Annotated in this window: 112 protein-coding genes, 4 tRNA genes and 1 pseudogene (2 of these 117 running past the window's edge); 44 read left to right on the forward strand and 73 right to left on the reverse strand. The window is 72.4% G+C overall.

Features of this window, described 5'->3' with window-relative positions; all coding sequences use genetic code 11:
- The 5 genes from ACWAT2_RS03095 to ACWAT2_RS03115 form a co-directional block, all read right to left on the reverse strand.
- Positions 1–27: the 5' end (the start) of an aldehyde dehydrogenase family protein gene (locus tag ACWAT2_RS03095; protein WP_402371083.1), read on the reverse strand. Its footprint begins 1,356 nt before the window's first position; only the first 27 of its 1,383 coding nucleotides appear in the window; its start codon is at positions 25–27; its stop codon lies beyond the left edge, outside the window.
- Positions 28–38: 11 nt separating this feature from the next.
- A complete protein-coding gene (gene doeA, locus ACWAT2_RS03100; RefSeq protein WP_402371081.1) occupies positions 39–1,262 on the reverse strand; it encodes an ectoine hydrolase in 1,224 nt (407 codons plus the stop codon).
- A 23-nt stretch (positions 1,263–1,285) separates the two neighbouring features.
- Positions 1,286–2,530: an aspartate aminotransferase family protein gene (locus tag ACWAT2_RS03105; protein WP_402371078.1), complete on the reverse strand. Its 1,245-nt coding sequence runs from the start codon at positions 2,528–2,530 to the stop codon at positions 1,286–1,288.
- Between the two features lie 100 nt (positions 2,531–2,630).
- Complete coding sequence (locus ACWAT2_RS03110) at positions 2,631–3,230, reverse strand: histidine phosphatase family protein (RefSeq protein WP_402371077.1); 600 nt, start codon at positions 3,228–3,230, stop codon at positions 2,631–2,633.
- A gap of 62 nt (positions 3,231–3,292) precedes the next feature.
- Entirely contained in the window at positions 3,293–4,441 is a 1,149-nt protein-coding gene (locus ACWAT2_RS03115; protein ID WP_402371074.1) for a PEP/pyruvate-binding domain-containing protein, read from the reverse strand.
- A gap of 71 nt (positions 4,442–4,512) precedes the next feature.
- Between ACWAT2_RS03115 and ACWAT2_RS03120 the strand changes: the two genes are divergently transcribed.
- Both ACWAT2_RS03120 and ACWAT2_RS03125 read left to right on the forward strand, forming a co-directional pair.
- Positions 4,513–4,908: a DNA-binding protein gene (locus tag ACWAT2_RS03120; RefSeq protein WP_402371070.1), complete on the forward strand. Its 396-nt coding sequence runs from the start codon at positions 4,513–4,515 to the stop codon at positions 4,906–4,908.
- Positions 4,812–5,552: a helix-turn-helix domain-containing protein gene (locus ACWAT2_RS03125; protein ID WP_402371067.1), complete on the forward strand. Its 741-nt coding sequence runs from the start codon at positions 4,812–4,814 to the stop codon at positions 5,550–5,552. Before ACWAT2_RS03120 ends, ACWAT2_RS03125 begins: the two co-directional genes overlap by 97 nt.
- A gap of 153 nt (positions 5,553–5,705) precedes the next feature.
- Here ACWAT2_RS03125 and ACWAT2_RS03130 read toward each other — a convergent pair.
- The 11 genes from ACWAT2_RS03130 to rplU all read right to left on the reverse strand — a co-directional run bounded on the left by ACWAT2_RS03130 (position 5,706) and on the right by rplU (position 13,724).
- Positions 5,706–5,781, reverse strand: a tRNA-Ala gene (locus tag ACWAT2_RS03130).
- Positions 5,782–5,859: 78 nt separating this feature from the next.
- A complete protein-coding gene (locus ACWAT2_RS03135) occupies positions 5,860–6,546 on the reverse strand; it encodes a histidine phosphatase family protein (protein WP_402371064.1) in 687 nt (228 codons plus the stop codon).
- Positions 6,547–6,553: 7 nt separating this feature from the next.
- Positions 6,554–6,997: a ribosome silencing factor gene (gene rsfS, locus ACWAT2_RS03140; RefSeq protein ID WP_402371062.1), complete on the reverse strand. Its 444-nt coding sequence runs from the start codon at positions 6,995–6,997 to the stop codon at positions 6,554–6,556.
- Positions 6,994–8,100, reverse strand: a complete 1,107-nt coding sequence (locus ACWAT2_RS03145; protein WP_402371059.1) for a hypothetical protein — start codon at positions 8,098–8,100, stop codon at positions 6,994–6,996. Before ACWAT2_RS03145 ends, rsfS begins: the two co-directional genes overlap by 4 nt.
- On the reverse strand, positions 8,093–8,698 hold the full coding sequence (nadD, locus tag ACWAT2_RS03150) for a nicotinate-nucleotide adenylyltransferase (RefSeq protein ID WP_402371056.1): 606 nt from the start codon (positions 8,696–8,698) through the stop codon (positions 8,093–8,095). The genes ACWAT2_RS03145 and nadD overlap by 8 nt, the downstream gene beginning before the upstream one ends.
- 15 nt (positions 8,699–8,713) lie before the next feature.
- Positions 8,714–8,866, reverse strand: a complete 153-nt coding sequence (locus tag ACWAT2_RS03155; RefSeq protein WP_402371054.1) for a hypothetical protein — start codon at positions 8,864–8,866, stop codon at positions 8,714–8,716.
- A 58-nt stretch (positions 8,867–8,924) separates the two neighbouring features.
- Positions 8,925–10,256, reverse strand: coding sequence for a glutamate-5-semialdehyde dehydrogenase (locus tag ACWAT2_RS03160; protein WP_402371051.1), 1,332 nt, complete (start codon positions 10,254–10,256; stop codon positions 8,925–8,927).
- Between the two features lie 10 nt (positions 10,257–10,266).
- Entirely contained in the window at positions 10,267–11,421 is a 1,155-nt protein-coding gene (gene proB / locus ACWAT2_RS03165; protein WP_402371048.1) for a glutamate 5-kinase, read from the reverse strand.
- Between the two features lie 25 nt (positions 11,422–11,446).
- On the reverse strand, positions 11,447–12,970 hold the full coding sequence (obgE, locus tag ACWAT2_RS03170) for a GTPase ObgE (protein ID WP_402371045.1): 1,524 nt from the start codon (positions 12,968–12,970) through the stop codon (positions 11,447–11,449).
- 116 nt (positions 12,971–13,086) lie between these two features.
- Positions 13,087–13,347 carry a 50S ribosomal protein L27 gene (rpmA, locus tag ACWAT2_RS03175; RefSeq protein WP_277211664.1) on the reverse strand — a complete coding sequence of 87 codons (261 nt, stop codon included), beginning with the start codon at positions 13,345–13,347 and terminating at the stop codon, positions 13,087–13,089.
- Between the two features lie 68 nt (positions 13,348–13,415).
- Positions 13,416–13,724 (reverse strand): 50S ribosomal protein L21, encoded by a 309-nt coding sequence (rplU, locus tag ACWAT2_RS03180; protein WP_402372073.1) that lies wholly within the window; start codon positions 13,722–13,724, stop codon positions 13,416–13,418.
- A 261-nt stretch (positions 13,725–13,985) separates the two neighbouring features.
- On the opposite strand from rplU, the gene ACWAT2_RS03185 reads away from it, so the two are divergent.
- Positions 13,986–14,588 (forward strand): protein-L-isoaspartate O-methyltransferase family protein, encoded by a 603-nt coding sequence (locus ACWAT2_RS03185; protein WP_402371041.1) that lies wholly within the window; start codon positions 13,986–13,988, stop codon positions 14,586–14,588.
- A gap of 31 nt (positions 14,589–14,619) precedes the next feature.
- On the opposite strand, the gene ACWAT2_RS03190 is transcribed toward ACWAT2_RS03185, so the two are convergent.
- Positions 14,620–15,465 carry a hypothetical protein gene (locus ACWAT2_RS03190; RefSeq protein ID WP_402371039.1) on the reverse strand — a complete coding sequence of 282 codons (846 nt, stop codon included), beginning with the start codon at positions 15,463–15,465 and terminating at the stop codon, positions 14,620–14,622.
- A 237-nt stretch (positions 15,466–15,702) separates the two neighbouring features.
- On the opposite strand from ACWAT2_RS03190, the gene ACWAT2_RS03195 reads away from it, so the two are divergent.
- Positions 15,703–16,803 (forward strand): fatty acid desaturase family protein, encoded by a 1,101-nt coding sequence (locus tag ACWAT2_RS03195; protein WP_402371037.1) that lies wholly within the window; start codon positions 15,703–15,705, stop codon positions 16,801–16,803.
- 29 nt (positions 16,804–16,832) lie between these two features.
- Here ACWAT2_RS03195 and ACWAT2_RS03200 read toward each other — a convergent pair whose 3' ends face one another.
- Positions 16,833–17,411, reverse strand: a complete 579-nt coding sequence (locus tag ACWAT2_RS03200; protein WP_402371034.1) for a thymidine kinase — start codon at positions 17,409–17,411, stop codon at positions 16,833–16,835.
- A 101-nt stretch (positions 17,412–17,512) separates the two neighbouring features.
- Complete coding sequence (locus ACWAT2_RS03205) at positions 17,513–20,998, reverse strand: Rne/Rng family ribonuclease (RefSeq protein ID WP_402371032.1); 3,486 nt, start codon at positions 20,996–20,998, stop codon at positions 17,513–17,515.
- Between the two features lie 398 nt (positions 20,999–21,396).
- Here ACWAT2_RS03205 and ACWAT2_RS03210 point away from each other — a divergent pair, with 398 nt between their 5' ends.
- The 6 genes from ACWAT2_RS03210 (at position 21,397) to ACWAT2_RS03235 (ending at position 29,276) form a co-directional block, all read left to right on the forward strand.
- The gene (locus ACWAT2_RS03210; protein WP_402371030.1) at positions 21,397–22,896 is read left to right on the forward strand and encodes a cytochrome ubiquinol oxidase subunit I; all 1,500 of its coding nucleotides are present in this window, start codon (positions 21,397–21,399) and stop codon (positions 22,894–22,896) included.
- 32 nt (positions 22,897–22,928) lie between these two features.
- On the forward strand, positions 22,929–23,978 hold the full coding sequence (cydB, locus tag ACWAT2_RS03215) for a cytochrome d ubiquinol oxidase subunit II (RefSeq protein WP_402371027.1): 1,050 nt from the start codon (positions 22,929–22,931) through the stop codon (positions 23,976–23,978).
- A 1-nt stretch (position 23,979) separates the two neighbouring features.
- On the forward strand, positions 23,980–25,704 hold the full coding sequence (gene cydD, locus ACWAT2_RS03220) for a thiol reductant ABC exporter subunit CydD (RefSeq protein ID WP_402371025.1): 1,725 nt from the start codon (positions 23,980–23,982) through the stop codon (positions 25,702–25,704).
- Positions 25,701–27,449, forward strand: coding sequence for a thiol reductant ABC exporter subunit CydC (gene cydC, locus ACWAT2_RS03225; protein WP_402371022.1), 1,749 nt, complete (start codon positions 25,701–25,703; stop codon positions 27,447–27,449). The genes cydD and cydC overlap by 4 nt, the downstream gene beginning before the upstream one ends.
- Before the next feature lie 91 nt (positions 27,450–27,540).
- Positions 27,541–28,473: an ABC transporter ATP-binding protein gene (locus ACWAT2_RS03230; protein ID WP_402371019.1), complete on the forward strand. Its 933-nt coding sequence runs from the start codon at positions 27,541–27,543 to the stop codon at positions 28,471–28,473.
- Positions 28,470–29,276, forward strand: a complete 807-nt coding sequence (locus ACWAT2_RS03235) for a hypothetical protein (protein ID WP_402371017.1) — start codon at positions 28,470–28,472, stop codon at positions 29,274–29,276. The genes ACWAT2_RS03230 and ACWAT2_RS03235 overlap by 4 nt, the downstream gene beginning before the upstream one ends.
- A gap of 4 nt (positions 29,277–29,280) precedes the next feature.
- Here the strand turns inward: ACWAT2_RS03235 and ACWAT2_RS03240 are convergent, their stop codons facing one another.
- Positions 29,281–30,897: a phytoene desaturase family protein gene (locus ACWAT2_RS03240; RefSeq protein WP_402371015.1), complete on the reverse strand. Its 1,617-nt coding sequence runs from the start codon at positions 30,895–30,897 to the stop codon at positions 29,281–29,283.
- A 32-nt stretch (positions 30,898–30,929) separates the two neighbouring features.
- Here ACWAT2_RS03240 and ACWAT2_RS03245 point away from each other — a divergent pair, with 32 nt between their 5' ends.
- The gene (locus ACWAT2_RS03245) at positions 30,930–31,874 is read left to right on the forward strand and encodes an NAD(P)-dependent oxidoreductase (protein ID WP_402371012.1); all 945 of its coding nucleotides are present in this window, start codon (positions 30,930–30,932) and stop codon (positions 31,872–31,874) included.
- 1 nt (position 31,875) lies between these two features.
- Here the strand turns inward: ACWAT2_RS03245 and ACWAT2_RS03250 are convergent, their stop codons facing one another.
- Positions 31,876–32,163 (reverse strand): hypothetical protein, encoded by a 288-nt coding sequence (locus ACWAT2_RS03250; protein ID WP_402371009.1) that lies wholly within the window; start codon positions 32,161–32,163, stop codon positions 31,876–31,878.
- A gap of 132 nt (positions 32,164–32,295) precedes the next feature.
- On the opposite strand from ACWAT2_RS03250, the gene ACWAT2_RS03255 reads away from it, so the two are divergent.
- A complete protein-coding gene (locus tag ACWAT2_RS03255; protein WP_402371007.1) occupies positions 32,296–32,892 on the forward strand; it encodes a GNAT family N-acetyltransferase in 597 nt (198 codons plus the stop codon).
- On the opposite strand, the gene ACWAT2_RS03260 is transcribed toward ACWAT2_RS03255, so the two are convergent.
- Complete coding sequence (locus ACWAT2_RS03260; RefSeq protein WP_402371005.1) at positions 32,889–33,653, reverse strand: DUF3995 domain-containing protein; 765 nt, start codon at positions 33,651–33,653, stop codon at positions 32,889–32,891. The two genes, ACWAT2_RS03255 and ACWAT2_RS03260, sit on opposite strands and share 4 nt — an antisense overlap.
- A 59-nt stretch (positions 33,654–33,712) precedes the next feature.
- On the opposite strand from ACWAT2_RS03260, the gene ACWAT2_RS03265 reads away from it, so the two are divergent.
- Positions 33,713–34,324, forward strand: coding sequence for a TetR/AcrR family transcriptional regulator (locus ACWAT2_RS03265; RefSeq protein WP_402371002.1), 612 nt, complete (start codon positions 33,713–33,715; stop codon positions 34,322–34,324).
- Here the strand turns inward: ACWAT2_RS03265 and mutM are convergent.
- The 10 genes from mutM to ACWAT2_RS03315 all read right to left on the reverse strand — a co-directional run bounded on the left by mutM (position 34,278) and on the right by ACWAT2_RS03315 (position 43,706).
- Complete coding sequence (gene mutM / locus ACWAT2_RS03270; protein WP_402370999.1) at positions 34,278–35,207, reverse strand: bifunctional DNA-formamidopyrimidine glycosylase/DNA-(apurinic or apyrimidinic site) lyase; 930 nt, start codon at positions 35,205–35,207, stop codon at positions 34,278–34,280. The two genes, ACWAT2_RS03265 and mutM, sit on opposite strands and share 47 nt — an antisense overlap.
- Positions 35,200–35,922, reverse strand: coding sequence for a ribonuclease III (rnc, locus tag ACWAT2_RS03275; protein ID WP_402370997.1), 723 nt, complete (start codon positions 35,920–35,922; stop codon positions 35,200–35,202). The genes mutM and rnc overlap by 8 nt, the downstream gene beginning before the upstream one ends.
- Position 35,923: 1 nt before the next feature.
- Positions 35,924–36,118: a 50S ribosomal protein L32 gene (rpmF, locus tag ACWAT2_RS03280; RefSeq protein WP_106268541.1), complete on the reverse strand. Its 195-nt coding sequence runs from the start codon at positions 36,116–36,118 to the stop codon at positions 35,924–35,926.
- Positions 36,119–36,120: 2 nt separating this feature from the next.
- The gene (locus ACWAT2_RS03285) at positions 36,121–36,672 is read right to left on the reverse strand and encodes a YceD family protein (protein ID WP_402370995.1); all 552 of its coding nucleotides are present in this window, start codon (positions 36,670–36,672) and stop codon (positions 36,121–36,123) included.
- 172 nt (positions 36,673–36,844) lie between these two features.
- Positions 36,845–37,402: an SPFH domain-containing protein gene (locus ACWAT2_RS03290; RefSeq protein ID WP_402370993.1), complete on the reverse strand. Its 558-nt coding sequence runs from the start codon at positions 37,400–37,402 to the stop codon at positions 36,845–36,847.
- A 10-nt stretch (positions 37,403–37,412) separates the two neighbouring features.
- Positions 37,413–37,904 (reverse strand): pantetheine-phosphate adenylyltransferase, encoded by a 492-nt coding sequence (gene coaD, locus ACWAT2_RS03295; RefSeq protein ID WP_402370990.1) that lies wholly within the window; start codon positions 37,902–37,904, stop codon positions 37,413–37,415.
- 76 nt (positions 37,905–37,980) lie between these two features.
- Positions 37,981–38,571, reverse strand: coding sequence for a 16S rRNA (guanine(966)-N(2))-methyltransferase RsmD (gene rsmD / locus ACWAT2_RS03300; RefSeq protein ID WP_402370987.1), 591 nt, complete (start codon positions 38,569–38,571; stop codon positions 37,981–37,983).
- A 24-nt stretch (positions 38,572–38,595) separates the two neighbouring features.
- Positions 38,596–39,678, reverse strand: coding sequence for an endonuclease/exonuclease/phosphatase family protein (locus tag ACWAT2_RS03305; RefSeq protein WP_402370985.1), 1,083 nt, complete (start codon positions 39,676–39,678; stop codon positions 38,596–38,598).
- Between the two features lie 45 nt (positions 39,679–39,723).
- Positions 39,724–41,970, reverse strand: a complete 2,247-nt coding sequence (locus tag ACWAT2_RS03310) for an ATP-dependent DNA helicase RecG (protein ID WP_402370983.1) — start codon at positions 41,968–41,970, stop codon at positions 39,724–39,726.
- Positions 41,967–43,706, reverse strand: a complete 1,740-nt coding sequence (locus tag ACWAT2_RS03315) for a DAK2 domain-containing protein (RefSeq protein ID WP_402370980.1) — start codon at positions 43,704–43,706, stop codon at positions 41,967–41,969. Before ACWAT2_RS03315 ends, ACWAT2_RS03310 begins: the two co-directional genes overlap by 4 nt.
- Positions 43,707–43,874: 168 nt before the next feature.
- Between ACWAT2_RS03315 and rpmB the strand changes: the two genes are divergently transcribed.
- Both rpmB and ACWAT2_RS03325 read left to right on the forward strand, forming a co-directional pair.
- Positions 43,875–44,066 carry a 50S ribosomal protein L28 gene (gene rpmB, locus ACWAT2_RS03320; protein ID WP_106268555.1) on the forward strand — a complete coding sequence of 64 codons (192 nt, stop codon included), beginning with the start codon at positions 43,875–43,877 and terminating at the stop codon, positions 44,064–44,066.
- A 156-nt stretch (positions 44,067–44,222) separates the two neighbouring features.
- Positions 44,223–44,750 (forward strand): GNAT family N-acetyltransferase, encoded by a 528-nt coding sequence (locus ACWAT2_RS03325; protein ID WP_402370978.1) that lies wholly within the window; start codon positions 44,223–44,225, stop codon positions 44,748–44,750.
- 127 nt (positions 44,751–44,877) lie between these two features.
- On the opposite strand, the gene ACWAT2_RS03330 is transcribed toward ACWAT2_RS03325, so the two are convergent.
- Positions 44,878–45,918: a thiamine-phosphate kinase gene (locus ACWAT2_RS03330; RefSeq protein WP_402370976.1), complete on the reverse strand. Its 1,041-nt coding sequence runs from the start codon at positions 45,916–45,918 to the stop codon at positions 44,878–44,880.
- 51 nt (positions 45,919–45,969) lie between these two features.
- Between ACWAT2_RS03330 and ACWAT2_RS03335 the strand changes: the two genes are divergently transcribed.
- Positions 45,970–46,437 carry a DUF3515 domain-containing protein gene (locus ACWAT2_RS03335; RefSeq protein WP_402370974.1) on the forward strand — a complete coding sequence of 156 codons (468 nt, stop codon included), beginning with the start codon at positions 45,970–45,972 and terminating at the stop codon, positions 46,435–46,437.
- 40 nt (positions 46,438–46,477) lie between these two features.
- On the opposite strand, the gene ACWAT2_RS03340 is transcribed toward ACWAT2_RS03335, so the two are convergent.
- From ACWAT2_RS03340 to ACWAT2_RS03350, 3 genes are read right to left on the reverse strand one after another with little or no spacing between them, the layout of a single operon-like run.
- Positions 46,478–46,891 carry a VOC family protein gene (locus ACWAT2_RS03340; protein WP_402370972.1) on the reverse strand — a complete coding sequence of 138 codons (414 nt, stop codon included), beginning with the start codon at positions 46,889–46,891 and terminating at the stop codon, positions 46,478–46,480.
- A gap of 53 nt (positions 46,892–46,944) precedes the next feature.
- Entirely contained in the window at positions 46,945–48,081 is a 1,137-nt protein-coding gene (locus ACWAT2_RS03345; RefSeq protein WP_402370969.1) for a D-alanine--D-alanine ligase family protein, read from the reverse strand.
- A 55-nt stretch (positions 48,082–48,136) separates the two neighbouring features.
- A complete protein-coding gene (locus tag ACWAT2_RS03350) occupies positions 48,137–49,690 on the reverse strand; it encodes an AMP-binding protein (protein ID WP_402370967.1) in 1,554 nt (517 codons plus the stop codon).
- A gap of 150 nt (positions 49,691–49,840) precedes the next feature.
- Between ACWAT2_RS03350 and ACWAT2_RS03355 the strand changes: the two genes are divergently transcribed.
- The 6 genes from ACWAT2_RS03355 to ACWAT2_RS03380 all read left to right on the forward strand — a co-directional run bounded on the left by ACWAT2_RS03355 (position 49,841) and on the right by ACWAT2_RS03380 (position 56,674).
- Entirely contained in the window at positions 49,841–51,016 is a 1,176-nt protein-coding gene (locus tag ACWAT2_RS03355; RefSeq protein WP_402370964.1) for an acyl-CoA dehydrogenase family protein, read from the forward strand.
- Between the two features lie 389 nt (positions 51,017–51,405).
- On the forward strand, positions 51,406–52,821 hold the full coding sequence (locus tag ACWAT2_RS03360; RefSeq protein ID WP_402370961.1) for an MFS transporter: 1,416 nt from the start codon (positions 51,406–51,408) through the stop codon (positions 52,819–52,821).
- On the forward strand, positions 52,818–54,305 hold the full coding sequence (locus ACWAT2_RS03365; protein ID WP_402370959.1) for a pyridoxal phosphate-dependent decarboxylase family protein: 1,488 nt from the start codon (positions 52,818–52,820) through the stop codon (positions 54,303–54,305). Before ACWAT2_RS03360 ends, ACWAT2_RS03365 begins: the two co-directional genes overlap by 4 nt.
- 51 nt (positions 54,306–54,356) lie before the next feature.
- Positions 54,357–54,797: a DUF1330 domain-containing protein gene (locus tag ACWAT2_RS03370; protein ID WP_402370956.1), complete on the forward strand. Its 441-nt coding sequence runs from the start codon at positions 54,357–54,359 to the stop codon at positions 54,795–54,797.
- A 23-nt stretch (positions 54,798–54,820) separates the two neighbouring features.
- Complete coding sequence (locus tag ACWAT2_RS03375; protein WP_402370954.1) at positions 54,821–55,972, forward strand: trans-sulfuration enzyme family protein; 1,152 nt, start codon at positions 54,821–54,823, stop codon at positions 55,970–55,972.
- 48 nt (positions 55,973–56,020) lie between these two features.
- Positions 56,021–56,674, forward strand: coding sequence for an AMIN-like domain-containing (lipo)protein (locus ACWAT2_RS03380; RefSeq protein WP_402370952.1), 654 nt, complete (start codon positions 56,021–56,023; stop codon positions 56,672–56,674).
- A gap of 11 nt (positions 56,675–56,685) precedes the next feature.
- Here the strand turns inward: ACWAT2_RS03380 and ACWAT2_RS03385 are convergent, their stop codons facing one another.
- The 4 genes from ACWAT2_RS03385 to ACWAT2_RS03400 form a co-directional block, all read right to left on the reverse strand.
- A complete protein-coding gene (locus ACWAT2_RS03385; RefSeq protein WP_402370950.1) occupies positions 56,686–57,699 on the reverse strand; it encodes an NAD(P)H-dependent glycerol-3-phosphate dehydrogenase in 1,014 nt (337 codons plus the stop codon).
- Positions 57,696–58,451 (reverse strand): lysophospholipid acyltransferase family protein, encoded by a 756-nt coding sequence (locus tag ACWAT2_RS03390; RefSeq protein WP_402370948.1) that lies wholly within the window; start codon positions 58,449–58,451, stop codon positions 57,696–57,698. The genes ACWAT2_RS03385 and ACWAT2_RS03390 overlap by 4 nt, the downstream gene beginning before the upstream one ends.
- Before the next feature lie 78 nt (positions 58,452–58,529).
- Complete coding sequence (gene murA, locus ACWAT2_RS03395) at positions 58,530–59,846, reverse strand: UDP-N-acetylglucosamine 1-carboxyvinyltransferase (protein WP_402370946.1); 1,317 nt, start codon at positions 59,844–59,846, stop codon at positions 58,530–58,532.
- 212 nt (positions 59,847–60,058) lie between these two features.
- Complete coding sequence (locus tag ACWAT2_RS03400) at positions 60,059–61,009, reverse strand: helix-turn-helix transcriptional regulator (RefSeq protein ID WP_402370944.1); 951 nt, start codon at positions 61,007–61,009, stop codon at positions 60,059–60,061.
- A gap of 96 nt (positions 61,010–61,105) precedes the next feature.
- Here ACWAT2_RS03400 and ACWAT2_RS03405 point away from each other — a divergent pair, with 96 nt between their 5' ends.
- Positions 61,106–61,522, forward strand: coding sequence for a VOC family protein (locus ACWAT2_RS03405; protein ID WP_402370941.1), 417 nt, complete (start codon positions 61,106–61,108; stop codon positions 61,520–61,522).
- Between the two features lie 13 nt (positions 61,523–61,535).
- Here the strand turns inward: ACWAT2_RS03405 and ACWAT2_RS03410 are convergent, their stop codons facing one another.
- On the reverse strand, positions 61,536–62,036 hold the full coding sequence (locus ACWAT2_RS03410) for a DUF1877 family protein (RefSeq protein WP_402370938.1): 501 nt from the start codon (positions 62,034–62,036) through the stop codon (positions 61,536–61,538).
- 163 nt (positions 62,037–62,199) lie between these two features.
- Complete coding sequence (locus ACWAT2_RS03415; protein ID WP_402370936.1) at positions 62,200–63,372, reverse strand: MarP family serine protease; 1,173 nt, start codon at positions 63,370–63,372, stop codon at positions 62,200–62,202.
- 150 nt (positions 63,373–63,522) lie between these two features.
- Here ACWAT2_RS03415 and ACWAT2_RS03420 point away from each other — a divergent pair, with 150 nt between their 5' ends.
- Positions 63,523–64,713: a N(5)-(carboxyethyl)ornithine synthase gene (locus ACWAT2_RS03420; RefSeq protein WP_402370934.1), complete on the forward strand. Its 1,191-nt coding sequence runs from the start codon at positions 63,523–63,525 to the stop codon at positions 64,711–64,713.
- A gap of 26 nt (positions 64,714–64,739) precedes the next feature.
- Here the strand turns inward: ACWAT2_RS03420 and ACWAT2_RS03425 are convergent, their stop codons facing one another.
- From ACWAT2_RS03425 to ACWAT2_RS03450, 6 genes are all read right to left on the reverse strand, one after another.
- Positions 64,740–65,441 (reverse strand): response regulator, encoded by a 702-nt coding sequence (locus ACWAT2_RS03425; RefSeq protein ID WP_402370931.1) that lies wholly within the window; start codon positions 65,439–65,441, stop codon positions 64,740–64,742.
- Positions 65,438–66,682: a sensor histidine kinase gene (locus ACWAT2_RS03430; protein WP_402370929.1), complete on the reverse strand. Its 1,245-nt coding sequence runs from the start codon at positions 66,680–66,682 to the stop codon at positions 65,438–65,440. Before ACWAT2_RS03430 ends, ACWAT2_RS03425 begins: the two co-directional genes overlap by 4 nt.
- A 9-nt stretch (positions 66,683–66,691) precedes the next feature.
- Complete coding sequence (locus ACWAT2_RS03435; RefSeq protein ID WP_402370927.1) at positions 66,692–67,567, reverse strand: CPBP family intramembrane glutamic endopeptidase; 876 nt, start codon at positions 67,565–67,567, stop codon at positions 66,692–66,694.
- A gap of 189 nt (positions 67,568–67,756) precedes the next feature.
- Positions 67,757–68,638 carry a carbohydrate ABC transporter permease gene (locus ACWAT2_RS03440; protein ID WP_402370924.1) on the reverse strand — a complete coding sequence of 294 codons (882 nt, stop codon included), beginning with the start codon at positions 68,636–68,638 and terminating at the stop codon, positions 67,757–67,759.
- Positions 68,635–69,648: a carbohydrate ABC transporter permease gene (locus ACWAT2_RS03445; RefSeq protein WP_402370921.1), complete on the reverse strand. Its 1,014-nt coding sequence runs from the start codon at positions 69,646–69,648 to the stop codon at positions 68,635–68,637. Before ACWAT2_RS03445 ends, ACWAT2_RS03440 begins: the two co-directional genes overlap by 4 nt.
- Before the next feature lie 5 nt (positions 69,649–69,653).
- Positions 69,654–70,973 (reverse strand): ABC transporter substrate-binding protein, encoded by a 1,320-nt coding sequence (locus tag ACWAT2_RS03450; protein ID WP_402370919.1) that lies wholly within the window; start codon positions 70,971–70,973, stop codon positions 69,654–69,656.
- Between the two features lie 195 nt (positions 70,974–71,168).
- On the opposite strand from ACWAT2_RS03450, the gene ACWAT2_RS03455 reads away from it, so the two are divergent.
- Positions 71,169–72,170 carry a LacI family DNA-binding transcriptional regulator gene (locus tag ACWAT2_RS03455; RefSeq protein ID WP_402370916.1) on the forward strand — a complete coding sequence of 334 codons (1,002 nt, stop codon included), beginning with the start codon at positions 71,169–71,171 and terminating at the stop codon, positions 72,168–72,170.
- Positions 72,171–72,363: 193 nt separating this feature from the next.
- Here the strand turns inward: ACWAT2_RS03455 and lpdA are convergent, their stop codons facing one another.
- Both lpdA and rnhA read right to left on the reverse strand, forming a co-directional pair.
- Positions 72,364–73,767, reverse strand: coding sequence for a dihydrolipoyl dehydrogenase (gene lpdA / locus ACWAT2_RS03460; RefSeq protein ID WP_402370914.1), 1,404 nt, complete (start codon positions 73,765–73,767; stop codon positions 72,364–72,366).
- Positions 73,768–73,847: 80 nt separating this feature from the next.
- The gene (gene rnhA, locus ACWAT2_RS03465; RefSeq protein ID WP_402372072.1) at positions 73,848–74,282 is read right to left on the reverse strand and encodes a ribonuclease HI; all 435 of its coding nucleotides are present in this window, start codon (positions 74,280–74,282) and stop codon (positions 73,848–73,850) included.
- A gap of 116 nt (positions 74,283–74,398) precedes the next feature.
- Here rnhA and ACWAT2_RS03470 point away from each other — a divergent pair, with 116 nt between their 5' ends.
- The gene (locus ACWAT2_RS03470; protein WP_402370911.1) at positions 74,399–75,262 is read left to right on the forward strand and encodes an LLM class flavin-dependent oxidoreductase; all 864 of its coding nucleotides are present in this window, start codon (positions 74,399–74,401) and stop codon (positions 75,260–75,262) included.
- 165 nt (positions 75,263–75,427) lie between these two features.
- Here the strand turns inward: ACWAT2_RS03470 and leuD are convergent, their stop codons facing one another.
- Together leuD and leuC are read right to left on the reverse strand one after the other, a co-directional pair.
- Positions 75,428–76,066 carry a 3-isopropylmalate dehydratase small subunit gene (gene leuD, locus ACWAT2_RS03475; RefSeq protein ID WP_402370909.1) on the reverse strand — a complete coding sequence of 213 codons (639 nt, stop codon included), beginning with the start codon at positions 76,064–76,066 and terminating at the stop codon, positions 75,428–75,430.
- A 28-nt stretch (positions 76,067–76,094) separates the two neighbouring features.
- Complete coding sequence (leuC, locus tag ACWAT2_RS03480) at positions 76,095–77,570, reverse strand: 3-isopropylmalate dehydratase large subunit (protein ID WP_402370906.1); 1,476 nt, start codon at positions 77,568–77,570, stop codon at positions 76,095–76,097.
- Positions 77,571–77,701: 131 nt separating this feature from the next.
- Here leuC and ACWAT2_RS03485 point away from each other — a divergent pair, with 131 nt between their 5' ends.
- The 3 genes from ACWAT2_RS03485 (at position 77,702) to ACWAT2_RS03495 (ending at position 79,555) form a co-directional block, all read left to right on the forward strand.
- On the forward strand, positions 77,702–78,421 hold the full coding sequence (locus ACWAT2_RS03485) for an IclR family transcriptional regulator (RefSeq protein ID WP_106268618.1): 720 nt from the start codon (positions 77,702–77,704) through the stop codon (positions 78,419–78,421).
- A 100-nt stretch (positions 78,422–78,521) separates the two neighbouring features.
- Positions 78,522–78,689: a hypothetical protein gene (locus tag ACWAT2_RS03490; protein ID WP_402370902.1), complete on the forward strand. Its 168-nt coding sequence runs from the start codon at positions 78,522–78,524 to the stop codon at positions 78,687–78,689.
- 2 nt (positions 78,690–78,691) lie between these two features.
- A complete protein-coding gene (locus ACWAT2_RS03495; RefSeq protein ID WP_402370900.1) occupies positions 78,692–79,555 on the forward strand; it encodes a PH domain-containing protein in 864 nt (287 codons plus the stop codon).
- A 69-nt stretch (positions 79,556–79,624) separates the two neighbouring features.
- Here ACWAT2_RS03495 and ACWAT2_RS03500 read toward each other — a convergent pair.
- The 3 genes from ACWAT2_RS03500 to ACWAT2_RS03510 form a co-directional block, all read right to left on the reverse strand.
- Positions 79,625–79,697, reverse strand: a tRNA-Glu gene (locus tag ACWAT2_RS03500).
- A gap of 55 nt (positions 79,698–79,752) precedes the next feature.
- Positions 79,753–79,825, reverse strand: a tRNA-Glu gene (locus ACWAT2_RS03505).
- A 97-nt stretch (positions 79,826–79,922) separates the two neighbouring features.
- Positions 79,923–79,994, reverse strand: a tRNA-Gln gene (locus ACWAT2_RS03510).
- Between the two features lie 197 nt (positions 79,995–80,191).
- Between ACWAT2_RS03510 and ACWAT2_RS03515 the strand changes: the two genes are divergently transcribed.
- A complete protein-coding gene (locus tag ACWAT2_RS03515; protein WP_402370897.1) occupies positions 80,192–80,956 on the forward strand; it encodes a class I SAM-dependent methyltransferase in 765 nt (254 codons plus the stop codon).
- On the opposite strand, the gene ACWAT2_RS03520 is transcribed toward ACWAT2_RS03515, so the two are convergent.
- A complete protein-coding gene (locus ACWAT2_RS03520) occupies positions 80,925–81,824 on the reverse strand; it encodes a LysR substrate-binding domain-containing protein (protein ID WP_402370895.1) in 900 nt (299 codons plus the stop codon). The two genes, ACWAT2_RS03515 and ACWAT2_RS03520, sit on opposite strands and share 32 nt — an antisense overlap.
- Positions 81,825–81,893: 69 nt before the next feature.
- Between ACWAT2_RS03520 and ACWAT2_RS03525 the strand changes: the two genes are divergently transcribed.
- Positions 81,894–82,979, forward strand: a complete 1,086-nt coding sequence (locus ACWAT2_RS03525; protein WP_402370893.1) for a YeiH family protein — start codon at positions 81,894–81,896, stop codon at positions 82,977–82,979.
- Positions 82,980–83,011: 32 nt separating this feature from the next.
- On the opposite strand, the gene ACWAT2_RS03530 is transcribed toward ACWAT2_RS03525, so the two are convergent.
- From ACWAT2_RS03530 to ACWAT2_RS03540, 3 genes are all read right to left on the reverse strand, one after another.
- Entirely contained in the window at positions 83,012–83,761 is a 750-nt protein-coding gene (locus ACWAT2_RS03530; RefSeq protein WP_402370890.1) for an HAD family hydrolase, read from the reverse strand.
- Entirely contained in the window at positions 83,758–85,209 is a 1,452-nt protein-coding gene (gltX, locus tag ACWAT2_RS03535) for a glutamate--tRNA ligase (protein ID WP_402370887.1), read from the reverse strand. The genes ACWAT2_RS03530 and gltX overlap by 4 nt, the downstream gene beginning before the upstream one ends.
- Before the next feature lie 61 nt (positions 85,210–85,270).
- Entirely contained in the window at positions 85,271–86,056 is a 786-nt protein-coding gene (locus ACWAT2_RS03540; protein WP_402370885.1) for a fumarylacetoacetate hydrolase family protein, read from the reverse strand.
- Positions 86,057–86,154: 98 nt separating this feature from the next.
- Between ACWAT2_RS03540 and ACWAT2_RS03545 the strand changes: the two genes are divergently transcribed.
- Positions 86,155–86,640 carry a DUF4190 domain-containing protein gene (locus tag ACWAT2_RS03545; RefSeq protein WP_402370882.1) on the forward strand — a complete coding sequence of 162 codons (486 nt, stop codon included), beginning with the start codon at positions 86,155–86,157 and terminating at the stop codon, positions 86,638–86,640.
- A gap of 100 nt (positions 86,641–86,740) precedes the next feature.
- Positions 86,741–87,658, forward strand: coding sequence for a DUF4190 domain-containing protein (locus ACWAT2_RS03550; RefSeq protein ID WP_402370879.1), 918 nt, complete (start codon positions 86,741–86,743; stop codon positions 87,656–87,658).
- A 75-nt stretch (positions 87,659–87,733) separates the two neighbouring features.
- Here the strand turns inward: ACWAT2_RS03550 and ACWAT2_RS03555 are convergent, their stop codons facing one another.
- Positions 87,734–88,552: a class I SAM-dependent methyltransferase gene (locus tag ACWAT2_RS03555; RefSeq protein WP_402372070.1), complete on the reverse strand. Its 819-nt coding sequence runs from the start codon at positions 88,550–88,552 to the stop codon at positions 87,734–87,736.
- A gap of 224 nt (positions 88,553–88,776) precedes the next feature.
- Between ACWAT2_RS03555 and ACWAT2_RS03560 the strand changes: the two genes are divergently transcribed.
- Positions 88,777–89,910 (forward strand): heparan-alpha-glucosaminide N-acetyltransferase domain-containing protein, encoded by a 1,134-nt coding sequence (locus tag ACWAT2_RS03560; protein ID WP_402370877.1) that lies wholly within the window; start codon positions 88,777–88,779, stop codon positions 89,908–89,910.
- A gap of 16 nt (positions 89,911–89,926) precedes the next feature.
- On the opposite strand, the gene ACWAT2_RS03565 is transcribed toward ACWAT2_RS03560, so the two are convergent.
- Positions 89,927–90,091, reverse strand: a complete 165-nt coding sequence (locus tag ACWAT2_RS03565) for a hypothetical protein (protein ID WP_402370875.1) — start codon at positions 90,089–90,091, stop codon at positions 89,927–89,929.
- Positions 90,092–90,145: 54 nt separating this feature from the next.
- Here ACWAT2_RS03565 and ACWAT2_RS03570 point away from each other — a divergent pair, with 54 nt between their 5' ends.
- Complete coding sequence (locus ACWAT2_RS03570; protein WP_402370872.1) at positions 90,146–91,075, forward strand: 3-methyladenine DNA glycosylase; 930 nt, start codon at positions 90,146–90,148, stop codon at positions 91,073–91,075.
- Positions 91,076–91,081: 6 nt separating this feature from the next.
- Here the strand turns inward: ACWAT2_RS03570 and ACWAT2_RS03575 are convergent, their stop codons facing one another.
- Positions 91,082–91,621 carry a CGNR zinc finger domain-containing protein gene (locus ACWAT2_RS03575; RefSeq protein ID WP_402370870.1) on the reverse strand — a complete coding sequence of 180 codons (540 nt, stop codon included), beginning with the start codon at positions 91,619–91,621 and terminating at the stop codon, positions 91,082–91,084.
- A 39-nt stretch (positions 91,622–91,660) separates the two neighbouring features.
- Here ACWAT2_RS03575 and ACWAT2_RS03580 point away from each other — a divergent pair, with 39 nt between their 5' ends.
- The 5 genes from ACWAT2_RS03580 to ACWAT2_RS03600 all read left to right on the forward strand — a co-directional run bounded on the left by ACWAT2_RS03580 (position 91,661) and on the right by ACWAT2_RS03600 (position 97,698).
- On the forward strand, positions 91,661–92,632 hold the full coding sequence (locus ACWAT2_RS03580) for an EamA family transporter (protein ID WP_402370868.1): 972 nt from the start codon (positions 91,661–91,663) through the stop codon (positions 92,630–92,632).
- A gap of 20 nt (positions 92,633–92,652) precedes the next feature.
- Positions 92,653–93,396, forward strand: coding sequence for a phosphotransferase (locus ACWAT2_RS03585; RefSeq protein ID WP_402370866.1), 744 nt, complete (start codon positions 92,653–92,655; stop codon positions 93,394–93,396).
- A gap of 137 nt (positions 93,397–93,533) precedes the next feature.
- Complete coding sequence (locus ACWAT2_RS03590; RefSeq protein ID WP_402370863.1) at positions 93,534–94,256, forward strand: lytic polysaccharide monooxygenase; 723 nt, start codon at positions 93,534–93,536, stop codon at positions 94,254–94,256.
- Positions 94,257–94,362: 106 nt separating this feature from the next.
- Positions 94,363–97,095, forward strand: a complete 2,733-nt coding sequence (locus ACWAT2_RS03595) for a DEAD/DEAH box helicase (RefSeq protein WP_402370861.1) — start codon at positions 94,363–94,365, stop codon at positions 97,093–97,095.
- Between the two features lie 111 nt (positions 97,096–97,206).
- The gene (locus tag ACWAT2_RS03600) at positions 97,207–97,698 is read left to right on the forward strand and encodes a hypothetical protein (protein ID WP_402370858.1); all 492 of its coding nucleotides are present in this window, start codon (positions 97,207–97,209) and stop codon (positions 97,696–97,698) included.
- Positions 97,699–97,711: 13 nt separating this feature from the next.
- On the opposite strand, the gene ACWAT2_RS03605 is transcribed toward ACWAT2_RS03600, so the two are convergent.
- On the reverse strand, positions 97,712–98,464 hold the full coding sequence (locus ACWAT2_RS03605; protein ID WP_402370856.1) for a sulfite exporter TauE/SafE family protein: 753 nt from the start codon (positions 98,462–98,464) through the stop codon (positions 97,712–97,714).
- 87 nt (positions 98,465–98,551) lie between these two features.
- On the opposite strand from ACWAT2_RS03605, the gene ybaK reads away from it, so the two are divergent.
- Positions 98,552–99,046, forward strand: a complete 495-nt coding sequence (gene ybaK, locus ACWAT2_RS03610) for a Cys-tRNA(Pro) deacylase (RefSeq protein ID WP_402370854.1) — start codon at positions 98,552–98,554, stop codon at positions 99,044–99,046.
- A 45-nt stretch (positions 99,047–99,091) separates the two neighbouring features.
- On the opposite strand, the gene ACWAT2_RS03615 is transcribed toward ybaK, so the two are convergent.
- The gene (locus tag ACWAT2_RS03615) at positions 99,092–99,493 is read right to left on the reverse strand and encodes a YccF domain-containing protein (protein WP_402372069.1); all 402 of its coding nucleotides are present in this window, start codon (positions 99,491–99,493) and stop codon (positions 99,092–99,094) included.
- An 81-nt stretch (positions 99,494–99,574) separates the two neighbouring features.
- Here ACWAT2_RS03615 and ACWAT2_RS03620 point away from each other — a divergent pair, with 81 nt between their 5' ends.
- Positions 99,575–100,324, forward strand: coding sequence for a YggS family pyridoxal phosphate-dependent enzyme (locus ACWAT2_RS03620; protein WP_402370851.1), 750 nt, complete (start codon positions 99,575–99,577; stop codon positions 100,322–100,324).
- Between the two features lie 274 nt (positions 100,325–100,598).
- Here ACWAT2_RS03620 and lplAB read toward each other — a convergent pair whose 3' ends face one another.
- Complete coding sequence (gene lplAB / locus ACWAT2_RS03625; RefSeq protein ID WP_402370848.1) at positions 100,599–101,675, reverse strand: lipoate-protein ligase LplAB; 1,077 nt, start codon at positions 101,673–101,675, stop codon at positions 100,599–100,601.
- Positions 101,676–101,795: 120 nt separating this feature from the next.
- Here lplAB and ACWAT2_RS03630 point away from each other — a divergent pair.
- Positions 101,796–102,557: pseudogene (locus ACWAT2_RS03630) on the forward strand (MurR/RpiR family transcriptional regulator); the annotation flags it as partial.
- Positions 102,558–102,680: 123 nt separating this feature from the next.
- On the opposite strand, the gene cimA reads toward ACWAT2_RS03630, so the two are convergent.
- Entirely contained in the window at positions 102,681–104,336 is a 1,656-nt protein-coding gene (gene cimA / locus ACWAT2_RS03635; RefSeq protein WP_402370846.1) for a citramalate synthase, read from the reverse strand.
- 312 nt (positions 104,337–104,648) lie between these two features.
- Between cimA and ACWAT2_RS03640 the strand changes: the two genes are divergently transcribed.
- Positions 104,649–105,158, forward strand: coding sequence for a hypothetical protein (locus ACWAT2_RS03640; RefSeq protein ID WP_402370844.1), 510 nt, complete (start codon positions 104,649–104,651; stop codon positions 105,156–105,158).
- 138 nt (positions 105,159–105,296) lie between these two features.
- Here the strand turns inward: ACWAT2_RS03640 and ACWAT2_RS03645 are convergent, their stop codons facing one another.
- The 7 genes from ACWAT2_RS03645 to ACWAT2_RS03675 all read right to left on the reverse strand — a co-directional run.
- Positions 105,297–106,430, reverse strand: a complete 1,134-nt coding sequence (locus tag ACWAT2_RS03645) for a branched-chain amino acid aminotransferase (protein ID WP_402370841.1) — start codon at positions 106,428–106,430, stop codon at positions 105,297–105,299.
- Positions 106,431–106,557: 127 nt separating this feature from the next.
- Positions 106,558–107,601 carry a 3-isopropylmalate dehydrogenase gene (locus ACWAT2_RS03650; RefSeq protein WP_402370839.1) on the reverse strand — a complete coding sequence of 348 codons (1,044 nt, stop codon included), beginning with the start codon at positions 107,599–107,601 and terminating at the stop codon, positions 106,558–106,560.
- Between the two features lie 58 nt (positions 107,602–107,659).
- The gene (locus ACWAT2_RS03655) at positions 107,660–108,058 is read right to left on the reverse strand and encodes a VOC family protein (protein ID WP_402370836.1); all 399 of its coding nucleotides are present in this window, start codon (positions 108,056–108,058) and stop codon (positions 107,660–107,662) included.
- Between the two features lie 33 nt (positions 108,059–108,091).
- On the reverse strand, positions 108,092–108,649 hold the full coding sequence (locus tag ACWAT2_RS03660) for an ASCH domain-containing protein (protein ID WP_402370834.1): 558 nt from the start codon (positions 108,647–108,649) through the stop codon (positions 108,092–108,094).
- Between the two features lie 124 nt (positions 108,650–108,773).
- Positions 108,774–109,802 (reverse strand): ketol-acid reductoisomerase, encoded by a 1,029-nt coding sequence (ilvC, locus tag ACWAT2_RS03665; RefSeq protein ID WP_402370832.1) that lies wholly within the window; start codon positions 109,800–109,802, stop codon positions 108,774–108,776.
- An 88-nt stretch (positions 109,803–109,890) separates the two neighbouring features.
- Positions 109,891–110,412, reverse strand: a complete 522-nt coding sequence (gene ilvN, locus ACWAT2_RS03670) for an acetolactate synthase small subunit (RefSeq protein WP_402370829.1) — start codon at positions 110,410–110,412, stop codon at positions 109,891–109,893.
- Positions 110,413–110,418: 6 nt separating this feature from the next.
- Positions 110,419–111,888: the 3' portion of an acetolactate synthase large subunit gene (locus ACWAT2_RS03675; RefSeq protein ID WP_402370827.1), read on the reverse strand. 354 nt of this gene lie beyond the right edge of the window; only the last 1,470 of its 1,824 coding nucleotides appear in the window; its start codon lies off the right edge, out of view; the stop codon is at positions 110,419–110,421.

The raw sequence follows: 111,888 nt of genomic DNA on the forward strand, positions 1-111,888 counted from the left end.
GGTGCTGGGGTCGATCGCAGTCAGCATGGATGCTCCTCTCAGGCGACTTCGGGGCGGATGGGCGTGGCGCCCTCGTGCGGCACGGCGCTCGCCGCGTGATCGGGCTTGGTGACGAAGTCCTTGTCGAGGGTGAAGAAGGACTCGCACCCGTCGGCCGTGACGTGGACGGTGTCGGAGATGCCGACGGTCTTGTCGCCGTCGACCCCCCACATCCACGGCAGGATGTGGAACGTCATCCCCTCGCGCAGGATGGCCGGGTTGCCCTGGTTGAGGCTCAGGATGTAGCCCTCGTCCCAGCTCGGCGGGAACGCGATGCCGATCGAGTAGCCGGACCGCGTGATCAGCCGGGCACCGATCCGGTTGTCGCTGATGATGCTGCGCACGATGTTGTCGGCGTCGGACACGGTCAGGCCCGGGCGGATGGCCGCCTTCACCTCGGCCAGGGCCAGCTTCATGCGCTCCTGCGCCTCGAGCATCGAGCCCGAGAGGTCGTCGAGGACGGCGGTCCGCATCATCGCCGTGTGGTAGCGACGGAAGCACCCACCGACCTCGAGGAACACGTGCTCCCCGGGCTGGACGGTCCGTCCTTCCCAGGTCGCATGACCGATCATGCTCCGCGGTCCGGACGTCACGTACGGCATCACGGCGGGGAACTCGCCGCCCGCGCGGAACATCGCCGAGCTGATCTCCGCCGCGATGTCGTTCTCCGTCACCCCGGCGACGCAGGCCTCCAGGCCCGCCCGCATCCCGGCCTCGGTGGCCTGCGCGGCCTTGCGCATCACCTCGATCTCGACCGGGGACTTGCGCACCCGTCCCTCCTCGACGATGCCGAAGCAGTCGAGCAACCGGCCCTCCGTGAAGCTCGCGTGGATGTAGTCCTGGTGGTACGCCGGGAAGTAGTAGCTGTTGCGCTCGTAACCGACCTCCTTCGTGTGGAGGCCGAACTCGCGCATCGCCTGGACCAGCCCTTGGATCGCGTCACCGGTGTCGGGGTACGGCCGGGTCGTCTCGACCCAGGTCCGGGCATGGACGTTCGACTCCTCCATGGCTCGCGTGATCATGAAGGGTTCGCCCTCGAGCGGGACCACCAGCGCCTGGAAGAAGGAGTAGCCCGTCGTCTGGTAGTCCGTGAGGTACATCAGGTTCTCCGGGTCGGTGATCACCACCGCGTCCAGCAACCGGTCGGCCATGCGTCGGCGCAGTTCGCCCACGCGCCTCTCGTACTCCTCGAACGGGAACGTCATGTCCTCGCGGGGGTTCATCCCGGCCTCCTGTCGGTCAAGTGTCAGACAGCACGTCGCACAGCCTTGTCGAGGATCTGCAAGCCTTCCTCGAGGTCCTCCTGGGAGATGGTCAGCGGAGGGATCAGCTTCAGCACGCGCCCACCGCTGCCGCACGCACCGATCAGCATCCCGGAGGCGAAGCAGTCGGCGACGACGGCCTTGCCCAGCGCACCGTCTCCGACGTCGAGCCCGTAGACCATGCCGCGTCCTCGGACGTCGAACCCGGCGTCCACGTCGCCGGCGAGCGCATGCAGCGACCGCGCCATGGTCTCGCCCTTGGTCCGTACCTCGTCCATGAGCACGTCGTCGTCGAAGTAGGTCAGGGCCTCGCGGCCGGCCACGAAGGACAACCCCTGGCCGCGGAACGTCCCCGTGTGCTCCCCGGGCGACCAGTGCGCGTCGTGCTCCGGCTTGGCGAGGTTCATGGCCAGCGGCGTCCCGAACCCCCCGATGCCCTTGGCGAGACAGACGATGTCAGGGTCGAGCCCCATCTCGTCGAAGCTGAAGTAGCTCCCGGTCCGGCCGCAGCCGACCTGGATGTCGTCGATGACGAACAGCGCGCCGACCTCGTGGGCGAGGTCCTGGACGGCACGCAGCCACTCGGCGCTCGCGACGTTGACGCCGCCCTCGGCCTGGATCGTCTCGACGATGAACGCCGCGGGCGGAACGAACCCGCTCGAGGCGTCGGCGAGGAGCGCGCGGAAGTCCTCGATCGCCTGGACGCCCCCGCCGGGCGCCGTCTCGAACGGCAGCCGCACCACGTTGTCCAGCGGTACCCCCGCCGCGTTGCGGAAGTAGTCGTTGGCCGTCGCGGCCAGGGCCCCGAGCGTCATGCCGTGGAACCCGTGCGTGAAGGCGACCACGTCCCGGCGCCCGGTGACCCGGCGAGCAAGCTTCAACGCGGCCTCGACGGCGTTGGTGCCGGTCGGGCCCATGAACTGCATCTTCATGCTCATGTCCCGGGGGGCCAGCACGGTCTGCGCGAACTTCTCGATGAAGTCGCGCTTCGTCGTGGTCGCCATGTCGAGGCTGTGCGCCACGCCGTCGGCCTCGAGGAACTCGATCATCGCGCGCTTCATGCGCGGGTTGTTGTGGCCGAAGTTCAGCACGCCCGCGCCGGCGAAGAAGTCGACATAACTCTTGCCGGCCTCGTCGACCTGACGCGCGTTCGATGCCGAGGCAAAGACCGTCGGATAGGTGCGGCTGTAGCCGCGGATCTCAGATTCCCACTTCGCGAACGCCTCCATTGACCACTTGTACGTGTCCCCCTGAGGCCTGTCAACAGATGCGGCGCATGGTTGACCGCGGCGTCGGCGGCTCGCGCCGTCGACCGGGCGACGGCCGCACTCAGGGGCGCAGCGTCTGGGGGAACCCGGTCCATCGCAGATCGGGGCGCAGGTGGCTCATGTCGTTGAACAGGACGATGCTCGGCGGCAGCCCGGGCCGGTACTCGATCAGGGTCAGGGCGGCGTTGGCGCTGCTGAGCCCGAGCCATCGCACCGCCGGAGCGTCCAGGGCGTGGCGGACGAGCCATGCGACCGGGTAGGCGTGGGTGATGAGCACCTCATGCACGTCGTCGCCCTGGGGCGCGGTGGTGAACCTCGCGGTGAGGCTCTGCGCGATCTTGTGCCCCGCCTCGGCCTCGTCGCGGTCATAGCCGTCGAAGAACGGCACCCAGGACGGCGGGGTCTCCTCCGGCCGAGGAACGTAGGGCACATGATCGATCAGCTCGGCCGCTTCACTCACGTCAGCGCTGCCGGTGAGGAGGATGTCGAGCTGCTGGGCACTGTCGGCAGCACGCGGCAGCGGCGAGTGCCAGACGGCGTCGATGGGCAGGTGCGCCAGGCGCCGGCCCAAGAGGCGAGACTGTTCGCGCCCGGTGTCGGTGAGGTTGCCCCACGCGTCAGCGTCGCCGTGGCGTGCGACGTAGAGATACCTGGTCGCCATCAACGTGTCAGGGGGATCACGGCGACTCCCCTGATCTCCTTCCCCTCGGGCGAAGCTTCGGGTCAGAGCACGGTGACGGATCCGGACGTGCCGTCCACCGTGATCCGGGCACCGTCCTCGATACGGGTGGTAGCACCGGCAAGACCGAGCACCGCGGGGATGCCGAACTCGCGGGCGACGATCGCAGCGTGCGAGAGCGCACCGCCCGTCTCGGTGACCACCCCGGCGGCGATGGTGAACAAGGGCGTCCAGGCCGGGTCGGTGCAGCGGCAGACCACGACGTCGCCGCGGCGGACGCCAGCGAAGTCAGACGGGCCCCGCACGATCCGTGCCGCTGCGGTGACCTTTCCGTGGGAACCGGGAGTGCCGTTCAGCGCGTCGGCCTCGTCGGTCGGGTCGAGAGCTCTGGTCGCGGGAGGCGTTGCGGTGATCGCGCGTGCTTGGAGTATCCACACGACGCCGTCCGCGACCGCCCACTCGACGTCTTGCGGGTCGCCAAGCACCCCCGCAACGCGGTCTCCCAGGTCGGCCAGGGCGGCGACCGAGACATCGTCGAGGGCGCGTGCGCGCTGCTTGTCGGGAGCGACCGCGTGGGTGACGGCGCCGCCGCGCTCCTGGTCCAGGTCGATGCGCATCTGCTTGCTTCCCACCGAGCAGCCGATGGACCCGTCCGAGGCGACCTCGTAGGAGTCGGGAGAGACGGTTCCGCTCACGACGGCCAGCCCCAGACCCCAGGATGCTTCGATCCTGGTCGGTGCACCGTGCTGCTCGGGCGTGAACATGACCCCCGACGCCTCTGCTTCGATCACCGGCTGCACGAGCACCGCCATCTCTGAGGCGTGGGGCGACGTGTCGCCGATCCGGGCCCAGTAGCTGCCCGCTCGGGCGGCACGCACCGACTCCCTGCACGCTGCTATCGCTCGACACACGTCGACCGCGCCGTGCACGCCGAGGATGCTCTCGTACTGGCCTGCGGCCGAAGCCTCCGTGGTGTCCTCGTCCATCGCCGACGAACGCACGGCCACCACGGGGTCGCCCAGCCTCCCCAGCTCACGGGCGACCGCATCACGCAACGAGTGCGCGGCGTCGGCGCCGGCCGGTTGACCGCCGCGTGGCACGACGAACCCGTCGGGCACCGGGAACCCTTCCCTCAGCAGCACCCCGAGCGCAGCCGCTTTACCGCCCGAGCTCGTTCGGGTCGCTTCCGACATCGCCGTCAGCATCGCACCACCCATCAATAATCTATTGACAATAGTATGTTGATACTAACAGGATGGGTCGCATGGAACGCAACCACGATCTCGAGCGGCCCAGCGGCGCCGACCACGCGCAGGCTCGGCGCGAGCACGACGCCCGAACCCGCCTTCTCGACCACGGCGCAGACCAGCTGGCAACCCGACCGTGGCAGGCCGCCGGAGCCCCACCCTCAGCGGTCGACCTGACGCAGCACGCACTCTGGCGCTCCTCAGAGCTCACCCAGGACGAGCTTCTGGGGGCGCTGTCGCTGCTCCCGGCAGCTCGTGCCGAGGTCGAGATAGCGGAGGTCGCTCTGCTCTTCGTCGCCCGCAGCGAAGGGCTGACGTGGGCGCAGATCGCCGAGGCGATGGGCTTCCGCTCGCCGCAGGCCTGCCAGCAGTACGTGAAGAGGCTCAGCGCCAGGCAGGACAGAACGGCATGACGCATCATTCCGCGTCAGAGCTGATCGTGCTGCACACCGTGCGCCTCATGGGGTTCGCTGACAGCGGGGACGTCGCGGAACGTGCGGGAACGAGCCACGCAGAAGTGCTGCGGGTGCTGACCGAGGCGAAGCGCAAAGGATGGGTGCAGCACACCGCCTTCGCCGACCTCGACGGCTGGTCGCTCACCGACTCGGGCAAGGTCGCGAACGAGCGTCAGCTCGCGGCAGAGCGCTCGGACGCTGACCCCGCAGGCGTGGTGGCGACTGCTTACCGCGCGTTCCTTCCACCCAACGCTCGCCTGCTCCGTGCCGTCTCCGATTGGCAGACGAAACCCTCAGGAGCAGACGAGCTCGCCCTCAACGACCACACCGACCCCGCCTGGGACGACCGCGTCCTCGATGAGCTCACGGCACTCGGTCAGGAACTCGCACCGCTGGTCGAGAGCCTCTCCGCAGTGCTGCCACGCTTCGGTGGCTACACGTCCCGGTTCGATGCAGCGCTGCGACGAGCGAGAGTCGGGCAGCACGACTGGATCGACCAGACCAGCGTGGACTCCTGTCACAGAGTTTGGTTCCAGCTCCACGAAGACCTGATCGCCACCCTCGGCATCGACCGGGGCAGCGACGACTTCATGGACGGGTGACGTCTCCGCGTGCGGTCTTCGTCAGGTGGCATCGAGGCTCGGCGAGCGAGACCCGCGCACGGGAAAAGGGCGACGATCCGGCTCGCTGAGCCCATCGCCGCCCTCGCACCTTCGCCAGCTTCCGCTGGTGTCAAGCGCCTCGTACGCCTTCAATGGTGGAGCTGAGGGGACTCGAACCCCTGACCCTCTGCATGCCATGCAGATGCGCTACCAGCTGCGCCACAGCCCCGAGAACCTGGCGAGGACGCCGGATTCGGATAGTTCGTGCACTTCCTCCGGGCTTTCGCCCCTCGGGAACGGAGATATCTTAGGCAGACTTGGGCTCAGGCTCCAAATCCGCGTGCGGGCCCGCCTGCCAGCGGTCGAGCGGGTACCCGGCCCCCACGTTGTGGGCCACCAGCCGCCATCCTGGCACCGCTCCCGGCGCGGATCGGTGCAGGTGGGACCAGTGGACGTTGTCCACGCCGGAGATGCCGCGCCAGCCCGTGGCGTCCAGCCCGAGCAGGCCGGTGATCGCCAGGGAGATCGCCGCCCCGTGCGAGACGACCACGAGACACTCGTCACCTCCCAGGCGGTCGGCGTGCTCGAGCACCGCCGCGACCATCCGGTCGGTCACTGCGGCCTTGGTCTCCGCACCGATGCCCTGCGGTTCGCCGCCACACCGCCATGCCTCGCGCTCGGCCGGCCAGCCGGCGGCCATCTCCGGTGCCGTCAGACCCTCCCAGTCGCCGAAGGACCTCTCACGCAGCCGCACGTCGACCTCGACCGCAGCGCCGACGAGCGCCGCGTAGGCGTTCGCGGTGTCCACGGCACGCACGAGGTCCGACGAGACGATCCGCGCCGCTCGGTGCGAGGCCACGAGGGCGGACGCTCCCTCAGCAGCCTGCCAGCGGCCGACCTCGTCGAGCGGGATGTCGATCTGACCCTGCAGCCGCATCGCGGCGTTGTATGCCGTGCGACCGTGGCGCAGCAGCACGATCGTGCCTGCCGTCACGACCGCCTCACCGCCCGCCGGCCAGGCGGATCGTCCCGTCAGGCGGGGTGTCACCGAACTCTTCCCGGGCCGCCGCACCGTCGCCGCCACGGGCGTCCTCGGGCAGCTCGATCGCCGGGCAGTCCTTCCAGAGCCGCTCGAGGGCGTAGTAGACACGATCCTCGGCATGCTGGACGTGCACGACGACGTCGCCGAAGTCGAGGAGGACCCAGCGCGCCTCCGCCTTGCCCTCGCGACGGATCGCCTTCGCCCCCGCGGCGAACATCGCCTCCTCGACGGCGTCGACGACGGCGCCGACCTGTCGCTCGTTCGTGCCGGACGCGATGAGGAAGACGTCGGTGAGCACCAGCTGCTCGCTGACGTCGAGGGCGATGATCTCCTGCGCCTTGCGGCCGGACGCGGCACGAGCCGCGGTGATGGCCAGCTCGACCGCACGGTCCGTGGCCGTCATCGCGGCCCTCCCTCGTGCATCAGCGTCACGGGAGCCGATGCCTCCTCGGTGCCGAAGTCCTCCGTGTCGGGACCGTCGAGGAGGAGGTTCCAGACCAGTGCGCCGAGGATGAATGCCACGACCACCAGCACGATGTAGTGCAGCCAGGTGTAGGACGGCTCCGGCTCGTCCCACTCGTCGTCGTCGTCGAGGTCCTGGTCGACCCGCGCGGGCCGCCCCTCCCCGACGACAGAGGCGAAGGGCGACGCACCTGGCGCCTCCTGTCGCGGTGGCGCAGGTGCCTGCGCTCCGGGGGCCGCGGCGCCCGACCCGCTCGTCGCTGTGCCCCACGGCAGCGCGGGTGCGACGGCGGTCGCGTCCGGATCCTGGTTCGAGGGAGCGCCCGGGCCCGAGGAGCTCGCCGCGCCAGGCCACGCCGGTGCCGTGCGGGAAGGTGTCGGAGCCGCCGCAGGCGGCGTGCTCGCGGGCGGCGCGACAGGAGCGCCAGGAGATCCGGACGACGAGCCGAAGGCCGAACGCCGGCTCGGCCCGCCGGCGTCGAACGGTGACGGAGCGGCCTCCGGGCCAGGAGCCGGAGCGGGCGCGCCGCCGAGGCGCGTCGCGCCAGGTCCACCGGGGAACGCGGGGCGAGGCGACTCTGTCCGTGCGGGCGACGCACCGCCGGCCGCCGGGCCGCTCTCGCCACCGAACGGCGACGGACGCAGCGAGCTCCGCGTGGGAGTCCGGGGCGTAGCGGCGGGTGCCGGAGACCCGCCGGCGCCCGGATCACCACCGGGACGGCGCACCGGGGTCAGCCGGCCCGTCTCGTCGACGCCCCGCACTCCCCCGGACGTCGACGGTGGGCGGACGGTCGGCGCGGGACCGGGCGACGGGCTCGCAGCGCCGGGGTGCTGCTCGCGCAGCGAGCGGCGCGACGGCGGTGCGGCCGCGGGAGGCGCCGACGAGGCGCTCTGCGCCCCACGACCGAAGGCCGCGGGACCGGCGCCGGGAGCGGGCGCGGACTGGCCGGGCGGTGCTGCCTGTCGGGCCGCCGCCTCGGCGGCGGCCTGCTCGCGTTCGCGGATCTCCCGCCGCGTCAGCGGCCGGGACGTGTTGTCACTCATCGAGACCTCGATACAGACCGTGCTTGGCGATGTACTGAACGACGCCGTCCGGCACCAGGTACCAGACCGGCTGGCCCGCCTCCGCGCGCCGACGGCAGTCCGTGGACGAGATGGCCAGCGCCGGCACCTCGAGCGTGGTGACGCCCTCGGAGGGCAGGCCGTCGACCGTGAGCCGGTGACCGGGCCGGGTGACGGCCACGAAGTGCGCCATCTCCCACAGCGACCCCGCATCCTTCCATGTCAGGAGCTGCTCGATCGCGTCCGCACCCGTGATGAAGTACAGGTCGGCGTCGGGCCGATCCTGCCGCAGGTCGCGCAGCGTGTCGACCGTGTAGGTCAGGCCGGGCCGGTCGATGTCGACCCGGCTGACCGTGAACCGCGGGTTGGACGCCGTGGCGATGACCGTCATGAGGTAGCGGTGCTCGGCGGGCGACACGCGGGTGTCCTGCTTGAAGCTCGGCTTGCCCGTCGGCACGAAGACGACCTCGTCGAGGTCGAGCAACGCCGCGGCCTCGCTCGCGGCCACCAGGTGGCCGTGGTGGATGGGGTCGAACGTGCCACCCATCACCCCGATCCGGGGACGCCGCTGCTCACTCACCGGTAGGCGGTCTCGTCAGTGCTTGTTGCTGGCGTTGCGGAAGGCGAACGTCGCGAGCAGCGCGACGACGAATCCCCCGAAGGCGATCACACCGAGCATGACGGGCGGGATGCCGGACGACGCGTGCTCGGCTGCCTCCTCGGCGACCTGGACGGCGGTGTGCAGCACGGGGGCTCCTCAAGAAGTAGTCGGGGCAAGTCGGGGCACAGTCTCTCACGCCGTGCGGTCAGGGCCGTACGTGGCCGTCACCGTGCACCACCCACTTGGTCGTGGTCAGCTCGGCGAGCCCCATCGGTCCACGAGCATGGAGCTTCTGGGTGGAGATGCCGATCTCCGCCCCCATGCCGAGCTGGCCGCCGTCGGTGAACCGGGTCGAGGCGTTCACCATCACGGCCGCGGAGTCGACCTCCGCCACGAACCGCTCGGACGCTGCGAGGTCGCGGGTGACGATCGCCTCGGTGTGACCCGAGCTCCACGTGCGGATGTGCTCGATGGCCTCGTCGAGCGAGTCGACCACCCGGACGGCGAGCTCTGGCGCGAGATACTCGGTCGCCCAGTCCTCGTCCGTGGCCGGGGTGACGGCGACGTCCCCGGGGGCCGACGCCCGCGCTCCCTCGTCACCGTGCAGGACGACGCCCGCCCCGCTGAGCGCGGCCAGCGCGACGGGCAGGAAGCGCGCGGCGGCGTCCGCGTGCACCAGCAGGGTCTCCGCGGCGTTGCAGACCCCGACACGCTGCGTCTTGGCGTTCATGATGATCTCGACGGCGGTCGCGGTGTCCGCCGAGGCGTCCACGTACACGTGCACGTTGCCCGTGCCGGTCTCGATGACCGGTACCGTCGACTGCTCGACGACGGTGCGGATCAGATCGGCCCCGCCGCGCGGCACGAGCAGGTCCACCAGACCACGCGCCTGCATGAGGGCGACCCCGCCAGGACGGCCGTACACGTCGATGGACTGGATCAGGTCGGCGGGCAGGCCGCGCGCTTCGAGCGCCGCTCGCAGGACCGCCGTGATCCTGGTGTTCGACGACGCCGCGGCGCTGCCCCCACGCAGGATGACCGCGTTGCCGGACTTGAGCGCCAGCCCGGCGGCGTCCACGGTGACGTTGGGGCGCGCCTCGTAGATCATGCCGACCACACCCATCGGGACGCGGAGCTGACGCATCCGCAGGCCGTTGGGCAGCGTCTGTCCGCGCACCACCTCCCCGACCGGGTCGGGCAGCGCGGCGAGCTCGCGCAGGGCGTCGGCGATGGCGACGACGCGGTCGCCGGTGAGCGTGAGGCGGTCGAGCAGGCCTTCGCTCATGCCGTTCCCCCGCCCGCGGGCGACGTCGTCGGCGTTCGCCGACACGATCTCGTCCGACGCCGCCACGAGGGCGTCGGCGAGCGCGTGCAGCGTCTCGTCCTTCTCGGCCCGGGTGGCGGTGGCCAGCACGCGCGACGCCGTCTGCGAGCGGCGCGCGACGTCCTGGACGGCGGCCGTCACCTCGGCGTCCGGCTGCGGTCGCTGGGCAGGGCCGGGCGTCGCGGTCGCTGCGGTCTCGAACGTCGTGGTCATGCCCTCGAGACTACGACGCCGAGGCCGACGAGGACAGGCCGTTCCGTCCTTCGAGCACCAGATCGTCGCGGTGCACGACCTCACGGTCGTATCCCTCGCCGAGGTCTTCCCGGAGCTCGTAGGTGGATCGTCCCAGCAGCGGCGGCAGCTCGGTCGCGTCGTAGGCGACGAGCCCACGGGCGACCACGGTGCCGTCCGGACCGACCAGCTCGACCGGGTCGCCGGCGTCGAACTGTCCCTCCACCCGGGTGATCCCGGCGGGCAGGAGGGAGGCGCGACCGCCGAGCACCGCGCGCGTGGCGCCGTCGTCGAGGTGCAGGACGCCCGCGGCCCGTGCCGCGTGCGCGATCCACAGCCGCCGGGCGGTGGTGCGCTTGCCTCCGGCGGTGAAGAACGTCCCGACGTCGTCGCCCGCCAGCGCCTGCGCCACGTTCGCGGCGGCGGTGAGGACCACGGGCACCCCGGCCTCCGTCGCGATGCGCACCGACTCGAGCTTGGTGACCATCCCGCCGGTGCCGACGCTGCTCCCCCGCGCCGTCACCTCGACCCCCGCCACGTCGGCGAGGTCCGCCACGTGGGAGATCCGGCGAGCACCGGGACGGCTCGGCGGAGCGTCGTGCAGACCGTCGACGTCCGTGAGCAGGACCATCGCGTCGGCCCGCACCAGGTGGGACACGAGAGCGGCGAGGCGGTCGTTGTCGCCGAAGCGCAGCTCGTCGATGGTCACGGCGTCGTTCTCGTTGACGACCGGCACCACGCCGAGCGCGAGAAGCTTCTCGAGGGAGCGCTGCGCGTTGCGGTACCGGACGCGGCGCACCGTGTCCTCCGCCGTGAGCAGCGCCTGGCCGACCCGGAGCCCGTGCGCGGCGAACGCCTCGCTGTAGCGCGCCACGAGCTGACCCTGGCCGAGCATCGCGCAGGCCTGCATGGTCGCGAGGTCGCGCGGCCGCGACGTCAGCCCGGCGGGCCCGATACCCGCGGCGATCGCCCCGGACGTGACGAGCACGACCTCCTGGCCTTTCGCGCGGCGCGCGGCCAGGACGTCCACCAGTGCGCGCAGCGCCACCACGTCGAGGTGGCCGTCCGGTCGCGTCAGCGAGGACGAGCCGATCTTGACGACGAGCCGACGAGCGACGGGCAGCGCAGAGCGGGAGGTGGCGTTCACGAGGCCATCATCCCCGCAACCGCCGTCAGTCGTCGGCGGGGTCCGCCCAGTGACCCGCGTCGCGCTCCGTCCACAGCTCTTCGCGCGCCGCCGTCTTGGCGTCCATCCGTTCGCTGTGCTCCTGGCGCTTGCGCGCACGCGTGGGTCGCGACTCGTGCTCGAAGCGCAGGTCGGTGCCCCGGGCGCCCAGCAGCTCGGCACCGGTGGCCATGGTGGGTTCCCAGTCGAAGACGACGGCGTCACGCTCGGTGCCGATGCGCACCTCGTCGCCCGCGACGGCACCGGCCTTGAGGAGCCGGTCCTCGACGCCGAGCTTGGCGAGGCGGTCCGCGAGGAACCCGACCGCCTCGTCGTTGTTGAAGTCCGTCTGGCGCACCCAGCGGTACGGCTTGCGACCCTCGACCAGGAAGTACACGTGGCCGGTGCTGCCGTCCGTGCGGCGCGTGACGGTGAACCCGGCGTCGTTGACGGCCCGGGGACGCAGGACCACACGGGCCGGCTCGGGCGGCGGTGCCGCGGCGCGGGCCCTGGCGACGATCTCACCGAGCGCGAAGGTCAGCGGTCGCAACCCCTCGTGGGAGGCCGTCGAGACCTCGAAAACCCGCAGTCCGCGCGCCTCCAGCTCCGGCCGGACGAAGTCCGCGAGCTCGCGGGCCTCGGGGACGTCGATCTTGTTGAGCACGACGAGCTGAGGACGCTCCAGCAGCGGGACCCTGCCGCCCTCGATCTCCAGGTCACCTGCGTAGGCGGCCAGCTCGGCCTCGAGGGCCTCGAGGTCGCTGATCGGGTCACGCCCGGGCTCCAGCGTGGCGCAGTCGAGCACGTGCACGATGACGGCCGTGCGTTCGATGTGGCGCAGGAACTCCAGGCCCAGCCCCCTGCCCTCGCTCGCGCCGGGGATCAGCCCGGGGACGTCGGCGACGGTGTACCGGACGTCTCCGGCCTGCACCACGCCGAGGTTGGGCACCAGCGTCGTGAAGGGGTAGTCGGCGATCTTCGGCCGGGCCGCGGAGACCGCGGCGATCAGGGACGACTTGCCGGCACTCGGGAAGCCCACCAGGGCGACGTCGGCGATCGACTTGAGCTCGAGGACGACGTCGCGTTCCTCGCCCGGCTCGCCGAGGAGCGCGAAGCCGGGCGCCTTGCGCTTCGGCGAGGCGAGCGCGCGGTTGCCCAGCCCGCCGCGACCGCCCTCGGCGATGACGAACTCGGTGCCGTCGCCCACCAGGTCGGCCAGCACGCCGCCGTCGCGGTCCTTGACGACGGTGCCGTCGGGGACACGCAGGATCAGGTCGTCGCCCTTGGCCCCGTCCCGGTCGTCACCCATGCCCTGCCCGCCCTTGGGCGCGCGGCGGTGGGGCGAGTGGTGGTACTCGAGCAGCGTGGTCGTCTGGGCGTCCACGACGAGCCGGACGCTGCCGCCGTCGCCGCCGTTGCCGCCGTCGGGCCCGCCGAGCGGCTTGAACTTCTCACGGTGCACGGACGCGACCCCGTGCCCGCCGTCACCGCCGGCGGCGTGCAGCACCACTCGATCGACGAAGCTGGCCATGGGTAGATCCTCTCAGGACGGCAGGCGGAGAACAGCACGAGGGGCGCACCCGAGATGGTGCGCCCCTCGTGGGAAGTGCGGCAGCGGTCCGCTGCGCGCGGCTCGGATCCGGTGGATCAGGCCTGCGCGGCCGCGACGATGTCGACGACCTTGCGACCACGACGCGTCGCGAAGGCGACCTCGCCGGCAGCCAGCGCGAACAGCGTGTCGTCGCCACCGCGGCCGACGTTCTCGCCCGGGTGGAAGTGGGTGCCGCGCTGGCGGACGATGATCTCGCCCGCGCCGACGACCTGGCCGCCGTAGCGCTTCACGCCGAGCGACTTCGCGTTGGAGTCACGACCGTTGCGCGAGGAGCTCGCGCCCTTCTTGTGTGCCATGTCTGACCTGCTTTCTCAGAAGTACGAAGAGTGTGGGGAACCTGGCGGGCGGCGACGCCCGCCGGACATCACTTGATGCCGGTGACCTTCAGGCGGGTCAGCTGCTGGCGGTGACCCTGGCGCTTCCGGTAGCCGGTCTTGTTCTTGTACTTGTGGATGGTGATCTTCGGGCCCTTGGCGTCCCGGACGACCTCCGCGGTGACCTTGACCTTCGCGAGCTTCTCAGCGTCGGAGGTCACCTTCTCCCCGTCCACGAGCAGGATGGCAGGCAGCTCCACGCTGTCTCCGGCCGACACCTGGATGCGGTCCATGACGACGATGTCGCCCACGGACACCTTTTCCTGACGGCCACCGGCCTTGACGATCGCGTACACCATGCTGATGCTCATCTCTCCTGGTCTTGGCGTGCTCGCACGACGTCGGTCACCGGCTTGATCTGGGACTCGGTCCGCCGCGGCGGTCGAGTGCGGTGCGCCGAGGGCACACGGGACAGGCACGCTGAGGGCGCGCCGACGCATTACTCTACGCGACGCCGCCAGCTGCGATCAACTGCCGCAGCGCCCAGGAGAGCGTGACCTGACCCACTGGTCCCCGCCTGCGGGTTCGCGAGGGACTCGGCAGCGACCCATGATAATCACGTGAGATCCGCTCCCGAGCCGCCCGGGGCACGGGGCGACGACGCCGTCGCCACGGCCATGCGCGCCGTCGACCGTCGCGGATTCCTGCCACGCGCGCAACGGCACGTCGCGGGCGCCGACAGGCCGTTGCCCATCGGCCACGAGCAGACCTGCTCGCAGCCGTCGACCGTCGTCGCCATGCTCAGGCTCCTGCAGGTGCACCGTGGCGCCACGGTGCTCGACGTCGGGTCCGGGTCGGGATGGACGACGGCGCTGCTCGCACACCTGGTCGGGCCGACCGGGGAGGTGCTCGGCGTCGAGCTCGTGCCCGAGATCGCGGCCTGGGGCGCCGCGAACCTGGCTCGGCAGGCGACGCCGTGGGCACAGGTCGTGCCGGCCACGAGCGGCACGCTCGGGTCGCCCCGTGACGGCGGATGGCAGCGCATCCTGGTCTCGGCATCGCCCGACGAGCTACCGGGGGAACTGGTGGAGCAGCTCGCCCCCGGGGGACGGATGGTCATCCCGGTGCGCCACGCCATGCTGCTGGTCGAGCGGTCCGACGACGGCGCTGTACGCACCACGGAGCACGGCACGTACAGCTTCGTCCCGCTGGTCCAGGACTGACGCAAGACGGGTTTGGCGCAATGGCCGAAGCTCACTTCACCCTGACTGCGTCCGTCGCCCGGTCCGGCGTCAATGTCGACGTCCCGGCATACTTCACGATCCACGTCCCGGACTTCTTCTGCTTGATCTTCTTCACGAAGGTGCCCTTGGACGTCACGGTGGCGGTCCTTTTGTAGACGGCACCCCGGGAGCCCGACGGGTCGAAGTAGATCTTCACCTTCTTGCCCTTGAGCGGGCGCACCGCGCCCTCACCGTAGTCGTAGGAAGGGTTCCAGAACTTCAGAGTGCCCTTGACCGTGGCATAGCGTCCCTTGCGGACGGGCTCCGGTGAGGCATTGACCTTGAGGTACGTCGCCCGCTTGAAGTAGAAAGTGTCCGAGTAGCGCGCGTCTGGTAGCTGGCAGTAGTGCTCCCATGTCCAACCCTCGTCGTCCAAGCCCTGAACTTCGAAATCCCGCTCGATCGTCGCGACCGCCTTGTACTTGCCGAACGCCTCCCAGTCGTACCAACGGCTCGACGTGACCTTGCCAGCGGCGCCGGCCTTGTCCGCGTAGAAGAATGCTCCACCACCCACGTCGTTCCCGTAGCGGTCGTGGTACTCCACGTCGTAGGACCAGTCGAAGTCTCCCCAGCCCTCGTAGACCTCGCCATACTCGGGATAGCTGTGAGCGTCGAAGCAGGCGCGAACCTGTGCGCTGGTCGGCTTCTTCACCGAATAGGAGATCTTGACGGTCTTGTTGTGCTGCCCCTTGTAGAGCACCACATCGGGATGGCCTACCCCGCCACCCGATCCGCCGGAGGCGGCAACCGCCGGACCCACTGCCACACCGACACCGAGGGCAGCACCCACGAGCACCGCGACGATCTTGCGCTTCATGTCGTCTCTCGTTCTCCAGTTAGACCGCCCGAACAGGGCACCCTCAGGATATCCGGACCGAGTCCCCGTTGGCGGCACGCCAGGAGGGTGATCTTCAGAGCGGACCTGCGCGAGACCTTCACGTGGGGGTCGCTGCCCCGGAACCTACGGTCCCGTAGGCTCGGGCCATCTGCACGACCGGGCACCTGCCCACCATCTCGGCTGGGAAGTCGACACCGACCCCTCTGCGAGGCATGCATGGCCCCCTCCGCCCCGTCCGTCATCGACGACAACGGTCCCCCGCCCAGCGCTGCTGCGAAGTTCACGAGCAGCTACAGCGACCTCGCACGACAGGTGCGGGAGGCGGGGCTGCTCCGCCGGGCCTACGGGTACTACCTCTGGACCGGGATCGGTGTGACCCTCGCGCTCGGCGGGGTGATCACCGGGATGGTGCTGCTCGGTGACTCCTGGTTCCAGCTCCTCATGGCGGGGGCGCTCGGCCTCGTGCTGACGCAGATCGCCTTCCTGACCCACGAGGCCGCGCACCGGCAGGTCTTCGCGAGCGGACCGGTCAACGACCGGGTCGGGCGGTGGCTGGCCAACGCCGTGGTCGGCATCAGCTACTCCTGGTGGATGACCAAGCACACCCGCCACCACGCCAACCCGAACCACGTGGGCAAGGACCCGGACATCGCGCCCGACACGATCCGGTTCACCCCGGAGGCCGCCGCTGAGGTCCGCGGCCCCCTGCGCCACATCACCCGACGTCAAGGCTGGCTGTTCTTCCCCCTGCTGACCCTCGAAGGGCTCAACCTGCACGTGACCTCGATCCGGTCGCTGCTGACCGGCCCCCCGAAGACCCTCGCCACCCGCCGTCGCGAGCTCGTCACGATCGCCGTCCGACTCACGCTCTATGTCGCCGTGATCTTCTGGTTCATGCCGCCCGGGCTCGCCGCGGCGTTCATCGGTGTTCAGCTCGCCGTCTTCGGCGTCTACATGGGCGCTTCCTTCGCCCCGAACCACAAGGGCATGAAGATCGTCCCGGCGGGCGTCAAGATGGACTTCCTGTCCAAGCAGGTCCTGACCTCCCGGAACATCCGCGGTGGTTGGTTCATGAACGTCCTGATGGGCGGGCTCAACCACCAGGTCGAGCACCACCTGTTCCCGAGCATGCCGCGGCCGAGCCTGGCGAAGGCGCGCCTCCTGGTCCGTGAGCACTGCGCGAACCACGGCCTGCCGTACACGGAGACGAGCCTCGTCGCGTCCTACGCGATCGTCGTCCGCTATCTCAACCGCGTGGGCCTCGCCGCCCGTGACCCGTTCGACTGCCCGCTGCGGCAGGAGCTGCGCGGCTACTGAGGCAGGTCGGCCGCGGTCCGAGGCCGACCTCAGGCCCGACGGTGCGCCCGGCAGCGCGCCTGGTAGGAGTCCGTGCCCCCGACGTGAGCGGCGACGGCGACGAGGGCGTCGCCGGGCAGCACTTCCGCGTCGGGCAACCGCACGTGGTAGGCGGCGTCCCGTCCGCACACCGCGCACACGGCGGTGAGCTTCGCGGCGGTCTCGGCCAGCGCCATGAGTGCGGGCACCGGTTCGAACGGGCGCCCGTCGAACGTCACCGTGAGTCCCGCGACGACGACGTCGAGGCCCGAGTCGAGCAGGTCGAGGACGACCGCCACGAGCTCGGGCCCGAAGAACTGGGCCTCGTCGACCGCCACCATCCGTGTCCGTGGACCGACGAGGCCGGGTATCTCCGCGGGTCCGTCCACGGACCGCGACGCGATCTCGACGCCCGAGTGGGACGCCACCACCCCCGCCCCGTAGCGGACGTCCAAGGTGTGCGCCACGGTCAGCACCTCGCGCCCGGCGATCTGCGCGCGCCGGACCATCCGGGCCAGCTCCTCCGTCTTGCCGGCGAACATGGGGCCGCCGATCACCGTCAGGCGACCGGCGTCTCGACCGTCATCCATACGGTCCAGTCAAGCATCCGCCCGGCGGTCGAACGGCCCGGAAACGCCGCACGCCCGTACCCGTCCCCTGAGGGCGGGCACGGGCGTGCGGCGTGGACGAGCTACCGGCCGTCGGCCGGCGGACCGTCCGTCAGCGTCGCAGCCTCGTCATCAGCCTGCTCAGGAGCCTCCTCGGCTCCGGCTCCTTTGGCGGGTGCCGGCTCCGGAGCCGGTTCGTCCTCCGGTGCGTCCGCAGCGGCGGCGCGCAGGTCCGAGACCGGCTCCCGCCGCTCGACCGGCTCGGGTGCCGGCTCCGGCAGCACGATCGCCTCCACCGCCGCCTCCACCGCGGCGCCCGACTCGGCGGCAGTGCCCTCGGTGACCGGCTCCGGCGGGTCCACGGTCTCCGCCGAGGCCACGGTGTCGGCAGCCCGTGCCGGCTCCTCGCCGCCGTGGTGCTCGTCGTGGTCGTGGGCATGGGCTGCTGCGGCGGCGATCGTGGCCAGCGTCGCCTTGACGGCCTCGCGTGCCTCGGACTTGTCGTCCGGCAGCTTGGCCATGTCGGCGCCCGACGGCTGCGACTCCTCCTTCTTGGCACCGCCACGCTTGCGGCGTGACCGCTTGGAGCTGTCGTCGCCGGCACCCGACGACACGGCACCGCCCCGCTCGACCGGTTCGCTGTGGACGATGAAGCCACGGCCCTTGCAGTGCTCGCAGGTCGAGGAGAAGGCCTCGACGAGCCCCTGCCCCACGCGCTTGCGCGTCATCTGGACGAGACCGAGCGAGGTGACCTCGGCCACCTGGTGCTTGGTGCGGTCCCGGCCGAGGCACTCGACCAGCCGGCGCAGCACGAGGTCACGGTTCGACTCAAGGACCATGTCGACGAAGTCGATCACGATGATGCCGCCGATGTCCCGCAGGCGGAGCTGACGGACGATCTCCTCCGCCGCCTCCAGGTTGTTGCGGGTCACGGTCTCCTCGAGCGTGCCGCCCGAGCCGGTGAACTTGCCGGTGTTGACGTCGACGACGGTCATCGCCTCGGTCCGGTCGATGACGAGCGACCCGCCGGACGGCAACCACACCTTGCGGTCCATGCCCTTGGCGAGCTGCTCGTCGACACGGTGCTTGGCGAAGACGTCGCCCGGCTCGTTCCACCGCGAGACCCGCTCCCGGAGGTCGGGTGCGAGCTCGGCCACGTAGGACGAGATCTCGGACCACGCGTGGTCGCCCTGCACGACGAGCGAGGTGAAGTCGTCGTTGAAGATGTCACGGACCACGCGGATCGCCATGTCCGGCTCACCCTGCAGCAGACTGGGCGCGCTGGTCGACGACCTGGCCGCCTTGTCGCTGATCGCCTTCCACTGCGCCTCGAGCCGTCCGACGTCGGCGCGCAGCTCGTCCTCCGAGGCTCCCTCGGCGGCGGTCCGCACGATGACGCCGGCGCCCTCCGGGACGACGTCGCGCAGGATCTTCTTGAGGCGGCTGCGCTCGGTGTCGGGCAGCTTGCGGCTGATGCCGGTCATGCCACCACCGGGCACGAACACCAGGTAGCGACCGGCGAGCGTGATCTGCGAGGTCAGCCGGGCGCCCTTGTGCCCGATCGGGTCCTTGGTCACCTGCACGAGCACGGAGTCGCCCGACTTGAGGGCCTCCTCGATGCGGCGCGGCTGGCCGTCGATGCCGGCGGCGTCCCAGTTGACCTCGCCCGCGTAGAGCACGGCGTTGCGGCCCTTGCCCACGTCGACGAACGCCGCCTCCATGGACGGCAGGACGTTCTGGACGCGGCCGAGGTAGACGTTGCCCACCATCGAGGCCTGCTCCTGCTGGGAGACGTAGTGCTCCACGAGGACGCCGTCCTCGAGCACGGCGATCTGGGTGCGTCCGTCCTCCTCACGCACGAACATCGAGCGCTGCACGGACTCGCGCCGTGCCAGGAACTCCGCCTCGGTGATGATCTGGCGGCGGCGCCCCGCGTCGCGCCCGTCCCGGCGACGCTGACGCTTCGCCTCGAGCCGGGTGGACCCCTTCAGTGCGGTGACTTCGTCCTCGGCCCGCTCCCTGCGGCCGGTGTCCCGGTCGCTGCCGCGGCCGCCGCGACGGCGGCGTCGACGACGACGGCTCGAGCTCGACGAGTCGGAGTCCTCCGGCCCGCTCTCCCGCTGGGCACCGGTCTCGGCGGGCGCGTCGTCCTGCTCGGCGGCCTTCGACGGCTGCGAGGTGCCCTCGTCCGCCGAGGCCGTCGACTCGTCCGCGCTGTCCTCGCCCTGCTCGTCGTCCTGCTCGTCGTCGTCACGCGGGTCGACCTTGCGGCCACCCCGGCGACCCCGTCCACCACGACGACGGCGGCGCCGCGGGCGGATCTCGGACTCCTCGCCGTCCTCACGGAAGTCCTCGGGGCGCAGCTCGGGGAGCGTGACACCCTCCGACTCCAGCTCGGTCTCGATGATCTCGAGCTCGGAGACGGCGGCCTCCTCGGCCTCGCTCAGCGTGAGCGCCGCCGGTTCCTCCGACGCGGCCTCCTCCGGCTCGGCGGAGGACGTCCCGGGCGCCTCGGCGGCTGAGGACTCGACGGCCTCCTCGAGCGCCTTCGTGGACCGGGTGCCCTGGCCCGTCGATCTCGTCGCCCTCCGGGTCTTCGCGGCCGGCTGGCCGGTCGTCGGCTCCTCGGCCGGCTCGGTGGTCGCGGCGGTCTCGCCGGTCTGCTCGGGCCCCGAGCCGGTGCGCTCGGCGACGTCGTCGTGCGACCGCGGCGGGCCTGCCGGCGCCTGGGCCCGGCGGGACTTGCGGGCCCCGGAAATCTCCGGGGCCTGGAAAAGCAGCGCGGTGGTCGCGAGGCGCGGTGTGCCCGCCCCGCCGGCGGTGCGCGCGGTCGACGCCTCGGACTCGGCCTCAGGCTTCTCGGCCTCAGGCTTCTCGGCCTCGGGTTCTGCCGCCGGCGCCGTGGCCTCCGCGGACGCACCAGCCGCGCGGCCGGCCCGGCGCCGCTTGGGCGCCGCCGTCTCAGGTGCGGGCTCTGCTGCGGGCTCCGCTGCGGCGGCCGGTTCGGCCTTCTTCGTCGCGCGCGACCGGGACCGCCTCGGCGGCTGCTCGGCCTGGTCCGCGCTCTTGGTGCGCGAGGACTTCTTCGGCGCGGACGACGGTGCGGTCTCCGGGCCACCGGGGAGGACGATGTCGTCCAACGACAGCGACGAGGCGGACGCGGCCGGCTCCTGAGCAGGTTCGGGCAGCGTGATCGGCTCCGGGCTCGCGGTGGTGTCGGCGCTGTCGGTCATGGGTGCTTCGACGGCCGACGACGCGGCGTCTACGGCCGCGTTCGTGGCGGGTCCGGCGGTGCGACGGGTCGCCCGGCGCGGGCGGCGCCCGGAGCCGGAGGCCGGAGCCTCGCCGACGACGGGCTGCTCGGGCGCGGAGGTCGCCGGCGGCTGCGTCGGCTCGTCAGCGGGTCCTGCCGTCTCCGGTGCCGGCGTGGCGGGCACGACGATCGGTGCGGGGCCGGTGGTCTGCGGGGCCGAGGTCGGCCGGGTGACCCGGCGGCGGGTCGCGCGGCGGGGCGGGGTGCTCCCGGCCTCGTTCGTCGCCTGGTCGCCGGTCGGGATGTCGGACGTCACGAAATACGCTCCTGCTCCCGGTCGCCGGCCCACACCTACCGGCCGCCGGGTGGTCGCCGTCGGGGTGGCAGCGCTGCTCAGCGCGCCGCCCGGACGGAAGTCTCGGTCTCGGCTGCGTCACCCCCGTCTTCGCGGCCGCCGGCCGCCGGGCCCCTTCACGCCCCGCCGCGGCACCGCGTGCGGGACGCGGGAGCTGCAAGCTTGTCGACCGGCCGAGGGATGTGGCCCCGGCGGTCTGCCGTCCAGTATCGCACTCCTGGATCAAGGTGCAGACCGAGGCGACCAGGTCGGCGTGGCGCCGCTCACAGTCGTCCGCTCCGGCTTGACTTGTGAAGATCTTCACGAGAACGTTCGTGAAGATCTTCACAAGACGTGCCTCGCACCCAAGGAGTCCGTTCGTGGACGCTCTCGCCCTGGCTCGGTGGCAGTTCGCCATCACCACCGTCTACCACTTCATCTTCGTCCCGCTGACGATCGGGCTCGCGCCGATCGTCGCCGGGATGCAGACGGCGTGGGTCGTCACGCAGAGGGAACGCTGGCTGCGGCTGACCAAGTTCTTCGGCAAGCTCCTCCTGATCAACTTCGCCCTCGGTGTCGTCACCGGCATCTGGCAGGAGTTCCAGTTCGGCATGGCCTGGAGCGAGTACTCCCGGTTCGTCGGTGACGTGTTCGGCGCACCGCTGGCCATGGAGGCGCTGGCCGCGTTCTTCGTCGAGTCGATCTTCCTGGGCGTGTGGATCTTCGGCTGGGACCGCGTGTCGAAGAAGATCCACCTCGCCTCGATCTGGCTCTTCGCGCTCGCCACCAACCTGTCGGCGTTCTTCATCCTCGCCGCCAACTCGTGGATGCAGCACCCCGTGGGCGCCGTCTTCAACCCCGAGACCGGCCGCGCCGAGATGGAGTCGATCTGGGCGGTGCTGACCAACAACACCCTCCTGGCCGCGTTCCCCCACACCATCACAGCCGCATTCCTCACCGCCGGCACGTTCGTCACCGGCATCGCGACCTGGTGGATGGTGCGCCTCGTCCGCAGTCGCAGGCCCGAGCACATCGAGACCGCTCGGACCGTCTACCGCCCCGCCGTGCGCGTCGGCATCTGGGTGATGATCGTCTCCGGCGCAGGGCTCATCTGGTCGGGCGACGTGCAGGGCAAGCTCATGTACGAGCAGCAGCCCGGCAAGATGTCCTCCGCCGAGGCGCTGTGCGAGGGCACCGAGTCGGCGGAGTTCTCCATCCTCGCCGTCGGGCCGCTGCACGCCGGATGCGAGGACGTCGACCACCTCATCTCCATCCCCGGCGTCACGAGCTTCCTGGGCACCGGCCAGTTCTCCGGACCCGAGTCCTACCTGCCCGGCGTCTACGACGTCCAGGAGCAGTACACCGAGCGGTACGGCGACACCACGGCGTCCGGCGACCCCGTCACGTACACGCCACCCCTGGCCATCACCTACTGGTCGTTCCGGCTCATGATCGGCCTCGCCGCGTTCTCCGTGGCGCTCGCCCTGGGAGCCCTGTGGTTCACGCGCAAGGGACGCGTGAGCGACAACGTCTGGCTGTCACGCCTCGGTCTCCTCGCCATCCCCATGCCGTTCGCCGCCTGCTCCTTCGGCTGGATCTTCACGGAGGTCGGGCGCCAGCCGTGGGTGGTGGTACCGAACCCGACCGGCATCGACCAGATCCGGCTGCTCACCGAACGCGGCGTGTCCACCGCGGTCCCTGCCGGCGTCATCCTGACCTCGATGATCGTCCTGACCGTCGTCTACGCGGTGCTCGCCGTCGTCTGGTACCGCCTCATGCACCGGTACACGATCGAGGGCGCACCGGAGACGGTGCGCGACGAGTCGCCCGAGGCGCAGGAACCCGACGACTCCGACCGCCCCCTGTCCTTCGCGTACTGACCGCCCGGACCTGAAGAGACTGGAGACCTGACGTGGACCTCGCGATCCTCTGGTTCGTCATCATCGCCGTGCTGTGGACCGGCTACCTCGTGCTCGAGGGCTTCGACTTCGGTGTCGGCATGCTGCTCTCGATCCTGCCCCGCGGCGACCGCGAGCACCGGGAGAAGGAACGGCGCGTGCTCGTCAACACGATCGGCCCCGTCTGGGACGGCAACGAGGTGTGGCTGCTCACCGCGGGCGGCGCGACGTTCGCCGCGTTCCCCGAGTGGTACGCGACGATGTTCTCCGGCTTCTACCTTCCGTTGCTCATCATCCTGGTCGGGCTGGTGGCCCGCGGCGTCGCGTTCGAGTACCGGGGCAAGATCGCCGACGCCGTCTGGGCGCGGCGCTGCGACCTGGCGATCCAGGCCGGTTCGTGGATCCCCGCCGTGATGTGGGGCGTGGCGTTCGGCAACCTCGTGCGGGGGCTGCTGCTCGACGCCGACCACCAGTACGTCGGCGGCTTCTGGGCCCTGCTCAACCCCTTCGCGCTGCTGGGCGGTCTGACGACGGCGACGCTGTTCCTGCTGCACGGCGCGGTCTTCGTCGCGCTGAAGACCGACGGGGACATCCGCCGTCGTGCGGCCCGGCTCGCGTCGGGCCTGTCGATGGTCGCGCTGGTCGTGGCCGGCGGCTGGGCCGTCTGGGCGCAGGTGGCCTACTCCGTCCCGTGGACCTGGGCGGCAGTGGTCGTGGCGGCCGGTTGCCTCGTCGGGGTGGTCGTCGCCACGCGCGCCCGCAGCGAGGGCATCGCCTTCACCCTGTCGGCGGTCACCATCGTGGCGGCCGTGGTGCTCATCTTCGGCTCCATGTACCCGGACGTGATCCCGGCCGTGGACGGTGGCGTGGCGCTCAGCGTGGCCGACGCCTCCTCCACCGACTACACCTTGACGGTGATGAGCTGGGTGGCCGTGTTCCTCACCCCGCTGGTGATCGCCTACCAGGCCTGGACGTACTGGGTCTTCCGCCGTCGCCTGAGCACGCGGGACATCCCGGCCCCTGCCGGGCTGTCGTGGCAGAAGATCAAGGACGCGGCGTTCTGAGGTGCGGCCGCTCGACCCACGGCTGCTGCGCCAGGCCCGCGCCGCCCGCTCCTACGTCCTGCTGACCACGGCGCTGGGTGCCGCCTCGGCTGCGCTCGTGGTGGTGCAGGCCTTCGCGATCGCACACGCGCTCGCGCCCGTCGTGGTCGCCACGAGCCCCGGTCTCGACGGCCCGGTCGACCGGGCCGAGCTCGTCCGCTGGTCCGCCGTGCTGGCGGGTGCCGCCGTCGGCCGCGCCCTGGTGGCCTGGGCCCAGGAACGGTTCGGGCGCCGCGCCGCCACGCAGGTCGTGGCGGACCTGCGCCGGCAGGTGGTGGCGCACGCGGTCGAGCTCGGGCCGCGTCCCCCCGCGGGCGCCCGGCCCGCCGACGTCGCCACGCTCGCCACCCGGGGGCTCGGCGACCTCGAGCCGTACCTGGTCCGGTTCCTGCCGCAGCTGCTCCTGACGGCTCTCGTCACCCCGGCGACGGTCCTGGTGGTGCTGGGCCTCGACTGGATCTCGGCGCTGGTCGCCGCGGTGACGCTGCCGCTGGTGCCGTTCTTCATGTGGTTGATCGGCACGATGACGGCGGGTACGTCCGAGCGACGGCTCGCCACCGTGGAGCGCCTGGGATCGCAGGTGCTGGACCTCGTCGCCGGACTGCCGACGTTGCGGGCCTTCGGTCGGGAGGTCGGCCCGGCCGCTCGCGTGCGGGCGCTCGGCGAGTCGTCCCGGCGGGCCACCATGAAGACGCTGCGGGTCGCGTTCCTGTCCGGGGCGGTGCTCGAGCTGCTGACCACGCTGTGCGTCGCGATCATCGCGGTGGGTGTCGGGCTGCGTCTGGTGCACGGGGGCGTCGAGCTCGTGCCCGCCCTGGCGGTGCTCGTCCTCGCTCCGGAGATCTTCCTGCCGCTGCGCCGCGTCGGCGCGGAGTTCCACGCCTCGAGCGACGGTCTGGCGGCCACGGCGCGCGCCTTCGGTGTGCTGGACTCCCCCGTCGCGCCGGCCGGGGACCGGCAGCCTCCCCGCCCCGTCGGGGGCGAGCTCGTGCTCGACGACGTCACCGTGCGCGCGCCGGGGCGGCACGTCGACGCGCCCGCGCACCTGTCGGCCCGCATCACGCTCGGCACCGGCGAGCCTGGCGGCGGCCGGGTGGTCGCGCTGCGCGGGCTCAGCGGCGCCGGCAAGTCGACGCTCGTGCTGCTACTGCTCGGCCTGCTGCGCCCCGACTCCGGCCGCGTCCTCCTCGCTCCAGGTCCGGCGCAGGACGCGGCGCAGGACCTGGCCGACGTCGACGCCACGGCGTGGTGGGAGCAGGTCGCCTGGGTCCCGCAGCGCCCGGCGATCGGGCCGGGCACCGTGCACGACGTCGTCACGGACGGCCGCGACGTCCCCCCGGCCACGCTGGACGCCGTTGCTCGCACGACCGGGCTCGACGCCGTCCTCGCTGACCTGCCGGACGGTTGGCATACCCGCGTGGGCCTCGGCGGCGTCGGGCTCAGCGTCGGGCAGCGCCAGCGGATCGCCCTGGCCCGGACGCTCGTCGGTGCCACCGACCGTCCCGTGGTGGTGCTCGACGAGCCGACGGCCCACCTGGACGCCCGCGGCGAGCAGGTGGTGCTGGACACCGTGCGGACGTGGCGGGAGGCCGGGCGGACCGTCGTCGTCGTCGCGCACCGGGCGTCCCTGCTCGCGCTGGCCGACCAGGTCGTCGACGTCGAGGCGCGAGAGGTGGTGGGGTCGTGACCGACCCGCTGCGGCAGCTCCTGCCATTGCTCGAGATCCGCTGGGGCCGGGTGGCCCGTGCCGTCACGCTCGGCACGCTGACCCTGGTGTGCGCGATCGGGCTGGCGGCCGCGGCCGCGTGGCTCGTCGCGCGTGCCTCGCAGATGCCACCCGTGCTGGTGCTGTCCGTGGCGGCCGTCGGCGTGCGCGCGTTCGGCACGGGCCGGGCGTTCTTCCGCTACCTCGAGCGGCTCGCGTCCCACGACGTCGCGCTGCGGGGCATGGCCGCGCTGCGTGCCAACCTGTACGACCGGATCGCCCGCGGCGGCGCCGACGTCGTGGCGCTGCGGCGTGGCGACCTGCTCGCGCGGGTCGGCAACGACGTCGACGACGTGGGGGACGTCGTCGTCCGAGCGCTCATCCCTGGTGCCGTCGCTGTCGTCACGGGGATCGGCTCCGTCGTGCTGGTGGGGGTCTTCCTGCCCCCTGCCGGGCTCGTGCTGCTGGCCGGCCTGCTCCTGACCGGTGTGGTCTCCCCGTGGCTGGCGTCCCGCGCGTCGGCGTCCGTCGAGGTGCGGGGCGCGGCGGCGCGCGGCGAGGTATCGGCGCGCACGCTCGAGCTGTTGGAGGACGGCCAGCAGCTCCGGGTCGCCGGGCGGCTCGCCGACCGCCGGGCCGGCCTGGCCGCGGCTGAGGACCGCCTCGCCGCCGCGACCGACGACGGCGCGCGCGTCGCGGGCGTCTCCGCCGGCCTCGAGGCGGGTGCCCAGACCCTCGCCGTGCTCGGCTGCCTGCTGCTCGGCGTCCCGGCGGCGCTCGCCGGGGACCTCGCCGCGACCGAGCTCGCCGTGGTCGTCCTGACCCCGCTGGCCGTGTTCGAGGTGACCGCGGCCCTGCCTGCCGCCGCGGTCCAGCTGCGCCGGTCCCGTGCGGCGGCGCGGCGCCTGCTCGAGCTGCTCTCGTCGTCCGACGCCCCGGCACGGCCCGGACCCGACGGACCGCAGACCCGGGCCGGTGCGTCCGGCCGGCTGGTCCTGGACGGCGTCGCCGCCGGGTGGGGCGGCCCGGCGGGTACGTCGGTCGTCGAGGGCGTCGACCTCGCCGTCGGGCCGGGCTCGGTCGTCGCGCTGGCCGGGGCGTCGGGCGTCGGCAAGTCCACGCTGCTGCTCACGGCCGCCGGGCTCCTCGCGCCCGCGGAGGGCGAGGTGCACGGGCAGGGCCTCTTCGTCGCCGAGGACGGCCACGTCTTCGGCACCACCGTGCTGGAGAACCTTCGCGTGGCCCGGGCGGACGTCGACGAGCGCGAGGCGCACGACGCCCTGGCCGCCGTCGGGCTCGACGACTGGCTCGACGGGCTGCCCGACGGCCTCGGCACGCTGCTGGACACCGGCGGCAGCGACGTCTCGGGCGGTGAACGACGACGCCTCCTCGTCGCGCGGGCGCTGCTCGCTCCGCAGCGTGTGCTGCTGGTCGACGAGCCGGCGGAGCACCTCGACGCCCGTACGGCCGACGCGCTCGTCGAGACCCTCGCGAAGATCGCCCGCACCAGCGGCCGGGCCGTGGTGGTCGCCTCCCACCGCCTCGCCCCGCTCGGAGCGGCCGACGAGGTGCTCCTGCTCGGGCACGACGACGCGGATCCGGCCGGCGTGCCGGCTCGCGTCGTCGCGCGGGGCACCCATGCCGAGCTGCTCCGTGACGTCCCGGCCTACCGCTGGGCCGCGACCCAGGAGCTGACGTCGGGCGGAGCCGGCCCTGGCTCCGCCTGAGCGGACCCTGGGCGTCCCGCACCCCTCCCAGGGTGCGGTTGGGGGTCATCCCTGATGCCCCGGCCTCCCGGGCGTCCGTAGCGTTCCAGCCATGATCAGGATCGACTCGCTCACCAAGCGCTACGGGACCTTCGCCGCCGTCGACGACGTCTCGTTCACCGCGTTCCCCGGTCGTGTCACCGGCTTCCTCGGTCCCAACGGTGCCGGGAAGTCCACCACCCTGAGAGCCCTCACCGGTCTCGCGACCCCGACGGCGGGTCGCGCGACGGTGCTGGGCCACCGCTACCAGGACCTGCCGAACCCCGGCCTCGACGTCGGCGTCCTGCTCGACGCCTCCGCCCTGCACGGCGGACGCACCGGCCGCGAGACGCTGGTCCTGTCCCAACGCACCATGGGGCTCCCCCCGATCCGGGTCGACGAGATGCTCGACCTGGTCGGGCTGACCTGGGCCGAGGGGAAGCGCCGCGTCCGCGACTACTCGCTCGGCATGCGCCAGCGTCTCGGGATCGCGACCGCCCTGATGGGTGACCCGAAGGTCCTCGTCCTCGACGAGCCCGCCAACGGGCTCGACCCGGCCGGCATCCGCTGGATGCGCGACCTCCTGCGCGGCTTCGCCGACGACGGCGGGACGGTCCTGCTGTCCAGCCATCTGCTCTCCGAGATCGAGATGATCGCGGACGACATCATCATGATCGGCCGCGGCCGCATCGTCGCCTCCGGGGCGACCCACGAGCTGCTCGCCGGGGTCGGCACGCTGGTGCGGTCCGACGACGGCACGCTGCTCGTCGACGCCCTCACCTCCGCAGGCTTCCAGGCCACACGACGACCTGACGGCGCGGTGGCCACCGATGCCGACCTGGAGACCGCCGGCCAGGTCGCGTTCCGCGCCGGGCTGCCCGTCACCGAGCTGCGCTCCGCGGACGGCCACGGCCTGGAGGACATGTTCCTCGAGCTCACCGCATCCGACCAGCGCGAGGAAGCTCCCTCGCGACGCACCTTCTTGCCGAACGGAGTCGCAGCATGAGCGCCCCAGTCCTGGACCCGACCGTCGTCGGGCCACGCGCCACCACCGCACGACCGCGCATCCCCATGACCCGGCTGGTCGACGTCGAGTTCCGCAAGCTGGTCGACACCCGGTCGAGCCGGTGGCTGCTCGCCGCCGTGCCCCTGCTCACCCTCGTGGTCGTCACCGGCGTCACCCTCTGGGGCAGCGACGAGGAGGTGACCTTCGGCATGCACACCACGACCAACATGATGCCGATGGAGCTCCTTCTTCCGCTGGTCGCCGTCCTGTCCGTGGCCGGCGAGTGGAGTCAGCGGAGCGCGCTGACGACGTTCGCGCTGGTTCCTCGCCGTGGCCGCGTCCTGTCTGCCAAGGCCGCCGCCCTGCTGGTCGCGACGCTCGCGGCGACGGCGACCGTCCTCGCTCTCAGCGCGATCGGCACGGTGGTCGCGGCGCAGGTCCGCGGCATCGGGACCGTCTGGGACCTCCCGCTCGAGCTGGCGCTGCGCCTCGCTCTCGCGAACGTCGTCGCCGTGGCGTTCGGGTTCCTCGTCGGTGTCGCGATCCGCAGCACGGCGCCGGCGATGGTCGCCTACCTCGCCTTCATGTTCGTGGTGCCGATCCTGTCCAGCATGGTCGCCGGCATGTGGAGCTGGTGGGCCGAGAACGGCCCCTGGATCGACCTGAGCTGGTCGACGGCCTTCGTCACGGCACCCGAGATCACCGGCGAGCAGTGGGCCCAGGTGGGTACCTCGACGCTGATCTGGATCGTGGTGCCGCTGGCGCTCGCGACGCGACGGGTGCTCCGGACCGAGATCCGCTGAGCGCTCAGCGGGCCAGCAGCGACATCGCCGCGGCCCTGCCCGGGATCCCGCTGACGCCACCGCCACGGCGTGCCCCGGCACCGGCCAGCACCACCCGCGGATGGACGGTCTCGACGCCCCACGTCCCGGGAGCGTCGAGGCCGTCCGTCCCGTCGTCGCCGTCCGTCTCCGACCACGGCCACGACAGGTCCCGGTGGAAGATGTGCCCGCCCGGCAGCCCGACGCTGCGCTCCAGGTCGACGGGCGTGCGCGCCTCGAGGCACGGCTGCCCGTCCGGCGACCGCCACAGCACGTCCTCGACCGGCTCGGCCAGCACCGAGTCGAGCGAGCGCAGCGTGGCCGCGAGCGCCCTTTCCCGCGCGCCCTCCGGATCGTCGCGGAACAGCCGCGCGGGCATGTGCAGGCCGAACAGTGTCAGGGTGTGCGCCCCGGCCGCCCGCAGGTCCGGCCCGAGGATCGAGTCGTCCGTCAGCGAGTGGCAGTAGATCTCGCAGGGCGGCACCTCGGGGACCTGCCCCGCCGCGGCCTGGCGGTGAGCCGCCTGGAGCTGGCCGTACGTCTCGTTGACGTGGAACGTCCCCGAGAACGCCGCCACGGGGTCGATGCCCTCACGCAGCCGGGGCAGCCGGCGCAGCAGTATGTTGACCTTCAGCTGGGCACCTTCGGGCGCCGCAGCGGTGGCGCGTCCCGACGGCGCCGCGCCGGTAGCGGCGAGCAGCGCGTCCAGCGTGGCGGGGGCCGCCCCGCTCACGACCGTCCCGGCGCCCACGGCGTGCGTGCCGCCGTCGGCGTCGGTCCACGTCACCTCGGCGTCGGAGCGCGACGACCCGGGGCCGACGCCGGTGACGTCCGCACCGGTGACGACGGTGGCGCCCGCTGCCAGGGCGGCATCGCGCAGGGCGCCCGAGACCGCGCCCATGCCGCCCACCGGCACGTCCCAGTCGCCCGTCCCACCGCCGATGACGTGGTACAGGAAGCAGCGGTTCTGGATCAGCGAGGTGTCGTCGAGGTCGGCGAACGTGCCGATGAGCCCGTCGGTGGCCACCACGCCACGCACCACGTCCGAGCCGAACGTGGCGCGCAACGTCTCGCCCAACGGCTGCTCGACGACGGCACGCCAGGTCTCGTCGTCGGCCACCAGGGCGCGGGCCTCGGCGCGGGAGACCAACGGCGCCGTCACCGTGGGGAAGAGCCGCTCGGCCAGACGTCCGAGCCGGGCGGAGAAGTCCTGCCAGGCGGCGTGGTCCGGGCCGGCGCCCAGCGCCTCGAACGAGGCGCGCGTCGCGGCGTCGGACCCGTTGTCGATCAGGAGGCCGCCCCCGCCCAACGGGGTGTACGAGGAGAACCTCCGGCGACGCAGAGTGAGGCGCAGGCCGAGCTCGTCGACGACCTGGCGCGGCAGCAGGGAGACGAGGTAGGAGTAGCGCGACAGGCGCGCGTCGACGCCGTCGAACACGCGCGCGGACACCGACGCCCCACCCACCTCCGCGAGACGTTCCAGCAGCAGCACGGAGCGCCCGGCGCGGGCGAGGTAGGCGGCAGCGGTCAGGCCGTTGTGGCCGGCGCCGACGATCACGGCGTCGTAGCGGGCGGCGAGGTCCGGTGCGCTCATGCGCGTCATCCTGGCACGGCGTCTCGGGTAACGTCCGAACGGTGAAGATCCTCGTGCCGAGCAACGTGCCCTTCGACCTGACCATCGACGTCGAGGGGGTCGAGGTCGCCCCCTACGTGATGCGTGAGGAGGTGCCGGACGAGCACCTAGACGCCGAGGCGATGGTCACGTGGGCGAGCCCGCAGCGCGTCATGGACGACGCCGCGCGCCGGCTGTCCCGGCTTCGCTGGGTGCAGACCCTCAACGCCGGACCGGACCAGGCGCTGGCTACCGGGTTCGCGCCGGACGTGGTCATCGCCTCAGGCCGGGGGCTGCACGACACGACGGTCGCGGAGCACACCCTGGCGATGCTGCTCGCCTCCGTGCGCCGGCTCGACCGCACGCTGGCGGCACAGCGGCGGCACGAGTGGGACCGGGACCTGGGCCGTGAACAGGCCCACGCGGAGTCCGAGTTCACGCTGCGCGGTGCCCACGTGGTGATCTGGGGCTTCGGCTCGATCGCGGCCGTCCTGGCACCGCAGCTCGCGGCGCTGGGCGCCCGCGTGACGGGTGTGGCGTCGTCGGACGGTGAGCGCTACGGCCACCCGGTCGTGGCGGCGTCGCGCCTGGCAGAGGTGTTGCCGACGGCGGACGCCCTGGTCTCGCTGCTGCCCGCGACGCCGCAGACGCACCACGCGCTCGACGCCTCCGTGCTGGCGATGCTGCCCCCGCACGCGCGCTTCGTGAACGCCGGCCGCGGCGCCACGGTGGACGAGGCGGCCCTGGTCGCCGCGCTCCGCTCGGGCGCGCTGGCCGGCGCCGCGCTGGACGTCACCGAGACCGAGCCGCTCCCCGCGGACTCCGAGCTGTGGGACGCTCCGGGGCTCGTCCTCACCCCGCACGTCGCCGGCGGGCGCCCGCAGGGCGCCGCGCGGTTCGTCGCCGAGCAGGCACGGCGATGGCTGGCCGGCGGCGCCGCGGAGCTGCGCAACGTCGTCGACCGCTGACTCAGCGGGCGGCCCGGCCCCGCTGCCGCACGTGGCGGCGCTCCTGGAGGTAGGTCGCACCGATGGTGACGAGGAAGAAGAAGCCGACGCTCTTGAGGCGCTCCTCGGGCGGCGTCGTCGCGAGGACGACCACGAGCAGGGCCAGCACGACACCGAGGTAGAGGGCGAACCAGAGGTGACGGCGCGTGTCATCGTCGTCGCGCGCCACCCAGTAGCGCGTGGTGAGGAACGACGCCGCCACCGGCCCGACCAGGGCCACGGCGGAGTTGAGGCTGTCGGCGTCCAGCACGGGTGCTCCTTGTCGGTCGATCGGTGGGTTGGTGGCCCGGCGACCGAGCCTAAGGCGTGTGCCGTCGCGGAGCCGTGGACGATGTCCGGAATTCTCGTGGACCACCGCCGCCTGGTGGCCCACGATGTGCTGATGGTCTTGCCGACACCCGAGCTGCACACCTCTCGTCTGCACCTGCGGCCCTTCGCCGGGGCCGACGCCGATCACCTGTTCGCGATGCACACGGATGCCGAGGTGATGCGCTACTGGGACTCCCCGCGCTGGACGGACCGCGTTCGCGCCGATCGGTTCGTCGAGGTCTGCGAGAGGCTCGCGCAGGAGGGTTCCGGCGCCCGGGTCGCGATCGACCGCGTCTCGGACGGGGCCTTCGTGGGGTGGTGCGCCGTGTCGGCCTGGAACCCCGACTTTCGCAGCGCGTCGCTGGGCTACTGCCTGGACCGGTCCGCGTGGGGTCACGGCTACATGACCGAGGCGGCGCACGCCCTGCTGCGCTGGGCGTTCGACACGCTGGACCTCAACCGCGTCCAGGCCGAGACGGACACCCGCAACCTCGCCTCCGCGCGGGTCCTGGAGAAGCTGGGGTTCGTGCACGAAGGGACGCTGCGGGAGGACTGCGTCGTGGACGGTGACGTGTCCGACAGCCGGGTGTACGGGCTGCTCCGGCGTGAGTGGCGGCCGTCGGACGCGCCTCGGCCGGTTCCTGCGGCCGACCGCGACCCCTCGCGCTAACCGCCGAGGGCCAGTGACGCACCCGCCCCCGCTGCGAGCAGGCCGACGACGGGCGTCCAGCACCGGTCGTCGGCGCGGGCGAAGCCAGTGCCGCGCACGCGCTTGAGGACGCCGACGTACCGCCCGTCCCCGACGACGCGCGCGACGAGGACAACGAGCGCGGCGATACCGCACCAAGCCCACCAGGCACCGGGAGCGCCGAGTCCGAGCGCGAGCACGACCGCGACGTAGCCGAGCAGCGCCGCGGCGACCGCGAGCGTCGCCCATCGGCCGGGCAGACCGACCGGCTCACGGGTGCCCGCCCGCTGCGGCAGGACGTCTCGCGGACCGCCTGAGGCCCCGGCGGCCCACGCCACGTGGAACCCGGCCGCCACCGCCGCCACCAGCGCCGCGCTCCCGATGATCACCCACCACGCCCACGGGGGCACAGCTCCGGCCGCGGCGAGCGACAGCAGGCCGGCAGCGGTGAACAGCGGCCAGGCCAGGTACCAGCGGACGAGCACGAGGAACAGCACCGCCGAGGCCAGGCACATCACCCCGATCGTCACCGGGACGGAGGCGCCGAGCAGGACGCCGGCGGCGGCCCACCAGGCGATCGAGGTGAGGTGCCAGGCACCGCGCAGCAGTCCATCGGCGTCCCGGCGCGGCACCCGGATCCGCCAGCCGGGCGCGGCGAGGAGCGGTCGCAGGACGACGACCTCGCCGAGCACGGAGTGCAGGATCCCGACGAGGACGAGGAGCAGAGCGGCACCGACCAGCATGATTCCTCCATACGGTTACGTATGGTCACGCTAACCGTACGGTAGCGTATGGTCAACGCATGGCTTCCCGCTCCGCCTCCGACTGGGTCCGCGGTGCGGCGCGCCGCCTCGCCGCCGACGGCGTCGACGCCGTGCGCGTCGAGCCCCTCGCCACCGAGCTCGGCGTGTCCAAGGGCAGCTTCTACTGGCACTTCACGAACCGGGACGCCCTGCTCGACGCCGTTCTCGTGCACTGGCAGCACGCCGGGGTCGCCGACGTGATCGCCGAGCTCGAAGACACCGCGCGGTATCCCGAGGCACGCCTGCGCGAGCTGCTGCGCCACTCCTTCGACCACACCGATCGGGGCTTCGACGTCGGGGTCCGGGCCTGGGCGGCGCGCGACGCCCGCGCACGCGCCGCTGCGAGCGCGGTCGACGCCGCCCGCACCGACTACCTGACCCGCCTGCTGTCCGAGGCCGGCGCGGCCGACCCCCACCGCCGCGCCGCCGTCCTCTACCGGACTCTGCTCGGGGACTACGCGATGCGGCACGCGGGCGGTGAGGCCCTCGGCCGGGGCGCGATCGCCGCGCTGGTGAGCTGGAGCCTCGAACCGCCGACGGACGGCGCGGCCACCCGCGAACCGGCTACCAGCGACCCTGCCGCGGGCGCGGCTGGCAACGGGGGCACGTGAACGACGAGCGGTTCATGAACTCGTCGCGACGCACCGGCGTCGCGCACCGGGGGCACGGCTCGCCGGCCTGCCCGTAGACCGCCAGGGAGCGGGAGAAGTAGCCCGACTCACCGTTGACGTCGACGTAGAGCGCGTCGAAGCTCGTGCCACCCTGGCCGAGCGCCTCGGTCATCACCTCGGCCGCCGCGTCGAGCACGCGGTGCACCACCGGCCGCGTCATCGTGTCGGTGGCGCGGGCGAAGTGCACGCGAGCACGCCACAGCGCCTCGTCCGCATAGATGTTGCCCACGCCGGAGACCACCGTCTGGTCGAGCAGCGCACGCTTGATCCCGGTCCGACGACGGCGCACCGCCGCCACCACGAGTTCGCGGTCGAGCGCGGGGTCCAGCAGGTCGCGGGCGATGTGCGCCACCGGCTCGGGCACCGCGGGCAGCGGCGAGCCGTACCCGCCGGGCGCGCCGTCCGCCGTCGGTGCCAGGTCGGTGACCGAGAGATGACCGAAGGTGCGCTGGTCGACGAAGTCCACGTAGCGCGCACCCGAGGGCGCTCCCTCGACGTGCAACCGGACGCGCAGGTGGGGGTGCGTCCACTCCCCCGCGACCGCCGGGTCGCGGACGAGGAGCTGGCCGGACATGCCGAGGTGCGCGAGCAGCGCCGCCGACGGCTCGTGACCCGGCTCGTCGAGCGGGAGCCACAGGTACTTGCCGCGGCGCGCCGCGCCGACGACGCGCCGGCCGCGGAGCTGGTCGGCGAAGCCGCCCGGGCCGCCGTCGTGCCGGCGCACGGAGTAGTCACGGAAGACCTCGGCGTCCTGCACCACGGCGCCGACGACGAGCCGGTCGAGACCGTCGCGCACGGTCTCGACCTCGGGGAGCTCAGGCACCGACGGGGATCGCCGTGATCGCGCGGTAGGCCTGCTCGGCGGCGGCCTGCTCCGCGTGCTTCTTCGCGGTGCCCCGGCCGATGCCGATCACCGGGCCAGCCGTCACCTGCGCCTCGAACCGGCGCGCGTGCTCGGGGCCGTCCCCGACGACCGAGTAGACCGGCGCACCGAAGCCCCGCTCCGCGGCGGCCTCCTGCAGGGACGTCTTCCAGTCGAGGCCGGCGCCGAGGTCCGCGGCGTGGTCGAGGGTCTCGTCGACGAGCCGGTGCACCAGCTCGCGGGACACCTCGAGACCGTGCGAGAGATAGGTGGCACCGAGGAGCGCCTCGACGGTGTCCGACAGGATCGAGTCCTTGTCGTACCCGCGGGTGCGCATCTCGCCCTTGCCGAGCAGCACGTAGCGCCCGAGCTCGAGGCGGCGGGCGATCGCCGCGAGGGACCGCTGGGACACGGTCGCGGCGCGCATCTTCGCCAGCTCACCCTCGGGCTTGCCGGGGTGCCGTCGGTACAGCGCCTCCGTCACCACGAGGCCGAGCACGGTGTCGCCGAGGAACTCGAGCCGCTCGTTCGTGGGGATCCCGCCGGCCTCGTGCGCGAAGGAACGGTGCGTCAGGGCAAGCACGAGAAGCTCGGGATCCAGATGGACCCCGAGCTTCTCGAGGAGATCACGCGGCGCCGGCCTCCCGGAAGAAGCTGCGGGGCCGGTTGCAGGCATCTCAGCCGGCGTGCTCGGTACGCAGCGCCTCCGCGTACTGACGACCCTTGTACGCGCCGCAGGTCGGGCACGCAGTGTGGGACAGCTTCTGTCCCTTGCAGCTCGGGCACGTGGTGAGGGTCGCCGCGGTGGTCTTCCACTGCGATCGACGCGCACGGGTGTTGCTGCGCGACATCTTGCGCTTCGGAACAGCCACGGTCAGCTCTCTTTCGTCTCGTCGGACACGCTCGACTGCTCGAGCATGGTCTGCAGCGCCGCCCAGCGAGGGTCGACGACGTCATGGTGGTGCTCGGGGTCGTCCGCCAGCCGCGCTCCGCACTGGGAGCACAGCCCGGGACAGTCCGGCCGGCACAGCGGTTGAAATGGTAGTGCAGTCACGAGCGAATCCCGAACCACGGGCTCGATGTCCGCCAGGTCGTCGGTCAGCTCCGGCTCGTCCTCGGCCTCGTCGTCGCCCGACTCGTCGGCCGCCTGGGCCCGCTCCGGGTAGACGAAGAGCTCCTGGACGCGCACCGTCACCTCGTCACGGACCTCGTCGAGGCACCGCACGCACTCCCCCACGGCCGTCCCCCGGACGACGCCGGAGACCAGCACGCCCTCCATCACCGACTCGAGGCGCAGCCCCAGCGTGAGGTCGGCCCCCTCGGGCACTCCGATGACCGCCGTGCCCAGGTCGGCAGGCGCGGCGACGACACGCGCGACCTCCCGCATGGTGCCGGGACGTCGCGACAGCTCGTGCGTGTCGAGCACGAGTGGCGATCGCTTGTCGGTCGTGATGAGCAGCTCCTGAGGATGGGCGCGCCGAGAGCGGCACACGCAGGTGGTGGGGATTCTGTGGTCCGAGCGGACCAGCGCTCCATTCTACGCGATCCCCCGACCTCGGCCAACGGTGCGACGGCGTGACGTGCGCAACGCCGACCGCTCAGGCGCTGCGTTCCTGTGCACGGTCGCCGTTCTGGGGCCACTCCGGGTCCTGGACGGCATCCCAGCGCACCCGCGGCGCACCGGTGTTCAACCGGTCGGCGAGCTTGGCGCGGCCGGCCTGGACCTGGGCACTCAGCTTGCCGAGGTCGGCCTCGAAGTCGGCGAGCCGCCCGTCGCAGTACTCGTCGGCGTCCGTGCGCAGCGCGGCGGCCTGCCGCTCGGCGTCGGCGACGATCTCCGCGGCACGCGACTCGGCCTGCACGACGACCTGCTCGGCCTGCACCAGCTCGATCGCCCGTGCCCGGGCCGTCGCGAGGACCTCCTCGGCCTGGCGATGCGCGTTCTCGAGCGTCCGCTCGGCATCGGCGAGGACGTCGTCGGCCCGTGCGACCTGCGTCGGCAACGCGTCACGCAGCTCCTCGACCAGAGCCAGAGCCTGCTCACGGTCGACCTTGACGTTCGTCGACAGCGGCGACGTACGCGCGTTCTCGATGAGAGCGGCCAGGTCGTCGATGATCTCGAGCAGTCCGGCGGTCGGGTTCTGTGTCTCGGTCATGTGGTGCTCCTCACGCTCGGTGCGCGACGGCGGCGCGCACCGCCTCGGCCGCGGCGGGCGGCACGAGGTCGTCGATCGGCCCGCCGTAGCGGGCGATGTCCTTGACCAGCGACGACGCCACGTGGGCGTAGCGCTGCTCGGCCGGCAGGAAGACGGTCTCCACGCCGCTCAGGTGTCGGTTCATCAGGGCCATCGGATGCTCTCCGTCGAAGTCCGCGCCACCCCGCAGGCCCTTCACCACGGCACTGGCCCCGACCTGTCGGCAGAACTCGACCAGCAGACCGGGCACGGGTTCCACCCGCACCGCAGCGAGGTCCGGGTCCTCCGCGAGCGCGCCGCGCACCACCTCGATCCGTTCGTCAGGTGTCAGAAGGGCGGACTTGGAGGCGTTGCGGGCCACACCGACCACGACGACCTCGAACAGGCGCGCCGCGCGGCGCACGATGTCGAGGTGTCCGAACGTGATCGGGTCGAAGGACCCGGGACAGACTGCGATGCTCACGCCCCGACGCTAACGCGGTGGGCGCCGGATCCGGCCGAGGCTCCCCGGAGTGGCCCGCAGCCGACCGCGACCGGCCTCAGGACCGCTCGGCCGGTTCCGCGTAGTGCACCGCCGTGTCCCCGTAGGTCTTCGTGGCGATGGCCGCCAGCCCGTCCGGCCAGTCCGGTTCGCCGCTGCGCCGCGCGCGCTCGACCACGACGACCGCCTCCGGTGCGAGCACGCCCGGCACGGCCAGGTCGGCGAGGATCCCCGCCAGCACCGTGCCGGACAGGTCGTACGGCGGGTCGACGAGCACCAGGTCGAGGGGTCCGCCCGGACCGTCCGCGACGCCGTCGGCCGCCAGCCGTGCCGTGCAACGCTCCGCGGGCTCGGCCAGGACGCGTACGGTGCCGCCCAGCCCGAGGGTCTCGACGTTGCGCCGGGCGACCTCGGCGGCCCTGCGCGCCGACTCCACCAGCAGCACCTGCGCCGCACCACGGCTGGCGGCCTCGATCCCCAGCGCCCCGGACCCGGCGAAGAGGTCCAGGACCCGACCGCCGTCGATCACCCCGTAGTGCTCCAGACGGGAGAACATCGCCTCGCGGACACGTTCGCTGGTGGGCCGGGTGCCCGACGGCGGCACCGCGAGGGTGCGCCCGCCGACGGTACCGGCGACGATCCTGGTCATGCCGCCGAGCGTAGCCGCCGTGGGTCAGTCGGACGGGAGCGCGACCTCGGCCACCACGGGACGGTGGTCGCTGCCCGTGCGCCCGAGCGTGGCGACCCGCGTGATCTCTGCACCTCGCGCCAGCACGTGGTCGATGCGGACCACGGGCAGGGCGGCCGGGAACGTGAAGCCCCACCCGGCAGGCGTCGCCACCTGGTCGAGCACAGGATCCAGGGCACGGTCGGCGAGAGTGGTGTTGAGGTCGCCACCCACGACGATCGCGGACGAGGAGTCCTCCGCCAGCACCTCCGCGAGCATCCGCAACGACGCGTCCCGCGGTCCGGAGCCGAACCCCTGGAGACCCAGCCGGACGGACGGCGCGTGCACGGCGTACACCCGCACGTCCGAGCCGTCCGGGGTGTCGACGACGACCCGCAGGCCGCGCTCCCACGACGCGTCCACGTCCGGCGGGCGGATATCGACCGGCTCGCCACCGACCAGCGGGAACCGTGACCACACGCCGACGGTCCCCTCGACCGCTCGGTACGGCAGATCCTCGGCGAAGGCCCCGGTGAACGCCTCGTCGAGCTGCGGCGTCACCTCCACCAGCGTCACGACGTCGGGCTCCGGCTCGAGCAGCACCGCTGCGGTCGCGCCCGGTTCGGCGTTCGTGTCGGCGACGTTGTGGTGCACGACGACGAGGTTCGGCCGGGGCGCCGGCGTCGCGGAGGAGAAGGGCCAGCAGACCCACAGCCATATGCCGGTGGCGAAGAGCACCGAGAGCCCGGCACCCGTCGCCCGCCGCCGCGCCGCCAGCACACCCAGCACCAGCAGCACCAGGCAGGACCACGGCAGGAACGTCTCCACCAGGCTGCCGAGGCCGCCGACGTCCGGCAGCGCTCCGTGGGCGACCAGCAGCAGACCTGTCGACGCCGCCACCACGGCCAGGACCGTCCCGGAGCGTCCGTCCGCCGGCAGCCCTGCCGCCCGGATCGAGGGCCGGTCCTGCGGTCGGCTCGACGGCCGCTTTCCCGGACGGGCCGCAGGCCGAACTGCCCGGCCCGAGCGGCGAGCGGCCGGCCGTCGCCGGGGGCGCGCCGGGCGGCCGGGCGTCGCGACGGTGTTCACGACCCGACCGTATCCAGCGGCGGCGGACCGCGCCGGTCGCCACGCTCAGGCCCGTTCCAGGAACTCCTCCTGCTCGGCATCGAGCTGCGCGGCGATGGCGTCCCGGAGCGCCGGGTGGCCGCTCAGCCCCGGGTCCGCCGCGACCACCTGCGAGGCCTCGGCGCGCGCCTCGGCGATCAGGTCGGCGTCCTTGACCACACGCAGCAGCCGCAGCGAGCTCGACCGGCCGGACTGGGCGGCCCCCAGCACGTCGCCCTCCGACCGCAGCTCGAGGTCCAGGGTGGCGAGCTCGAAGCCGTCGGTCGTCGCCGCGAGCGCCTCGACGCGGGCCGCCGCGGGCGTCCCGGGCTGCGCCGTGGAGACCAGCAGGCACAGGCCAGGATGGCCCCCGCGCCCGATGCGGCCGCGCAGCTGGTGGAGCTGGGAGATGCCGAACCGGTCGGCGTCGAACACCACCATGACGGTGGCCTCCGGCACGTCCACCCCCACCTCCACGACCGTGGTGGACACGAGCACGGGCGCCTCGCCGGACGCGAACCGCGCCATGGCCGCGTCCTTCTCGGCCGGCGGGAGCTGGCCGTGCAGCACTCCGACCTCGATCTCCGCGAGCCGCGGCATCGAGCGCAGCATGTCGGCGACCTCCAGCACGGCCCGCAGCGGCGCACGGTCGGAACCCTCGCCGTCGGACAGGTCGAGGAACTCGGGGACGTCGTCGAACTCCGCCGTGCGTGCGCTCGCGCCGCCGGGCACGTCGACGTCGTCGTCCGGGTGGATGCGGGGGCACACCACGTAGGCGCGCCGGCCCGCGTCGACCTCCTCGCGCACCTTCTCCCACACACGTTCGTTCCAGCGCGGGTTGGCAGCCGGCACCACGTGGGAGGTGATGCCCGCCCGCCCCGCGGGCAGCTCCGTCAGCGTCGAGGTCTCCAGGTCGCCGAACACCGTCATCGCGACGGTGCGCGGGATCGGCGTCGCCGTCATGACCAGGAGGTGCGGGGCGACGCGGCCCTTGGCCCGCAGCGCGTCCCGCTGCTCGACGCCGAACCGGTGCTGCTCGTCGACCACCACGAGGCCGAGGTCCGCGAACTGCACCTGCTCGCCGAGCAGGGCGTGCGTGCCGACCACGATCCCTGCCTCGCCGCTCGCCGCCTGCAGCAGGGCCTCCTTGCGTGCGGCGGCGCCCAGCGAGCCGGTGAGCAGGGCGACCCGGGTGCCGTGCGCGGCACCGCCGAGCAGCCCGCCCTCGGCCAGCGGACCGAGCATCCCGCGCAGGGTGCGGGCGTGCTGGGCCGCGAGCACCTCGGTCGGCGCGAGCAGCGCCGCCTGCCCACCGGCGTCGACCACCTGGAGCATGGCGCGCAGGGCCACCACGGTCTTTCCCGAGCCGACCTCGCCCTGCAGCAGCCGCTGCATCGGCCGGCATTGCGAGAGCTCGGCGGCGACCTGCTCGCCCACCTGACGCTGACCGTCGGTGAGCGTGAACGGCAGCGTCGCGTCGAAGTCGTCGAGCAGGCCCGCCGGGCGCGGTGGCCGGGCCGTGGCCTCCTCCGCGGCGGCGCGGGACCGGCGCTCGGCCAGCGCGGACTGCAGCACGAACGCCTCCTCGAACCGCAGCCGACGGCGGCCCCGCTGCCAGTGCTCGGCCGAGTCGGGCACGTGCACGGCACGCAGGGCGTCGAGGCGTGTCGGGAGGCCGAGCCGCGCCCGGACCTCGTCCGGCACCGGGTCGTCGACATCGTCCTCGGTCAGCGGGTCCAGCACCGTGCGCACCGCCCGCTGGATGCGCCACGTCGGGACGGAGGCGGTCGCCGGGTAGATGGGGATGGGGCGTGACGCCTCGACCATCGCCTCCTCGTCGTCGTCCGCGTCGACGCCCACCAGGATGTAGTCCGGGTGGGTGAGCTGGCGGGTGCCGCGGTACTCGGAGACCACGCCGGTGAACAGCCCGGACCGGCCGGGGCGCAGCTTGTCCTCGTGCGGGCGCAGCGCACCGGCACGCTTGGCGAAGAACGTCAGGCCGAGCTCGTGGTGCCCGTCGGTGACGGTCGCCTGCAGCAGCGCCCCGCCGCGGCTGCGCATCGGGCGCACCGTAGCCCGGGCGACGCGCGCCATGACCGTCACGTGCTCGCCGAGCTGCAGCTGGTTCATGTCCGTGAGGCGGCCCGGGTCGCCGTACCGCCGCGGATAGTGGCGCAGCAGGTCGTCGACGGTCTCCAGCCCCATCTTGGCCAGCGGTCCCGCCGCGCGCTTCCCGAGCGTCGTCGTGAGCGGCTCAGCCAGCCGTCCGGTCACCAGGCCTCCCTGCTCAGCACCCCGATCGCCGGTTCGTCCCCGGGATCCTCCGCCGGTTCGACGCCGATCCCCACCTGATCGCCAGCCCGCCCGGTGGGCAGCACGAGGACGTCGGCTCCCGCAGCGACCGACGCTGCGTGCTCGGCAAGCGACTCCACCACCTCCGCCGGCACGTCCAGGTCGGGCAGCAGCGCGACGATGCCCGCCTCTGCCCCGAGCGTCGGCACGAGCCGCGCCAGCTCGTCGGGCGCGTCCGCCGCGGCCGCCCGCGCTGCGCGCAACCGGTCGAGGGCCGCGCGGACGACGGCGGGGACGTCGGCGTGCTGCCGGGCATGACCTGCGGCGTCGAGCGCTCCCGCGAGCGCCGAGACGGCGGTCACCAGGTGCACGTCGCTCGCGGCAGGGACGACGACGACGACGGGCACGTCGGCGGGTTCCTCGGCCACCCCGTCGCGTCCGGCCAGCGCGTCGACCGCGTCCTGCAGCCCGGCGTCTCCGAGCACGGCCGGCGGCGCGAGGACGAGCACGTGCGGCGTCCCCGCGCCGAGGACCGCCTGCGCGAGGTCCTCCGCGACCGGAGGGACGTCGAGGTCGAGCAGGACGACGGCACCACCGGAGGCGAGCTCCGTGGCCAGGGCGGGGGCCGACGTCGTCGTCACGACCGCCCAGTCCGCTGGCGGCACGGCGAGGTGACGGACGTGCACCCGGGAGACGGCGCCGCGGCCCGACCATCGGCGCGTGACCTCGAGGGCCCGGTCCAGCTCCGGCGTGTGCACGTGGGCCTGCCAGACCGACTCGTCCTCGCCGGCCGCGTCGCCCGTGCCCCCGCCCACGACGACGACGGAGTTGCCCACCTCGTCGAGGTCGGCACGGAGGGCGTCGGCCACGGCTCCCGGCCGGAACCCCGAGGCGTCGGCGGCACGGTGGAGGACGAACATGAGCTCCACCTCGTCGCTCACCCCGGCCTCGCTCTCCGTCGCCGGGGACAGGTGACCGGTGCCGGTCCCGCCGTCCGAGCGCTGGTAGCCGTTGAGGTCCAGGTCGAGCAGCACGGGTTCCATAATGCCCTCGGGCTCCGACACTCCCCTGCGGCCGGGCGCCACGCCCACGAACCGTTGGGCCTCGGCGAGCGCGGCGAGCACGAGCAGCAGGCCGCACGCACCGGCGTCGAGCACGCCGGCAGCCCGGAGGGGAGCGAGCGTGCCCACGCTGCGCAGCGCGGCCTCCCGGGCGCCCCGGCGTGCGGCGTCCAGGACCGTGAGGCGCTCCGGCGCGCCCAGCGGGCCGACCATGCCACCGGCTTCGGCGTGTCGGGCCGCGGCGGCCGCGGAGTCCGCGGCCGTGAGGATGGTGCCCGGCGCCGGGTGCGCGACGGCCTGGCGCGCCGACCGCGCGGCGACGTCCAGCGCCACGCCGAGGCTGTCGCGCCGGCTCGCGGCGAGCGCCAGTCCTCGCCACCACTCGCTGAGGATCACGCCCGAGTTGCCACGGGCCTGCAGCAGCGCGGCCCGGGCGCCCAGCCGGAGCAGGCGTGCACCGCTCGCTCCGTCGTCCGCGTCGTGGATCGCGGCGCCGGCCTCCCGCACGGTGAGGTACATGTTGGTGCCGGTGTCGCCGTCGGCCACCGGGAAGACGTTCACGCCGTCGAGCCCCGTCCGAGCGGTGGCGAGGGCGTCGGTCGCGGCACGTGCCCACGCACGGACGACGGAGGCGTCGAGAAGCTCGGGCTGGACCACGTCCCCCACCGTAGCGGTGACCAACCCGACGTCGGCGCTGTTGAGCCCGGAGCCGTCTATCGGCTATCCTCGTGTGGTTGCCCGGACTTCCGGGCGCCCCCAGACCATCAACACCTCACGTCTTGCTGCCATGGTGCGCGGGACGTGCACGACGATTCAGGAGAAACCGTGGCTGCCAACTGCGACGTCTGCGGCAAGGGCCCGGGCTTCGGGCACAGCATCTCGCACTCCCACATCCGCACCAAGCGCCGCTGGAACCCGAACATCCAGCGCGTGCGTGCTGTCGTCGCGGGCACTCCCAAGCGCGTGAACGTGTGCACCTCGTGCCTCAAGGCCGGCAAGGTCCAGCGCAAGGCATGAGCCCGCGCCGTCTCGGCGCAACGACATGACAGACGCCCGTCGGGTCCTCCCGGCGGGCGTTCTGCTGTGCCCGGGACGTCCGCCGACGGCAAAGGATTCGTGAAGTGTTCACCCGTAGCTCTAGGCGAACCTTCCTCGACGTGGCAGTCTGATTTCATGATGGTGGAGACCGACAACGACGTGGTGATCCGTTCGGCGACGACCTCCGACGCCGCCGCGATCGCCCGGGTGCACGTGACCTCCTGGAAGAGCGCCTACTCGCACGTGCTCCCGGCCTCCTACCTCGACTCCCTGGACGTGGCGGAGCGCGCCGAGCGGTGGGAGACGATCCTGACCTCCGGCCGGGGCACCACCATCGTCGCGGAGGCCGACGGCCGCACCCTCGGGTTCGCCAGCTACGGCCCGTCCCGCGACGAGGACGCCGAGGACGGCTGCCTGGAGCTCTACGCCATCTATCTGGACCCCGAGGCGTGGGGGCGCGGCGTCGCCCGAGACCTCATGCGCACGGTGCTGGCGGACGTCTCGCCGACGGTGCGCATGACCCTGTGGGTCCTGAACGAGAACGCACGAGCCCACCACTTCTACCGCCGTCACGGTTTCCAGCCCGACGGCATCGAGCGCATCGAGGACATCGACGACGTGCCGGTGACGGAGATCCGCTTCCTCCGTGCCGCCGAGCGCTGACCCGTAGCGCAGCGGACGGTGCGGGCCGCGGGACGAGGCACGCGCCGGTAGCGGAGTGCAGGGGCAGCGCGACCGGCAGGACGAGCGCTGACCCGTAGCGCAGCGGACGGTGCGGGCCGCGCCGACCTTACGCCCTGAAGTGGTCCCATCCTTCCGGCTCGTGGGGCTCCTCGCCGTCGAGCAGCACCCGCGGTCCGTCACCGGCGACCTCCCCGACCTCGCCGATCTCACGGAACCCGGCGGGCAGCCCTTGGTCGGCGACCTCGGCGGGAAACGTGGCGAGGAGCCCGTGGTCCTCTCCCCCGGACAGCACCCAGCCGTGCGCCCGTTGCCAGCCGTCCGCGCTGTCGGCGCCGACCGCGAGCTCGACCGTTGCGGGGATCAGTGTCGTCACGTCGCGGGTGAGGTGGCCGCTGGCCAGGTCGATGGTGACGCCGCTGGCCCGGGCGAGCCGTCCGGCGTCTCGCAGCAGTCCGTCGGAGACGTCCAGCATGGCGCTGGCTCTCGCTGCAGCGGCGGCCGGGCCGTCGGCGAGCGGCGGCTCGGGGCGCAGGTAGGCGGCGACGTAGGGCGCGAGCGGCCCGGGTGCGCCCGGGAGCCCGTCGCCGGGCGTCGCCGCACCGGAGGCGAGCAGCGCGAGGCCGGCGGCGGAGGTGCCGAGGACCCCGGAGTGCGCGAGGACGTCGCCGGGTCGGGCCCCGGAACGCAGGACGGGCGCATGCCCGTCGAGGTCGCCGTGCACGGTGACGGCGACGACGATCGCGTCGCCTCCGGACAGGTCACCGCCGACGACGGCAGCACCGGCGGGGGTGGCGACGTCGGCGAGCCCGCGGGCGAACCCGGTGACCCAGTCGACGGGCAGGTCGTCCGGCACGACGAGGGACACGACGAGAGCCGTGGTCCGCGCACCCATCGCCGCGATGTCGGCGAGGTTCTGGGCGGCGGCTCGCCGTCCGACGTCGAACCCGGTGGACCAGGACCGGCGGAAGTGACGGCCTTCGACCAGCACGTCGGTCGAGACGACGGCTCGCCCGTCGGGTGCCCGCACGACGGCGGCGTCGTCGCCCGGCCCGACGTCGACGGCGTCGCCGGACGGCAGGAGCGGGAAGATGCGGGCCAGGAGCTCTGTCTCGTCGAGGTCACGCACTCGCTCGGTGGGGTCGGTCACGACGGAACCCTAACCGTCGGCCGGCCGGTCGCGGGCGGGTACCGTGGGCGCGTGCCCGTTCGTCGCCTCCGCGCGCTGCTCTGCCTGCCCGCCCTCGCACTGCTCGCTGCCTGCGCCCCCACGATCGGGGTCGAGGCCGCCGAGGACGCGACGAACCCGGAATGCGCGTCGGTGATGCTGGCCCTGCCGGACGTCGTCTCGGGCGACCTGGAGATGGCACGGACCAACTCGCAGGCGACCGCCGCCTGGGGCGTTCCCGGGGCTGCGGTGACCCTGCGCTGTGGCGTGACGCCGCCCGGCCCGTCCGCCGACTGCCAGCGCATCGAGTCCTCCAGCGGGACGGTGGACTGGATCGTGGCGAGCGGCGACGACGGCACCTGGCGCTTCACCACCTACGGTCGCGAGCCGGCCATCGAGGTGACGGTGCCGCCCGCGGTGACCCAGGACCACTCGACGTCGTTCATCGCGGACCTGACCCCGGCCGTCGACCTGGTGCCCGCCACCCGGCACTGCACCTGATTCCCACCCGTCCGAGGTAGTGCCAGTCCCGCCGAGGCCGTCAGGGGACCACGAGCTCCCCCAGCGGCCCCGGCGCGAAGGCCACCTCCCAGAGGAAGCTGTCCGGGTCCGTGAAGTATCCGGAGTAGCCTCCCCACTCACGCTCCACGGCGTCGCCGATGGTCGGTGCACCGGCACGGCGCGCATCGTCCAGCACCGCGTCCACCTCGTCGGGCCGGCCGACGTTGTGCGCCAGCGTCACGGGCGGCGTCCCACCGCGGAGGACGGGGCCGATCTCGTCGAGCGCGGCCTTCTCGTCCCACAGCGAGAGCACGAGGTGCGGACCGACCTGGAACATGAGGACTTCCCCGGGGACGTCCAGGTAGCTCTCCCAGCCGAGACCGTCCAGGTAGAAGCGACGGGTGGCGCCCAGGTCGGCGACGACGAGCGTGACAAGACTCAACCTCTGGTCCATGCGCTCACCGTGCCAGACGGGTCCGACACGACCCCGGAAAGGCGAGCCCGTGGTCAGCGAAGCCCGGTGGGCCGTTCCAGCGCGAGCTGGATCAGCTCGTCGACCAGCTCGGGATAGCTCAGGCCGGACGCCTCCCACATGCGCGGGTACATCGAGAACGGCGTGAAGCCCGGCATCGTGTTGATCTCGTTGACTATCACCTGCTCGTCCGGCGTCACGAAGACGTCCACCCGTGAGAGCCCCTCGGCCTCGACGGCCTCGAACGTGCGGACGGCGAGCTCGCGGATCCTGTCGACGACGGCGTCCGGCAGCTTGGCGGGGCAGTCCAGCTCCACGTGGGCCTCGTCGAGGTACTTGGCCTCGAAGTCGTAGAAGGCGTGCGTACCGTCGACGACGATCTCTCCCGGCAGGGAGGCTCGTGCCGCTTCCCCGCGACGGCCTCCCAGCACGGCGCACTCGATCTCACGGCCGTCGATGCCTGCCTCGACGACGACCTTGGGGTCGTGCTCCCGGGCCGCCTCGATCGCGGCCGGGAGCTCGGCGAGGTCGTCGACCCGGGTGATGCCCAGCGACGACCCGGCGCGAGCGGGCTTGACGAACAGCGGCAGGCCGAGCCGACCGATCCGGGCCACGCATGCCTCGGGGTCGGCCACCCACTCATGGGGCTTGACCACCTCGTAGGGTCCGACGGGCAGGCCGTGACCGGCCAGCACGAGCTTCATGAAGTGCTTGTCCATGCCGACGGCGGAGGCCAGCACGCCCGCCCCGACGTAGCGCACGTCGGCGAGCTCGAGCAGCCCCTGCACCGTGCCGTCCTCGCCGAACGGGCCGTGCAGCAGGGGGAAGACGACGTCGACCTCGCCGAGCAGGCTCGGCACCTGACCGGGCTCCAGCACGCGCAGCGCACCCTCGCCCGAGGTGAGGGACAGCACGACCTCCGTGCCGTCGTCGGACGTCACCTCGGGGAGCCGGCCGTCGGCGATCTGCCAGCGTTCGACGCGGTCCTCGGCGACCACCCAGCGGCCCGCGCGCGTGATCCCCACCGGGATGACGTCGTACCGGTCGCGGTCGATCGCTCCGAGCACGCCGGCCGCCGTCGACGCGGACACGGAGTGCTCGCCGGAACGGCCTCCGAACAGCAGTGCGACACGGGGCTTGCGCGCGGGGGCAGGAGGCTTGTTCTCGGACATCGGCCCCGACACTACCGGACCTGTCACCTGCTCCGACCCCCGCGCACGGGGGCGTTCACGCGGCCTTGAGGTCCTTGCGCAGGATCTTGCCCGCGGCGGACTTGGGGATGGCGTGCGTGAACTCCACCAGCCGGATCTTCTTGTACGGGGCCACCTTGGCGGCCACGTACTCCATGACGTCGTCGGCGGACAGCTCGGCGCCGTCTGCGAGGACGACGAACGCCTTGGGCAGCTCCTCGCCCGCCCCGTCCGGTACCCCGACCACCGCGGCGTCGGCGATCTGCGGGTGTGCCACCAGGAGCGCCTCGAGCTCCGCGGGAGGCACCTGGTAGCCCTTGTACTTGATGAGCTCCTTGAGCCGGTCCACCACCGTGAACACGCCGTCCGCGTCGACCGTGACGATGTCACCGGTGTGCAGGAACCCGTCCGCGGTGATGGTGTCTCGCGTCTCCTGCTCGTTGTCGAGGTAGCCGACCATGACGTTGGGACCGGCACACATCAGCTCGCCGGGTGCGCTCGTGCCCTCGGTCGGCTGCTCGATCTCCTCGCCGGTGGCGGGGTCGACGATCTTGGCCTGCATGTTCGGCACCAGCAGCCCGATGGAGCCGGGGGATATGTCGGACCGCCCGGTCGGGATGATGTGGGAGATCGGGGACAGCTCGCTCATGCCGTATCCCTGGCCGACGTGGGCGTGCGGCATCCGCTGCACGACGGCTGCGGCGAGCTGGGCGTCGAACGGTGCGGCCCCGGAGTTGAGCAGCCGCACGCTCGACAGGTCGGCCTGGAGCGCCAGCGGGTGCTTGGCCAGCGCCAGCGCGATGGGGGGCGCGACGAACAGCACCGTGGCCCGGTGCTTCGTGATGATGCCGAGGTACTCCTCGAGGTCGAACCGGGGCATGGTCAGCAGGGCCGACCGCTGGTACAGACCGCCGTTCATGAGTGCCGTGATGCCGTAGATGTGGAAGAACGGCAGGACGGCTGGGATCACGTCGTCGTTCGTCAGCGGGATGTAGGGCTCGGCCTGCAGCACGTTGGCCACGAGGTTGCGGTGGGTGAGCATGACGCCCTTGGGCAGACCGGTCGTCCCCGAGGAGTACGGCAGCACGGCCAGGTGGGTGGCCGGGTCGAACGTCACGTCGGGCGCCGGCGCCCCGGAGGTCAGCAGGTCCCGCAGGTTCGCGTGCCCCTGCGCGCCGTCGAGCACGACGACGTCGTCGGCGCCGAGGCCGGCAGCCTTGGCGCCCGCGGTGGCCTGGGCCAGCAGGGGGGAGACCGTGATCAGCGCCTTCGCGCCGGAGGCGATCAGCTGCTTGCCGACCTCCGTCCCGGAGGCGAGGGCGTTGACGGTGGTGACCGTGACGCCGGCGCGCAGCAGTCCGTGGAACACGCTGACGAAGGCGGGCACGTTCGGGCTGTGCAGCGCCACGACGTCGCCGGGCTCGAGCCCGCGGGCCGCGATCGCGCCGGCGACGGCGTCGACGTGGGCGCGCAACGTGCCATAGGTGGTCTTGTCGCCGCTCGGGCCGTCGATGAGGGCGACTCTGTCGAGGTCCGCACCGGTCAGGTCGGCGAACAGGAAGTCGTACAGGCTGACGTCAGGAATCTCCACGTCTGCCTGAGGGCTACGGATGACCAACGGTGGCTCCTCTCGTCGTTGCGGTCGTCGTCGACCGCTCTGGGTGCAGCCTAGCGGAAAAGACCGACCGGACGGTATGCCCTGGAGCGACACATCCTCGCCGGGTGGTGGTTGAATCGACGGATGGCCGTCGACCCTGCCTCCTTCACCCACCGCCAGCTCCTCTCGGACGACCTGCTCGCGACGATCCGCGGGCGCGCCGCGATCCACGACCGCGAGAACTCGTTCTTCACGGAGGATCTGGCCGACCTGGCCGGCGCCGGCTACCTGCGCGCCATGGTCCCGACGGAACTGGGCGGCGGCGGCCTGACCCTGCGCGAGACGATCCGCGAGCAGGCCCGCCTCGCCGGCGCGGCGCCCGCCACCGCGCTCGCCGTCAACATGCACCACGTCTGGGTGGGGGTCGCGCGCTACCTCCACGAGCGCGGCGACGACTCGCTCGACTGGCTGCTCGCCGAGACCGTCCGCGGCGAGGTCTTCGGGTTCGGCTACTCCGAGGCCGGCAACGACCTCGTGCTGCTCGGTTCACGCACCGAGGCCCGGCGCGACGGCGAGGGCGGCTACAGCTTCCATGGCCGGAAGATCTTCACCTCCAACTCCCCCGGCTGGACCCGCCTGGGCGTGATGGGGTTGGACGACACCGACCCCGAGGACCCGCGGATCGTGCACGCCTTCGTCACCCGCGTCGGGGGCGGCTTCGAGATCCTCGACGACTGGGACACGCTCGGCATGCGCGCCTCGCAGTCGTGCACCACGGTGCTCGACGGCGCCCGCGCCCCGGCCGACCGGATCATGCGCCGGCTCCCGCCCGGCCCGAGCCTCGACCCGTACGTGCTGGGCATCTTCACCAGCTTCGAGCTGCTGCTCGCCGGTGTGTACACGGGTATCGCGGACCGTGCGCTCGAGCTCGCCGTCGAGACCTCCGGCCGGCGCACCTCCATGAAGTCCGGCAAGGCGTACTCGCAGGACCCGGACATCCGCTGGCGCATCGCGTCGGCCGCGCTGGCCCTCGACGGCATCTGGCCGCAGCTCGACCAGGTGGCGGGCGAGATCGACGGCCAGGTCGACCGGGGCGCCGGATACTTCCGCGCGACGTCGGGGCTCAAGGTGCGCGCCACGGAGACGGCGCGGTACGTGGTGGACGAGGCGATCCGCTGCTCGGGCGGCTCGACGTACTTCAACCGCTCGGAGCTCGGCCGGCTGTACCGCGACGTGCTGGCCGGGATCTTCCACCCCAGCGACGACGAGTCGGCCCACGCCCAGGTGGCTCAGTCCCTGCTCGGCCCGCTCGCGGAGTAGAGCCTCCGGCACTGCGGGAGAGCGCCGCGGGCACTCCAGAAGCACACGAGGCCCTACTTCGCGGCGAGGCGGCCCGCTCCAGCCCGTCGAGCAGCAGGTCGAGCGTGAACTCGAACTCGGGCCGTGGAGCCGGAAGACGCCGGGCCGGATCGACGCCCATGACGCGAGCAACCCGGGCAGCCCACGGATGCCGGAGCGCCACCCCACAGACGGCTGGGCAGCACGTCCGGACCTCCTCGACCCAGCCGCCGTCCGGCACCGGTGTCCCGGCGACCTCTCGGCGATCTCCGCCGCGACCGAGCCGACCAACCCGCCGGCCGCCCGCGGCAGGAAGCACCATCACGTCCTGAGGGTGACACCCGTCACGCCGCGTCTCGTAGGATCCCCGCATGAGTCTGCGCGCGGGCACTGTCGCCCGGTACGCCGTCGGGTCGGTCGGGACGGGTGGCTTCGGCACCCTGCCCGGCCTCGTCCTGGTCTACTACCTCACGGACACGGTCGGTGTGGCCGCCCTGATGGCCGGTCTCATCGTCACGCTCGCCAAGGTGTGGGATGTGATCATCGACCCGGTCATCGGCGCCGCCAGCAACCACGACCGCGTCCACCACGGCTCCCGGCGCCGGCTCATGGCCGCGGGCGGGCTCCTGCTCCCCGTATTCTTCGTGCTCACCTTCGCCGTGCCCGAGTCGTGGAGCCCGACGGCCGGCGCCGCCTGGGTGCTGCTGGCGTTCCTCTGCGCGGCCACGGCGTTCTCGCTGTTCCAGGTCCCCTACATCGCGCTGCCGGCCGAGCTGACCGACGACTACGACGAGCGCACCCGCCTGCTCACGGCACGCGTCGTCGTCCTGACGGTCGCGATCCTCGCGTTCGGCGGCGGTGCGCCGGCGCTCCGCTCGGTGGTGCCGGACGAGCACGCCGGCTACCTGGTCATGGCCGCCGTCGCCGGGCTCGTCCTCGGCCTCTCGCTGCTGGTGTCGGCCGGTGTGGAGCACGGTGCCGGACGGCGAGACGCCCGGCTGCCCGCCAGCCCTCGGTCCGCGAGCACCGCACCCGGTGCCGCGCCGTCGTCGTCCCGGTGGCACGGCGTCGCCGGCTCGTACCGCGACGGGCTGGCCGCGCTCAGCACGAGCCAGCCGTTCCGTATGCTGCTCGCCACGTTCGTCCTGCAGGCGCTCGCGACGGGGACCATGCTGGCCGGTGCCCAGTACGTCGCACGCTGGGTGCTCGGCGACGAGGCGGCCGTGACGTTCCTGTTCGCGGCACTGGTCGGTCCGGCCGTCGTCTTCGCGCCGGTGTGGGGCGCCGTCGCGCGCCGGGTCGGCAAGGAGCGTGCCTTCCGGATGGCCTCGTCGGTGTTCGCGCTCGCGGCGCTCGCCCTGGTGGGCATGGCGTGGTCGCCCGGAGCGTGGGTGTACGCCGTCGTCGCGGTCGCCGGCGCCGCCTACGCGGGCCTGCAGTCGCTGCCGATGGCGATGCTGCCCGACGTCGTCGCGCACGACGCCCGCACCCGCGGGCCGGGCCGGGCCGGGACGTTCTCCGGGGTGTGGACCGCCGGGGAGACGACCGGCTTCGCGCTCGGGACCGCCGTGCTGGCTCTGACTCTCGCCGTGACGGGATACGTCGAGTCACGGGCCGAGCAGCTCGTGGTGCAGCCGGAAAGCGCGGTCCTGGGTATCGTGCTCGCGTTCTCCGTGCTGCCCGCAGCCCTGGTGGCGGCCAGCCTGGCGACCCTGCGCCGCTACCCGCTGCGTCGGGCCGACATCCACGCCGCGGGACCCGCGGCCGTCCACGAGGAGCCCGCATGAGGTTCGCCGTACCGCCCGACGACGTCCTGGCCCGGCTGGCGGCCCTCCGGGAGCGCGACGCCCCGACGCACGGGGGCCGTGTGCTGAGCTACGTGTACGACTCGGGCGAGCCGGAGCTCGACGAGCTCGCCGCCGCCGCGGTCCGCGCCATGCAGCCGGTCAACGGTCTCGACCCCACCACGTTCGGCTCCGTGGCCGCGCTGGAGCGGGACCTCGTGGCGTTCACACGCGACCTGCTGGGCGGGGACGACGGTGGCGAGCCGGTCGTCGGGACGGTGACGTCCGGAGGTACGGAGAGCTGCCTGCTCGCCGTCAAGGCGGCCCGGGACGCGTGGCTGGCGGCTCACGGCGCGGAGCCGGGCGCCGCACGGCCGCGACTGGTGGCGCCCGTCACCGCGCACGCCGCGTTCCAGAAGGCCGCGCACTACTTCGGGCTGGCGCTGGACCTCGTCCCGGTCCGGCCGGGCGGCGCCGTGGCGGCCGACGCCGTCGCGGAACGCCTCGCCGACCGCCCGGACGACGTCGCGCTCGTCGTCGTCTCGGCGCCGTCCTACCCGCACGCCGCACTGGACCCGGTCGCCGAGGTCGCCACGGTCGCCGCCGCCCGCGGGGTGCCCGTGCACGTCGACGCGTGCATCGGGGGCATGGCGCTGCCGTTCTGGCCCGGCCTGCCGCCGTGGGACCTGCGTGTGCCCGGTGTGACGAGCCTGAGCGTGGACCTGCACAAGTACGGGTACGCACCCAAGGGCGTCTCGATGCTGCTGCACCGGGGCCGCGACCGGCAGCGCGGGCAGTACTTCGCCACGACCCGCTGGCCCGGCTACCCGGTGGTCAGCCCGACCCTCCTGGGGTCCCGCTCGGGAGGGCCGCTGGCCGCGGCGTGGGCGATCGCCCAGGCCCTCGGGCGAGACGGGTTCGCCGAGCTCGCCGAACAGGCCCGCCAGGCCACGGACGCGCTGCGTGCCGCCGTCGGTCAGATCGACGGTCTCCGGGTCGTCGGGGAGCCGACCGGGCCGCTGTTCGCCGTCGCCACCGACGAGTCCGTCCCCACGGCGCGTCGGGTGGACCCGCACGTGTGGGCCGACACCGTGGCCAACCACGGCTGGGTCCTCCAGCCTCAGCCCGCGCTCCGGCAGGCGGACGGCACGGTCCTACCGCACACCACCCACCTGACGGTCACTCCGGTCACCGCCCGGGTGCTCGACGAGCTGGTTCCCGCACTCGCGGCCGCGGCCGACGCGGTGCGCGGTACGCCGCGCCCTGAGGCCTCGCCGCTGGTGGACGGCGGACCGGCGACGGTCCCGGACTCCGACACCGCCGCCGCCCTGCTCCGCGGACTCGGGCTGGACACGTCGCGGATCGGCGAGACCGGTGCAGGCCTCGGGCCGATGGCCCCCCTGCTCGCCGCCGTCGAGGCTCTGCCCGCGCCGGTCGCCGAGCGTCTGCTCACCGAGCTGCTCGGACGGCTGGCCGAACCGCGCTGAGCGGCTGTTCGCCGACCACCGGCGAACATACCGATCGGTATGCTCCCCGGTATGACGACTCGACCGACCCCGCCCGCCGACCGCCTCACCGTCGAGGCCGGCCCCGACCAGCTCGCACGGCTTGCCGCGCTGCCTGCCGACGAGCCGGTCACCATGCTGAACCTGATGCGGTTCCGTGAGACGGCGGACTACTCGCACGCCCCCGACCTCGCGCCCGCCGAGACGATCTCCGGCTCGCACGCCTACGCCCGGTACGGCAAGGAGGCGCAGGCCCACATGCAGCGGGCCGGGGTCGAGGTGCTTCACCACGGCCCGTGCGGGCCCACCGTGATCGGGCCGGACGGCGAGGACTGGGACGCCGTCCTGCTGGTCCGCTACCCCTCGCCCGCGGCATTCGTCGCGATGGTCACCTCACCGGAGTACCAGGCGCTGTCGCGCCACCGCACCGCGGCGCTCGCCGACGCCCGGCTGATTCCGACGACCATCCCCTGACCACGCCGACGTACCCTGACGCCATGACGCACGAGCACGCCGACACCGTTTCCCCGCACTCCCCCGCCACCGTCGCGGTGACGGCCGGCCGGCCCCCACGGGTCCAGGGTGGGCCGGTCAACGCGCCGGTCGTCCTCAGCTCCACCTACGTGTCCCAGGGGGTCCCCGGGAGCGAGCAGCTCTACACCCGCGGCGGCGCGGAGACGTGGGAGCCGTTCGAGACCGCGCTCGCGGCGCTCGAGGGCGGCGCGCACGGCATCGTGTTCGGTTCCGGCATGGCGGCCATCGCCGCAGCCCTGGGCGACGTGCCGCCGTCGGGCGTGGTCGTCGTGCCGCGGCACGCCTACCAGGTGACGCTCGGCTACCTCGACGACCTCGCTCGGCGCCACGGCCTCGAGGTGCGGCGCGTCGACGTCGCGGACACCGACGCGGTGGTCGCGGCGCTGGACGGCGCCGACCTGCTCGTGGCCGAGTCCCCCACGAACCCGATGCTGGAGGTCGCCGACCTGCCCGCGATCCTCGCCGCAGCCCGGGAGCGCGGCGTGCCGTCCGTCGTCGACAACACGTTCGCCACGCCGCTCGGGCAACGACCGCTCAACCTCGGGGCCGACGTCGTCGTCCACTCGGTCACCAAGTATCTGGCCGGCCACTCCGACGTCGTCCTCGGCGCCGTCGTGACGAACGACGACGACGCCGCCGCTCGGGTCCGCGCCTACCGCACGCTGCACGGCGCGATCGCCGGGCCGATGGAGGTCTTCCTCGCACTGCGAGGCCTGCGCACGCTCCACCTGCGCGTCGAACGCGCGAACGCCAACGCCGCCGAGATCGCGCGGCGGCTGGCTGACCACCCTCGCGTCGCCGAGGTGCGGCACCCGTCCCTGCCGTCCGACCCCGGGCACGAGCGGGCCGCGGCGCAGATGGCGTCGTTCGGCGCGATCATCGGCATGCGGCCCGTCGGGGGCATCGAGGCAGCCGACGCCGTCGTCGCCGCGGTGGAGCTCTGGGTGCCCGCCACGTCGCTCGGCGGGGTGGAGTCCACACTGGAGCGCCGCCGCCGCTTCACCACCGAGTCCCTGACGGTGCCCGAGGACCTGGTGCGCATGTCGGTCGGCGTCGAGGACGTCGAGGACCTCTGGGCGGACCTGTCCCGCGCGCTCGACGGCCTGCCCGTCTAGGGTGGGACGAGGGGCCGCACCGCGCTCCCGTGCGACCCGGGAGGCCTCATGCGTGCGACCCGTCACAGCCGGTCCGGACGGAGGGCTGCCACCACGGCCGCGGCCGTCGCGCTCCTGCTCACCGCGGGCTGCGGCGGCGGGGCCGACCTGCCGGGCTACGGAGACGGCGGCGGCGCCACGGAGATCACCTCACCACCCGAGGACACGGCGTCGCCGGAGGACGCTGCTTCGCCTGACGCCACGGCATCGCCCGACGGCGGCACGTTCGAGGGCAGCACGGACGCCGCCAGCGGGGAGCCCGGCGGCGACCAGCTGCTCACCGTCACCGACGTCGCCGTCGAGCCGCAGGACGGGTTCGACCGGGTGACCTTCACGCTGGACGGCAGCGGGACGCCGGGCTGGCGGGTCGAGTACGTCGACCAGGCCCTCGATCCCGGCAAGGGCGACGCCGTGGACGTCGCCGGCGACGCGGTGCTGCAGGTCGTCGTCCTCGGCACCGCGATACCGATGGACTCGGGCGTCGAGGAGTACGACGGCGCACCGGTCGAGCCCGACGGCGCGACGTCCGTCGAGGAGGTCGTCTACCGCTTCGTCTTCGAGGGGCAGAGCACGGCCTTCGTCGGGGTCGACGGCGAGGCCAGGCCGTTCGCCGTGTCGGTCGAGGAGGACCCGACGCGCCTCGTGGTCGACGTCGGCCACTGAGGCGGGACGGCTCAGTCCGTCAGCCGCTCGGCCTTCTGCGGGCGCGAGAGAAGAGCACGGGCCATGTCGTCCACCGACATCCCCTCGTGCAGCACCGCGACGACTCCCGCGGTGATCGGCATGTCCACGCCGTGCTTCTGCGCCAGCTCCAGCACCGATCGGGAGGACTTCACGCCCTCGGCCGTGGTGCCGGTGGCGACGAGGGCGTCCTCGAGCGACATCCCCTGGCCGACGTACTTGCCGAGGGTGTGGTTGCGAGACAGCGGTGAGGCGCACGTCGCCACCAGGTCACCCATCCCTGCCAGGCCGGCGAACGTCTCGGCCTGCGCGCCGAGCGCCCGGCCGAGCCGGGTGATCTCGACCAGACCGCGGGTGATGACCGTCGCGGTGGTGTTCCAGCCGAAGCCGCGGCCCTGGGCCATGCCGATCGCCAGCGCGATGACGTTCTTCACCGCGCCGCACAGCTCGACGCCGACGACGTCCGAGTTCGTGTACGGGCGGAAGTACGCGTTGGAGCACGCCTCGGCCGCGAGGCGCGCGTTGGCCTCGTCCGGGCACGCGACGACCGTCGCCGTGGGCTGACGTGTCGCGATCTCCTTGGCGAGGTTCGGGCCCGAGACGACGACGACGCGGTCGAGCGAGATGTCCAGCGCCTCGGCGATGACCTGGCTCATGCGCTTGTCGGTGCTGAGCTCGATGCCCTTCATGAGGGACACCACCACGGCGTCCGGCTCCAGGTGCTCGCGCAACCCTTCGAGAGTCGTGCGCGCCACCTGGGACGGGATGGCGACCACGACGACCCGGGCGCCGGAGAGCGCGGCGGCGGCGTCCGTCGTCGCGCGCATGGCGGGCAGCTCGACGTCCGGAAGGTACTTGGCGTTGCGGCGGTCCTCCGCGACCTCTCGCGCCACGGCCTCGTCGCGACCCCACAGCGTGACGTCGCAGCCGGCGTCGGCCATGACCATGGCGAAGGTGGTCCCCCAGGATCCGGAACCGAGGACGGCGGTCTTCAGGACGCCGCTCACGGGCGCTCCACCGGTGGGTAGTGCATCTTCTTCACCTCGTAGTCAGGGTGCTTGCGCAGGTCGAACCGCTGCTCCGGCGGCTGCTCGTCGCGAAGGTCGGCGAGCAGCACGGTGATCGCGTCCATCACGCGGTTCATCACCTCGCGCAGCGTGGCGGCGTCCTGCGGGCGGTCGTACAGGTCGGACAGGTCCACGGGCGGTCCAGCGACGACCTGCACCCGCTTGCGCGGGAACGGCTTGGGCAGCTTGCCGTAGCGCGGCAGGATGTCGACGGCTCCCCACTGCGCGATCGGCACCACCGGCAGCCGGGTGGTCAGCGCGATGCGCGCGAGACCGGTCTTGGGTTCCATCGGCCAGCAGTCCGGGTCGCGCGTGAGCGTCCCCTCGGGGAAGACCGCCACGCAGGCGCCGTCGCCGAGCTCCTCACCGGCACGCTGCAACGAACGTGCCGCGGCCGCGCTCCCCCGGTCCACCGGGATCATGTTGGTGGCCCGCAGCGCGGAACCCACGACGGGAGCCGTGAACAGGCTGCGCTTGGCCAGCACGCGCGGCTCGAAGCCCTGGTCGAACAGGTAGTGCACGAACGTCAGGGCGTCGAGCTCGGTGACGTGGTTCGCCGCGGCGATGAAGCCGCCCTCGGTCGGGAAGTTCTCGCTGCCGCTCCACTCGTAGCGGCACATCGAGAACATCGTCGACCGGACGATCTTCGCGATGACGCGATAGAGACGCGACTCGGGTCTGGCGGGGGGCACGGCCACAGAGCCTACCTGCCCGACGGGGGCACGGTGCCCAGTGGGCCCGGCCCCGGCGAGCAGATGGACCTCGGCGCGTCAGCCGCGGGTGACGTCGGCGCCCAGGGCGACGAGCTTGTCCTGGAAGGACTCATAACCCCGGTCGATCAACGAGATACCCCGCACCGTCGAGGTGCCCTTGGCCGCCAACGCAGCGATCAGGTGGGAGAACCCGCCGCGCAGGTCCGGCACCTCGATGTCCGCCGCCGCCAACGGCGTCGGCCCCGAGACCACCGCCGAGTGATGGAAGTTGCGCTGCCCGAACCGGCAGTCGCCCCCACCCAAGCACTCCTTGTACACCTGGATCGTGGCACCCATCTGCCGCAACGCCTCGGTGAACCCGAAACGGTTCTCATACACCGTCTCGTGCACGATCGACAGCCCCGTGGCCTGCGTCAACGCCACCACCAACGGCTGCTGCCAGTCCGTCATGAAGCCCGGATGCACATCCGTCTCCAGCACGATCGGACGCAGATCACCGCCGGGGTGCCAGAACCGGATCCCGTCGTCCTGGACGTCGAACTGCCCACCCACCTTGCGGAACGTGTTCAAGAACGTCATCATCTCCGGCTGCGAAGCGCCCTTGATCGTCACGTCCCCACCGGTGGCCAAGGCTGCCGAGGCCCAGGACGCCGCCTCGATCCGGTCCCCCAACGCCGTGTGGTTGTACCCCTCGAGACGATCCACACCCTCGATCCGGATCACCCGATCGGTGTCCACCGAGATGATCGCGCCCATCTTCTGCAGCACCGCGATCAGATCCATGATCTCCGGCTCCGTGGCCGCACCCGACAGCTCCGTGATCCCCTCAGCACGCACCGCCGTCAGCAACAGCTGCTCCGTCGCCCCCACCGACGGGTACGGCAACGTGATCTTCGTGCCCTGCAACCGCCGCGGCGCCCGCAGATGGATCCCGTTCGGACGCTTGTCCACCACCGCACCGAACTGCCGCAAGATGTCCAGGTGGTAGTCGATCGGCCGATCCCCGATCCGGCAACCACCCAGATCCGGGATGAACGCCTCACCCAACCGGTGCAACAACGGACCACAGAACAAGATCGGGATCCGGCTCGCCCCCGCATGCGCATCGATGTCCGCCACGTGCGCCGACTCCACGTTCGACGGATCCAGGTCCAAGATCCCCGCGTCCGGGTCGTACTTCACGTTCACCCCGTGCAGGTCCAACAACCCCGAGACCACACCCACGTCCCGGATCTGCGGCACGTTGCGCAACACGCTCGCGGACTCACCCAGCAACGACGCCACCATCGCCTTGGACACGAAGTTCTTCGCACCCCGCACCGAGATGGTGCCCTGCAACGGCGTCCCACCGTTCACGTACAGCAGATCAGTCATAGCTCGTCGTACATCCTGTCGTCACGGGGTGCAGCAGCACGATGGTGCTGCCCTGGAGCGGGCCGTGAGGGCTCGCGGCGCGCGGGTGTGCGCAGCGCGTTCGATCCTGCCCTCGCAGGCCCGGTGGTGCCAACATCCGGCACGCCCGCAGTATTCACGTTCACCACACCTTCACGCCGCGGACGCGGACTCGCGCGACGGCGTGCCGGTCTTCACGGGATCGTGACGTATCGGGCGACCAGCTCGGCGCCGAGGCGGGCGAGCTCCGCACGCACCTCGGGCGGATCCTCCACCACGGCTCCGTCGCCCCAGCCGGCGAGGTGCCTCGCGACGTCGAGCGGCGTCGGTGCGCCGACGCGCACCCGGACCACGCCGTCGTCCGCCGCGCCCTCGACGCTCACGTGCCGGCCGAACTGGGCTCGCAAGACCCCGACGTGCCGCTCCGGGACGCGGACCGTGGCCCAGGTCGTCGAGCGCAACGACTCGACCTCGTCGACCACCTGCGCCCACACGGCGCCGAGGTCCAGGTCCGCCGGCACCTCGGCAGCGTCATCGGTGACCTCCGCCGCGACGACGCGGTCGACCCGGTAGGTGCGCGGTCCGCGATCCGTCCCGGCCACGAGGTACCAGGTGCCGTCCTTGTCCACCGCGCCCCACGGGTCGACGACACGGTCCGACGACCGCCCGGTGGCGCCGGTGTACCGCAGCCGGACGCGCCGCCGTCGGACGACGGCGTCCTGCAGCGCCTCGAGGTGCGGCGCCTGTTCCCGGGCGGCAGCGCCCCATCGCTCGCGGTCGACGACGGTGGCGACGGCCGCCGCCTCGGCCTCGGCCCGGAACGGCGTGGGCAGCGCCCGGACGAGCTTGCGCAACGCCGCGCTCGCGTCGTCGTCCGCGGCGATGGCCGGTCCCGCACGGAGGAACAGCGCGCGGGCCTCCGGCGCGGTGAGACCGCTGAGGTCGGTCCGGGCGCCGCCGAGCAGCGACCATCCGCCGCCCCGGCCGCGCTGCGGGTACACGGGGACCCCGGCGGCCGACAGCGCCTCCAGGTCGCGGCGTGCGGTGGCCACCGAGACCTCCAGGGCGTCGGCGAGCTCGCCGGCGGTCACCCGCGGCCGGGACTGCAGGTGCAGGAGCACCTGGATGAGGCGATCGGCTCGCACATCTCGAGACTGCCACAGAAAGTAGTCAGAAGGTGAGCACTTTGCCGCGCAGGATGGATCTCGACGGTGTCACCGAGGCGCCGCACCACCGGGAGGATGACCATGCTGCGCGGACTCACCACCATCACGTACTTCGCCGACGACGTCGCCGCGGCCCGCGACTGGTACGCCGAGGTCCTCGGCGCCGAGGCCTACTTCGCCCGCGAGGTCGAGGGCACCCTGGCGTACGCCGAGTTCCGCATCGGCGACTACCAGCACGAGCTCGGGATCATCGACCGACGGTTCGCGTCGGTCGCCCGTACCGAAGAGCCGACCGGCGCGGTCGCCTACTGGGCGGTGGACGACGTCGCGGCGACGTACGAGCGGCTGCTCGCCCTGGGCGCCGTCGGCCACGACGAGCCGACCGAGCGCGGCCCGGGGTTCGTCACCGCGACCGTCGTCGACCCTTTCGGCAACCTGCTCGGGGTGATGGAGAACGCCCATTACGACGAGGTGCTCGACTCGCTGCGGTGACGACGGGTTGGTGTCAGTTCAGCATCAGCACGACGCCGTCACCCGCGGCGGCTGCCGCGGAGCAGAAGCGCCGCAGCTCGTCGTACCGCTCGCCGAGCACCTGGGGTCGTTCCTCGGCCAGGTGCTCGGCGGGGTCGGGGCACCCGTCGCCGTCGCAGAGGCGCGTGACGTCGTACCCGTCGGCCAGCGCCGCGAAGGGCGTCGCGCTGAGGAACGCGGCGGCGTGACGTACCTCGTCGGGAGTGAGCGAGCGCACCGGGCCCAGCCCGCCGTCGATCCCCAGCGGCGTGCCGCCGTGGACGACGTCGACCGCCGGCTCCCGCGCACGGAGCAGGGCGTCCAGCGGGCCCCACGCCCGGCCGACGCTGAAGTAGCGCGCCTCCTCGGGCTCCAGGTCGAGCTCGACCCACTCCTCGGCGAGCGCGTCGAGACGTTCCGCGGCCCACGCCGCGTCCGACTGCGCCCTGTCCATGTCCGCGGCCGCGAGCCGCGCGTACTCGCAGTGAATGCCCATGGCCCGCGACCGTAGCGGTACGGCGGGCACCGCAGGGCGGGCAAAACGGCCGGACCGGTGCTGACCGCGCAAAACGTCACCCAAGACTGTGAGATGCGACAAGTTTTGCGCGGCGATCCGGGCACAACTCGGGTGTAGTCATCAGGGGTGTGCTGGCGATACGTCAGCGAGCACAGCTTCCGGGCGTGACCGCGGCGTCCAGGTCGGGGGCCTGCGCGACCACGGGCATCAGCTCGGTGGTGGTCACGCCGTACGCGAGGGCGTCGCCTCCGCTGGACCGCCCGAAGATCACGCCGACGACGTCACCGTCGGTGGACAGCACCGGACCACCGGAGCTGCCGGGATGCACGCTGGCGGCGAGCGCATAGATGTCGCGCTCGCCACCTCCCGTGCCACCGGACCCGGGGATCCGCACCGGGCCGACGTCGAGCACCTCGGCGCCCGTCGAGGTGAACGGACCGCCGTGCGGATACCCCTGGACGGCGGCCGGGTCGCCGGTCTCGAGCGTCGGCGCGACGCTCAGGGGGTCGGCGTCCAACCCGTCGACGGCGACGACGGCGAGGTCCGCCCCGGGGTCGTAGTACACGACCCGCCCCTCCTGCGCCGGTCGTCCCGGGAGCTCGACCAGCGGCCGGTCCACGCCCGCCACCACGTGCGCGTTCGTCACCACGCGGTCCGGGGAGCTGACGAAACCCGACCCGGTGATCCCGGTCCCGCAGGCGTACGCCGTGCCCCAGATCCGCGCGACCGACTGGGCAGACGCCTCGAGCGCCGGGTCGTCCAGGTCGACCGTGGGTGCCGTCGTCGTCCGGCGCGGATCCAGCAGGCCGTCCAGACGCGGCAGGCCGTCGTCCAGCACCGCGCCGCGGACCTCGGCCAGGGACCGGCTCACCGGCGTCGGCGTGAGGTCCTCGATGGTGCGCAGCACCGCGGACGACGAGACGGCGGACGCGACGCCCGGCGTGCCGGTCGCCTTCACGGCTGTTCCGACGAACGACAGTGCGAGAGCCGCCACCACCAGGCTGGCGGCGCCACCGAGGAGCCGGTCGAGCGGCCGCAGCCCCGAGCGGTCCACCTGCTGGCGCAGGCTGTGTCCTACGCCGGCACCCATCGACGCCCCGAGCAGCGGCAGCGCGACGGCCAGGAGCACCGTCGCCGGACCGCGCCACTGCGGTTCCGGCAGCGCGTCGACCACCAGCGGGACGACGAGGAAGGCGGCCACTCCCCCGACGACGAGACCGACGAGCCCGCCGAGCGTGGCGAGCAGCCCGCGGCTCAGCCCCGCCATCAGGGCGAACAGCAGGACGACGACGAGCACCAGGTCGAGCAGGGTCACGGGGCCTCCGCGGGCGGGCTGGGACGTCGGGGACCGCTGAGAATACGCGGTCGACCTGGATGTCCGCTGAGGACCTGGTCCGCGCCTCGAGAGGCCCGGCGTACACTCCCGGGAGGAGCTGACCCTGGTTCCCCGATCATGGGAGTCCGGATGCCCGGCGCCACACCCCCGTCCCCTGCCGTCCCTGCCGACACGCTGCTCAGCCTCGGGCTGCTCGCCGGTTCGTCGATGGAGAACGAGCGGCGGCTGCCGATCCATCCACACCACCTGGACCGGATCGACGAGGACGTCCGCGCGCGCATGATCGTCGAGCGCGGCTACGCGGCCGACTTCCGGCTGGAGCGCGGCTACGTCGAGTCCCGGGTGGGCCGAGTCGCGGAACGCTCCGAGGTGATCGAGTCCGCCGACGTGCTGCTCCTGCCCAAGCCGCAGACGGCGGACGTCGCCGCGATCCCTGAGGGCCGCGTGCTGTGGGGGTGGCCGCACTGCGTGCAGGACGCCGGGATGACGCAGACGGCGATCGACCGCCGGCTCACCCTGATCGCCTTCGAGGCGATGAACCACTGGACGTCCCGGGGTGACTTCGGCTTGCACGTGTTCCACAAGAACAACGAGCTCGCCGGCTACTGCTCCGTCCTGCACGCCCTGAGCCTGACCGGCTCGACCGGAGACTACGGCCCGCGGCTCAGCGCTGTCGTCATCGGGTTCGGTGCGACGGCACGAGGCGCCGTCACCGCGCTCAAAGCGCACGGGATCCACGACATCCAGGTGCTCACGCAGCGAGGCGCCGCAGCGGTCGGGTCCCCGATCCACAGCGCGCACATCACCCAGCTCCACACCAGCGAGGGGGCCGCCTACCTCAGCGAGGTGACGACGCAGGACGGCGAGGTCCCGCTCCCGGAGTTCCTCGCCTCGCACGACATCGTCGTCAACTGCACGCTCCAGGACGTCGCCGCACCGCTGACCTACCTGCGCACAGAGGACCTGGCGGGCTTCGCCACGGGAAGCCTGATCGTCGACGTCTCGTGCGACCAGGGCATGGGGTTCGAGTGGGCCGTGCCCACCACGTTCGACGACCCGATGCTCACCGTCGGCGACGGCGTGAGCTACTACGCCGTCGACCACACCCCGTCCTACCTGTGGAACTCCGCGACCTGGGAGATCAGCGAGGCGATCCTGCCCTTCCTGCGCACGGTCCTGGAAGGACCGGCCTCGTGGGCGGCGAGCCTCACCGTCTCGCGGGCGATCGAGATCCACGACGGGACGATCAAGAACCCGAGCATCCTGAGCTTCCAGGGTCGGGACGCCGCCTACCCGCACGCCCTGACCACCCCGGCCTGACGGGCTCCGCGCGTCGGGGCCGGGGATCAGCCCGTCGGCGAGACCAGGCCCACCCGGTAGGCGAGCACCACCGCCTGCACCCTGTCGCGCAGGCCGAGCTTGGCGAGGATCCGTGAGACATAGGTCTTGACCGTCTCCGGAGTGATGACCAGCTCGCCGGCGATCTCCGCGTTCGACAGCCCGGCGGCGAGCTGCTCGAGCACCTCCAGCTCCCGGGCGGTCAGACGGGCCACGACGTCGTCCCGCTCGGGCCGCGCCGTGTCCGCCGGGCGCAACCGCTCGGCGTACCGGCCGATCAGCGTGCGCGTCACGGTGGGCGCGAGCAGCGAGTCGCCGCGGGCGATCGTCCGGAGGCCGTCGATCAGCTCGGCCGGGGAGGAGTCCTTGAGCAGGAACCCGCTGGCCCCCGCCCGGAGCGCCTCGTAGACGTACTCGTCGACGTTGAACGTGGTGACCACCAGCACCTTGGCCGGCGTCTCGGCGTCCGGCCCCGCGATCCGGCGCGTCGCCTCGATGCCGTCCAGCACGGGCATCCGGATGTCCATCACGACGACGTCAGGGCGCAGCCGCAGCGCCGCCTCGACGGCCGCACGGCCGTCTCGCGCCTCGCCCACGACCTCCATGTCGGGCTGTGCGGAGAAGATGGTCACGTAGCCGACCCGGACCAGCTCCTGGTCCTCGCAGACGAGCACGCGGATCGGGTTGCCTTCCGCCGGTGCGACGGTCATGAGCTCCTCCTGGTCGAGGCCGACGGGATCAGGGCGTGCACACGGAACCCGCCGTGCGGCAACGGGCCGGCCTGCAGGTCTCCGCCGACCACCCGGACACGTTCGCGGAGCCCGGCGAGGCCGCGGCCGCCGGTCGACGACACCGGGCCGGCAGGCGACGTGGTGCTGGGTATTACGGCCGGCGCGACACCCGGCGCGCCGGACCCGTGCGTGATCACCTCGATCTCGAGGCGCTCGTCGCCGTGCCGCAGGCGCACGGCGGTCGGTCGCCCGGCAGCGTGCTTGAGCGCGTTGGTGAGCGACTCCTGCACCACCCGGTACGCCGCGAGCTCGACGGCGTCCGGCAAGGGCCGCGGGTCGCCGTCCTGCACCCACTCGATCGGCTGAGCCGCCTGGCGAGCCTGCTCGACGAGGTCACCGACCTGGCCGAGAGCCGGCGCCCGCCGCGCAGGCTCCGACTCCCCGGTCGCCTCGAGGACGCCCAGCAGGTCCCGCAGGTCGGTCAGGGCTCGGCGGCCCGTGCTGCCGATGGCCGCGAGCGCCTCCCCCGCCCGCTCGGGCGTCGCGGGCAGGTGGTACTGGGCCGCGTCGGCCTGGACGACCATGGCCGTCACGTGGTGGGTCACGACGTCGTGCAGCTCCCGAGCGATCCGGGCTCGTTCGTCGGACGTCGCCACGGCGGCGGCCAGCCGTCGGCGCTCGGCCTCCTCCGTCCGCCGACGGCGCACCACCGAGCCGGCCGTCCAGATCACCACCAGGGCGAGGTAGAAGGTGAGGAAGTCCAGCATCCGGTTGGGTGAGCCGAGGCCCGACAGCACCGCCGCGAGGGCGGCAAAGCCGACGGTCGCCAGGACGGCGACGACACGGCGACGCCGCGCGAGGTGTGCCCCCGCCGAGTACAACGCGACGTAGAGCCCGACGCTCGCGAACGTCGGCGGGTAGGCCAGGGCCTGGTTGAGGGCGAGCGCCGTGCCGACCGCCGCGAGGCTGGCCGCCGGCCATCGACGTCGCGCCACGAGAGGGAGGGACTGCGCGAGGACGAGCACCACGGCCAGCGGGTCCGTCGCTCGCTCGGGCAGGTCGCCCAGCTCGACCGCGATGGTGGACAACGTCGGGACGAAGCCGAGCCCCGCGAGGAGCACCGCGAACAGGCCGTCCCGGACGGCCGGTCGCAGTGCGCGCCACGCCTGGAGCGGTGAGCCGGCACGGGTGAACCGGCTGGTGAGGGAGTTGACGGGCACGACCTGAGCCTACGGGCGAGGGCCGCGCGCCGGGACCAGCGTTCCGCGGCGCCGGGCGAGCACGATCATCAGGCCGGCGAGGAGCACGCCGAGCGTCACGGTCACCAGCGATCCCTCGATGCCGAAGGCGCCACCCGTGAGCAGGGCCGGGCCCGAGACGTGGGCGACCAGGAGGCCCGGGGACACGTGCCCGGAGACCGCGATGCCGAGCAGCCCGACGGCGGTGTTCCAGGCGAGGTGGAGACCGATGACGAACCAGAGGTTGCGGCGCCACAGGAACGCGGCGCCGAGCATCGCGCCGGCCTCGATGCTGATCGCCAGCCCGGTCCAGAGCGTGGCGCCCGGGTTGAGCATGTGCATCAGCCCGAAGAGCAGGGCGGTGACCGCCAGGGCGGTCCAGCTCCCGAGCAGGCGCTCGACGGCCTGGATCCCGAGGCCGCGGAACATCAGCTCCTCGGTGACGGCCGCCCCGCACGCGACGGCGGCCACCGGGGCCATGACGGCGAGGACGTCGACGTCGGCCCAGGTGAACGAGTAGCCACCGAGGGCCGTGATGACGACCGCGGAGACCAGGACGAAGCCCAGCCCGATGGCGGCACCCGACAACGCCTCGGGCACGGCGCGGTGACCGGCGATCTCCGGCGTGCGACGCCCGGCGACGAAGCGCATGACGGCCCGGTAGAGGACGATCGCGAGGACTGCGCCCAGCACCGGGAGCGGCGTGAACGGTTCGCTCTGCGCCGTCAGGCCCCCGACGGCGCCGACACCGACCAGGCCGATCAGCATCCAGACGAGCGGATATCGGACGACGCGGCCGACCGCGCCTCCGGCGTCGTCACGCGTGCCGTGGCGATGTGTGGTGCTCATGCTGCTCGTGCTGCTCATGTGGGCCTCCGTCGGTGTGCGGCCGCGGACCCGCGACCAGCAACGACGCTACGAGCGTGCACGTCCGGGCGAATCGCCCGCGGGTGAGCAACCGGGGTAGCTCCTCCGGGGGATGTCGTCGACGACGACGGCCCCTGCGGTACCGCTCGAGCGGTACGGCAGGGCCGCCGTCGTCCGTGCCCGTGCAGGTCAGCCCTTGACCGCTCCTGTGAGCCCGCCGACGATGCGGCGCTGGAAGAGGGAGAAGAAGATCAGGGCCGGGATCGCCGACAAGGACACGAAGGCGAGCACCCGCGCCGTGTCGGTCGAGTACTGCGACGCGAACGCCTGTACGCCGAGCGGAAGCGTGTAGAGCGCGTCGTCGCTCAGGAGGAACAGCGGCAGCATGTAGCTGTTCCAGCTGGCCACGAACGCCAGGATGCCGACGGTCACGACGCCCGGCATCGAGAGCGGGATCACCATGCGGGCGAAGAACCCCAGCCGGCTCGCGCCGTCGATGGACGCCGCCTCCTCGATGTCCCGGGGGATCGCCCGCAGGAACGGCACGAGGATGATCACCGTGACCGGAAGAGCGAACGCGACCTGCGGCAGGATGATGCCCGCGAGCGTGTTCGTCAGGCCGAGGTTCCGTACCAGGATGTACAGCGGCGTGATGGCCACCGTCATGGGGAACATCAGCCCGGCCGCGAAGAGCGAGTACATCGCCTCCTTGGCCTTGAACGGGTAGCGCGCGATGACGTAGCTCGCTCCGAGGCCCAGCACCACGACGCCGACGGTCGTGCCGATACCGGCGACGAGCGAGTTGAACATCTGCTGCCAGAACATCGAGCCCGTGAGCACGCCGACGTAGTTGTCGATCTGCCACGGTGCGGGCAGGCCCGCCGGTGACTGGATGATCTGCGAGTTCGTCCGGAACCCGCCGAGCACGATGTACAGCACCGGTGCCAGGCACACCCCGACCAGCCCGAACGCGACGAGGTACGCCGTCGGGCTGCCCCATCCGCCGCTCTCGTGCGACTTCCTGAGCGTCTGTGGCGTCGTCGGCTGCGGCGTCGTCGTCGTGGCCGTCACGAGGCACCTCCGGTCAGCGCGCCCTCGGTGTCGCGGCGCAGGACGAAGCGCTGGTAGACCAGCGCGATGGTCAGAGAGATCAGGAAGATCACGACGGCGACCGCGTTGCCGTAGCCGTAGCTGCCGGAGATCCGGCCGTTGACGACCATGTACGTCGCCATCGTCGAGGTACCCGCGGTCGAGGCCACGTACTGCCCCCACATCACGTACACGAGGTCGAAGAGCTGCAGCGAGCCGATGATCGACAGGAACGCCCAGATCCGGATGGTCGGGCCCAGCAGCGGCAGCGTGATGTACCGCTGCGCCTTCCAGTAGGAGGCGCCGTCGATCGCTGCCGCGTCGTGCAGCTCCTCGGGGATGCTCTGCAGCCCCGCGAGCATGAGGATCACCGCGAAGCCGATGTATTTCCAGACCAGGACGGCCATGAGGGACCAGATCGCCACGTCCGGGTCGGCGAGCCAGTCACGGGTCAGCCCGTCCAGGCCGATGCGCGCCAGCAGGTCGTTGGCCGCACCGGTGGTGTGCAGCATCAGGCCCCACCCGATGCCGACGATGACCTCGGAGAGCACGTACGGGACGAAGATGAGCACGCGGATCAGCGCACGGCCCCGCATCCGCTTGTTCAGCAGCAGCGCGACGCCGATGGCGGCCGGCCCTTGCAGCACCAGGGACATGATGAGGATGAACCCGTTGTGCGCCAGGGCGTCCTGGAAGGCGGGATCGGTGAGGATCAGTCGGTAGTTCTGGAGCCCCACGAAGTCCGTCGGCGGCCCGTAGCCCTTCCAGCGGAAGAACCCGTAGTACGCCGCCATGACGACGGGGAAGATCACGAAGGCGACGAAGACGACGATGCCGGGGCCGGCGAGCAGGGCGATCTCCGCCCACTTGCCCCACGGGAGGCGCCGGGCCTTCCGCGGCCGTCCGGCCGGCGAGGGTGCGCGCGTGGCACCCTCACCGGCCGGACGGGGCTCCGGAGGCACGTCGACGACGGCGGTCGGAGCGTGGTTCATGTCGGTCAGCCCTTGGCCGCAGCGTCCGTGATCGCCTGGACGAGGCCCTCCGCGTCGGTGTTGCCGGCCAGGAGTTCGACGACGGCCTGGTTGAGGGCGGTGCCGACGTTCTGGCCGTAGTTGGTGTCGAGCCAGTCGGAGACGTAGGTGGCGTTGTCCAGCGCCTCCATCATCTGGATGTTGTACGGCTCGGTGACGGCGTCCTTCGCCTCCTTGTTCAGCGGGATCGTCCCGAACGCCGCGTAGAAGGTCTCCTGGTTCTCCGGGGAGTTCATCAGGGCGATGAAGTCCGCGCAGAGGTCCTTGGGGGCGGTCGCGGAGCACGAGTAGCCACCGCCGCCGCCCATGAACGCGCCGGGGTCGCCGCCGCCGTCAGGCAGCTGCGGGAACGGGAACCAGCCGAGGTCCGGCAGCGGCTCCTCGTCGGGCGTGAGCGAGGTGACGACGCCGGGCTGCCAGGCGCCCATGAGCTCCATCGCGGCCTGGTGGTTGGCGAGGAGCCCGGCGGAGCTGCTGGCACCCTGCTGGGCCGAGGTCGACAGGAAGCCCTCGTTGAACGGCTCGACCGCCGCGAGGTCCGCGAGGTCCTGACCGGCCTGGAGGTAGCACTCGTCCGAGAAGTCCAGCGACTCGTTCGTCGCGGTCAGCGTCTCCTGCGAGCACTCGCGCAGGGCGAAGAAGTAGAACCAGTGGGCCGCGGGCCAGGCGTCCTTGCCGCCCAGGGCGATCGGCGTGATGCCCGCCGCCTTGAGCTTGTCGACCGCGTCGTACAGGTCGTCCATCGTCTCGGGCGTCTCGGTGATGCCCGCCTCGGCGAACAGGTCCTGGCTGTACCAGATGCCGCCCGGCTGGATGAGCTGCGGGCCCGCGACGAGCTCGCCGTCGACCGTGAGCGCCTCGTACGCAGCGTCGCCGAGCTGTTCGCGCAGCTCCGGGGCGTCGACGGCGGTCCCGGTGAGGTCCGCGAGCTGGCCGGCGGCGGCCATGTCCTTCATCTTGCCGCCGCCGCGCTGCATGAAGACGTCGGGCGCGTCGCCCGAGTTGAGCGCCGTCTGCAGCTTGCCGTCGACCTCTTCGTTCTGGATGTGCTGCGCCTCGACGGTGATGTTCTCGTGCGCTGCCTCGTACTGGGCGGCCACGTCGTCGAACCACGCCTTGCCGGGCCCGGTCGTGTAGTTGGTCCACACGGTGAGGGTGTACGGCTCGCCCTCGGCGATTTCGGTGCCGCCGGGCTCGGGGGTGCCGGAACATGCCGAGAGCACGAGCGCTCCCGCGAGGATGCCGGCCGCAGCGCCTGCGGCTTTACGGCGGTTGTTGGGGGTCATCGTTGACAATCTCCTTTGTTTGCCGGCGGGGTATAACGTTAAACCTCGCGATCGAGAGTTCACCACCACGACTCCCAGGCCGTCAAGAGAGGCCACTGATCGTCACCGTTCCGTGACCGGGCGCGAGACCAAGATGTGCGGACCTGAGCGGGCCTGGCAGAGTGACCCGTCGTGGGAAAGAAACGGACGACCCAGATGAGCGACGTGGCCCGGGTTGCCGGGGTCTCCCTGATGACCGTGTCGAACGTGCTCAACGGGCGCCCCAACGTCGGCGCCGAGACGCGGCTGCGCGTGCTGGAGGTCGTCGACGAGCTCGGCTACGAGATCAACCTGACCGCGCGCCGGCTGCGCACCGGGCGGACCGGCACGGTGGGCCTCATCGTGCCGCGGTTCGACCACCAGTACTACAGCGAGCTGGCGGCCCGGATATCCGACGCGCTCGCCCCCGACGGCCTGCACCTGGTGGTGGAGCAGTCCGGCGCCAACCGCGAACGTGAGCTCTCCGCCCTCTCGCTCGCCCGCCTCCAGCAGTACGACGGCGTCCTGCTGAGCGCCGTCGGCCTCGACTTCCGCGACCTCGACCGCATCCACCCCGACGTCCCGATCGTGCTCCTCGGCGAGCAGGACGTGCCCGACCGCTACCACAGCATCAAGATGGGCAACGTGGCCGGAGCCCGGCTCGCGACCGAGCATCTGCTGGCGGGCGGGGCTCAGCGCATCGCGGTGCTCGGCGGCCGGCTCGACGCACCCCACCTCGACATGGCGTCGTCGCGGGCGCAGGGCTGGGCCGACGCGCTGGACGCCGCCGGGCTGGACCCGGATCCGCAGCTCGTGATCCCCCTGGAGTTCTTCTCGATCGCCGAGGCGCGCTCCGCGATCGCCGATCGGATCGCGGGCGGGCTCGCCGTCGACGGCGTCCTCGGCGTCACCGACGAGATCGCGATCGGCGCCATGTCCGGCCTGCGCGACGTGGACCGGCGCGTGCCCGACGACGTCCAGGTCGTCGGGTTCGACAACCTGCGGATCTCGGAGCACGTCTGGCCCGGCCTGACGAGCGTCGACCCGGGGCACGACGCGATGGTGGCTCACGCGCTGCGCCTCCTGCGACGTCAGCTCGAGGACCGGGGCGCCGGGCCGGAGCACGTCGTGGGCGACGTCGCCCTGGTGGAGCGCGGGAGCACGCGCCGTCCGAGGTGACGACGAGTCCTCCTCACCGCTGTGGGTGCACGACACGCCGCCTGCTCCCAGGGAACCGCGGCGTGTCGTGCACCCACAGCGGGGTCCGGGGGCAGCGGGGATGACGGGGGCGGCGACGACGGAGGCCCGGCCCCGCTCTCGTCGAGCGGGACCGGGCCTCCCAGCCCGCGGCGCTACCGCCGTCGGGCCGTGATCAGAAGTTGATCATGTGCCCCGCGAGGCCGTGAATGGCCTCCTGGACGGACTCCGACAGCGTCGGGTGGGTGTGCACGTTGCGCGCCACCTCGTCGGCCGTGAGGTCCCACTTCTGGGCGAGCGTGAGCTCGGGCAGCAGCTCGGAGACGTCGGGCCCGATGAGGTGCCCGCCGAGCAGCTCGTTGTACTTGGCGTCGGCGACGAGCTTGACGAACCCGACCGGGTCGCCGAGGCCGTGCGCCTTGCCGTTCGCCATGAACGGGAAGGTGGACACCTTGACGTCGTAGCCCTCGTCCTTGGCCTGCGCCTCGGTGAGGCCGAAGGAGGCCACCTGCGGCTGGCAGAACGTGGCGCGCGGCATCATGCGGTAGTCGCCCAGCGTCATCGTCTCGGCGTCACCGATGGTCTCGGCGGCGACGACACCCTGCGCCTCGGCGACGTGGGCGAGCATGAGCTTCGCGGTGACGTCGCCGATGGCGTACAGGTGCGGCACGTTGGTGCGCATGTGGTCGTCGATGGCGATGGCGCCGCGCTCGGTGAGCTGCACGCCGGTGTTCTCCAGCCCGAAGTTCTCGACGTTGGGCGCGAACCCGACCGCCATGAGGACCTTGTCGACCTCGAGCGAGCCGGGCTTGTCGTCCTTGACGCCCTGGTAGGAGACGGTGACGGACGAGCCCTTGTCCTCGACGGTCTGCACGGCCGTCGAGGTGAGGATCTTGACGCCCAGCTTCTTGTACTGCTTGGCGATCTCCTTCGAGACGTCGGCGTCCTCGTTGGGCAGGGCGCGGTCGAGGTACTCGATGATGGTGACGTCCACGCCATAGTTCTTCATGACGTAGGCGAACTCCATGCCGATGGCGCCGGCGCCGACGATGGCGATCGACTTCGGCAGCTCACGGGTCATGATCTGCTTCTCGTAGGTCACGACGTTCTCGGAGAGCTCGACGCCCGGGAGCAGGCGGACCTTCGATCCGGTCGCGATGATCGCGTTGTCGAACGTCACGGTCTCGGTGCCGCCCTTGTTCAGGGTCACCTCGATCGTGTTGGCGTCGCGGAACGCGCCGCGACCGTCGTACTCGGTGATCTTGTTCTTCTTCATGAGGAAGTGGACGCCCTTGACCCGGCCGTCCGCGACGTCGCGGGACCGGTCGAACGCCTTGCCGAAGTCGAACGTCACATCACCGGACATGCCGAAGAAGTCGGCCTGGTGGTTGAAGAGGTGGGCGAGCTCCGCGTTGCGCAGCAGCGCTTTGGAGGGGATGCAGCCCACGTTGAGGCAGACACCACCCCAGTACTTCTCCTCGATGATGGCGACGGACTTGCCGAGCTGTGCCGCACGGATCGCGGCGACATAGCCGCCGGGGCCAGCTCCGAGGAGGACGACGTCGTAGTGGGAAGCCATGAGGCCACCCTATGAGGTCTCGGTGACCGGCGCGGCGTGATCTGTGTCGCACCGGCCAGGACGGCACGACAGACGGCGCCTCAGCGCACCGAGTCGACGCCGTCGTTGGCGAGCTGGTCGGCCCGCTCGTTGCCCGGGTCCCCCGCGTGCCCCTTGACCCACACCCAGCTGACCTGGTGGCGCGCCACCTCGGCGTCGAGCGCCTGCCACAGGTCGACGTTCTTGACGGGCTTCTTGGCCGACGTCGTCCAGCCGTTGCGCTTCCAGCCGGCGATCCACGTCTTCATCCCGTTCATCACGTACGACGAGTCGGTGTGGACCGTGACGGCGCTCGGCTGCTTGAGCGTGCGCAGCGCCTCGACCACCGCGGTGAGCTCCATGCGGTTGTTGGTGGTGAGCTTCTCTCCCCCGAACAGCTCCTTGGCGTGCTCGCCGGACTTCAGCAGAGCACCCCATCCCCCGAGCCCCGGGTTGCCCTTGCAGGCCCCGTCGGTCCACATCTCCACGATCGGCATGTCACTCACGCGGTCACCCTATGTCCCACCGTGACCCGCCGGGACCGGTGTGTCGGTGGCCGGGCGTAGCGTCCCGACATCGACACGAACCAGGGACGACGGCGGGAGGCCACGTCATGAAGTTCGGTTTCATCGGCAGCTACGGGAGCCCCACGCAGCAGGTGCGGCTCGCCCAGGAGTGCGAGGCTCACGGCTGGGACGGGTTCTTCACCTGGGACGGTGTGAGCCTGGACGTCGAGGGCTTCGACGCCCAGCCGACGTTCGACCCGTTCGGGATGCTCGCGGCCGCGGCCGCGGTGACCGAGCGGATCATCCTCGGCGCGATGGTCTTCGCGTTCCCCCGCCGCCGTCCCTGGGAGCTGGCCCAGCAGATCCTGACGGTCGACCACCTCTCCGGTGGGCGGCTCGTGCTCCCCGTGGGTGTGGGCGTCCCGATGGACCGCGCGTTCACCTCCGTGCCGGGCCAGCCGTCGACGCTGCGCGAGCGCGCGCACGCCCTCGACGAGGTGCTGGCGTGGCTCGGGCGCTCCTGGTCCGGCGAATCGTTCGAGCAGTCGGGCGAGCACGTCACCACGGGCACGTTCCAGTTCCCCGTCCCACCGGTCCACGGGCGGGTCCCCGTCTGGCCGGTGGCAGTCTGGGACGCGGAACGCCCGCCTCGGCGCAGCCTCGACCGTGCCCTGCGGTGGGACGGGATGGTGCCGCAGGTGCGCGGCGACTCCCCTGAGGACGCCGAGGCCGGCCCGGAGCAGATCCGCGAGCTGGTCGACTGGATCGCCGAGCACCGGGACGGCGGCGCCGGAACCTACGACGTCGTCATGCAGGGCCGGCTCGACGCCGACCCCGCCGTCGCGCAGGAGCAGGCGCGCACAGCGGCCGAGGCCGGTGCCACCTGGTGGGTCGAGTCCTGGTGGGACCCCACCACGACGACGCCCGAGAGCCTTCTCGAGCGGGTGCGCCAAGGCCCGCCGAGCCTCTGACGACCCCCGCTGCCGGGCACCGCTCCACGACACCGACGCACGAACGGGCGGGCTGACGATGCCGCGCGCGGTCGTCAGACGGAAAGCGCAGGGCGCGCAGCGCCCGTGAGCGCGACCGCGCGCGGCATCGTCAGCCCGCCCGTGGACGCAAGCCGGACACGAGAGTCAGGAGACAGGCCGCGCCGGCTCGATGTCGACCTTCGGCAGGTGCTTGGCCGGGAGGGTCTTCGGGCGCCACGCGGCGCGCGTCTCCTCGAAGGCGGTGATGTCGGGCTCGTTCTGCAGCGTCAGGCCGATGTCGTCCAGGCCCTCCATGAGCCGCCAGCGCGTGTACTCGTCGATCTGGAACGGCACGGTGACGTCGTCGGCGTGCACGGTGCGCGACTCGAGGTCCACGGTCACCTCGGTGCCGGGCTTGGCCTCGAGGATCTTCCAGAGCAGCTCGATGTCCTCCTGGGCGACCATGCCGGCCACGAGACCCTGCTTGCCGGAGTTGCCGCGGAAGATGTCGGCGAACCGGGAGGCGAGCACGACGCGGAACCCGTAGTCCTTGAGCGCCCAGACGGCGTGCTCGCGCGACGACCCGGTGCCGAAGTCGGGGCCGGCCACGAGCACGGAGCCGGAGGAGTACGCCTCCTGGTTCAGCACGAACGACGGGTCGCTGCGCCACGCCGCGAAGAGCGCGTCCTCGAACCCGGTGCGCGTCACCCGCTTGAGGTAGACGGCCGGGATGATCTGGTCGGTGTCGACGTTGCTGCGGCGCAGCGGCACCCCGACGCCGGTGTGGGTGGTGATCTTCTCCATGGTGACTCCTGTAGAAAGCGCGGGGGGCTCAGACGAACGACGGGGCGGTCAGCGGTGCCAGCGGGGTGCCGTCGAACGTGGTCAGGTCGACGTCGCCCTCCAGGTCGAGGTCGGACAGCGAGGACAGCGTGCCGCGGATGGCGGTCGCGGCGGCGACCAGCGGCGAGACGAGGTGCGTCCGACCGCCCTTGCCCTGCCGGCCCTCGAAGTTGCGGTTCGACGTGGACGCCGCGCGCTCGCCCGGCGCGAGCTGGTCGGGGTTCATGCCGAGACACATCGAGCACCCGGCGTTGCGCCACTCGGCGCCGAACTCCTTGAAGATGACGTCCAGCCCTTCGGCCTCGGCCTGCAGGCGCACGCGGGCCGACGCCGGCACGACGAGCACACGCACGTCCTCGGCCTTCGCGCGGCCGCGGAGGACCTTCGCGACGGACCGGAGGTCTTCGATGCGTCCGTTGGTGCAGGAACCGATGAAGACGGTGTCGACCTTGACGTCGCGCAGCGGCATGCCGGCGTCGAGGCCCATGTACTCCAGCGCCCGTTCGGCGCTGACGCGCTCGCCCTCGTCGGCGATGTCGGCCGGGACGGGCACGTTCGCCGAGAGGGGCAGGCCCTGGCCCGGGTTGGTTCCCCAGGTGACGAACGGCTCGAGGTCGGAGGCGCGCAGCACGACCTCCTCGTCGAACGTGGCGTCGTCGTCGCTGCGCAGCGTCTTCCAGTACTCGACGGCGGCGTCCCAGTCCTCCCCCTCGGGCGCGTGCGGGCGGCCCTGGAGGTACTCGAACGTGGTCTCGTCGGGAGCGATCATGCCCGCGCGAGCACCCGCCTCGATGGACATGTTGCAGATGGTCATCCGCGCCTCCATCGAGAGCTTGCGGATGGCCTCGCCGCGGTACTCGAGCACGTAGCCCTGCCCGCCGCCGGTGCCGATCTTGGCGATGATCGCCAGGATGATGTCCTTCGAGGTGGCGCCCGGGGGCAGCTCGCCGTCGACCGTGATCGCCATGGTCTTGAACGGCGCCAGCGGCAGCGTCTGCGTGGCGAGCACGTGCTCGACCTCGGAGGTGCCGATGCCGAAGGCGAGCGCACCGAAGGCACCGTGCGTGGAGGTGTGCGAGTCACCGCACACGACCGTCAGCCCCGGCATGGTCAGCCCGAGCTGGGGGCCCACCTGGTGGACGATCCCCTGGTCGGCGTCGCCGAGGGAGTGGATCCGCACGCCGAACTCGGCCGCGTTGTTGCGCAGCGTGTCGATCTGCGTGCGGCTGGTGAGGTCCGCGATCGGCAGGTCGATGTCGAGCGTGGGCGTGTTGTGGTCCTCGGTGGCGATGGTGAGGTCCGGGCGCCGCACGGGGCGGCCGGCGAGGCGGAGCCCCTCGAACGCCTGCGGGCTCGTCACCTCGTGCACGAGGTGGAGGTCGATGTAGAGCAGATCCGGTGCCCCCTCGGCGCCCTGGCGCACCAGGTGCGCCTCCCAGACCTTCTCTGCCAGCGTGCCGGCCATCTCGAGCTCCTCGTTCTGCCACCTGTGGGTGGCTGTCGTCGACGTGTGGGTACGCGATCCGACGCCCTGTCCACGAACCGAAGTTTGTGTAGAACTTGCAATCTCACCAAGCGAGACGTCAGTATCGACCTATGGACGATACTAGCGGAGTCGGCGTACTGGACAAGGCCGCGTCCGTACTCGGAGCACTCGAGGCCGGTCCCGCCACCCTGGCGCAACTGGTCTCCTCGACCGGCCTCGCCCGCCCGACGGCGCACCGCCTCGCGGTCGCGCTCGAGCATCACCGGTTCGTGGCCCGTGACATGCAGGGCCGGTTCGTGCTGGGCCCGCGCCTCAACGAGCTCGCGACGGCCGCCGGTGAGGACCGCCTGCTCGCCGCCGCGAACCCGGTGCTCACGGCCCTGCGCGACCACACCGGCGAGTCCGCGCAGCTCTACCGCCGCCAGGGCGACCATCGCGTCTGCGTGGCCGCCGCCGAGCGTCCCGTCGGTTTGCGCGACTCGATCCCGGTCGGCGCCACGCTGACGATGCACGCCGGTTCCGCGGCCCAGATCCTGCTCGCCTGGGAGGAGCCCGACCGCCTGCACCGCGGTCTGCGCGAGGCGGTCTTCACCGCGACGATCCTCTCCGGCGTCCGACGGCGCGGCTGGGCGCAGTCGGTCTCGGAGCGCGAGCTGGGCGTCGCCTCGGTGTCGGCACCGGTCCGCGGGCCGTCCGGGCGGATCGTCGCAGCCGTCTCGGTCTCCGGACCGGTCGAGCGACTCACCCGTCAACCAGGTCGGTTGCACTCGGCGTCCGTGGTCGCGGCGGCCAACCGCCTCACCGAGGTGCTGCAGCGCGCCGGCGAGTGACGGCGCGCCGAACTGATTGTCGCGGGGTCGCCCCGCAGGTCAGTAGGCTCCCGACCAGCGGGGCGACCCTGCCCCGCCGACCGAGAGGCGTGAGGACCCGATGCCGGCCAAGGCCAAGACCCTCCTGATCTGGCTCGTCGTGATCTTTCTGATCTACGCGATCGTGACGAGCCCGGACCGCGCTGCGGACATCATCAAGGCGATCTGGGACGTGATCGCCAACGCGTTCGGCAGCTTCGGGGAGTTTCTCGCCAACCTGACGTCGTAGCCGTGGACAACGCACCAGACCGAGCGGTGCGCGCGCACCGCCACCTGCGCCGCTACGTGCTGGCCCACGAGCGGGCGGTGTTCGCGTCGCGCCTGCACTGGGCCACACTGCTCGAGCCGATCCTGACGACCGTGGCCGCGACCGTCGTCGTCGCGCTGCTGCACCAGGCGACCGGCATGGGTGGGGTCTGGGTCCTGTGGCTGCTGCCGGCGGGCCGACTCGCCCTGAGGTGGGCCGAGTGGAACTACCAGTGGTTCGTCGCGACGGACAAGCGTCTGCTGCTCACCTACGGGTTCGTGGTCCACAAGGTGGCGATGATGCCGATGTTGAAAGTCACGGACATGAGCTACACCCGTACCCCGATGGGGCAGGTGCTGGGTTACGGCCGGTTCGTGATGGAGTCAGCCGGCCAGGACCAGGCGCTGAGCCGCGTCAACTACGTCCCGGATCCGGACGTCACCTACCGCAAGCTGACGGACACCATCTTCTTCCCCAACAAATCCGGCACGCCCGAGGCTCGCCCGGCACCGACTCCCCCGGCCATCGTCCCCGTGGGCAAGCGCGAACCCCGACCGACGACGGCGGAGCTCCCGACGGTCGGGCAGGCCGGGCCGGCAGAGTATCGCGAGCCGGGCCCCGACAGCTCTGCGCAGGGCATCGACCACCCGCAGAGCACCGGCCCCGCGCAGGGCGCCGACCACCACGTCGACGTCGCACCGTTCGATCCGGAAGCGCCGCCTGCCCAGGAAGGGCCCCGCTCACGGACCCGCCGCCGCGGCCTGTTCCCGGTGAAGCGGAAGCAGGACCTGTACGAGCCGCCGACCAGCAGCGGCGCCGGCCCCACGGTCCCCGAGCCCTTCCTCTGAGCCCGCCGCACGCACGAACGTGCGGGAACGACGAAGGCCCGGTCCGACAGGACCGGGCCTCGTGCTCTGTACCCCCAGCGGGATTTGAACCCGCGTTACCGCCGTGAGAGGGCGGCGTCCTAGGCCGCTAGACGATGGGGGCCGGACGTGACTCCGTCGCCGGAGCCGGTGCGACGATCCTCGAACGGACCGATGCGTACCCCCAGCGGGATTTGAACCCGCGTTACCGCCGTGAGAGGGCGGCGTCCTAGGCCGCTAGACGATGGGGGCCTATGGTTCCTCGACCGCGAGGGCCGATTTGCCGTGAGTACTCTAGCGCACCGTGCAGGACCAAGGATCCCGAGGAGAGGCGCGGAAGAACACTGCGCTGGGGTACCAGGACTCGAACCTAGACTAAGTGGACCAGAACCACTCGTGCTGCCAATTACACCATACCCCATGGTGTTCGGACCTACCCGGACATATCCGACTTCAACGCCGGTTTCCGTACGGCCCAACGACCCGAAACATTACCGGACCGGCCGCTTGGATCCAAACTCGATCCTCGGTGCCCTTCGTCACGTCCCACCGGGTTCCCGCCGCCCGCACCAGGGCGGACCGGCTGACGGCCGGGCCCGGACGTGGGACGCTGCTGGCATGCCGTCGACTCCCGACCCGCAATCACCCTCCGACCGCGCCGCCTCCTTCTCGACCGGCGCGGACGTGTACGCCAGGGTGCGCCCCACCTACCCGGCCGACGCCGTCGACTGGATGGTCCCGCCGGAGGCCGCCCACGTCCTCGACCTGGGGGCCGGCACGGGTCTGCTCACGCGGCGGCTCGTCGATCGCGGCCTGGACGTCGTCGCCGTCGACGCCTCCCCGGCGATGCTGGACGAGCTGGTCGCCACCCTGCCGGACGTCACCGCGCACGTGGGCACCGCCGAGAACCTCCCGCTGCCGGACGCCTCGATCGACGCCGCAGTGGTCGGGCAGGCCTGGCACTGGTTCGACGAGGCTCGCGCGTCGGCCGAGATCGCCCGCGTCCTGCGGCCGGGCGGCACGCTCGCCGTCGTCTGGAACGACCGCGACGAGCGCATCGACTGGGTCGGCCGCTTCGGCGAGATCCTGCACACCGGCGACCAGCTCCAGCCGGACAGCGACCAGAGCAGCGGCGCCCCGACCCTCGACGACTCGTTCGGCGAGATCGAGGTCGCCGAGTTCCGCTGGCTGCACCACCTGCCGACCGCCGACCTGCGCGCGCTCGCCGGTTCCCGCAGCTACCTGCTCACCCTGCCGGAACCCGAGCGCGACCAGCTGCTGCAGCGGGTCGACGACCTCGTCGTCACCCACCCCGACCTCGCGGGGACGCAGGAGATCGCCATGCCCTACGTCACGACGGCGTACCGCGCGCGACGGCGCTGAGCCGGCGGGCCGCAGCCGACGGCGCCGCCCCGTCGCGCCACACGACCCGCAGCCGTCGCGTCAGGTCGAGGCCGTCGACCCGGAGCGCGACGAGCCTGCCCGCCGCGACGTCGTCGGCCACCGTGAGCCCGGACAGCACCGCGACCTGGCCGCCGTGCTGCACGGCCGCCTTGAGCGCCGACGTCGAGCCCAGGGTCGGCAGGTGGGCGGGCAGGCTCTCGCCGACGGCGGCGAGTGCCCGTTCCAGGATCTCCCGGGTGCCCGAGCCGGTCTCGCGCAGGACCAGCCGGCCGGCGAGCAGCTCCCCCGCCCCCACCGACCGACGCCGCGCCCAGCGATCCCCCGGCGCCACGACGGCGACGAGCTCGTCGTGGGCCACGGTCCGGCTGCGCAGCCCGCGCCGCACCCCGAGGCTCTCGACGAAGCCGAGCTGGGCGCCGCCCTCCAGCACGAGCTCCATGACGTCGTGCGAGTTGCGCACCAGCAGCTCCACGTCCTCGCCGCTCCCCTGCACGGCCAGCTGGGCCAGCCACCGGGGCACGAGGTACTCCGCGACCGTCAGGCTCGCGGCGACCCGCAGCGCCGTCGTCGGCCCCGCGCGCAACCCCGCGGCCGCCGTCTCGAAGCGCTGGGACGCCTCGACGACCTCGCGCGCCCAGCCGGCGGCCGCCTGACCGGTCGGGGTGAGGGCGGTGCCACGCGAGCCGCGCGTCACGAGCTCCAGACCCAGGCGCCGCTCCAGCCGGCGCAGGCCCGCGGACGCCGTCGGCTGGGCGATCGCGAGCGCTCGCGCGGCGGCGCTGATCGAACCGTGCGTGTCCAGGGCGACGAGCAGCTCCAGCGAGGCCAGCGACGTCCGATCCACCATAGGGCGAGTCTATGGATGGATCACGACCTCGCCCTACCGGCCGGCTCCGGACGCGACGAGGGTGGTCGCATGCCCCGACTCGCGCCCGGCCTCGCCCTGACCGCCGGCGCGACCGCGACCCTGCTCGGGCTCGCTCCCCTGCTGGCCCGGGCGGCTCCCTCCGTGTCGCCGCTCGTCCTGGCGCTGCTGCTGGGCGCCGCGTGCGGCTCGGCGCTCGGCGCACGCGGTCGGCAGGACCGCACTCCCGGCCGACGGCACGCCGCCCGGCTCGCCCGCGCCGTCGAGCCGGGCACCGGCTGGGTGGCGCGGCACGTGCTGCGCGCCGGGGTCGTGCTCCTCGGCCTGCAGCTCTCGCTGGGCGACGTCCTCGGGCTCGGGTGGCGGGGCCTGGCGGTCGTGGCACTCACCCTCACGGCGACCTTCGGCGCCACCGTCGCGCTCGGCCCCCGGCTCGGCGTGCCGCGCGACACGACGCTGCTGGTCGCGACCGGGTTCTCCGTCTGCGGCGCCGCCGCCGTGTCCGCCATGGCAGGGATACTCGACCGCCTCCCCCGGCGCCGCGACGACGAGGCCCCGCAGGACGCCGCAGCCGTCGCCCTCGCACTCGTCGCGCTCTACGGGACGGCAGCCGTGGTCGTGCTCCCCCGGCTGGCCGGGCTCCTCGGCCTCACGGGCACGCAGGCCGGCGTGTGGATCGGCGCGAGCGTGCAGGAGGTCGCCCAGGTCGTCGCCGCGGCGGGCGGCCTGGCGGGCGCCACGGCGCTCACCACCGCCACGGTGGCCAAGCTGGCGCGGGTCGTGCTCCTCGCGCCGCTCGTGGCCGGCACGGGCGCCCTCCGGTCGCGCCGTGCGGCGCTCACCGCACGAGCGGCACGGCACGACGGCGGACGTCGCCCGCCGCTCGTCCCCGGGTTCGTGCTCGGGTTCCTCGGCGCCGTGGTGCTGCGCAGCCTCGGCGTCGTCCCGGACCCGGTGCTCGACGCGGCCGCTCTCGTCACGACCACCCTGTTCGTCGCCGCGATGTTCGCGCTCGGACTGGGCGTCGACGTGCCGCGGCTGGTGCGCACCGGCGGGCGGGCGCTGCTGCTCGGCGCGTGCTCCGCCGTCGTCGTCACCGGCACCGCGCTGGGCGCCGTCCTGCTGCTCGTGCCCTGACCGGTTCCCGGCGCCCGCCGGGCCGCGACGCCTCAGAGGCCGAGGGCGGGCGGCACCTCGCCGAGGCCCGTCACGACCACCATCCCGGCCGAGCGCAGCGCGTCGGCGTCCACCGCGTGCTCGTCGGCCCGGCGGGCGCCGGGGCGGTCGACCCACACGCCGACCAGGCCGGCGTCGTGCGCCGCCCGGGCGTCGATCCGCGGCTCGTCGCCGACGTACGCGGTGCGCTCGGGCGCGGCTCCGACGAGCCGGGCGCCCTCGACGAACACGTCCGGGTGCGGCTTGCCGTAGCCCAGCGTGTCGAGCCCGACCAGCACCGGCAGATCGACCCCGACGGCGGCGAGCTTGCGCTCCTGCAGGGCGACCGCGGCGTTCGTCACCACCCCGACGCGGACGCCCGCGGAGCGCAGAGCGTCCACGCACGGCACGGCGTCGTCGAACGGCTGCCACGACCGCTCGAACGTGCCCCAGAACAGCTCGTCCCAGGCGTCGAACGAGTCCTCGCCCACCGGAGCTCCCCCGAAGGTGCGGTGCAGCAGGTCGGCCCGGAGCCGGCGCTGGGTGCGGTGGTCCGTCTCGCCGCGCGTGTAGGCGCGGTAGTGACCCGCCGGGTCGGCCCGCCAGTGGTCGAGCACCGAGGCATGGTCGACGTCGCCGGGCAGGTGCGCCTGCGCCACGGCCGCGAGCGCCGTCGCGAACGCACCCTTGGTGTCGACCAGGGTGTCGTCCACGTCCAGCAGGACGGCGTCGACCCGCCCGCCGACGGCCCCGAACGCCGTCACCGGGCGGGAGCCTGCGGCGGGTTCTCCGCGAGGCGGGCCAGGGCGGCGTCGATCCGGCCGAGGGTGCGCTCGCGGCCGAGCACCTCGAGCGACTCGAACAGCGGCAGGCCGATCGTGCGGCCGGTCACGGCGACGCGCACCGGCGCCTGCGCCTTGCCGAGCTTGAGCCCGTGCTGCTCGCCCGTGGACGCGACGGCGCCCTTCAAGGGCTCCGCCTCCCACGGCTCGAGCTGCGCGAGCACGGCGCGCACGTCGGTGAGCAGCTCGACGGCGCCCGGCTTCATGGCCTTGTTCCACGACTTCTCGTCCTCGACCGGCGTGTCGAGGAACAGGAAATCGACGTTGTCGGTGATGTCGCTGAGCAGCGCCACCCGGGACTGGGCGAGCGGTGCGACGGCGGCGAAGGCGGCGGCGTCGAACCGCTCCTCGGCCCAGGGGGCGTGCGGGGCGCGCAGCCACGGCCCGACGGCGGCGACGAACTCGTCCACGGACAGCGCGCGGATGTACTCGCCGTTGAACGCGGCGAGCTTCTTGAGGTCGAAGAACGCCGAGGCGCTGTTCACGTCCTCGATGCGGAACCGGGAGATCATCTCGTCGAACGGCAGGATCTCCTCGTCGTTGCCCGGCGCCCAGCCGAGCAGCATGAGGTAGTTGACCATCGCGGCGGGCAGGTAGCCCTCGGCGAGGTAGTCCTCGAGCGCCACCTTGTCGCGGCGCTTGGAGAGCTTCTGCCGCTTCTCGTTGACGATGACCGGCAGGTGCGCCCAGACCGGCGGCTCGGCACCGAGCGCGGCCCACAGCAGCTGCTGCTTGGGCGTGTTCGACAGGTGCTCCTCGCCCCTGATCACGTGGGTGATGCCCTCGTCCAGGTCGTCGACGACGTTCGCCAGCAGGAACACCGGCGACCCGTCGCCGCGCGCCACGACGAAGTCCTCCATCGCGTCGTTCGGGAAGACCGGGTTGCCACGGATGAGGTCCACCACGCGGGTCTCGCCGTCGTCCGGCGTCCGGAAGCGCAGCGCGCGGCCGGGCGCCTCCTCGAGGCCCCGGTCGCGGCAGAAGCCGTCGTAGCCCGACTGCTTGTTGCCCGTGCGCGCGGCCACGTCGTCGCGCGTGCAGTCGCAGTAGTAGGCGCGGCCGGCCTCACGGAGGCTGCTGAGTGCTTCACCGTGCTTCTGGACGTTGGCCGACTGGAAGTACGGCCCCTCGAAGGTCGGGTCGTCCGCGTGCATGCCGAGCGCCGCGTGGGCGGCGAGGATGCCGTCCACCCACTCGGGCTTGTTGCGGGAGGTGTCGGTGTCCTCGATGCGCAGCACGAACGTCCCGCCCGTCTGCTTGGCGACAGCCCAGTTGAACAGCGCGGAGCGCGCGCCGCCCACGTGGAACATGCCCGTCGGCGACGGGGCGAAGCGGACACGGACGTCGGAACTACCAGCTGCGGGGGTCACGGGCACAGCCTAGTTGGCGACGACGCGACGCATCGCACGCGGGCGCCGGACGCGGCGCCGCTCAGACCTCGCGCCGCACCACGGGGTTGGCGAGCACCCCGATGCCCTCGACCTCGCACTCCACGCGGTCCCCGGCCTCGATCGGGCCGACACCGGCCGGGGTGCCGGTGAGCAGCACGTCGCCCGGCAGCAGCGTCATCGCCTTCGAGGCGTAGGACACCAGATACTCGACGTCGAAGATCATCTGCGAGGTACGGCCGTCCTGCTTCGGCGCACCGTTGACGCGCGAGCGGACCGCGACGTCCTCCGGGTCCAGGTCGGTCTCGATCCAGGGACCGAGCGGGCAGGACGAGTCGAAGCCCTTGGCGCGCGCCCACTGGTCGTCGGTCCGCTGGGCGTCCCGGGCGGTGACGTCGTTCGCGACCGTGTACCCGAGCACGTAGGCGCGGGCGTTCTCCGGCTCGACGTCCTTGCAGAGCTTGGAGATCACGACGGCGAGCTCGGCCTCGTAGGAGACCTCCTGCGTCCAGTCGGGCAGCACGACCGGGTCGTCCGGGCCGACGACGGAGGTGTTCGGCTTGAGGAACAGCAGCGGCGCGGTGGGCGGCTCGCTGCCCATCTCCCGGACGTGGTCCAGGTAGTTGCGGCCCACGGCCACCACCTTCGAGCGCGGGATGACCGGTGCGAGGAGCCGGACGCCGTCGCCGAGCTCGACCCGCTCCCCCGTCGGCATGGCCGGCATGTAGAGCGGATCACCGCTCAGCACGGCCAGATAGGTGGTGTCCCCCTCGGACTGGACGAAGGCGAAGCGGGGGTCGTCGCCGGTGGTGAATCTCGCGATGCGCACAGGTCAAGGCTAACGGTCCGGGGTAATGTCACCATGCACAGTGCGGTCGCGGGCGACGCCGGGCGGCCGTTCCAGACGACCCTCCACGAAGGAGACCCATGAGTACGCCTCCTCCCGAGCAGCCCGGCCAGCAGCCCTACGGCCAGGAGCCCGGTCGACAGCCGGCCCAGCAGCCCTACGGCGAGCAGCCGTACGGTCAGCCCGCCCCCGGTCAGCCTTCGTCCGGCGGGCCTTCCTACGGTCAGCAGCCTCCCACCGAGAAGCGCGGGCTGGCCATCGCCGCGCTCGTGCTGGGCATCCTGGCGCTGCTCGGCTGCTGGATACCGGTCCTCAACATCGGCTCGATCATCATGGGTCTCGTCGGGCTGATCCTCGGCATCGTCGCGATCGCGAAGGCCTCCAAGGGCGAGGCCGGCGGCAAGGTCATGGCGATGGTCGGTGCGGCGCTCAGCGTCCTGGCGATCGTGCTCTCGATCGTCGTCAACGTGATCGCGTTCAACGCCGGCTCCACGTTCATCGACGAGAACCCCGAGATCCTGCAGGAGCTCGAGCAGGACATGGAGATGGAGATGGAGAACAGCTGACCCGACGGGACAGCCGCGACATTTCACCCGCGGCGCTCCGGCCGGACGCCGCGCACGCTCGGTATCGTCACGTCCTCCATCCCCCGACGAAGGACGACGCATGAGCACGCCCTCCTACGACGCGCAGGGCCCGACGGGCCAGCCCGCCGCACCGCCCAGCCCTTACACCGACCACGGCGCGCCGACGCCGTACGGGAACCAGCCGGCTGCCCCGGCACCGCCGAGCGGGCAGCCTCCGGCACCGGGTCCCTACGGGCCGCCGCAGCCGCGGCCGGCGTCGGAGCGCAGCGGGCTGGCCATCACGGCGCTCGTGCTGGGCATCGTGGCGCTGCTGGGCTGCTGGATCCCGTTCCTCAACATCGGCTCGGCCGTCATCGGCGTGGTCGGCGTCGTGCTCGGCATCATCGCCATCGTCAAGGCGGCACGGGGCACGGGCGGCGGCAAGGTCATGGCGATCATCGGTACGGCGCTCTCCGTCGTGGCGATCGCGCTGTCCATCGTCATCTCGATGGTGACCGCGGCGTTCGTCAGCAGCACCGTCGAGGAGCAGACCAGCCTGATCGAGCAGTCCCTCGAGGACGCCGGCATCGACTCCGAGGACGTCGACGCCATCACGTCGGGAGAGGCCACCAACGCCGGTGGTGTCGTCGGCTTCGACGAGACGTACACCTACGCCGACGGCCTGGCCGTCACCGTGACCGCCCCGGAGGAGTTCACACCCGGTGAGTACGCCGTCGGCGCCGAGGGCGAGGGCACCCCGGTCGTCTTCGAGGTCACGATCGAGAACGACACGGACGAGGTCTTCGACCCGGTCCTGATGTACCCGATCGTCGCCTCGGGCGGGTCGGAGTCCATGGCCGTGTACGACGACGGCATCGACATGATGCCGAGCTCGAAGATCCAGCCGGGCAAGTCGCTGACCTTCTCGGTCGCGTACATGGTCGCGGACACGGGCGACGTCCAGGTCGACCTGGAGCCGGGCTTCCTGGAGTACGAGACGCTCACCGTCACCAGCTGAGCCGATCTCGCCCGGTGACGACGCCCGCCCCCGCCGAGGTGCTCGACGGGGGCGGGCGTGCGCGTGCGGGGGACCTCAGGCCCGGGCCAGCACCTCGCCGTGCAGGATGGCGAACCAGCCGTCCGGCGAGTGCGCCCAGGTCAGCCAGTCCTGCGCGAGCTGCTCGAGCGCGACGTCGTCGGCCAGGTTGGACTCGACGGCCTGCCGCGCGAAGTTCGACTCGACGCACCGCTCGGCCCAGAGCTGACCCCACCACTCACGGTCGGTGGGCGTCGCGTAGCACCACGACGACGCGCTCGGCACGGTCCCGGAGACGTCGAAGCCGGCGTCCAGCACCCAGGAGAAGAGGCGGCGGCCGGCGTCGGGCTCGAACCCGTAGGCGTGCGTGACCTCGTGGTAGAGCGTGTTCCACTCGCGCAGGCCGGCGGACTCCGGGTACCAGGCCATGGCGGCGTAGTCGGCGTCGCGCACCGCGAGGAGACCGCCCGGCTTGGCGACCCGCTTCATCTCGCGCAGCGCCGCGACCGGGTTCGACAGGTGCTGCAAGAGCTGGTGGGCGTAGACGACGTCGAAGGTGTCGTCGTCGAAGGGCAGCTCGTAGGCGTTGGCCTGCTGGAAGCGGACGTTGTGGGCACCGATCGCCTCCGCGTGCGAGCGGGCGGCGTCGAGCACCGTCTCGGAGGCGTCCACGCCCACCACGTCGCCACCCGCGACGATGCGGCCGAGGTCGGTGGTGACGGTGCCCGGCCCGCAGCCGACGTCGAGCACGTGCATGTCGTCGCGCAGGTGGGGCAGCAGGAACCCGGCAGAGTTCTGCGCGGTGCGCGCCCGGTGCGCGCGCAGCACCGACTCGTGGTGCCCGTGCGTGTACGACTCGGACTCCTGGCTCGGCACCGTCTGGTGGGTGCTCGGGGCTTCGATCGCGTCGGAGAGTGCGGCGCCGTGCGGCTCGTCGGAGGCGCTCCCGCTCGGTCCGTCGGACGGGCTGCCGAAGCTCGGCGCTTCCGGGAACTCGGGTTCGGACTCCATCGGCAGATCGCTCATGTGCCCAACCTAGTGAACGCGCCGCGCCGAGACACCCTGTTCTCACGAGACGGACGCTGCGGGATCATCGGCGCATGGTCTCCGACGAAGGCGCCCCGGCCCCGGACGCACCGGCCGCGTCCCGCAGGTTCGTCCCGGCCCTGCGCCGGGCCGGGACGCGTCTGCGCGGTGGTCCCGGCCGGGTGCCCGGCCTCGACGTCGCCCGCGGCCTGGCGGTCCTCGGCATGTTCACGGCGCACGTCGGCGTCGTCGAGGGTCCGACGGTGTGGCTCACCGTCGCGGACGGGCGCTCGTCGATCCTGTTCGCGCTCGTCGCGGGCGTCTCGCTCGCCGTCGTCACCGGCGGGCCCCGCCCCCAGACCGGTGACGCCCTGGTGCACGCGCGCGCCTGGCTCCTGGTCCGGGCCGTGCTGCTGCTCGCCCTCGTGGGTCTCCTCGACCTGCTCGGGACGCGCGTGCTGCTCATCCTCGGGTTCTACGCCGCCTACTTCGTGCTCGCGCTGCCGTTCCTGCGCTGGGGCCCGCGCCGGCTGGCCCTCGCCGCCGCGGCGGTCACCGTCGTCGGCCCGCTGCTCGCCTACTGGGTGCCGGAGCACCTGGGCCGGGCCGGGCTGCGGGTGCCGCGGGACGGCTCCGGCGCACTGACGGACTTCCTGGTCACCGGCCACTACCCCGCCGTGGTGTGGATGGCGTACGTCTTCGCCGGGATGGCGATCGGTCGGTGCGACCCGCGCTCCGCGCGGCTGCGCGGCCGGATGGTGACCGGCGGGCTCGCGGCGACCGCGGTCGGATATCTCGCCTCCTCGTCGCTGGCGGTGGAGTTCGATCCGGGGTCCGCCGCCGGGTACCTCGTCCGGTCCGGGCCGCACGACGACACGTTCTTCGAGGTGGTGGGATCGGGCGGGTTCGCGCTGACGGTGCTCGGTCTGTGCCTGTACGCCGGACGCATCGGGTCGGTCGTGCTCGCGCCGCTGGCCGCCGTCGGGTCGATGGCGCTGACGGTCTACTCGTTGCAGATCGTCGCGATCTGGCGGTGGGACCTGGTGGAGGCGACGACCAACGGGCCGCTGACGGTGCTGGTCCTCGTGACCCTCGTGGCGGCGAGCGCCTGGCGGGCGCTCCTCGGGCGCGGACCGCTCGAACGGGCGATCACCGGCGTGGCGCGGCGGACGGCACCACCTCCGACGACGGACCGTCCGGCGGCCTGAGGAGCCGCCCGGCAGGTCAGCCGGCGTAGCGCAGCAGTGTCCAGAGCAGTGCCGAGAGGCCGACGAGCAGCCCCACGGCGGGGCCGTGCTGCTGGATCCAGGAGTCCTGGGGCACGTGTGGCGTGGGCTTGATGCCGTCCTGCTCCGCGTCGAGGTCCGACTGCGTTCCGATGGTGGCCATCATCACCACCTCCCGTCCCTTCGATCATACGCCGGACCGACCTACTCTGGCAGGGTGACGCCACCGGTCCCCGCACCCGCCGAGGCCCCCGAGCGCCTGCCGCGTACCGCCGTCGTACGCGACTGGCGCACCCGGGCCGCCGAGCACGCCGACCGTGCGGACGCACTGACGGCCGTCTGGCGCGACGCCCGCGACCGGGGCGAGAAGCACGCCGTCGAGGACTTCCTCTTCACCTACTACCCGACGCGGGTGAGCCACCTGCGGCGGTGGCACGCCGGGGCGGGCGCCGTCGTCCCCGTACCCGACGGCGACGAGCGGTACGGGTGGCGCTGGTACCGCGGCACGACGCTGCCCGACGGCGCGGACGGCGCCACGCTGGACGTGTCCGCGTTCCTCGCCGACCGGGGCGAGGCGGTGCGCTACGTCCGCTCGCTCGTCGGGGCGACGGCGGCACGGCCGGGGACGTTCGGCTGCTTCGGGCTGCACGAGTGGGCCATGGTGTACCGGGACGCCGCCGCCGGCCGCGACCACCGGCACCCGCTCCCCTTGCGGCTCGGCCATGACGGGACCGACGCCGTGGTGGAGTCCCACCGCATCGCCTGCTCCCACTTCGACGCCTATCGGTTCTTCACGCCGGAGGCCCGCGAGGCCAACGGGCTGCGCCCCACCCGCGAGCGCCAGGTCGCGATGGAGCAGCCGGGCTGCCTGCACGCCAACATGGACCTGTACAAGTGGGGGTCCAAGCTGGGGCCCGCCGTGCCCGGTGACCTCCTGCTGGACTCCTTCGAGCTGGCCCGCGACATCCGCTACACCGACATGGCGGCCTCGCCGTACGACGTGTCCTCGTACGGGGTCGAGGCGGTGTCGGTCGAGACGCCCGAGGGCAAGGCCGAGTACGTGCGCCGCCAGCGCGGTTTCGCCGATCGCGCGAACGCCCTGCGGCTCCGGATCGTCGAGGTGTGCGACCGGCTGCTGGCCGACTGACCGGCGTCAGGCGGTTCCGGCCCGGCGCGCGCGGTGCGCCGCCTGGGCGTTGCGGTTGGTGCAGGTGACCGAGCAGTAGCGTCGCGACCGGTTGCGCGAGAGGTCGAGCACGACGCCGGAGCAGTCCGCGTCGGCGCAGACGTCCAGCCGGGAGTGCTCGTCGGCACGGACGACGTCGACCATGGCCATCGCGGTCTCGGCGAGGATGCGGTCGGCCAGCGGGGCGTCGTCCTCGACGGCGTGCAGGTGCCAGTCCTCGTGCTCGTGGCGGACGAGGCGCGGCACGGCGCCGACCTCGGCGAGCATCGCGTTGACGAGCGGTGCGACGTCGTCACGGTCGGCGAGCAGCAGCTCCCGCAGCCGTGGCGCGAGGGCCAGCACGGCGTCCAGCTCACCCTCGGTGCCGTCGAGGCGCCCGGTGTAGCGGTGGCGCCGGAAGAACGCGTCGAGCTCCGCCACCGTGGTGAGGGTGGCCGGCGGCTCGGCAGCGTTGACGAGCTCCGTCGCAGACTGCAGCGCCTCCACGGCGTCAGGAGTGAAAGACATGTTGACACGTTATCAAGAGCGACCGTAGTGTCATGAGCCATGAAGCAAATGACGCCTGACGTCTCCGCCGCGCGCCGTCCGCGGACCAGCGCGGGGCTCGCTCTCGCCGTCGTCTCGGCGATCAGCTTCAGCCTCTCCGGACCGCTCGCCGGCGCCCTGTTCGACACCGGCTGGAGCCCCGGTGCCGTCGTCCTCGTGAGGATCACGATCGGCGCCCTGGTGCTGCTGCCGTTCGGCCTCGCGGCGCTGCGCGGCGACTGGGACGCCGTCCGGCGCAACGTCCGGCTCGTCACTCTCTACGGGCTGCTCGGCGTCGCCGCGACCCAGTTCTGCTACTTCGCCGCCGTGCAGCACATGCAGGTCGGCCCGGCCCTGCTGGTCGAGTACTCGGCACCGGTGGCCGTCGTCGTCTGGCTCTGGCTGCGCCACGGCCAGCAACCCGCGCCGGCGACCTTCGGCGGCATCGCGCTCGCGCTGGCCGGCCTCGTCCTGGTTCTCGACCTCACCGGCGCGCGTGTCTCCCTCGTCGGCACGGCCTGGGCGCTCGGCGCGATGGTGGGGGCCTCGGCCTACTTCCTCATCAATGCCCGGGCGGACACCGGGCTGCCGCCGCTCAGCCTCGCCGCCGGCGGGCTCACGGTCGGAGCGGTCGCGCTCGGGGCGCTCGCCGCCGTCGGGCTGCTGCCCGTGACCGCGTCGACGGCACCTGCCACGCTCGGCACGGCGGCGGTGCCCTGGTGGCAGGTGCTCGCCGTCCTCGGTCTCGTGACGGCCGGTGTCGCCTACGTGACCGGCATCGCGGCCGGACGTCGGCTCGGTGCACGCGTGGCCGCGTTCATGGGCCTGCTCGAGGTGCTCAGCGCAGTGCTGCTCGCCTGGGCGCTGCTCGGCGAGCTGCCGAGCCCCGTCCAGCTGGTGGGCGGAGCGCTCGTGCTCGCCGGCGTCGTCGTGGTCCAGCAGGGCGAGGCCGCCACGGCTCGCCGCGCGGAAGCCCTCGCCACGAGCGCCTGACCTCGGCGAGGATGGCCCGCATGGCCCTCCCCCTCGCCTCCGCTCCCCGGGAACCTGTCGCCGTCCCGGCCGCCGTCCGGGCGCTCGCCGCCGACGACGACGTCACCCCCGTGTGGCGCAACCAGCTCGGCGGGCTCACCTTTCGCCTCGTCGGCGCGGCCGGGACGCGGTACGTCAAATGGGTCGCGCACGGCACGCCCGAGCTCGACCTCGCCGCCGAGGCCGAGCGCCTCGCGTGGGCGGCGCGCTACACCGCGGTGCCCCGCGTGCTCGGCCGCGGGCACGACGAGGACGGTGCGTGGCTCGTCACCGCCGCGCTGCCGGGGCGATCCGCCGTCGACCCGGCCTGGAAGGCGCGGCCCGACGAGGCCGCCCGCGCGATCGGGGCCGGACTGCGGGCCCTGCACGACTCCCTGCCGGTGGACGCGTGCCCGTTCTCCTGGAGCGCTCAGGAGCGCGCCGACCGGCTGGACGCCGCCGCGCGCGAGCGGCTCGGCCCGATCCCCGCCGTGGACCGCCTCGTCGTCTGCCACGGGGACGCCTGCGCACCGAACACCCTGGTGGCCGACGACGGCGCACCGGCCGGGCACGTCGACCTCGGCACGCTCGGGGTGGGCGATCGCTGGGCGGATCTGGCGACGGCGAGCATGAGTCTGGGCTGGAACTACGCCGGCGACCACGAGGCCGCCTTCTTCGCGGCGTACGGCATCGCACCCGACGCGGAGCGGATCGCCTTCTACCGGGACCTGTGGAACCTGGGCTGATCACGCGCACCGTACGGGAGAACCCGTAGCGAGCACCCGCCGCGGGCGCGACGTTGACGGGTTTCACCCGATGCGCAGACTATTGCTGCGGCCTAGCGTCGAATTTGTCCAGAAACCTGACGAACAGGAGACGCACGATGCGATGGCGCACAGCACTGGTAGCCACGGTCACCGGACTGGTGGCACTGCTCGCCCCCTTGGCGGTCGCCCCCACCGCCAACGCCCACGGGTGGGTCACCAACCCGCCCAGCCGGCAGGATCACTGCAGCACCGGCAACCTGTCGTTCGACTGCGGCGGCCTGCAGTACGAGCCGCAGAGCGTGGAGGCCCCGAAGGGTTCCATGCAGTGCTCTGGCGGCAGCGGGTTCGACATCCTCGACGACGAGAGCAAGCCCTGGCCCCGCACCACCATCGACTCCTCGGTGACGATGCGCTGGCAGCTCACCGCGATGCACGCCACCAGCACGTGGGAGTACTTCGTGGACGGCGTGCTGCACCGCACGTTCGACGACGGCGGCGCGCGGCCCGGCGCCGTCGTCGAGCACACGCTCGACAGCCTGCCCGCCGGTGACCACACGATCCTCGCCCGGTGGAACGTCGCGGACACCGCCATGGCCTTCTACGCGTGCGTCGACGTGACGGTCGGCGGCAACGGTGGCGGCCAGCCCGACCCGGACCCCGAGCCGGACCCGGAGCCGGGTGACTGCGAGGCCGCAGCCTGGGACCCGTCGGCCGCGTACGTCAAGGGCGACGAGGTCGCCCACGACGGGCGCGAGTACGTGGCGAAGTGGTGGAGCCGGGGTGAGGACCCCTCCGCCGCCGGTCAGTGGGGCGCCTGGAGCGACCTCGGCGCCTGCTGACCCTCCGGTCGGCAGGTCTGGCTCCGGTCGGCAGCTCGTGCTGCCGACCGGAGCCGGACCTGCCGACCTGGCGTGCGACCCGGGCGGGACTGGGAGAATGGTCCCGATGACTGCCACCGACACTGCCGCCACCGCCTCGACCACGACCCCGCGCCCGGCCGGCATGCTGCTGCCCTACCTGCCCGCCCCGACGGGCAAGGCACCGGACGCGGACGTGCTCTTCGAGGGCTTCGGCGAGTGGGCGGCGTCCACGGGCCGGTCCCTCTACCCGCACCAGGAGGAGGCGCTGCTCGAGCTCATGACGGGCTCGCACGTGGTACTGGCGACGCCGACCGGGTCAGGCAAGTCCATGGTGGCGATGGGCGCCCAGTTCGCGGCCCTGGCAGCCCGGCGGTCCGGGCTCGGCGGGCGGACCTACTACACCGCGCCGCTCAAGGCCCTGGTCAGCGAGAAGTTCTTCGACCTGGTCGCGGCGTTCGGCTCGCGCAACGTGGGGATGATGACGGGCGACTCGGCGGTCAACGCGGACGCGCCGATCATCTGCTGCACCGCCGAGATCCTCGCCAACCTCGCACTGCGGCGAGGGGCCGGCAGGCCGGGCGACGACGACTTCATCTCCCAGGTCGTCATGGACGAGTTCCACTACTACGGCGACCCGCAGCGCGGCTGGGCCTGGCAGGTGCCCCTGCTCGAGCTGCCGCACACCCAGTTCGTGCTGATGTCCGCGACGCTCGGCGACACCACCCGGCTGCGCGAGGACCTCGAGGAACGGTCCGACCGCCCTGTGGCCGAGGTCGCCGACGCCGAGCGGCCCGTCCCGCTGACGTTCTCCTACGTCCAGGACCCGCTGCCCGAGGTGATCGAGGAGCTGGTCACCACCCACCGGGCGCCCGTCTACGTGGTGCACTTCACGCAGAAGGACGCCGTCGACCGCGCCCAGGCGCTGCTCAGCTCGAAGCTCGCCTCCAAGGAGGAGAAGGCCGCGATCGCGGCGGAGATCGGCGCGTTCCGGTTCGGCACCGGGTTCGGCAAGGTCCTGAGCAAGTACCTTCGCGCCGGGGTCGGCGTCCACCACGCCGGGATGCTGCCCAAGTACCGCCGACTCGTGGAGCGCCTCACCCAGCGCGGGCTGCTCAAGGTCGTGTGCGGCACCGACACGCTGGGCGTCGGCATCAACGTGCCCATCCGCACCGTCCTGCTGACGTCCCTGGTGAAGTTCGACGGCGAACGGATGCGGCACCTCACCGCCCGTGAGTTCCACCAGATCTCCGGACGCGCCGGGCGCGCGGGCTACGACACCCTCGGCGAGGTCATCGTCATGGCCCCCGAGCACGTCATCGAGAACCGCAAGGCCGTCGCCAAGGCGGGCGACGACCCGAAGAAGCTCAAGAAGCTGGTCCGCAAGAAGGCCCCGTCGGGCTCCGTGAACTGGACGGACTCGACCTTCGAACGCCTCCGCGACGCGCCGCCGGAGCCGCTGGCCAGCCAGTTCCACGTCAACCACGCCATGGTGCTCAACGTCCTCGCCCGCACGCGGGACGAGCGCGCCGCGGACGAGGCCGGGGCCGTCGACCCGGTCGAGGCGATGCGCCACCTGCTGACCGCGAACCACGACACCGCCGCGCAGCAGGCCGCGCACGTGCGCCAGGCGCTGCGCATCTACCGCTCCCTGCGGGTCGCCGGCGTGGTCGAGCGGGTCCGCGTCCCGGACCCGACGCGCCCGGCGGGCTACCGTCCCAGCGTCCGGCTCGAGGTGGACCTCCCCCGGGACTTCGCCCTCAACGCCCCGCTGTCGCCCTTCGCCCTGGCCGCGATGGACCTGCTCGACGTGGACTCCCCCACGCACGCCCTCGACGTCGTCTCCGTCATCGAGGCGACGCTGGACGACCCTCGCCAGATCCTCTACGGCCAGCAGCGCAAGGCGCGCGGCGTCGCCGTCGCGGAGATGAAGGCCGAGGGCATCGAGTACGAAGAGCGCATGGAGCTGCTCGAGGACGTCACCTGGCCCCGGCCGCTCGCCGAGCTGCTGGAACCCGCGTTCGCGCAGTACAAGCAGACGAACCCGTGGGTCGCCGGCGCCGAGCTCGCGCCCAAGTCCGTCGTGCGGGACATGCTCGAGCAGGCCATGACCTTCGCCGAGATGGTCAGCATCTACGGCTTGGAGCGCACCGAGGGCGTGGTCCTGCGCTACCTCGCCGACGCGTTCCGAGCGGTCCGCCAGGTGGTCCCCGACGAGCACCGCACCGAGGACGTGCACGAGGTCATCGAGTGGCTCGGTGAGCTCGTGCGGGGCGTCGACTCGTCCCTGCTCGACGAGTGGGAGCGGCTGCAGAACCCGGTGGACGACGACGCCGACACCGTCGTCGAGGGCGAGCTCGCCGAGGCCGGCGCCGAGGCTCCCGCCCGACCCGTCACCGGCAACCCTCGCTCCTTCCGCCGCCTGGTGCGCAACGCCATGTTCCGCCGCGTCGAGCTGGCCGCGCGCGAGGACTACGACGCCCTCGAGGCGCTCGACAAGGCCTCCGGCTGGGACGGCGACACCTGGGCCGACGCCCTGGAGGAGCTCTTCGAGGCCCAGGGCGACGACGCGATCGGGTTCGGCGCGGACGCCCGCTCCACGGCCCTGCTGACCATGCTCGAGCCGGGCGCCGAGCTCCCCGCCGGCGCTCCGCCGTGGGACACCCGGACCGTGCCGGCCGGCACGTGGTGGGTGCGCCAGGTGCTCGACGACGTCGACGGTGACCGCGACCGCGCGATCACCGCCCTCGTCGACCTCGCCGCGAGCGACGAGGCGGGCGCACCGGTGGTGAGCATCCTGCACGTGGGCCGGTTCGCGTAGAACGTCCGGCGCCGCCCGGATCGTCCCGGGAGAAGTTGCGGGTCAACCCGGGCGGCGGTGCAATCGGCTCAGAGGGAACACTCCCTCGCCTCGACGAGTCGGGAGGCTGCCATGGACAGCTCGACCATCATGTGGATCGTCATCGCGGTCGTCGTCGTGATCCTCCTCGCCCTGCTGGTGTGGTTCCTGGTGCGACGGTCACGCACGGCCACGGCGAAGCGGCGCGAGGCGGAGCAGGCGAAGGCCGCGGAGCTGCGCCGCGACGCCGAGAGCGAGCGCATCGCGGTGCAGGAGCGTGAGGCGTCCGCCGAGAAGCTCGACGCCGAGGCCCGCCTGCAGCAGGCCGACGCCGACCGCAAGGCGGCCGAGGCGGCACGGCTCCAGCAGGAGGCGCAGGACCGCAACGCCGAGGTCGGCGAGAGTCGGGCCGGAGTCGAGGAGCGGCTGCGCCGTGCCGACGAGCTCGACCCCGACCACCGGGCCACCACCGGCACCGTGAACATCCACGACACCGGCGAGGGGCACCAGCCGGAGCACCGCGCCGACGCGCCGCCGGACACTCACCGCGGGACGGCCGACCGCGAAGGCCGCCACCACACCTGAGCGGCGCCTGCCGTCACAGACCCGCGACACCCCGGGTGAGCGTGGCGACCCCGCCCACGTAGGCGAGCACGATGAGCACCCGGCGCGTGGCGCTCGCCGACACCCGCGGGGCGAGCGCCTCACCCAGCGCGAGACCACCGACGATCGCCACCATCAGCAGCACCCACTGCCACGGGTCCATGGTGGGGAACGAGGCGTCCGCCAGCACGAGCTTCGCGGTCAGCGCCGCCAGGGCGTTCACCGCGAAGAAGGGCTGCGCCGTCGCGGCGAACCGCTTCGGGTCCCAGCCGCTGAGCACGGAGTACACCGCCACCGGCGGCCCTCCGATCCCGGCCGCCACCGACCCGAACCCGCTCGCCACTCCCGTCACGGCCAGGGGCCAGCGGGACCCGGCGCCGAGCGGGTGCGCGCCCTCGCGCCGTAGGCGGGTCGTCAGCACGGCGAGCGTCATCGCGAGGATGACGACGACACCCACGGTCGCCTCGAGGGCGGGCGCGCTGACGCCCCGCAGCAGCAGCGCCGCCGGCACCGTGACCACCAGCGACGAGAGCGTCAGCCAGGCGAACTTGCGCCACTCGACGTCGCGCACCACCCGCCCGAGGATGATCGTCGAGGCGATGGCGCCCGAGAGGTTGACGAAGAGCACCCCTTCCAGCGGCCCCACGATCAGCACGATGAACGGCCCCGCCACCAGCCCGAAGCCCATGCCCGTCACCCGCTGCAGGATCCCGCCGACGAGGACGGCGAGGACGAGGAGGGTCAGCACGGCCCCACGGTACGCCGCGCCCGTACCACGGCGGTGCGCAGACCTGCCGGCGGCACGAGGACCGCGACGTCGGGCACACTGGGTGCCGTGGTCAGCAGGAGGACGGCGAGCGGCGGGACGCCCGCGCTGCTCGCGCTGGAGAAGGCCGGGGCCGCGTACGCCCTGCACCCGTACAGCCACGACCCGACGAGCGGGCTGAGCTACGGCGCGGAGGCCGCGGCGGCGATCGGAGTCCCGGCCGAGCAGGTGCTCAAGACGCTGATGGCGGACGTCGACGGCGAGCTGGTCGTCGCCGTCGTCCCCGTCACCGGCTCGCTGGACCTCAAGGCGCTCGCTCGCGCCGCGGGCGGCAAGCGGGCCGGGATGGCGGAGGTGGCCCGAGCCCAGCGGGCCACCGGGTACGTCGCGGGCGGCATCTCACCGTTGGGGCAACGGACCCGGCACCGCACCGTCCTGGACGCCTCGGCCGAGGCCTTCGACGTCGTCTACGTCTCCGCGGGCCGCCGCGGGCTGGACGTCTCGCTGGCACCGCACGACCTGGTGCGGCTCACCGGCGCGACCCTCGCGACGATCGGCCGCTGAGCCGGTGGACGCTCCGCACCCCGCGGCCCCACCGGACGTCCCGGTTCAGGCGCGCTGGTAGGTCGGGTAGCGCGCGTCGCTGGGCACGATGTCCTTGCCGAGCGGCAGCAGGGACACCGGGATCATCTTGAGGTTCGCGATCGCGAGCGGGATGCCGATGATCGTGACCGCCTGGGCGATCGCCGTCAGCACGTGGCTGATGGCGAGCCAGATCCCCGCGACGACGATCCAGATGATGTTGCCCAGCACCGACCAGGCGCCCGCCTGCGGCTTGTCCACCACCGTGCGGCCGAACGGCCACAGCGCGTACCCGGCGATCCGGAACGACGCGATGCCCCACGGGATCGTGACGACGAGGATGCAGCAGATGATGCCCGCGGCGGCATAGCCGAGCGCGAGCACCAGTCCCCCGAAGACGAGCCAGATGATGTTGAGCAGTGCCTTCACGTCTCCCATGATCCCACCTCCGACGGGGGTGCGGGATCCGGGGGCACCCTGAGCGCACCCCGGCGTTCGTAGACTGGCTCCATGCCTTCCCTCCACGACCGGCTCGCCGCGGTGCGCGCGCGGGTCGACGACGCCGCGACCGCAGCGGGACGCGACCCCTCCGCGGTGCGCGTGCTGCTCGCGACCAAGACCCAGGACGCCGGGACGGTCCTCGCCGCGGTCGCGGCCGCGACCGACCTGGCGTCCTCCCGCGGCGACGACGGCCCGGTGCTGCTCGGCGAGAACCGCGTCCAGGAGCTGGTCGCGAAGGCGCCCGACCTCGCCGGTCTCGTCGCGGCGGGCCGGGTCGAGGTGCACATGATCGGCAACCTGCAGCGCAACAAGATCAACCAGATGCTGCCGACGGTCACCGGCCTGGAGACGATCGACCGGGCCGCGCTGGCCGACGCCCTGGCCGGGCGTGCGGTGCGCGCCGGCCGCACGCTCGACGTCATGGTGCAGGTCAACGTCTCCGGCGAGGAGAGCAAGTCCGGGGTGGCGCCGTCGGGCGCCGTCGCGCTGGCCCACCACGTGGCCGGGCTGGACGGCCTGCGGCTCACCGGCCTCATGACCATCGGCGCGCGCTCCGACGACGACGGCGTGGTGCGGGGCGGGTACGCCCGGTTGCGGACGCTGCGCGACGAGATCCTGGCCAGCGGCGCGCCCGGGACCGCTGCGGCGCACGACCTGTCGATGGGGATGTCCGGCGACCTGGCGCCGGCCGTCGCCGAGGGCGCGACGATCGTGCGCGTGGGCACCGGCGTCTTCGGTGCGCGGCCTACCCCGGCGTAGGCGAACCCGGCTCGCGGTGTCCCGCCCCGCGGGCGAGGAGGTCGACGGCGGCCTCCGCGTTGACCCGGCCCGTCCCGCAGGCGAGCACGACGGCGGCGCGAGGCCGGGCCGTGGGACCTCTGCGTCCCGGCCAAGACCTCGTTGTCCGTGGCGGCGCTGTTCGGATAGGTAACAAACGTGGAGAATAGTTTCCCTCGCGCCGCTTGCCCTGAACCATAGTGTCCTCGGGCGACGAGGGAAAGTCCGGTCCCGACTTCGTGACCGGACGGTGACCTCACGGGACCCGGTGGATCCACTCCTGCGTCGCGAACTTGGTGCGCACCAGGTCCTCCGCACGCTCGAGCTCGTCGGGACGCAGCGCCGAGTCGGTCGTGCGGTAGCGGCTGCGGAAGTGCTTCTCGAACGCGTCGAGGATCGCCTCGCGCGACAGGCCCGTCTGCGAGCGCAACGGGTCCACCCGCTTGTTCGCGCTGCGGGTGCCCTTGTCCGACAGCTTCTCGCGGCCGATGCGCAGCACCTCGAGCATCTTGTCCTGGTCGATGTCGTAGGCCATCGTCATGTGGTGCAGCACCGCTCCCCCGGCGAGCCGCTTCTGTGCCGACCCCGCCAGCTTGCCCACCGCGGACGCGACGTCGTTCATACCGGAGAAGTGCGCCTCGACCCCGACGTCCGCGAGCGCACCGAGCACCCAGTCGTCCAGGAACGCGTACGACCGCTCGAAGCTCATCCCGTCCACGAGGGAGGCCGGCACCACGAGCGAGAACGTCACGCAGTTGCCCGCCTCCATGAACATCGCACCGCCACCGCTGATGCGCCGCACCACCGTGACGCCGTGCTCGTCCACCCCGTCGTCGTCGATCTCGTTGCGGTAGGACTGGAAGGACCCGATGAACACCGCCCGCTCGTCCCACTCCCAGAACCGCAGCGTGGGGCCGCGTCGGCCCTCCGCCAGCTCCTCGGTCAGCACCTGGTCCAGGGCCGCGAGCGTCCGCGGCGGCAGCGGTCCAGGACGCAGCACCTCGAACGTGTGGTCGTCCCAGGAGGTGGCACGCCCGAGGGCCCGGCGCACGGCCACCGCGACCGCCCACGGGTCGAACCCGACGAGCGCGACGGGACCGGCCAGCAAACCTTCGGCCTCCGCGGCACGGAGCCCTTCCTCGACGGCGGCGGCCAGGTCGCGGGCCGAGGTCTGCTCGGGCAGACCGATCAGCGCCGCATCGATGACGCCCAACGCCTCGTCCGGCTCCAGGAAGAAGTCGCCGCTCAGGCGGACGTCGACCAGCCGACCGTCCGCGACATCGACGTCGACCGCCACGAACTTGCCACCGGGAACCTTGTACTCTCCTCGCACGGGTCCACGGTAGCCCTCGACACGCTCGCCCGGTGCCACGGATGAGACCCTGTGCCTGTGACCTCGAACGGTGCACCCCGCGCACGACACCGACCCTCGGGAACGACGACGGACGGTGACGTGCTCGTCCGGCTCAGGCAGGTACAGCCAACACTTCCACCCGCCGAGAAGCGCGTCGCCGAGGCCGTCCTCGCGGCCCCCACCGCCGCCGTCGGCGCCACGATCTCCGAGCTGGCGGCCCGGGCCGGCGCCTCCCAGGCGACCGTGGTGCGCTTCTGCCGGGCCGTCGGCTACACCGGCTACGCCGGGTTCCGCATCGACCTCGCGCAAGCCACCAGCCGCCGGGCGGTCGAGCTGGAGCGCTCGGGCGTCGCCCAGGGAGAGATCAACCGGACCGACGACGCCACCGACGTCGTCTCCAAGATCGCCTTCCACGAGGCGCGCGCGATCGAGGAGACCGCGCGGCTCCTCGACCTCGACGCGCTGGAGAGGGCGGTGGCCGCCGTCGCCCGCGCCGACCGCATCGACGTGTACGGCGTCGGGTCGTCCGGGCTGACCGCCCAGGACCTCGCGCAGAAGCTGTCCCGGATCGGCCTCGTGTGCCTCGCACCCGTGGACTCGCACCAGCAGCTGCAGTCGGCCGCGCTGCACGGCGCCGGCTCCGTGGCCGTGGCGGTCTCCCACACCGGCCGTACGGTCGAACCGGTCCAGGCGCTCACCCTGGCCCGGGAGCGCGGCGCCGTGACGATCGCCGTGACCAACTCCCCCACCTCACCGCTGGCCGAGGCGGCCGACGTCGTGCTGACGACCGCCGCACGCGAGACCCAGTTCCGCTCCGGCGCGCTGTCGAGCCGGATCGCACAGCTCGCCGTCGTCGACTTCCTGTTCGTGCGCGTCGCGCAGCGTCGGTACGAGTCCACGACCGCCGCGTTGGCGGTCACCTACGACGCGTCCAGCAGCACCGCACGGACCCTCGCCCGCGGTGAGGTCGGCGCGGCCGGGACCTCAGTGCGGCTCGGCGCCGGCGTGCACCAGCCCGTAGACGTGCGCGTCGATCAGCGCCTCCCAGGCCGCCTCGATGATGTTCGGGCCGACGCCGACGGTCGACCACGTGTGGTGCCCGTCCGTGGTCTCCACCAGGACACGCGTCGTCGCGTCCGTGCCGTGCTCGGCATCCAGGATGCGCACCTTGAAGTCGACCAGGTCGAACTTCTCGATCTGCGGGTAGACGCGCGTCAACGCGTGGCGCAGCGCCTGGTCGAGCGCGTTGACGGGTCCGTTGCCCTCACCGGTGACGACGATGCGCTCGCCTCCCGCGTGCAGCTTCACGGTGGCCTCGGCCAGCGCCTCGGCGTCGCGCCGGTCGGCGTTCGCGACCCCGCCCTTCCGGCCGCCCGAGGTCTCGACGATCGCCCGCCACGACTCGATCCGGAAGTAGTGCGGCCGGTCCCCGGTGAGCTCCTCGCGCAGGATCAGCTCGAACGAGGCGTCCGCCGCGTCGAACGTGTAGCCCTGCGCCTCGGCCTCCTTGACCCGTGTGGTGACCCGCGTGAGCAGCTCGCTCTGGCCCGCCAGGTCGAAGCCGAGCTCGCGGCCCTTGAGCTCGATCGACGCGCGCCCGGCCATGTCGGAGACCAGCATGCGCATGTCGTTGCCCACGGCGGTCGGATCGATGTGCTGGTACAGGTCCGGGTCCACCTTGATGGCGCTGGCGTGCAGACCCGCCTTGTGGGCGAAAGCGCTCGCCCCGACGTAGGGCTGGCGCGCGTAGGGCGCGATGTTGGTGATCTCCGCGACGGCGTGCGCGATCCGCGTCGACTCGGCGAGCCCGTCGCCGGGCAGCGTCGAGATGCCGCTCTTGAGGGCGAGGTTCGCCACGACGGCCAGGAGGTCGACGTTGCCGGTGCGCTCGCCGTAACCGTTCACGGTGCCCTGGACGTGCGCGCAGCCGGCCTCGACGGCCGCCAGCGTGTTCGCGACGGCGCAGCCCGAGTCGTTGTGGGCATGCATCCCGAGCAGCGCGTCCCCCGGCAGCGCGTCGCGGCCGTGCGGCATCCCGAGGGACTCGCGCAGCTCGGTGACCACCTCCCCGACCCAGGACGGAAGCATGCCGCCGTTCGTGTCGCAGAGCGCCACGACCTCCGCGCCCGCCTCGAAGGCCGCCGCGACCGCGGAACGGGTGTAGCCGGCGTCGTACCGGTATCCGTCGAAGAAGTGCTCCGCGTCGACCACGACACGGCGGCCCTCGCCGACCAGGAACTCCACGGTGTCGCGGATCATCGCGATGCCCTCGTCCGGCGTCGTGCGCAGCGCACGCTCGACGTGGCGGACGTCGGACTTGGCGACCAGCGTCACCACCGGGGCCTCCGAGTCGAGCAGCGCACGCACCTGCGGGTCGTCCCACGCCCGGGTGCTCGCCTTGCGCGTCGAGCCGAACGCGGCGAGCACCGCGTTCCGCAGATCGACCTCCTTGGCCACGCGCCGGAAGAACTCCGTGTCCTTCGGGATGGCGCCGGGCCAGCCGCCCTCGATGAAGCCCACCCCGAGCTCGTCGAGGAGCGGCGCGATCGCGAGCTTGTCCGCGACGGAGAGGTTCATCCCCTCCTGCTGCGCGCCGTCGCGCAGGGTGGTGTCGTACACGTGGAACGGGGCGGCGGCCATCGGTGGCTCCCGTAGGTCGATAGGGCTACAGCTCTGGACAACAAAAAAGACCCTCCGGGTACGGAAGGTCTGCGCGTCCGGTCAGGTGAACCGGACGCGCTAGCTAATGAGGCGGCAGCGCGTGTGGCGCCGGAAAGCACGAGTCATGGGTCACATAATGCCACAGGGCTTGTGGAAGGTCACCCGTGTGTCCACCGGGTGGGCGAGACGCAGGTGTGGTCGGCTAGGGGCGTCGACGACACGAGGAGGACGACAGTGAGCGATCCCCAGCGGCCCTACGGCTCGGATGACCCCACCCGGAGCATGGGACGGGTGCCTTCCGGCCAGGAGCCACCCGGCGTCGTCCCACCGGCCGGCCAGCCGGCCTGGGCACCGGCCGAGCCGCTGCCACCCCAGCGGCCGCAGCTCGACGTCGGCCGGTACTGGGCCGGCGCCGCCGCGACCGTCCTGGTCTGCACGCTCCTCGGGCTCGCCGCCTCGGTGATCTTCGACGAGGTGTTCGACATCGGTCTCTACGCGCCGCCCGACGCGATCGGCGCCGGCAACGACGCGTCATGGGCAGGCGCCGGGGCCGTGTTCGCACTGCTGGCCGCCGTGGTGCTGCACCTGCTGGTCGTCATCGCCCCGCGCCCTCGGATGTTCTTCGGGTGGCTCGTCGGGCTGACCACCGTCATCCTCGCCGTGCTGCCGTTCACCGGGAACCCTGATCCTCTCCCGGGGGCCATGACGGGTCTGGTGTGGGTCATCCTCGGCCTGGCCGTGTCGTCCATGCTCGGGTCGGTGCTGAGCCGCACCCTGTCGATGCCCGTCACGACCACCTGACCGACCTCTCGGCGGCGTCGCCGGTGAGGTGTGCGAGCAGCGCCACGGCCTCCGCCTCCACCGCGCACCACGCCGCCCCGTCGACATACGACGGCGACCGTGACCCGCGTCGTCACGGCCACTCGGCGGCCCTCGGTCTCAGGCCAGGCGGCGCATCCAACCGTGCCGGTCCGCGGCGCGACCGTACTGGATGTCCGTGAGCTCGGTGCGGATCTGCATCGTCAGCTCACCGGGCTCACCGGTGCCGACGGTGTGGTCGAACGTCCCGCTGGCCAAGCGCCCGACCGGTGTGATGACGGCGGCGGTGCCACAGGCGAAGACCTCTCGCACGGTGCCGTCCGCCAGCCCTGCGACCACCTCGGCCAACGGGATGCGGCGTTCGACGACGTCGCGCCCGCGGTCCGAGACGAGCTGCAGGATCGACGAGCGCGTGACCCCCTCGAGGATCGACCCGGTGAGCTCGGGCGTGTGGACGCTGCCGTCCGCCATCACCACGAAGACGTTCATCCCGCCGAGCTCCTCGAGAAAGGAGTTCGTGACGGCGTCGAGGAAGCACACCTGGTCGCAGCCATTCTGCTGCGCCTGCGTCTGCGGCAGCAGGCTCGCGGCGTAGTTGCCCCCGCACTTGGCGTCGCCCGTGCCCCCGGGACCGGACCGGTGGTAGTCCTCGGCGACCCAGATGGAGACCGGCCTGACACCGCCCGCGAAGTACGGGCCGACGGGTGAGGCGATGCACAGGTACTCGACCTCGGCCGCGGGCCGCACCCCGAGGAACGCCTCGGAGGCGAACATGAAGGGTCGCAGGTACAGGCTCGAGTCCTCACCGCCGGGCACCCACGCCCGGTCGGTGCGGACGAGCGCCGCGATGGAGCCGATGAAGTCGTCGACCGAGAGGGCGGGCAGCGCGAGCCGGTGCGCGGACCGGGCGAACCGCGCCGCGTTCGCGTCCGGACGGAAGGTCCAGACAGAACCGTCGGCGTGCTTGTACGCCTTCATTCCCTCGAAGATCTCCTGCGCGTAGTGCAGGACGGCGGTGGCCGGGTCGAGCTGGAGCGGGCCGTACTTCTCGATCCGTCGGTCCAGCCAGCCGGTGTCCTGACGCCAGGTGATGCGCGCCATGTGGTCGGTGAAGACCGTGCCGAAGCGTGGTTCGGCGAGCGCTGCCTCCCGTTCGGCGTCGGGAGTCGGCGCGTCGGACTGCTCGACGTCGAACAGGGCGACGAGGTCCTCGAGCTCGGCGGGGAGGATGGCGGAACTGTCGGTGCTGGTCATGTCTGCGGACCCTTTCGCGTGCGGACCTGTGTAGTGTTCCACGGCTTCACCGCCGTGACCTACGCGAGCACCGGTCCGATCCGGGAAGAATGGCCGTGCGCCCCCTTCCCGGCGCCGACGACCGGGCTCAGCCCGCTACTCGTGCGGCGAGATCGCGACCGACCTCCGCCGTCGTACGCACCGTGTCGCCGCGATCCGCGAGGTCCGCCGCCACGGCCGCCTCGACCCGCCGCGCCTCGTCGCCGAGGCCCAGGTGCTCGAGCAGGAGCGAGACCGAGAGCACCGTGGCCGTCGGGTCGGCCTTGCCCTGACCGGCGATGTCCGGGGCCGAACCGTGCACCGGCTCGAACATCGACGGCGCGGTGCGGTCGGGGTTGATGTTCGCGGACGCTGCCAGGCCGATGCCACCGGTGATCGCGGCCGCCTGGTCGGTGAGGATGTCGCCGAAGAGGTTGTCGGTGACGATGACGTCGAACCGCGACGGGTTCGTCGTGAGGAAGATCGTCGCCGCGTCCACGTGCAGGTAGTCGGTGGTGACGTCGGGGAACTCGGCGTTCACGGCCTCGACCGTGCGGCGCCACAGATGGCCGGCGTGCACCAGGACGTTGTGCTTGTGCACGAGCGTCAGGTGCTTGCGGGGCCGTGCCTGGGCGCGGGCGAAGGCGTCCCGGACGACACGCTCCACACCGAACGCGGTGTTGATCGACACCTCCGTGGCGATCTCGTGCGGTGTGCCCGTGCGGACCGATCCCCCGTTGCCGACGTACGGCCCTTCGGTGCCCTCGCGGACGACCACGAAGTCGACGTCGCCAGGGTTCGCGAGCGGGCTGGTCACACCGTCGTAGAGCTTGCCGGGGCGCAGGTTCACGTAGTGGTCGAGCGCGAAACGGAGCTTGAGCAGCAGGCCCCGCTCGAGGACTCCGGACGGGACCGTCGGGTCGCCGATGGCGCCGAGCAGGATCGCGTCGTGCTCGCGGATCCGCTGCAGGTCGGTGTCGGTGAGGGTCTCACCCGTGGCGTGCCAACGACGCGCCCCGAGGTCGAACTCTGTGGTCGAGACCTTGAGGTCGGATCCAGCGACGGCGGCGTCCAGGACGGCGAGCCCCTGCTCGACGACCTCGGTCCCGATGCCGTCTCCTGCCACCACTGCGAGGTCGATGTTGCGCGTCATGCACGGAGCCTACGCTGCGGCAAGCCATGATACGGACGGCCGTCTCGTCATGCGGACGCTAGATCGTTCGGGAGGACAAGACGCAGAACTCGTTGCCGTCCGGGTCCGCCAGGACCGTCCATGTCACGCCGTCGGGCTGGCCGACGTCGATCACGGTGGCGCCGAGCCCGACCAGCCGCTCGATCTCGGCGTCCCGGTCGTCGCTCGTGTGCGGCGCGAAGTCCCAGTGCAACCGGTTCTTGCCCGCCTTCTCGTGCTCGACCCGGACGAAGACCATCCCGGGCGGCACCCGGTGGAACTCGAGCTGCTCCACGAGCTCAGCCGCCCACGGCGGCACCAGGACGCACTCCTCGTCGGACTCGTGGTTGAACTGCCAGCCGAGCGCCTCGGCCCACCAGCCGGCCAGTCGTCGTGGGTCGGTCGTCTCCACGACCGTCGAATACCAGCGCAGCGACATCCTCGTCCCTCCCGACGCCCGCGGGCGCGGGCCTCACTCCGAGTACAGCACCTCGAACCGCTCGCAGACGACCTCGACGCCCGGGCCGAACTCGTGCGCACTCCCGGCCAGGGTCCGTCGCCAGTACCGCTCGTGCTGCTCGCGCCACGTCTCCAACGACCGGTCGTCCTCACCTTCGGCCCAGGCGTGCTCGGCGGTGACCTCGCTGAACGGCACCGTCGTCACCTCGGTCGTCCGGACCAACGCTCGCGGATCACCGGCGCCGTCCAGCAGGATGGACAGGTCGCCCTTGCGCGGGAGCTGCTCCGCGGCGTCCTCGTACTCGACGACGAGCGACGCCGTCGCCGTCTTCGTGCCGGCGAGCACGAGGCCGAGAAGCTCGTCGGCGAGCTCCGGCGAGTCACCGAAGGACCAGGCGGGCGGCGGGACCACGTTCTCCGCCCGCTCCCCCACCGTGCCACCGTGACTGGTGCGGCCCGCGCTCGGTCGGGCGACGTCCCAGAACCGCGTGATGTGCTCGGCCTGCGCCGTGTCCTCGAGCTGGGCCTGCGCCTGGTCCGGGATCCCGCCGTGGGACGTCGCGTCGCTCATGCGGTTCATCCTGCCATCGGGGGCGGCGCCGTGCCGTGGGACCCGCCCGGCGTATGCACGTGCGGCCGCCACCCCCGGGTCGGGGCGGCGGCCGCACGCGTCGTTCGCTGACGAGGGGTGGGTGTCAGCGAGCGGCGCTGCCCTCCTGGTAGTCGGAGTCAGCGGGCTTGATCCACGAGAACATCTTGCGCAGCTCGCGGCCGGTGGTCTCGATCGGGTGCGCCTCACCCTTGGCGCGCAGCTCCTTGAACTCCGGCGCGCCGGCGTCCTGGTCCGCGATGAAGCGCTCCGCGAAGGCACCCGACTGGATGTCCGCGAGCACGGCCTTCATGTTCTCCTTCACCTGGGGCGAGATGACGCGCGGGCCGGAGACGTAGTCGCCGTACTCCGCCGTGTCGGAGATCGACCAGCGCTGCTTGGCCAGACCGCCCTCGACCATGAGGTCGACGATGAGCTTGAGCTCGTGCAGCACCTCGAAGTACGCGACCTCGGGCTGGTAGCCCGCCTCGGTGAGGGTCTCGAAGCCGTACTGGACCAGCTGCGAGGTGCCGCCGCAGAGCACGGCCTGCTCACCGAACAGGTCGGTCTCGGTCTCCTCGGTGAAGGTGGTCTTGATGCCGCCCGCACGCAGGCCGCCGATGCCGGCCGCGTAGGACAGCGCGAGGTCCCAGGCCGAGCCGGAGGCGTCCTGCTCGACGGCGACGATCACCGGCACGCCACGACCGTCGACGTACTCGCGGCGCACGAGGTGGCCCGGGCCCTTGGGCGCGACCATGAGGACGTCGTGGCCGGCCTCGGGCTTGATGTAGCCGAAGCGGATGTTGAAGCCGTGGCCGAAGACGAGCGCGGTGCCCTCGGTCAGGTTCGGGGCGATCTCGTCGCGGTAGAGGTCCCGCTGCACCTGGTCCGGAGCCAGGATGACGACGACGTCGGCCTCCTTGACCGCGTCGGCGACCGGCAGGACCTTGAGGCCCTCGTTCTCGGCCTTCTGCTGCGACGACGAGCCGGCACGCAGACCGACCCGGACGTCGACGCCGGAGTCGCGCAGGTTCAGCGCGTGCGCGTGGCCCTGGCTGCCGTAGCCGATGACCGCGACCTTGCGCTGCTGGATGATGGACAGGTCGGCGGCGTCCTCGTAGAACATCTCAGCCACGGTGGTGCTCCTCTTTCTCGGGGTGGTTCACGTCGGGGTGGTGTCGGGTCGATGGTGCCAGGCGTCGGCAGGAGGCGGCGCGCGCGTCTCAGGCGCTGCGCACGCGTTCCAGCGCCCGGTCGGTGATGGACCTGGACCCGCGCCCGACGGCGAGGGTCCCGGACTTGACGATCTCGCGGACGCCGAACGGGGCGAGCGCCGCCAGCAGCGCGTCGAGCTTGGCGGAGGTGCCGGTCGCCTCGATGACGACGGTGTCCGGGACCACGTCGACGACGTGCGCGCGGAACAGCTCGACGACCTCGAGCACCCCGGAACGGGTCGCGGCGTCCGCCTTGACCTTGACCAGGAGCAGCTCGCGCTGCACGGACACCTCGGCGTCGAGCTCGACGATCTTGATGACGTGCACGAGCTTGTTCAGCTGCTTGGTGACCTGCTCGAGCGGGTGCTCCTCCACGTCGACCACGACGGTGATCCGGGAGATCTCCTCGTGCTCGGTGGGGCCCACGGCCAACGAGTGGATGTTGAAGGCGCGGCGGGCGAACAGGCCGGCGACCCGCGTCAGGACGCCGGGCTTGTTCTCCACCAGGACGGACAGGGTGTGGCGAGACATGTCGGCTCAGTCCTCTCGTTCCCAGGCGGGCGAGATGCCCCGCGCGTACTGGATGTCGTCGTTGCTCACTCCGGCGGCGACCATGGGCCAGACCATCGCGTCGCGCGAGACGTTGAAGTCGACGACGACGGGCCGGTCGTCGATCTCGTTCGCCTTCTTGATCGCGTCGTCGACCTCCGACTCGTGCTCCACCCGGATGCCGACGCAGCCGTACGCCTCGGCCAGCTTGACGAAGTCGGGGATGCGCAGCGTGCCGTGGCCCGTGTGCAGGTCCGTGTTGGAGTACCGCTCGTTGTAGAACAGGGTCTGCCACTGGCGGACCATGCCGAGCGAGCTGTTGTTGATCAGCGCCACCTTGATGGGGATGTCGTTGATGGCACAGGTGGCCAGCTCCTGGTTGGTCATCTGGAAGCAGCCGTCACCGTCGATCGCCCAGACGTCGCGGTCGGGCTCGCCGACCTTCGCGCCCATCGCCGCGGGGACGGAGTAGCCCATGGTGCCCAGACCACCGGAGTTGATCCACGTGTTCGGGCGCTCGTACCTGATGAACTGCGCGGCCCACATCTGGTGCTGCCCCACGCCTGCGACGTAGATCGCGTCGGGTCCGACGATGTCACCGAGCCGCGAGATCACGTGCTGCGGCGCGAGGTGTCCGTCCGCCGTCGCCGAGAAGCCCAGCGGGTACGTCTCGCGCCACGTGTCGATCTGGTGCCACCACGCCTCGACGTCCGGCTTGCCGACCCGTTCCTGCTCGGCCTGCAGGGCGGGCACCAGGTCCTCGATCACCTCGCGCAGGTCGCCGACGATCGGCACGTCCACCGCGCGGTTCTTGCCGATCTCCGCCGGGTCGATGTCCGCGTGGACGACGGCGGCGTGCGGCGCGAAGCTGGACAGCTTGCCGGTGACGCGGTCGTCGAACCGCGCGCCGAGGGCCACCACGAGGTCGGCCTTCTGCAGGGCCGCCACGGCGGGCACCGTGCCGTGCATGCCGGGCATGCCCAGGTGCTGCGGGTGCGAGTCCGGCACCGAGCCGCGTGCCATCAGCGTGGTCACGACCGCGGCACCGGAGGTGTCGACGAGGCGCCGCAGCGCTGCCGAGGCACCGGACCGGATGACGCCGCCGCCCACGTACAGCACGGGGCGTCGGGCGGTGGCGAGCAGCTTGGCGGCCTCACGGATCTGCTTGGCGTGCGGCTTGGTGACCGGGTGGTAGCCGGGCAGCGCCAGCTCCTGCGGCCACGAGAACGTGGTGCGCTCCTGCATCGCAGACTTCGCGATGTCCACCAGCACCGGCCCGGGCCGCCCCGTGGAGGCGATATGGAACGCCTCCGCGATGGTCCGTGGGATCTCGTCGGCGTCGGTGACCAGGTACGAGTGCTTGGTGATCGGCATGGTGATGCCGACGATGTCCGCCTCCTGGAACCCGTCGGTGCCGATCAGGGGCTCGGCGACCTGGCCGGTGATCGCCACCATGGG

Source organism: Isoptericola sp. GX10416 (assembly GCF_056590155.1).

Coding starts and splice junctions, on each gene's coding strand:
- rplU (WP_402372073.1), bottom strand. CDS start 13,724: ATGGTGTACGCGATCGTCAAGGCCGGTGGCCGTCAGGAAAAGGTGTCC.
- ACWAT2_RS03545 (WP_402370882.1), top strand. CDS start 86,155: ATGAGTACGCCTCCTCCCGAGCAGCCCGGCCAGCAGCCCTACGGCCAG.
- ACWAT2_RS03255 (WP_402371007.1), top strand. CDS start 32,296: ATGGTCTTGCCGACACCCGAGCTGCACACCTCTCGTCTGCACCTGCGG.
- ACWAT2_RS03590 (WP_402370863.1), top strand. CDS start 93,534: ATGCGATGGCGCACAGCACTGGTAGCCACGGTCACCGGACTGGTGGCA.
- ACWAT2_RS03585 (WP_402370866.1), top strand. CDS start 92,653: ATGGCCCTCCCCCTCGCCTCCGCTCCCCGGGAACCTGTCGCCGTCCCG.
- ACWAT2_RS03240 (WP_402371015.1), bottom strand. CDS start 30,897: ATGACGCGCATGAGCGCACCGGACCTCGCCGCCCGCTACGACGCCGTG.
- ACWAT2_RS03490 (WP_402370902.1), top strand. CDS start 78,522: ATGCCGGCCAAGGCCAAGACCCTCCTGATCTGGCTCGTCGTGATCTTT.
- ACWAT2_RS03645 (WP_402370841.1), bottom strand. CDS start 106,430: ATGACCAGCACCGACAGTTCCGCCATCCTCCCCGCCGAGCTCGAGGAC.
- rpmA (WP_277211664.1), bottom strand. CDS start 13,347: ATGGCACACAAGAAGGGCGCGAGCTCCTCGCGCAACGGTCGTGACTCC.
- ACWAT2_RS03550 (WP_402370879.1), top strand. CDS start 86,741: ATGAGCACGCCCTCCTACGACGCGCAGGGCCCGACGGGCCAGCCCGCC.
- ACWAT2_RS03145 (WP_402371059.1), bottom strand. CDS start 8,100: ATGAGTGACAACACGTCCCGGCCGCTGACGCGGCGGGAGATCCGCGAA.
- ACWAT2_RS03445 (WP_402370921.1), bottom strand. CDS start 69,648: ATGAACCACGCTCCGACCGCCGTCGTCGACGTGCCTCCGGAGCCCCGT.
- ACWAT2_RS03370 (WP_402370956.1), top strand. CDS start 54,357: ATGACGACTCGACCGACCCCGCCCGCCGACCGCCTCACCGTCGAGGCC.
- ACWAT2_RS03110 (WP_402371077.1), bottom strand. CDS start 3,230: ATGGCGACCAGGTATCTCTACGTCGCACGCCACGGCGACGCTGACGCG.
- ACWAT2_RS03115 (WP_402371074.1), bottom strand. CDS start 4,441: ATGTCGGAAGCGACCCGAACGAGCTCGGGCGGTAAAGCGGCTGCGCTC.
- ACWAT2_RS03455 (WP_402370916.1), top strand. CDS start 71,169: ATGAGCGACGTGGCCCGGGTTGCCGGGGTCTCCCTGATGACCGTGTCG.
- ACWAT2_RS03200 (WP_402371034.1), bottom strand. CDS start 17,411: ATGGATGACGGTCGAGACGCCGGTCGCCTGACGGTGATCGGCGGCCCC.
- ACWAT2_RS03580 (WP_402370868.1), top strand. CDS start 91,661: ATGAAGCAAATGACGCCTGACGTCTCCGCCGCGCGCCGTCCGCGGACC.
- ACWAT2_RS03325 (WP_402370978.1), top strand. CDS start 44,223: ATGATGGTGGAGACCGACAACGACGTGGTGATCCGTTCGGCGACGACC.
- ACWAT2_RS03650 (WP_402370839.1), bottom strand. CDS start 107,601: ATGACGCGCAACATCGACCTCGCAGTGGTGGCAGGAGACGGCATCGGG.
- ACWAT2_RS03620 (WP_402370851.1), top strand. CDS start 99,575: ATGCCTTCCCTCCACGACCGGCTCGCCGCGGTGCGCGCGCGGGTCGAC.
- ACWAT2_RS03600 (WP_402370858.1), top strand. CDS start 97,207: ATGGACAGCTCGACCATCATGTGGATCGTCATCGCGGTCGTCGTCGTG.
- ACWAT2_RS03120 (WP_402371070.1), top strand. CDS start 4,513: ATGGAACGCAACCACGATCTCGAGCGGCCCAGCGGCGCCGACCACGCG.
- ACWAT2_RS03485 (WP_106268618.1), top strand. CDS start 77,702: ATGGACGATACTAGCGGAGTCGGCGTACTGGACAAGGCCGCGTCCGTA.
- ACWAT2_RS03195 (WP_402371037.1), top strand. CDS start 15,703: ATGGCCCCCTCCGCCCCGTCCGTCATCGACGACAACGGTCCCCCGCCC.
- ACWAT2_RS03435 (WP_402370927.1), bottom strand. CDS start 67,567: ATGAGCAGCACGAGCAGCATGAGCACCACACATCGCCACGGCACGCGT.
- doeA (WP_402371081.1), bottom strand. CDS start 1,262: ATGAACCCCCGCGAGGACATGACGTTCCCGTTCGAGGAGTACGAGAGG.
- ACWAT2_RS03520 (WP_402370895.1), bottom strand. CDS start 81,824: ATGGTGGATCGGACGTCGCTGGCCTCGCTGGAGCTGCTCGTCGCCCTG.
- cimA (WP_402370846.1), bottom strand. CDS start 104,336: ATGGCCGCCGCCCCGTTCCACGTGTACGACACCACCCTGCGCGACGGC.
- ACWAT2_RS03345 (WP_402370969.1), bottom strand. CDS start 48,081: ATGTCCGAGAACAAGCCTCCTGCCCCCGCGCGCAAGCCCCGTGTCGCA.
- rnhA (WP_402372072.1), bottom strand. CDS start 74,282: ATGCCGATCGTGGAGATGTGGACCGACGGGGCCTGCAAGGGCAACCCG.
- lpdA (WP_402370914.1), bottom strand. CDS start 73,767: ATGGCTTCCCACTACGACGTCGTCCTCCTCGGAGCTGGCCCCGGCGGC.
- ACWAT2_RS03160 (WP_402371051.1), bottom strand. CDS start 10,256: ATGACCACGACGTTCGAGACCGCAGCGACCGCGACGCCCGGCCCTGCC.
- ACWAT2_RS03290 (WP_402370993.1), bottom strand. CDS start 37,402: ATGACCGAGACACAGAACCCGACCGCCGGACTGCTCGAGATCATCGAC.
- rsmD (WP_402370987.1), bottom strand. CDS start 38,571: ATGACCAGGATCGTCGCCGGTACCGTCGGCGGGCGCACCCTCGCGGTG.
- rsfS (WP_402371062.1), bottom strand. CDS start 6,997: ATGACGGCCACGGACCGTGCGGTCGAGCTGGCCATCACCGCGGCTCGT.
- murA (WP_402370946.1), bottom strand. CDS start 59,846: ATGACTGATCTGCTGTACGTGAACGGTGGGACGCCGTTGCAGGGCACC.
- leuD (WP_402370909.1), bottom strand. CDS start 76,066: ATGGAGAAGATCACCACCCACACCGGCGTCGGGGTGCCGCTGCGCCGC.
- ACWAT2_RS03230 (WP_402371019.1), top strand. CDS start 27,541: ATGATCAGGATCGACTCGCTCACCAAGCGCTACGGGACCTTCGCCGCC.
- obgE (WP_402371045.1), bottom strand. CDS start 12,970: ATGGCCAGCTTCGTCGATCGAGTGGTGCTGCACGCCGCCGGCGGTGAC.
- ACWAT2_RS03595 (WP_402370861.1), top strand. CDS start 94,363: ATGACTGCCACCGACACTGCCGCCACCGCCTCGACCACGACCCCGCGC.
- ACWAT2_RS03190 (WP_402371039.1), bottom strand. CDS start 15,465: ATGAAGCGCAAGATCGTCGCGGTGCTCGTGGGTGCTGCCCTCGGTGTC.
- ACWAT2_RS03405 (WP_402370941.1), top strand. CDS start 61,106: ATGACCATGCTGCGCGGACTCACCACCATCACGTACTTCGCCGACGAC.
- ACWAT2_RS03380 (WP_402370952.1), top strand. CDS start 56,021: ATGCGTGCGACCCGTCACAGCCGGTCCGGACGGAGGGCTGCCACCACG.
- ACWAT2_RS03340 (WP_402370972.1), bottom strand. CDS start 46,891: ATGGACCAGAGGTTGAGTCTTGTCACGCTCGTCGTCGCCGACCTGGGC.
- ACWAT2_RS03375 (WP_402370954.1), top strand. CDS start 54,821: ATGACGCACGAGCACGCCGACACCGTTTCCCCGCACTCCCCCGCCACC.
- ACWAT2_RS03525 (WP_402370893.1), top strand. CDS start 81,894: ATGCCCCGACTCGCGCCCGGCCTCGCCCTGACCGCCGGCGCGACCGCG.
- ACWAT2_RS03360 (WP_402370961.1), top strand. CDS start 51,406: ATGAGTCTGCGCGCGGGCACTGTCGCCCGGTACGCCGTCGGGTCGGTC.
- ilvN (WP_402370829.1), bottom strand. CDS start 110,412: ATGTCTCGCCACACCCTGTCCGTCCTGGTGGAGAACAAGCCCGGCGTC.
- ACWAT2_RS03425 (WP_402370931.1), bottom strand. CDS start 65,441: ATGACCGTCGCACCGGCGGAAGGCAACCCGATCCGCGTGCTCGTCTGC.
- ACWAT2_RS03470 (WP_402370911.1), top strand. CDS start 74,399: ATGAAGTTCGGTTTCATCGGCAGCTACGGGAGCCCCACGCAGCAGGTG.
- leuC (WP_402370906.1), bottom strand. CDS start 77,570: ATGGCCGGCACGCTGGCAGAGAAGGTCTGGGAGGCGCACCTGGTGCGC.
- rnc (WP_402370997.1), bottom strand. CDS start 35,922: ATGCCTGCAACCGGCCCCGCAGCTTCTTCCGGGAGGCCGGCGCCGCGT.
- ACWAT2_RS03265 (WP_402371002.1), top strand. CDS start 33,713: ATGGCTTCCCGCTCCGCCTCCGACTGGGTCCGCGGTGCGGCGCGCCGC.
- ACWAT2_RS03410 (WP_402370938.1), bottom strand. CDS start 62,036: ATGGGCATTCACTGCGAGTACGCGCGGCTCGCGGCCGCGGACATGGAC.
- ACWAT2_RS03560 (WP_402370877.1), top strand. CDS start 88,777: ATGGTCTCCGACGAAGGCGCCCCGGCCCCGGACGCACCGGCCGCGTCC.
- ACWAT2_RS03450 (WP_402370919.1), bottom strand. CDS start 70,973: ATGACCCCCAACAACCGCCGTAAAGCCGCAGGCGCTGCGGCCGGCATC.
- ACWAT2_RS03260 (WP_402371005.1), bottom strand. CDS start 33,653: ATGCTGGTCGGTGCCGCTCTGCTCCTCGTCCTCGTCGGGATCCTGCAC.
- ACWAT2_RS03655 (WP_402370836.1), bottom strand. CDS start 108,058: ATGTCGCTGCGCTGGTATTCGACGGTCGTGGAGACGACCGACCCACGA.
- ACWAT2_RS03105 (WP_402371078.1), bottom strand. CDS start 2,530: ATGGAGGCGTTCGCGAAGTGGGAATCTGAGATCCGCGGCTACAGCCGC.
- ACWAT2_RS03365 (WP_402370959.1), top strand. CDS start 52,818: ATGAGGTTCGCCGTACCGCCCGACGACGTCCTGGCCCGGCTGGCGGCC.
- ACWAT2_RS03660 (WP_402370834.1), bottom strand. CDS start 108,649: ATGAGCGACGCGACGTCCCACGGCGGGATCCCGGACCAGGCGCAGGCC.
- ACWAT2_RS03515 (WP_402370897.1), top strand. CDS start 80,192: ATGCCGTCGACTCCCGACCCGCAATCACCCTCCGACCGCGCCGCCTCC.
- ACWAT2_RS03575 (WP_402370870.1), bottom strand. CDS start 91,621: ATGTCTTTCACTCCTGACGCCGTGGAGGCGCTGCAGTCTGCGACGGAG.
- ACWAT2_RS03235 (WP_402371017.1), top strand. CDS start 28,470: ATGAGCGCCCCAGTCCTGGACCCGACCGTCGTCGGGCCACGCGCCACC.
- ACWAT2_RS03420 (WP_402370934.1), top strand. CDS start 63,523: ATGCCCGGCGCCACACCCCCGTCCCCTGCCGTCCCTGCCGACACGCTG.
- ACWAT2_RS03355 (WP_402370964.1), top strand. CDS start 49,841: ATGGCCGTCGACCCTGCCTCCTTCACCCACCGCCAGCTCCTCTCGGAC.
- ACWAT2_RS03565 (WP_402370875.1), bottom strand. CDS start 90,091: ATGGCCACCATCGGAACGCAGTCGGACCTCGACGCGGAGCAGGACGGC.